Source organism: Pseudomonas sp. 14P_5.3_Bac1, from assembly GCF_025466135.1.
Lineage (GTDB): Bacteria > Pseudomonadota > Gammaproteobacteria > Pseudomonadales > Pseudomonadaceae > Aquipseudomonas.
Window position 1 is genome coordinate 172,316 of record NZ_JANLOF010000081.1, and the last position, 113,630, is coordinate 285,945.

At 60.2% G+C, this 113,630-nt stretch carries 103 protein-coding genes, 1 tRNA gene and 2 pseudogenes (2 of these 106 running past the window's edge); 39 read left to right on the top strand and 67 right to left on the bottom strand.

Going from position 1 to position 113,630, the window contains the following annotated elements; genetic code table 11:
* Both treC and treP read right to left on the bottom strand, forming a co-directional pair.
* On the bottom strand, positions 1-1,318 hold the 5' portion of the coding sequence (gene treC / locus NTD89_RS22990) for an alpha,alpha-phosphotrehalase (protein ID WP_262209876.1). Its footprint begins 329 nt before the window's first position; only the first 1,318 of its 1,647 coding nucleotides appear in the window; its start codon is at positions 1,316-1,318; its stop codon lies off the left edge, out of view.
* A 119-nt stretch (positions 1,319-1,437) separates the two neighbouring features.
* Positions 1,438-2,880, bottom strand: coding sequence for a PTS system trehalose-specific EIIBC component (treP, locus tag NTD89_RS22995; protein WP_262209878.1), 1,443 nt, complete (start codon positions 2,878-2,880; stop codon positions 1,438-1,440).
* A 252-nt stretch (positions 2,881-3,132) separates the two neighbouring features.
* On the opposite strand from treP, the gene treR reads away from it, so the two are divergent.
* The 6 genes from treR to NTD89_RS23025 all read left to right on the top strand — a co-directional run bounded on the left by treR (position 3,133) and on the right by NTD89_RS23025 (position 17,570).
* Positions 3,133-3,837, top strand: coding sequence for a trehalose operon repressor (gene treR / locus NTD89_RS23000; protein ID WP_145164174.1), 705 nt, complete (start codon positions 3,133-3,135; stop codon positions 3,835-3,837).
* 482 nt (positions 3,838-4,319) lie between these two features.
* Entirely contained in the window at positions 4,320-6,023 is a 1,704-nt protein-coding gene (locus NTD89_RS23005; RefSeq protein WP_315975617.1) for a ShlB/FhaC/HecB family hemolysin secretion/activation protein, read from the top strand.
* Between the two features lie 11 nt (positions 6,024-6,034).
* Positions 6,035-6,553: a toxin-activating lysine-acyltransferase gene (locus NTD89_RS23010; protein WP_017139694.1), complete on the top strand. Its 519-nt coding sequence runs from the start codon at positions 6,035-6,037 to the stop codon at positions 6,551-6,553.
* 44 nt (positions 6,554-6,597) lie between these two features.
* Positions 6,598-15,909, top strand: a complete 9,312-nt coding sequence (locus tag NTD89_RS23015) for a hemagglutinin repeat-containing protein (protein WP_262209883.1) — start codon at positions 6,598-6,600, stop codon at positions 15,907-15,909.
* Complete coding sequence (locus NTD89_RS23020) at positions 15,906-16,520, top strand: GAD-like domain-containing protein (protein WP_262209885.1); 615 nt, start codon at positions 15,906-15,908, stop codon at positions 16,518-16,520. The genes NTD89_RS23015 and NTD89_RS23020 overlap by 4 nt, the downstream gene beginning before the upstream one ends.
* Before the next feature lie 144 nt (positions 16,521-16,664).
* On the top strand, positions 16,665-17,570 hold the full coding sequence (locus NTD89_RS23025; RefSeq protein WP_262209887.1) for a PoNi-like cognate immunity protein: 906 nt from the start codon (positions 16,665-16,667) through the stop codon (positions 17,568-17,570).
* Here the strand turns inward: NTD89_RS23025 and NTD89_RS23030 are convergent.
* The 5 genes from NTD89_RS23030 to NTD89_RS23050 form a co-directional block, all read right to left on the bottom strand.
* Positions 17,548-18,027, bottom strand: coding sequence for a hypothetical protein (locus NTD89_RS23030; RefSeq protein WP_262209975.1), 480 nt, complete (start codon positions 18,025-18,027; stop codon positions 17,548-17,550). The genes NTD89_RS23025 and NTD89_RS23030 overlap by 23 nt on opposite strands.
* Positions 18,028-18,041: 14 nt before the next feature.
* Positions 18,042-19,619: a glutamine-hydrolyzing GMP synthase gene (guaA, locus tag NTD89_RS23035; RefSeq protein ID WP_145164180.1), complete on the bottom strand. Its 1,578-nt coding sequence runs from the start codon at positions 19,617-19,619 to the stop codon at positions 18,042-18,044.
* Positions 19,620-19,703: 84 nt separating this feature from the next.
* The gene (gene guaB / locus NTD89_RS23040) at positions 19,704-21,173 is read right to left on the bottom strand and encodes an IMP dehydrogenase (RefSeq protein WP_016977684.1); all 1,470 of its coding nucleotides are present in this window, start codon (positions 21,171-21,173) and stop codon (positions 19,704-19,706) included.
* A 104-nt stretch (positions 21,174-21,277) separates the two neighbouring features.
* Positions 21,278-21,826, bottom strand: coding sequence for a hypothetical protein (locus tag NTD89_RS23045; RefSeq protein WP_025859262.1), 549 nt, complete (start codon positions 21,824-21,826; stop codon positions 21,278-21,280).
* Positions 21,827-21,918: 92 nt separating this feature from the next.
* Complete coding sequence (locus NTD89_RS23050; RefSeq protein ID WP_262209890.1) at positions 21,919-22,686, bottom strand: sulfite exporter TauE/SafE family protein; 768 nt, start codon at positions 22,684-22,686, stop codon at positions 21,919-21,921.
* Between the two features lie 99 nt (positions 22,687-22,785).
* On the opposite strand from NTD89_RS23050, the gene NTD89_RS23055 reads away from it, so the two are divergent.
* The 4 genes from NTD89_RS23055 to leuA all read left to right on the top strand — a co-directional run bounded on the left by NTD89_RS23055 (position 22,786) and on the right by leuA (position 27,895).
* Positions 22,786-23,676: a LysR family transcriptional regulator gene (locus tag NTD89_RS23055; RefSeq protein WP_262209891.1), complete on the top strand. Its 891-nt coding sequence runs from the start codon at positions 22,786-22,788 to the stop codon at positions 23,674-23,676.
* Positions 23,677-23,686: 10 nt separating this feature from the next.
* On the top strand, positions 23,687-25,066 hold the full coding sequence (gene xseA, locus NTD89_RS23060; RefSeq protein WP_262209892.1) for an exodeoxyribonuclease VII large subunit: 1,380 nt from the start codon (positions 23,687-23,689) through the stop codon (positions 25,064-25,066).
* Between the two features lie 3 nt (positions 25,067-25,069).
* Positions 25,070-25,891 carry a peptidoglycan DD-metalloendopeptidase family protein gene (locus NTD89_RS23065; RefSeq protein ID WP_145164186.1) on the top strand — a complete coding sequence of 274 codons (822 nt, stop codon included), beginning with the start codon at positions 25,070-25,072 and terminating at the stop codon, positions 25,889-25,891.
* A 324-nt stretch (positions 25,892-26,215) separates the two neighbouring features.
* On the top strand, positions 26,216-27,895 hold the full coding sequence (gene leuA / locus NTD89_RS23070) for a 2-isopropylmalate synthase (protein WP_083356880.1): 1,680 nt from the start codon (positions 26,216-26,218) through the stop codon (positions 27,893-27,895).
* A 159-nt stretch (positions 27,896-28,054) separates the two neighbouring features.
* Here leuA and NTD89_RS23075 read toward each other — a convergent pair whose 3' ends face one another.
* The 21 genes from NTD89_RS23075 to trmJ all read right to left on the bottom strand — a co-directional run bounded on the left by NTD89_RS23075 (position 28,055) and on the right by trmJ (position 46,887).
* Positions 28,055-28,846, bottom strand: coding sequence for an amidohydrolase (locus NTD89_RS23075; protein WP_145164189.1), 792 nt, complete (start codon positions 28,844-28,846; stop codon positions 28,055-28,057).
* Entirely contained in the window at positions 28,834-29,982 is a 1,149-nt protein-coding gene (locus NTD89_RS23080) for a pyridoxal phosphate-dependent aminotransferase (protein WP_262209894.1), read from the bottom strand. Before NTD89_RS23080 ends, NTD89_RS23075 begins: the two co-directional genes overlap by 13 nt.
* Before the next feature lie 136 nt (positions 29,983-30,118).
* Positions 30,119-31,588, bottom strand: a complete 1,470-nt coding sequence (gene der / locus NTD89_RS23085) for a ribosome biogenesis GTPase Der (RefSeq protein WP_122489126.1) — start codon at positions 31,586-31,588, stop codon at positions 30,119-30,121.
* A 134-nt stretch (positions 31,589-31,722) separates the two neighbouring features.
* Complete coding sequence (bamB, locus tag NTD89_RS23090; RefSeq protein WP_145164194.1) at positions 31,723-32,874, bottom strand: outer membrane protein assembly factor BamB; 1,152 nt, start codon at positions 32,872-32,874, stop codon at positions 31,723-31,725.
* Positions 32,867-33,484: a tetratricopeptide repeat protein gene (locus NTD89_RS23095; protein ID WP_177410102.1), complete on the bottom strand. Its 618-nt coding sequence runs from the start codon at positions 33,482-33,484 to the stop codon at positions 32,867-32,869. Before NTD89_RS23095 ends, bamB begins: the two co-directional genes overlap by 8 nt.
* Before the next feature lie 65 nt (positions 33,485-33,549).
* Positions 33,550-34,839 (bottom strand): histidine--tRNA ligase, encoded by a 1,290-nt coding sequence (gene hisS / locus NTD89_RS23100; RefSeq protein ID WP_106578273.1) that lies wholly within the window; start codon positions 34,837-34,839, stop codon positions 33,550-33,552.
* Between the two features lie 21 nt (positions 34,840-34,860).
* A complete protein-coding gene (gene ispG, locus NTD89_RS23105) occupies positions 34,861-35,970 on the bottom strand; it encodes a flavodoxin-dependent (E)-4-hydroxy-3-methylbut-2-enyl-diphosphate synthase (RefSeq protein ID WP_025859271.1) in 1,110 nt (369 codons plus the stop codon).
* Positions 35,971-35,972: 2 nt separating this feature from the next.
* Positions 35,973-36,971 (bottom strand): helix-turn-helix domain-containing protein, encoded by a 999-nt coding sequence (locus NTD89_RS23110; RefSeq protein ID WP_262209898.1) that lies wholly within the window; start codon positions 36,969-36,971, stop codon positions 35,973-35,975.
* Complete coding sequence (gene pilW / locus NTD89_RS23115; protein ID WP_262209899.1) at positions 36,971-37,729, bottom strand: type IV pilus biogenesis/stability protein PilW; 759 nt, start codon at positions 37,727-37,729, stop codon at positions 36,971-36,973. Before pilW ends, NTD89_RS23110 begins: the two co-directional genes overlap by 1 nt.
* 12 nt (positions 37,730-37,741) lie before the next feature.
* Entirely contained in the window at positions 37,742-38,890 is a 1,149-nt protein-coding gene (rlmN, locus tag NTD89_RS23120; protein ID WP_005791178.1) for a 23S rRNA (adenine(2503)-C(2))-methyltransferase RlmN, read from the bottom strand.
* Positions 38,891-38,919: 29 nt separating this feature from the next.
* Positions 38,920-39,345 (bottom strand): nucleoside-diphosphate kinase, encoded by a 426-nt coding sequence (gene ndk, locus NTD89_RS23125; protein WP_003175956.1) that lies wholly within the window; start codon positions 39,343-39,345, stop codon positions 38,920-38,922.
* A 92-nt stretch (positions 39,346-39,437) separates the two neighbouring features.
* The gene (gene iscX / locus NTD89_RS23130; RefSeq protein ID WP_003238461.1) at positions 39,438-39,638 is read right to left on the bottom strand and encodes a Fe-S cluster assembly protein IscX; all 201 of its coding nucleotides are present in this window, start codon (positions 39,636-39,638) and stop codon (positions 39,438-39,440) included.
* A 14-nt stretch (positions 39,639-39,652) separates the two neighbouring features.
* Positions 39,653-39,994: an ISC system 2Fe-2S type ferredoxin gene (fdx, locus tag NTD89_RS23135; RefSeq protein ID WP_015885743.1), complete on the bottom strand. Its 342-nt coding sequence runs from the start codon at positions 39,992-39,994 to the stop codon at positions 39,653-39,655.
* 3 nt (positions 39,995-39,997) lie between these two features.
* Positions 39,998-41,860, bottom strand: coding sequence for a Fe-S protein assembly chaperone HscA (gene hscA, locus NTD89_RS23140; RefSeq protein ID WP_262209901.1), 1,863 nt, complete (start codon positions 41,858-41,860; stop codon positions 39,998-40,000).
* A gap of 48 nt (positions 41,861-41,908) precedes the next feature.
* On the bottom strand, positions 41,909-42,430 hold the full coding sequence (gene hscB / locus NTD89_RS23145; RefSeq protein ID WP_242199880.1) for a co-chaperone HscB: 522 nt from the start codon (positions 42,428-42,430) through the stop codon (positions 41,909-41,911).
* Between the two features lie 8 nt (positions 42,431-42,438).
* On the bottom strand, positions 42,439-42,762 hold the full coding sequence (gene iscA / locus NTD89_RS23150) for an iron-sulfur cluster assembly protein IscA (RefSeq protein ID WP_003209680.1): 324 nt from the start codon (positions 42,760-42,762) through the stop codon (positions 42,439-42,441).
* 28 nt (positions 42,763-42,790) lie between these two features.
* Positions 42,791-43,177 (bottom strand): Fe-S cluster assembly scaffold IscU, encoded by a 387-nt coding sequence (iscU, locus tag NTD89_RS23155; protein WP_003175965.1) that lies wholly within the window; start codon positions 43,175-43,177, stop codon positions 42,791-42,793.
* 99 nt (positions 43,178-43,276) lie between these two features.
* Complete coding sequence (locus NTD89_RS23160; protein WP_017530022.1) at positions 43,277-44,491, bottom strand: IscS subfamily cysteine desulfurase; 1,215 nt, start codon at positions 44,489-44,491, stop codon at positions 43,277-43,279.
* Positions 44,492-44,541: 50 nt separating this feature from the next.
* On the bottom strand, positions 44,542-45,033 hold the full coding sequence (gene iscR / locus NTD89_RS23165; protein WP_003194020.1) for a Fe-S cluster assembly transcriptional regulator IscR: 492 nt from the start codon (positions 45,031-45,033) through the stop codon (positions 44,542-44,544).
* Between the two features lie 298 nt (positions 45,034-45,331).
* Positions 45,332-46,114, bottom strand: a complete 783-nt coding sequence (cysE, locus tag NTD89_RS23170) for a serine O-acetyltransferase (RefSeq protein ID WP_242199879.1) — start codon at positions 46,112-46,114, stop codon at positions 45,332-45,334.
* Positions 46,115-46,116: 2 nt separating this feature from the next.
* Complete coding sequence (trmJ, locus tag NTD89_RS23175) at positions 46,117-46,887, bottom strand: tRNA (cytosine(32)/uridine(32)-2'-O)-methyltransferase TrmJ (protein ID WP_003210307.1); 771 nt, start codon at positions 46,885-46,887, stop codon at positions 46,117-46,119.
* 145 nt (positions 46,888-47,032) lie between these two features.
* Here trmJ and suhB point away from each other — a divergent pair, with 145 nt between their 5' ends.
* Positions 47,033-47,848 (top strand): inositol-phosphate phosphatase, encoded by an 816-nt coding sequence (suhB, locus tag NTD89_RS23180; RefSeq protein WP_003175971.1) that lies wholly within the window; start codon positions 47,033-47,035, stop codon positions 47,846-47,848.
* Positions 47,849-48,052: 204 nt separating this feature from the next.
* Here suhB and NTD89_RS23185 read toward each other — a convergent pair whose 3' ends face one another.
* The 6 genes from NTD89_RS23185 to queA all read right to left on the bottom strand — a co-directional run bounded on the left by NTD89_RS23185 (position 48,053) and on the right by queA (position 54,141).
* Entirely contained in the window at positions 48,053-48,595 is a 543-nt protein-coding gene (locus NTD89_RS23185) for a glycine zipper 2TM domain-containing protein (protein WP_015885750.1), read from the bottom strand.
* 123 nt (positions 48,596-48,718) lie between these two features.
* Positions 48,719-49,633 (bottom strand): protein translocase subunit SecF, encoded by a 915-nt coding sequence (gene secF, locus NTD89_RS23190; protein ID WP_262209904.1) that lies wholly within the window; start codon positions 49,631-49,633, stop codon positions 48,719-48,721.
* A 9-nt stretch (positions 49,634-49,642) separates the two neighbouring features.
* A complete protein-coding gene (secD, locus tag NTD89_RS23195) occupies positions 49,643-51,511 on the bottom strand; it encodes a protein translocase subunit SecD (RefSeq protein ID WP_262209906.1) in 1,869 nt (622 codons plus the stop codon).
* Between the two features lie 62 nt (positions 51,512-51,573).
* Complete coding sequence (gene yajC, locus NTD89_RS23200) at positions 51,574-51,912, bottom strand: preprotein translocase subunit YajC (protein ID WP_003175975.1); 339 nt, start codon at positions 51,910-51,912, stop codon at positions 51,574-51,576.
* A 43-nt stretch (positions 51,913-51,955) separates the two neighbouring features.
* On the bottom strand, positions 51,956-53,071 hold the full coding sequence (gene tgt, locus NTD89_RS23205) for a tRNA guanosine(34) transglycosylase Tgt (protein WP_003175976.1): 1,116 nt from the start codon (positions 53,069-53,071) through the stop codon (positions 51,956-51,958).
* 5 nt (positions 53,072-53,076) lie between these two features.
* Positions 53,077-54,141 (bottom strand): tRNA preQ1(34) S-adenosylmethionine ribosyltransferase-isomerase QueA, encoded by a 1,065-nt coding sequence (gene queA, locus NTD89_RS23210; RefSeq protein WP_262209908.1) that lies wholly within the window; start codon positions 54,139-54,141, stop codon positions 53,077-53,079.
* Between the two features lie 108 nt (positions 54,142-54,249).
* Here queA and NTD89_RS23215 point away from each other — a divergent pair.
* A tRNA-Leu gene (locus tag NTD89_RS23215) sits at positions 54,250-54,334 on the top strand.
* Between the two features lie 94 nt (positions 54,335-54,428).
* Positions 54,429-54,758: a hypothetical protein gene (locus tag NTD89_RS23220; protein WP_262209909.1), complete on the top strand. Its 330-nt coding sequence runs from the start codon at positions 54,429-54,431 to the stop codon at positions 54,756-54,758.
* Positions 54,759-54,766: 8 nt separating this feature from the next.
* Here NTD89_RS23220 and NTD89_RS23225 read toward each other — a convergent pair whose 3' ends face one another.
* Together NTD89_RS23225 and NTD89_RS23230 are read right to left on the bottom strand one after the other, a co-directional pair.
* Complete coding sequence (locus tag NTD89_RS23225) at positions 54,767-55,402, bottom strand: LysE family translocator (protein ID WP_262209911.1); 636 nt, start codon at positions 55,400-55,402, stop codon at positions 54,767-54,769.
* A gap of 225 nt (positions 55,403-55,627) precedes the next feature.
* Positions 55,628-55,882, bottom strand: a pseudogene (locus NTD89_RS23230) (DUF3077 domain-containing protein); the annotation flags it as partial.
* Between the two features lie 122 nt (positions 55,883-56,004).
* Between NTD89_RS23230 and NTD89_RS23235 the strand changes: the two are divergent.
* Genes NTD89_RS23235 through NTD89_RS23245 form a run of 3 tightly spaced genes read left to right on the top strand, consistent with a single transcriptional unit; the run spans position 56,005 to position 58,006 of the window.
* Positions 56,005-57,138, top strand: coding sequence for an S-type pyocin domain-containing protein (locus tag NTD89_RS23235; RefSeq protein ID WP_262209913.1), 1,134 nt, complete (start codon positions 56,005-56,007; stop codon positions 57,136-57,138).
* Positions 57,135-57,359, top strand: coding sequence for a pyocin S6 family toxin immunity protein (locus NTD89_RS23240; RefSeq protein WP_262209915.1), 225 nt, complete (start codon positions 57,135-57,137; stop codon positions 57,357-57,359). Before NTD89_RS23235 ends, NTD89_RS23240 begins: the two co-directional genes overlap by 4 nt.
* A 23-nt stretch (positions 57,360-57,382) precedes the next feature.
* Entirely contained in the window at positions 57,383-58,006 is a 624-nt protein-coding gene (locus tag NTD89_RS23245) for a DUF3916 domain-containing protein (protein ID WP_145164213.1), read from the top strand.
* A gap of 222 nt (positions 58,007-58,228) precedes the next feature.
* Here the strand turns inward: NTD89_RS23245 and NTD89_RS23250 are convergent, their stop codons facing one another.
* Both NTD89_RS23250 and NTD89_RS23255 read right to left on the bottom strand, forming a co-directional pair.
* Positions 58,229-59,581: an ATP-binding protein gene (locus tag NTD89_RS23250; protein ID WP_262209917.1), complete on the bottom strand. Its 1,353-nt coding sequence runs from the start codon at positions 59,579-59,581 to the stop codon at positions 58,229-58,231.
* Positions 59,578-60,240, bottom strand: coding sequence for a response regulator (locus tag NTD89_RS23255; protein WP_262209918.1), 663 nt, complete (start codon positions 60,238-60,240; stop codon positions 59,578-59,580). Before NTD89_RS23255 ends, NTD89_RS23250 begins: the two co-directional genes overlap by 4 nt.
* A gap of 146 nt (positions 60,241-60,386) precedes the next feature.
* On the opposite strand from NTD89_RS23255, the gene NTD89_RS23260 reads away from it, so the two are divergent.
* The 5 genes from NTD89_RS23260 (at position 60,387) to NTD89_RS23280 (ending at position 65,568) form a co-directional block, all read left to right on the top strand.
* On the top strand, positions 60,387-60,653 hold the full coding sequence (locus NTD89_RS23260; protein WP_262209920.1) for a PepSY domain-containing protein: 267 nt from the start codon (positions 60,387-60,389) through the stop codon (positions 60,651-60,653).
* Positions 60,653-61,198, top strand: coding sequence for a cytochrome b/b6 domain-containing protein (locus NTD89_RS23265; protein WP_262209922.1), 546 nt, complete (start codon positions 60,653-60,655; stop codon positions 61,196-61,198). Before NTD89_RS23260 ends, NTD89_RS23265 begins: the two co-directional genes overlap by 1 nt.
* Positions 61,199-61,221: 23 nt before the next feature.
* Entirely contained in the window at positions 61,222-62,490 is a 1,269-nt protein-coding gene (locus NTD89_RS23270) for a sialidase family protein (protein ID WP_262209923.1), read from the top strand.
* A complete protein-coding gene (locus NTD89_RS23275; RefSeq protein ID WP_262209925.1) occupies positions 62,490-63,086 on the top strand; it encodes a hypothetical protein in 597 nt (198 codons plus the stop codon). Before NTD89_RS23270 ends, NTD89_RS23275 begins: the two co-directional genes overlap by 1 nt.
* 460 nt (positions 63,087-63,546) lie before the next feature.
* Entirely contained in the window at positions 63,547-65,568 is a 2,022-nt protein-coding gene (locus NTD89_RS23280; protein WP_262209927.1) for an LTA synthase family protein, read from the top strand.
* On the opposite strand, the gene NTD89_RS23285 is transcribed toward NTD89_RS23280, so the two are convergent.
* Positions 65,569-65,943 carry a c-type cytochrome gene (locus NTD89_RS23285; RefSeq protein ID WP_145164229.1) on the bottom strand — a complete coding sequence of 125 codons (375 nt, stop codon included), beginning with the start codon at positions 65,941-65,943 and terminating at the stop codon, positions 65,569-65,571.
* Between the two features lie 178 nt (positions 65,944-66,121).
* Here NTD89_RS23285 and NTD89_RS23290 point away from each other — a divergent pair, with 178 nt between their 5' ends.
* The 8 genes from NTD89_RS23290 to NTD89_RS23325 all read left to right on the top strand — a co-directional run bounded on the left by NTD89_RS23290 (position 66,122) and on the right by NTD89_RS23325 (position 73,994).
* The gene (locus NTD89_RS23290) at positions 66,122-66,502 is read left to right on the top strand and encodes a response regulator (protein WP_145164231.1); all 381 of its coding nucleotides are present in this window, start codon (positions 66,122-66,124) and stop codon (positions 66,500-66,502) included.
* 193 nt (positions 66,503-66,695) lie between these two features.
* Positions 66,696-67,310: a biliverdin-producing heme oxygenase gene (locus NTD89_RS23295; protein ID WP_262209929.1), complete on the top strand. Its 615-nt coding sequence runs from the start codon at positions 66,696-66,698 to the stop codon at positions 67,308-67,310.
* The gene (locus tag NTD89_RS23300) at positions 67,307-69,550 is read left to right on the top strand and encodes an ATP-binding protein (protein WP_262209930.1); all 2,244 of its coding nucleotides are present in this window, start codon (positions 67,307-67,309) and stop codon (positions 69,548-69,550) included. The genes NTD89_RS23295 and NTD89_RS23300 overlap by 4 nt, the downstream gene beginning before the upstream one ends.
* Positions 69,551-69,768: 218 nt before the next feature.
* The gene (locus NTD89_RS23305) at positions 69,769-69,960 is read left to right on the top strand and encodes a hypothetical protein (RefSeq protein ID WP_262209932.1); all 192 of its coding nucleotides are present in this window, start codon (positions 69,769-69,771) and stop codon (positions 69,958-69,960) included.
* Positions 69,961-70,065: 105 nt separating this feature from the next.
* Entirely contained in the window at positions 70,066-71,961 is a 1,896-nt protein-coding gene (locus tag NTD89_RS23310) for an alkaline phosphatase D family protein (RefSeq protein ID WP_262209934.1), read from the top strand.
* A 190-nt stretch (positions 71,962-72,151) separates the two neighbouring features.
* Positions 72,152-72,493, top strand: a complete 342-nt coding sequence (locus NTD89_RS23315; protein ID WP_119737164.1) for a type II toxin-antitoxin system RelE/ParE family toxin — start codon at positions 72,152-72,154, stop codon at positions 72,491-72,493.
* Between the two features lie 9 nt (positions 72,494-72,502).
* A complete protein-coding gene (locus tag NTD89_RS23320; RefSeq protein ID WP_145164243.1) occupies positions 72,503-72,796 on the top strand; it encodes an XRE family transcriptional regulator in 294 nt (97 codons plus the stop codon).
* A gap of 184 nt (positions 72,797-72,980) precedes the next feature.
* Complete coding sequence (locus NTD89_RS23325) at positions 72,981-73,994, top strand: sensor domain-containing diguanylate cyclase (RefSeq protein WP_262209937.1); 1,014 nt, start codon at positions 72,981-72,983, stop codon at positions 73,992-73,994.
* 28 nt (positions 73,995-74,022) lie between these two features.
* Here NTD89_RS23325 and NTD89_RS23330 read toward each other — a convergent pair whose 3' ends face one another.
* Entirely contained in the window at positions 74,023-75,051 is a 1,029-nt protein-coding gene (locus tag NTD89_RS23330; RefSeq protein ID WP_106578247.1) for an amino acid ABC transporter substrate-binding protein, read from the bottom strand.
* 144 nt (positions 75,052-75,195) lie between these two features.
* On the opposite strand from NTD89_RS23330, the gene NTD89_RS23335 reads away from it, so the two are divergent.
* Both NTD89_RS23335 and NTD89_RS23340 read left to right on the top strand, forming a co-directional pair.
* Positions 75,196-76,089: a LysR substrate-binding domain-containing protein gene (locus tag NTD89_RS23335; RefSeq protein ID WP_242201063.1), complete on the top strand. Its 894-nt coding sequence runs from the start codon at positions 75,196-75,198 to the stop codon at positions 76,087-76,089.
* A gap of 89 nt (positions 76,090-76,178) precedes the next feature.
* On the top strand, positions 76,179-77,426 hold the full coding sequence (locus NTD89_RS23340) for an aspartate aminotransferase family protein (protein WP_262209938.1): 1,248 nt from the start codon (positions 76,179-76,181) through the stop codon (positions 77,424-77,426).
* Here the strand turns inward: NTD89_RS23340 and NTD89_RS29595 are convergent.
* Positions 77,423-77,521: pseudogene (locus tag NTD89_RS29595) on the bottom strand (hypothetical protein); the annotation flags it as partial. The gene NTD89_RS23340 and the pseudogene NTD89_RS29595 overlap by 4 nt on opposite strands.
* Before the next feature lie 250 nt (positions 77,522-77,771).
* Here NTD89_RS29595 and NTD89_RS23350 point away from each other — a divergent pair.
* Positions 77,772-78,488, top strand: coding sequence for a hypothetical protein (locus tag NTD89_RS23350; RefSeq protein WP_145164252.1), 717 nt, complete (start codon positions 77,772-77,774; stop codon positions 78,486-78,488).
* On the opposite strand, the gene NTD89_RS23355 is transcribed toward NTD89_RS23350, so the two are convergent.
* The 13 genes from NTD89_RS23355 to cyoA form a co-directional block, all read right to left on the bottom strand.
* Positions 78,475-79,602 carry an aminotransferase class V-fold PLP-dependent enzyme gene (locus NTD89_RS23355; protein ID WP_262209942.1) on the bottom strand — a complete coding sequence of 376 codons (1,128 nt, stop codon included), beginning with the start codon at positions 79,600-79,602 and terminating at the stop codon, positions 78,475-78,477. The genes NTD89_RS23350 and NTD89_RS23355 overlap by 14 nt on opposite strands.
* Before the next feature lies 1 nt (position 79,603).
* Positions 79,604-80,806, bottom strand: a complete 1,203-nt coding sequence (locus NTD89_RS23360; protein WP_106578240.1) for an MFS transporter — start codon at positions 80,804-80,806, stop codon at positions 79,604-79,606.
* On the bottom strand, positions 80,806-82,056 hold the full coding sequence (locus NTD89_RS23365) for an ATP-grasp domain-containing protein (protein ID WP_262209944.1): 1,251 nt from the start codon (positions 82,054-82,056) through the stop codon (positions 80,806-80,808). Before NTD89_RS23365 ends, NTD89_RS23360 begins: the two co-directional genes overlap by 1 nt.
* A 13-nt stretch (positions 82,057-82,069) precedes the next feature.
* Positions 82,070-83,041, bottom strand: coding sequence for a proline dehydrogenase family protein (locus NTD89_RS23370; protein WP_262209945.1), 972 nt, complete (start codon positions 83,039-83,041; stop codon positions 82,070-82,072).
* A gap of 4 nt (positions 83,042-83,045) precedes the next feature.
* A complete protein-coding gene (locus tag NTD89_RS23375) occupies positions 83,046-84,116 on the bottom strand; it encodes a fatty acid desaturase family protein (RefSeq protein ID WP_262209946.1) in 1,071 nt (356 codons plus the stop codon).
* Positions 84,117-84,366: 250 nt separating this feature from the next.
* On the bottom strand, positions 84,367-85,083 hold the full coding sequence (locus tag NTD89_RS23380; protein ID WP_242201075.1) for a helix-turn-helix transcriptional regulator: 717 nt from the start codon (positions 85,081-85,083) through the stop codon (positions 84,367-84,369).
* A 214-nt stretch (positions 85,084-85,297) separates the two neighbouring features.
* The gene (locus NTD89_RS23385; protein ID WP_262209948.1) at positions 85,298-86,383 is read right to left on the bottom strand and encodes a pyridoxal phosphate-dependent aminotransferase; all 1,086 of its coding nucleotides are present in this window, start codon (positions 86,381-86,383) and stop codon (positions 85,298-85,300) included.
* A 77-nt stretch (positions 86,384-86,460) separates the two neighbouring features.
* Positions 86,461-87,159: a 7-cyano-7-deazaguanine synthase QueC gene (queC, locus tag NTD89_RS23390; RefSeq protein ID WP_106578234.1), complete on the bottom strand. Its 699-nt coding sequence runs from the start codon at positions 87,157-87,159 to the stop codon at positions 86,461-86,463.
* A 103-nt stretch (positions 87,160-87,262) separates the two neighbouring features.
* Complete coding sequence (gene cyoE / locus NTD89_RS23395) at positions 87,263-88,150, bottom strand: heme o synthase (protein WP_106578233.1); 888 nt, start codon at positions 88,148-88,150, stop codon at positions 87,263-87,265.
* Between the two features lie 11 nt (positions 88,151-88,161).
* Positions 88,162-88,503 (bottom strand): cytochrome o ubiquinol oxidase subunit IV, encoded by a 342-nt coding sequence (cyoD, locus tag NTD89_RS23400; RefSeq protein WP_010206434.1) that lies wholly within the window; start codon positions 88,501-88,503, stop codon positions 88,162-88,164.
* A complete protein-coding gene (locus NTD89_RS23405) occupies positions 88,503-89,129 on the bottom strand; it encodes a cytochrome o ubiquinol oxidase subunit III (RefSeq protein ID WP_056858318.1) in 627 nt (208 codons plus the stop codon). The genes cyoD and NTD89_RS23405 overlap by 1 nt, the downstream gene beginning before the upstream one ends.
* Before the next feature lie 3 nt (positions 89,130-89,132).
* Complete coding sequence (cyoB, locus tag NTD89_RS23410) at positions 89,133-91,151, bottom strand: cytochrome o ubiquinol oxidase subunit I (RefSeq protein WP_145164269.1); 2,019 nt, start codon at positions 91,149-91,151, stop codon at positions 89,133-89,135.
* A 3-nt stretch (positions 91,152-91,154) separates the two neighbouring features.
* A complete protein-coding gene (cyoA, locus tag NTD89_RS23415) occupies positions 91,155-92,096 on the bottom strand; it encodes a ubiquinol oxidase subunit II (protein WP_119736759.1) in 942 nt (313 codons plus the stop codon).
* Between the two features lie 27 nt (positions 92,097-92,123).
* On the opposite strand from cyoA, the gene NTD89_RS29415 reads away from it, so the two are divergent.
* Positions 92,124-92,414, top strand: a complete 291-nt coding sequence (locus NTD89_RS29415; protein WP_145164271.1) for a hypothetical protein — start codon at positions 92,124-92,126, stop codon at positions 92,412-92,414.
* Between the two features lie 474 nt (positions 92,415-92,888).
* On the opposite strand, the gene NTD89_RS23420 is transcribed toward NTD89_RS29415, so the two are convergent.
* Together NTD89_RS23420 and hmpA are read right to left on the bottom strand one after the other, a co-directional pair.
* Complete coding sequence (locus NTD89_RS23420; protein ID WP_145164273.1) at positions 92,889-93,395, bottom strand: disulfide bond formation protein B; 507 nt, start codon at positions 93,393-93,395, stop codon at positions 92,889-92,891.
* 220 nt (positions 93,396-93,615) lie between these two features.
* Complete coding sequence (gene hmpA / locus NTD89_RS23425; protein ID WP_262209952.1) at positions 93,616-94,797, bottom strand: NO-inducible flavohemoprotein; 1,182 nt, start codon at positions 94,795-94,797, stop codon at positions 93,616-93,618.
* Between the two features lie 147 nt (positions 94,798-94,944).
* Between hmpA and norR the strand changes: the two genes are divergently transcribed.
* Positions 94,945-96,492, top strand: coding sequence for a nitric oxide reductase transcriptional regulator NorR (norR, locus tag NTD89_RS23430; protein WP_145164277.1), 1,548 nt, complete (start codon positions 94,945-94,947; stop codon positions 96,490-96,492).
* 123 nt (positions 96,493-96,615) lie between these two features.
* On the opposite strand, the gene NTD89_RS23435 is transcribed toward norR, so the two are convergent.
* Positions 96,616-97,527: a DMT family transporter gene (locus tag NTD89_RS23435; protein ID WP_242201089.1), complete on the bottom strand. Its 912-nt coding sequence runs from the start codon at positions 97,525-97,527 to the stop codon at positions 96,616-96,618.
* 137 nt (positions 97,528-97,664) lie between these two features.
* Here NTD89_RS23435 and NTD89_RS23440 point away from each other — a divergent pair, with 137 nt between their 5' ends.
* Positions 97,665-98,540: a helix-turn-helix domain-containing protein gene (locus NTD89_RS23440; protein ID WP_262209954.1), complete on the top strand. Its 876-nt coding sequence runs from the start codon at positions 97,665-97,667 to the stop codon at positions 98,538-98,540.
* A gap of 201 nt (positions 98,541-98,741) precedes the next feature.
* Here NTD89_RS23440 and NTD89_RS23445 read toward each other — a convergent pair whose 3' ends face one another.
* From NTD89_RS23445 to NTD89_RS23480, 8 genes are all read right to left on the bottom strand, one after another.
* The gene (locus NTD89_RS23445) at positions 98,742-101,237 is read right to left on the bottom strand and encodes a LuxR C-terminal-related transcriptional regulator (protein ID WP_262209956.1); all 2,496 of its coding nucleotides are present in this window, start codon (positions 101,235-101,237) and stop codon (positions 98,742-98,744) included.
* Between the two features lie 199 nt (positions 101,238-101,436).
* Positions 101,437-102,795, bottom strand: coding sequence for a DUF1329 domain-containing protein (locus tag NTD89_RS23450; protein WP_262209957.1), 1,359 nt, complete (start codon positions 102,793-102,795; stop codon positions 101,437-101,439).
* Positions 102,796-102,821: 26 nt separating this feature from the next.
* Positions 102,822-104,612: a DUF1302 domain-containing protein gene (locus tag NTD89_RS23455; protein WP_145164291.1), complete on the bottom strand. Its 1,791-nt coding sequence runs from the start codon at positions 104,610-104,612 to the stop codon at positions 102,822-102,824.
* A gap of 483 nt (positions 104,613-105,095) precedes the next feature.
* Positions 105,096-106,007: an SDR family oxidoreductase gene (locus tag NTD89_RS23460; protein WP_145164293.1), complete on the bottom strand. Its 912-nt coding sequence runs from the start codon at positions 106,005-106,007 to the stop codon at positions 105,096-105,098.
* 343 nt (positions 106,008-106,350) lie between these two features.
* Positions 106,351-107,253, bottom strand: a complete 903-nt coding sequence (locus NTD89_RS23465; protein WP_145164295.1) for an alpha/beta fold hydrolase — start codon at positions 107,251-107,253, stop codon at positions 106,351-106,353.
* Positions 107,253-108,035 carry a class II aldolase/adducin family protein gene (locus tag NTD89_RS23470; protein WP_145164297.1) on the bottom strand — a complete coding sequence of 261 codons (783 nt, stop codon included), beginning with the start codon at positions 108,033-108,035 and terminating at the stop codon, positions 107,253-107,255. The genes NTD89_RS23465 and NTD89_RS23470 overlap by 1 nt, the downstream gene beginning before the upstream one ends.
* A 150-nt stretch (positions 108,036-108,185) precedes the next feature.
* Positions 108,186-108,872, bottom strand: coding sequence for an LrgB family protein (locus NTD89_RS23475; RefSeq protein ID WP_145164299.1), 687 nt, complete (start codon positions 108,870-108,872; stop codon positions 108,186-108,188).
* Positions 108,862-109,248, bottom strand: a complete 387-nt coding sequence (locus NTD89_RS23480) for a CidA/LrgA family protein (protein WP_262209960.1) — start codon at positions 109,246-109,248, stop codon at positions 108,862-108,864. The genes NTD89_RS23475 and NTD89_RS23480 overlap by 11 nt, the downstream gene beginning before the upstream one ends.
* A 97-nt stretch (positions 109,249-109,345) precedes the next feature.
* Here NTD89_RS23480 and NTD89_RS23485 point away from each other — a divergent pair, with 97 nt between their 5' ends.
* Entirely contained in the window at positions 109,346-110,242 is an 897-nt protein-coding gene (locus tag NTD89_RS23485; RefSeq protein ID WP_145164301.1) for a LysR family transcriptional regulator, read from the top strand.
* On the opposite strand, the gene NTD89_RS23490 is transcribed toward NTD89_RS23485, so the two are convergent.
* A complete protein-coding gene (locus tag NTD89_RS23490; RefSeq protein ID WP_145164303.1) occupies positions 110,223-110,678 on the bottom strand; it encodes a flavodoxin in 456 nt (151 codons plus the stop codon). The two genes, NTD89_RS23485 and NTD89_RS23490, sit on opposite strands and share 20 nt — an antisense overlap.
* A 129-nt stretch (positions 110,679-110,807) precedes the next feature.
* Here NTD89_RS23490 and NTD89_RS23495 point away from each other — a divergent pair, with 129 nt between their 5' ends.
* Positions 110,808-111,275: a PAS domain-containing protein gene (locus NTD89_RS23495; protein ID WP_242201107.1), complete on the top strand. Its 468-nt coding sequence runs from the start codon at positions 110,808-110,810 to the stop codon at positions 111,273-111,275.
* Between the two features lie 58 nt (positions 111,276-111,333).
* Positions 111,334-111,939: a hypothetical protein gene (locus tag NTD89_RS23500; protein WP_145164307.1), complete on the top strand. Its 606-nt coding sequence runs from the start codon at positions 111,334-111,336 to the stop codon at positions 111,937-111,939.
* A 2-nt stretch (positions 111,940-111,941) separates the two neighbouring features.
* On the opposite strand, the gene NTD89_RS23505 is transcribed toward NTD89_RS23500, so the two are convergent.
* Positions 111,942-112,892: a MerR family transcriptional regulator gene (locus NTD89_RS23505; RefSeq protein WP_242201109.1), complete on the bottom strand. Its 951-nt coding sequence runs from the start codon at positions 112,890-112,892 to the stop codon at positions 111,942-111,944.
* 212 nt (positions 112,893-113,104) lie between these two features.
* Between NTD89_RS23505 and NTD89_RS23510 the strand changes: the two genes are divergently transcribed.
* Positions 113,105-113,630 carry the 5' portion of an antibiotic biosynthesis monooxygenase gene (locus NTD89_RS23510; RefSeq protein WP_145164310.1) on the top strand. The gene runs 35 nt beyond the window's last position, so 526 of the gene's 561 nt are visible here — the first part of the coding sequence; its start codon is at positions 113,105-113,107; its stop codon lies beyond the right edge, outside the window.

The window sequence follows — 113,630 nt, forward strand, 5'->3', positions numbered from 1 at the left end:
GGCTTTCGACGTTGATCTGCGCCGCGTTGGCTGGAATACCGATCCAGGGTTCACCGCTGCTGAAACCGGCGTTGGCTTGAGTGCTCCACTGCATCGGCGTGCGGCCGTTGTCGCGCGACTTCTGCATAATCGCCGCCATGCTGGCGGCCTCGGACTCACCGGCATCGCGCTTGAGCCGGAAGATGTTCAGGGTCTCGACATCGCGGTACTGCTCGATCTTGTTGAAGCCAGGATTGGTCATGCCCAGCTCTTCGCCCTGGTACACATACGGCGTGCCCTGAAGGAAGTGCAGCGCCGTGGCGAGCATCTTGGCCGAGACCACGCGGTGCTCGCCGTCGTCACCAAAACGCGAGACCACCCGCGGCTGGTCGTGGTTACACCAGAACAGCGCATTCCAGCCACCACCGGCCTGCATGCCCAGTTGCCAGTCAGAGAAAATCTGCTTGAGCTGCAGAAAGTCGAAGTCGGCCTTCACCCACTTTTGCAGGTTCGGGTAATCGACCTTCAAGTGATGAAAGTTGAAGGTCATCGACAGCTCTTTCGACTCAGGATTGGAGTAGCGAATGCAGTGCTCCAGGCTGGTGGATGACATCTCGCCGACGTTGATCAGGTCATGCCCTTCGAAGACTTCGCGGTGCATTTCCTGCAGGTAGTGGTGCACATTCGGGCCGTCGGTGTAGAAGCGCCGGCCATCAGTGTTGTCTTCGGGGAAATCGGCGGGCTTGGAGATCAGGTTGATCACGTCCAGGCGGAAACCGCCCACGCCTTTGTCGCGCCAGAAACGCATCAACTTGAACACCTCAGCGCGCACCTTGGGGTTGTCCCAATTCAGGTCAGCCTGGGTGTGGTCGAACAGGTGCAGGAAGTACTGGCCGGTTTGCGCCTCGTATTCCCAGGCGGAGCCGCCGAACTTGGACTCCCAGTTGTTTGGCTGGTCGCGCCAGATATAGAAGTCGCGGTACGGGTTGTCTAGGCTGCTGCGCGCCTGCTGGAACCACTCGTGTTCGATGGAGGTGTGGTTGACCACGATGTCGAGCATCAGCGTGATGCCGCGCTTGGCCGCTTCGCTGATCAGCAGGTCGCAGTCGGCCATGGTCCCGTAGCTTGGGTCGATGGCGTAGTAGTCGCTGATGTCGTAGCCGTTGTCGCGCTGCGGCGAGCGCAGGAATGGGGTGATCCACAGGCAATCCACGCCCAGCCATTGCAGGTAATCGAGCTTGTCCACGATGCCCAGCAGGTCACCGGTGGCGTTACCCGCGTGGCTGTGGAAGCTTTTTGGGTAGATCTGGTAGATCACCGAGTGCTGCCAGTTTTGCATGGTGGGTTCCTTCAATAGAGTTGTGTGCTGGCCTTGCCGGCCTCATCGCGGGCAAGCCCGGCTCCCACACTTGAATGTGCTCACCCATCAATGTGGGAGTTGGCTTGTCGAACCGTCGATCAGGCGACCCGGTAGCCAGGCCGCACGATCTTCATGCTCAACGCACAGGTCAGTACAAATGGCACGACAATCGCGATGATCATCCCGATGACAAAAACCGGGATGTACTGCGGCAGGATTGAGATAAACGCCGGCAAACCACCGACACCAATGGCCGAGGCCTGCACCTTGTTCAGCGACAGGAAAATGCTGCCCAGTGCCGAGCCGAGCAAGGCGGCATAGAACGGAAACTTGAAGCGCAGGTTCACGCCAAACATCGCCGGCTCAGTGATACCGAAGTAAGCGGAAATCGCCGAGGTCGAGGCCATGCTCTTGTCCCGCGCATTGCGTGTCGTATAGAACACGGCGAGCGCGGCGCTGCCCTGGGCCAGGTTGGACATGACGATCATCGGCCAGATAAAAGTGCCGCCCTGGGTGGAGATCAGTTGCAGGTCCACGGCGAGGAACATGTGGTGCATGCCGGTGATCACCAGCGGCGCGTACAGCAGGCCGAAAATCGCCCCGCCGACCATCGGCGCCAGGTCAAACAGGGTGACCACGCCTTCGGTGATCAGGATGCCGAGGTGACGGGTCACCGGGCCGATGATCGCCAGGGCCAGTACGCCGGTGACGACAATCGTGGTGATCGGCACCACCAGCAGCTGGATGGCATTGGGCACTCGCGCGCGCAGCCATTTCTCGATGACGCTCATCACATAGGCGGCCATGAGGATCGGCAGGATCTGCCCCTGATAACCGACTTTTTCGATCTTGAACCAACCGAAAATATCGAAGTAAGGCAGGCTCTGGCCGTCGAGGCCGGCGACTGCCTTGCCGTAGTTCCAGGCATTGAGCAGGTCCGGGTGCACCAGCATCAGGCCGAGCACGATGCCAAGGATTTCACTGCCGCCAAACCGCTTGGCCGCCGACCAGCCCACCAGCGCCGGCAGGAACACGAACGAGGTGTTGGCCATCAGGTTGATCAGGCTCCACAGGCCATCCAGGTTCGGATACGCCGCAAGCAGCGTCTTGCCCTCGATGAACATGCCTTTGGCGCCCATCAGGTTGTTAACGCCCATCAGCAAGCCGGCGATGATCAACGCGGGCAGGATCGGCATGAACACATCAGAAAATACGCGCACCAGGCGCTGCATGGCGTTGGTCTTGTCGGCGCCCTTCTTCTTCACGTCGGCAATGGTGGCGGCGGCAAGGCCGGTCTGCTCGCGCAGTGCGGCGTAGACCTTTTCCACTTCGCCGGGGCCGATCACCACCTGGAACAGGCCGCCAGTGAAGAACGACCCCTTGACCAGATCGACCTGGTTCAACGCACCGCTGTTGACCAGGCTCGGGTCCTTGAGCGCCAGGCGCAGGCGGGTCACGCAGTGGGCAGCCTGCTCAAGGTTGTCGCTGCCCCCGAGGTGCTCGAGAATCTCGCGGGCAATAGTCGAATAGTCGTGGCTCATGCTTGGTTTCCACTTTGATTTTTTTATTTGGGGGCAGTCATTGACAGCACGCCGAGGGCAAAAGTACTCGTCTGTACGAGTTAAAGCAACAACTCGTCTGTACGAGTTACAAATAGCTTAATTTTCTGAATGTGGAGTCAGACTTTTCCTCTATTCCACAGGTGGCCAATGGACAAAGCCCACCTCTGCCACTAAGGTTCCTGCCTTGAACGCGCAGTTCACCCTCATCAAGTCGGGCATAGAGCCATCCCCATGAGCAAATACAACCAGATCTATACGGATCTGCTTGCCAACATCACCACCGAACGCCTGCAACGCGGCACGCGCCTTCCCTCCGAAACCGAACTGATGGACGCCTACCAGGCCAGCCGTGGCACCGTGCGTCGCGCAATCGAGCAGCTGCAGGAGCGCGGTTTCGCGCAAAAAATTCACGGCAAGGGCACGTTCGTGCTGTCGCCCAACCCGATCGAGTTTCAACTGGGCGGCATCGTCAGCTTCCACGAAACCCACGCTGACCTGGGCGATGACGTACGCACCGAAGTCGTCGAATTCAGCCAGATCCCGTTGGAAGGTTCACTGCTGCAACACATCGAAGCCGAACCCGGCACCCTGATCACGCGCATCAAACGGGTACGGCGCATCGGCGGCAAACGGGTGATCCTCGACATCAACCACTTCGTCGCCGAACTGATCCCCGGCCTGGACCGCGACATCGCCGAACAGTCGATCTACGCGTTTATCGAGCAGACGCTGCAGCTGCAGATCAGCTACGCGCAACGCACCATCGAGGCCCTGCCGCGCAGCAAGGACGATCAGACCCATCTGGACCTCGAAGGTCAGAGCCATGTGATCGTGGTGAGCAACCAGACGTTTTTGCAGGACGGCCGCCAGTTCGAGTACACCGAGTCGCGGCATACGCTGGATAAGTTTTACTTTTCTGACATTGCACGGCGCTGAGGCCTCACGCAAAAGCGGTGTGGGAGCGCGGTGGCCCGCGATGGCAGGGCATCTGCCGCGCAGGTTCGGTCTGACACGCCTTCATGGCGGGCCATCCGGTTCAGCAGATGCCAGGGTTGTGGATAAGTTCGTGTGGACGTCGACGCCGAGCACACCTCTCTGACCCGTGTGGCTCAACATCCGCAGGCCATGTGGAAGGCGTCACATTTCCTGATCTTTGTATCAAACCACTTACCCACCATGAAACTTATGGCGCATGCCACTATCTGAGCTATCCAAAGCCACCTGGGAAATTTCTTTTTCTAAGTGTGGAAACGTCGACCTTATTCTATTTCGATTCAGTGCCACCGCCGTTCCAGGCTGTGCACTTATTGCGCCTCTGATTCTGATCACAAGGATGTGAAATGCCCGCGGACTCACGCTGCCCACTGCACAAGCCAGCCCCCTCCCGATATGTCATGAGGCTGGCGCGCTTGTCGTCGATGAATGCCAAACACCTCGCGCTGACGGCGCTGGCAGTGTGGACACTCTTTACGGCCGCCGCCGCTCAGGCTGCCGGGCCTGAAGAGGAATTACTGCGTCAGCAGGAGCGTGAACGCGCGCTGCGTGATCAATTGGAATCGCGGCCCGATGTACGTCTCCAGGCACCGACGCTCGACGAAGGCGGCTCTCGTCTTCCGGCGAAAGAAGCGCCCTGCTTCGCCATTAAAGACATCCGCCTGATTGGCGACGCATCCGAGAAGTTTCAATGGGCGCTGAAGGCCGCCAACCCCGAGGACGACCCCGCCGTGGGGCGCTGTCTGGGTGGCGCGGGTATCAACATGACGATGAAGCGCATGCAGAATGCGATCATCCAGGCGGGCTTTGTCACCACCCGCGTGCTTGCCGAAGCTCAGGACCTCAACAGCGGGATTCTGGTGCTGACAATCGTGCCGGGGCGCATCCGCGAAATCCGTTTTGCCGAAGGCACCAGCCGTCGCGCCACCCTGTGGAATGCGATGCCTGCCAACCCCGGCGACCTGCTTAACCTGCGCGATATCGAACAGGCGCTGGAAAACTTCAAGCGCGTGCCCACTGCCGACGCCGACATTCAGATCACCCCCACCCTGGCAGCTGATGCCAAGCCCGGCGAAAGCGATGTGGTGATCAAATGGAGACAGCAGTTTCCGGCCCGCGTGAGCCTTTCCTTCGACAACTCGGGCAGCAAATCCACAGGCAAGTATCAGGGCAATGTGTCGCTGTCGCTGGACAACCTGCTGTCGCTCAACGACTTGTTCTACGCCAGCTTCAACCACGACCTGGGCGGCGGCGAGTCCGGTCGACACGGCTCCAAAGGCAATACGCTCCACTACTCGCTGCCGATGGGTTACTGGCAACTGGCGTTCACCACCAGCGAGTACAACTACGAGCAGTCGGTCGCCGGCGCCACCCAGACGTACCAGTATCGAGGCGAAAGCCGTACCAACGATCTGCGCCTGTCTCGGCTGCTTTACCGCGATGCCGTGCGCAAAACCACGGCGTGGGGTGGCCTGTGGACACGATCTTCTGAAAACTTCATCGACGACACCGAGATCGGCAACCAGGATCGGCGCATGGCGGGCTGGCAGCTCGGCCTGGATCACCGGGAATTTATCGGCACCTCTATTCTGGACCTCGGCGTCGCCTACCGTCGCGGCACCGGCGCACATGACTCGCTGCGGGCCCCCGAAGAAGCCTCTGGTGCCGGCACATCCCGCTCGCAGATCATCACCGCCGACGCCCAACTGCAAGTGCCATTCGCCATAAGCGACCAGCGCCTGCGCTATATCGGCAGTTGGCGGTCGCAATGGAACAGGACACCGTTGGTGCCGCAGGACCGCTTCTCGATTGGCGGACGTTACAGCGTGCGCGGGTTTGACGGAGAAAACATTCTGTCTGCTGATCGCGGTTGGACACTGCGCAACGAAGTCGGCCTGGCGCTGGGGCAAACCGGCCAGGAGCTTTACACCGGTGTCGACTACGGCGAAGTCAGCGGTCAGGCCAGTAAGTTCCTGATTGGTAAACGACTGGCGGGGGCTGTAGTGGGTGTGCGTGGTGGTTACAAGGGCCTGTCTTATGACTGGTCGGTAGGCACGCCGCTCAAGAAGCCCGATGGCTTCAAGACCGCCAACGTGACCAGCGACTTTACCGTCATCTGGTCGTTCTGAGGGGTAATGCCATGCGTTTTGAAACCCTGGACATCACGGCACCCGGCCTGATCGACGAGCCTTGGAACGAGGCGGCAGTGCTGGGCTCGGTCACTTGGTTGTGGATGCATTCCAGCGCTCACCGGGATGCGCCACTGCACAGCTTACCGACACTTCTGCTGCCGGCGCTCAAGCATCGCCAATTCGTGCTGGGCAGCGAGCACGGCAAGCCGGTGTGCTACCTCTCCTGGCTTAACGTCGATGAGGCAGCGGAACAGCGCTATTTGCAGCAATCACCGCTGACATTGAGCGACGCGGACTGGAATTGCGGCGAGCGCCTCTGGCTCAACGACTGGGTCGCGCCGTTTGGCCATACGGCCACCTTCACTCGAATCCTCCAGCGCCATCTGTTCGCCAACCGATGTGGTCGCGCGCTGTATCACCGGGGCGACGAGCGGGGCCTGCAAATCAAGACATTCCAGGGCATCGGTGTGATCCCTGAGCAGGCCAGGGCCTGGTTTGCCGCTCATCCGGTCGCCACGGCACCGTAACTTCAACTTTTGTATCGCGGGCCGGCTCCGCAAATGGAATTGCTATGAACAAGCACCTGTACCGAATTGTTTTCAACAAGGCACGCGGGCTGTTGATGGTGGTGGCGGAGAACGTCACCAGCCAGGTCAAGGCGCCGGGCACTCGCGTCAGCCTCACCACCGCCGACGCGGGCTGCACGGCGACGCTCGGGCCGATGCGTTTTGCATTGATGATCGCGCTCGGGCTGGTGTCCTGGAGCGCTGTACCGGCGTGGGCGGCGGGCACGATTGTGGCCGATCCGGCTGCCGCAGCCGGCCAGCGTCCGACGGTGATTCAAAGTGCCAACGGCACGCCGCAGGTGAATATTCAGGCGCCCAGCGCGGCCGGGGTTTCGCGTAACACCTACAATCAGTTCGATGTCGACCCGCGCGGCGTCATCCTCAACAACAGCGGCGCCAACACCCAAACGCAACTGGGTGGCTGGATAGAAGGCAACGCAGCGATGGCCAAAGGCAGCGCGCGGGTCATCCTCAATGAGGTCAACGCCAGCAACCCCAGCCAGTTACGCGGCTATGTCGAAGTCGCCGGGCAACGCGCCCAGGTGGTCATCGCCAACCCGGCCGGCATTACCTGCGACGGTTGCGGCTTCATCAACGCCAACCGTGCGACCCTGAGCACCGGCCAGGTGCAGCTGGAGAACGGCAGCATCAGCGGCTACACCGTGAACGGCGGCACCCTGAACATTCAGGGCAAGGGTCTTGATAGCCGCGACGCCGATTACACCGACCTGATTGCCCGTACCGTGCAGGTCAATGCGGGTATCTGGGCCAATGACCTTAAGGTCACTGCCGGACGCAATCAGGTCAACGCCGACAACACCCAGGCCACGCCTCAGGCCGGCGCCGACGGCGACAAGCCAGCCGTCGCCATCGACGTGGCGCAACTGGGCGGAATGTACGCCGGGAAGATCGTGCTGGTGGGGACCGAATCGGGTGTCGGCATGCGCAATGCCGGGCAAATTGGCGCCATGGCGGGTGAAGTGGTCGTCAGCGCAGACGGCAAACTGCACAACATGGGCACAATCAGCGGCACCACGGCCACCCGTATCACGGCCACAAGCGTTGACAATAGCGGCTCGCTTTACGCCAAGGGCGATTTGAACCTCACCAGCTCCGGAGATATCGACAACAGCGGCACCATTGCCAGCCAGAATCAAACAACCCTCAGCGCCAAGTCGATTCGTAGCACCCAGGGCTCAAGCCTGGCGGCGGGCGCGGGCGTGGACGGCAAACTGGGCAGCAGCGGCAACCTTGCGGTGCGCGCCACCCACGTAAAGGCGCAGGGTCAAAACCTGGCGGCAGGCGATGTCAGCATCCAGGCCGATGATCTGGACCTCAGCGGCAGCCAGACTCAAGGCCGCAATGTCACCCTGACCGCCAACGACGGCGATAGCAATCTCAGTGGCAGCCGCGTGGATGCCAGCCAGACCCTCGCGGCCAGCGCGACGAAGACCCTGCGCACAGACAGCGCCAGCGTCAACGCCGACAACCTGCAACTGAACGCCAGTGATCTGTCCAACGTCGGCGGCGAGCTGGTGCAGACCGGCGTCGCCGACACCTCGATAAACGCCACCGCGAGCCTCGACAACCGTAGCGGACGAATTGCCTCAAACGCGACCAATACCCGGATCAGCGCCGCTCGCATCGACAACGGCAGCGGCAGCATCGAACACGCAGGCAAGGGTTCGCTGGGCATTCAGGCCAACCAACTCGCCAGTACCAAAGGCAGCATTGCCAGTAATGGCAGCGTGTCGATCAAGGCTGACGACGTGGTGCTGGATGAAGGTCTGGCCCAGGGCCAACAGCTCACGCTCCAGGCCCGCACCCTGTCCAATCACTACGGGCGCATTCTGCAAACGGGGCTGGAGCCTTTACAGATCAATGTCAGCGAGCAATTCAACAATCAGAACGGCCAGGTCAGCAGCCCAGGCGCTGTGGCGATCAACGTTGGCACGCTGAATAATCAGAACGGCAAAGTGGTTGCAACCGACGGCGGCCTGCTGACGGTGACCGCCAGTGATTTGATCGACAACAGCGGCGGAACGCTGGCGGCTAGCGGCACCGCGCAACTGAACGGCGCACGCCTGGAAAATACCCAAGGCACCGTCAGCGCCGGTGGCGAGCTGCAAGCGCAGTTCAGCCAGTTGAACAACATCGGCGGCACGCTCGCGTCTACCCAGCGCATGGCGATCATCGCCGGGCAGTTCAACAACACCAATGGTGTGCTTGGCTCGGTGCAGTCCGGCCTTTCGGTCAACGTGACCAACGGCGCGCTAACCAACAATGGCGGGCGTCTGGAAGCCCAGGGTGACATCGCCGTTACAGCTCAGGGCCTGGATAACCGCAGTGGTGTGATCAGCGGTCAGGCACTGGACCTCAACAGCAACGGCGCTCTGGCCGACAACCGCGACGGTACACTCGACGCCCGCGCCACCCTCGACCTGCGCAGCGGCGAGTTGCGTAACGCGGCGGGCTTGATTCAGTCTGCAGGCAAACTGTTTATCGACACCGGAAATCAGGCCCTCAATAACCTCGACTCCGGCACCACCAAAGGCATCAGCGGTCAGGATGCCGTGGAAATCCGCAGCGCCAGCGTCAATAACAGCACTGGCTTTTTGAGTACCAAGGGCAATCTGTTGCTCACCGCCAGCGACGTGGTCAACACCAACGGCGGCCAAATCATTGGCGAGAAAACCGTACACGTCGACGGCGCACGCCTGGATAACCGTGGCGGCCAGTTGCAAAGCCTCGGCGACGTCGAGCTGGCACTGGGTCAGGCCCTCATCAATCAGGGTGGGCTGGTCCGCAGTGCAGGCGCGTTGAACCTGAGCACCGATGTGCTCGACAACAGCGCCACCCAGGGCACCAACCTAGGCCTTGAAGGCCGCAGCATGAACCTGGCGGTCAACACCTTCAACAACCAGACCGGTGCCGTGCGCACTGATGAAGGCCTGCTGCTGGGCGTGAGCCAGACGCTAAATAACCAGAGCGGGCTGATCTCTTCGACCGGTGACCTGACCATCCGCGACCGCGATACCGCGCAGCGTCGCCAATCGGTGAATAACCTCGACGGCACGCTGATTGCGGGCAAGCTGCTGTCGCTCAACGCCGCGTATTACAGCGGCACGGGCCGGGCGCTGAGCCTGGGTGACATCAACTTCAGGTTGCAGAGCGGCCTTGATTTGAGCGGGCAGATTCAGGCCAACAACAACGTTGATCTGAGCACCGCCGGGGCGCTCAACAACACCGGGCGTTTACTGGCGGGCAAGTCCCTGCTAGTCAGCGCGCAGACGCTCGACAACAGCGCCAACGCCGAAATCAGCGCGGGCCAGGTTCGTCTGAACGTCGCTGACACCCTGACCAACCGCGGGCTGATCGACGGCCAGCAAGTCCGCGTGCAGGCAGCGACGCTGAATAACCTCGGCACCGCGCGCCTGTATGGCGACCAACTGGCGATAGCCACCTCGACGTTGAACAACCTCGATGAAAATGGCACCGCAGCAACGATAGCAGCCCGTGAATCACTGAATATCGGCACCGCAACCCTGAATAACCGCGAGCAATCGCTGGTCTTCAGTGCTGGCGACCTCGCCATTGGCGGGACCTTGAGCGCGCTCGATACCGCTGAGGGTCGCGCTCAATTACTGACCAATGCCAGCGCGACCCTCGAAGCGCTTGGCGATCTGTCTTTGAACGTACAAAGCGTGCGCAACACCAACGAACATTTCAGCACGCGCGATGTTGAGGTCAGTCGAACACCCGAGCAGGAGTTTCAACTCACCGGCTCGACCAACCGCTACCAGGCCAACGAGATCTCCCTGCGTCACGATGAGGTGAATTACCTGGTCACCCCCGAGGGCCAGCGCGACAACTGGAACCGCTACGACTACACCCGCGTCGTCAACGAAACCCAGATCGCCACCTCGGCACCGGCGCAGATCCTGTCTGGCGGGACCATGCAGATCAGCGCCGGCGACGTGCTCAACGACAAGAGCCGCATCATCGCCGGCGGACTATTGCAGGCAGACGTCACCAGCCTGACCAACACCGAAGTGTCGGGCCAGCGCACCACCGTCGACAGCGGCAGCGTCACCAACTTCTACCGCATCCAGCGCAAGGGCCGCGACCGGCAAGGCGCGAACACCGCAGCCTATACCCCTGCCCCGCTGATTCAGGATATCTCCCTGCAACCTACCGTCTTCGCGCAGAACACAGCGGTCAGCGGCACGGGCACCCAGATCAGCGCACGCGGTACTCAGGCCGTCGGTCAGCAGATCGCTTCCACCGGTACGGTCAGCGCTCCGGCCGCCCGTACCTTTCAAGTAGCTCCGATCGTTCAGGTCGCAGCGCAGACCACCCAGAACGCACAAGGCGTGGCCGAGCAGATTCGCACCGGCGGTCCGTCCCTTGAATTGCCGAACAACAGCCTGTTCACCACCAACCCGCAGACCACCAGCAATTACTTGATCGAAACCGACCCGCGTTTCGCCAGTTATCGCACTTGGCTGTCTTCGGATTACATGCTGGAGCGCCTGCAAGTCGACCCTGCGCTCACCCAGCAGCGTCTCGGCGATGGCTTCTATGAGCAAAAACTGATTCGCGAACAGGTTGCACAACTCACCGGTCGGCGCTTCCTCGATGGCTATGCCAATGACGAAGCGCAGTACCGGGCGCTGATCGACAATGCCGTCACCCTTGCCAATCAATGGCAACTGGTGCCAGGCATCGAGCTGTCCCCTGAGCAGATGGCGCAACTGACCAGCGATATCGTCTGGCTGGTACAGAAAAAAGTCACCCTCGCCAGCGGCGAAACCCGCAACGTGCTGGTGCCGCAGGTCTATGTGCGCGTGCAGGAAAGCGACCTTAACGGCTCTGGCTCGCTGATTGCCGGGCAACGCCTGAACCTGAACATTGCCGGTGATCTGGTCAACAGCGGCAGCCTGGCCGGGCGCAGCGTGATGGCGATTACCGCGCAGAACATCGAAAACCTCGGCGGCCGCATCCAGGCTGACAAGGTCTCGCTGACGGCACGGGAAAACCTCGACAACCTCGGCGGCCTGATCGGCGCGACAGACAGCCTCGCCATCAACGCCGGGCAAAACGTCAACGTCGTGTCCAGCAGTCGCGACAGCAGCAGTGCCCAAGGCACCCGCACCAACCTGTCACGGGTGGCCGGGCTGTTCGTCAGCGGCGCTGGCGGCACCCTGGACGTCAACGCGGGTAAAGACCTCAACCTGACCGGCGCTCAGGTGGTCAACGCAGGTACCGGCGGCAGTACCTCGCTGCAAGCAGGCAACAACATCAACCTGACCACCGTTGGCGAAGCCCATCAGCAATCGGTTAACTGGAACGGCAGCAACTGGCGCAAAGACGCCAGCCAGACCGAAGTCGGCTCAACCATCCAAGGCCAAGGCGATGTGCGCCTCAGCGCCGGGCAGGACCTCAATGCCCGAGGCGCGAGCGTCACCAGTCAGCAAGGTGCAATCATCGCCGACGCCGGGCGCGACGTGAACCTGACCGCTGCGCAAAACACCCAGTTCGCCGATGAAGCGCACAAATTCAAAGGCAGCAACGGCCTGTTCTCCAGCAAGACCACTACCACACGCGACACCGTCAACCAGACCCAGGCGCAGGGCTCGACGCTGAGTGCCGAGAAAACCTATGTGCAGGCCGGTCGCGACATAAACGTCAGCGGCAGCAACGTGGTGTCCACCAACCAGACCGTGCTGGCGGCTGACAACAACATCAATATCGAAGCCACGACGGAAAGCAGCAGCGAACGTCACGACAAGTCAGTCAAGAAAAGCGGCCTGTTCAGCGGCGGCGGTATCGCGGTCACCCTCGGCACCCAGCAGCAAACGGTCAAGGACCTCACCACTAGCCAGACCGCAGCGGCGAGTACCGTGGGGTCAACCAAGGGCGATGTGCTGATGGAAGCGGGCAAAGGCTACCGCCAGGTGGGCAGCCAGGTGAGCGCGCCCGAAGGCAGCGTCGATATCACCGGGCAAACCATCGATGTCGTTGAAGCCCGCAACACCAGCAAGCGCGAACGTGAAACCCTGTTCAAACAGACCGGGTTCACTCTGACGGTGACTAACCCTGTCATCAGTGCAATCCAGACCACCCAGCAGATGAAACAGGCATCGGAGAAAACCGATGACGGGCGCATGAAGGCGCTGGCAGCGGCCACGGTCCTGCTGGGCGGTAACAACGCCGCCACGGCGGTGGCAATGGACCCTGGCGCGGCAGGCGGTATCAACATCAGCCTGTCGCTGGGCACCAAGAAGAACGAAAGCAAAACCACCCAGACAAGCGACAGCGCCGCCGGTTCGACCATCACCGCCGGTCAAGATGTGCGCCTGCGCGCGACCGGCGCAGGTGCAGACAGCAACATCACGGTCCAAGGCAGCCAGATCAAAGCCGGACGTGACGCCAGCCTGATGGCCGACGGCGACATCAACCTGCTCGCCGCCAACAACACCAGCCAGCAAAACACCGACAGCAAAGGCAGCAGCGCCAGCATCGGTATCGGCCTCTCGCTGGGCGGTAGCAGAAACGGCTTTACCCTGGACCTGGGTGCCACCGGAAACCGGGGCCAGGCCGACGGCGACGAGCTGACCCATACCAATACCAAAGTGGAGGCTGGCAACCAGTTGCTGCTGTCATCCGGCGGCGACACGCAGCTTAAGGGGGCGGTGGCCAGTGGCAAAAAAGTCATCGCCGACGTCGGCGGCGATCTTAATATCGAAAGCCTGCAAGACACCAACACGTATAAAGTCGATGAAAAGAGCCTGGGCATCGGCATCAGTCTTTGTATTCCACCGTTCTGCTACGGCATGAGCTCGATAAGCGGTGCCAGCGCAAACTTTGGCGCAACCAACATCGACTCCAACTATGCCAGCGTCACCGAGCAGTCAGGCATCAAGGCCGGTGATGACGGTTTCGACATCAACGTGCGGGGCAACACCGATTTGGTCGGCGGCGTGATCGCCAGCAGTGACAAGGCCGTGCAGGACGGCAAAAACAGCCTGGTCACATCCAGCCTCACCAGCCGCGACATCAAGAACAAGGCGGATTACGACGCCAATACCGTGAGCCTGGGCGGCGGCTACAACGAAGTCGGCAAGGACCAGAAGGGCAACGCGCAGACTGGCGGCAAGGTTAACCCGGGCACCGACCTGGCCAAAAACGAGAACAACATCGGCGCCAATATGCCGATCGCCATCAGCGCCAGCGACAAGGCAAGCAGCGTGACACGCAGCGGCATCAGTGGCGGTGCCGTCGTCATCACCAACGACGCCGAACAACAGAAGCGCACCGGGCAGAGCGCCGAGCAAACCGTCGCCAGTCTCAACCGTGATGTGTCCAGTGATCGCGATGGCAGCAACTCGCTCAAACCGATCTTCGACGAAGATGAAATCCGCGCCGGTTTTGAGATCGTCAGCGCGTTCTCCAACGAAGCCAGTACCTTCCTTGCGAACAAAGCCAGGGAAGCGGACCTCAAACGCCAACAGGCAAAAGAGCTGCAGTCAAAAGCAGACAATCGTGACACGCCAATGAGTGACGCTGCGCGCCTGCAACTGCAGCTCCAGGCGCGGGAGTACTCGGCGCAGGCCAACGCGATCTCCGAAAACTGGGGCGCAGGCGGTACCTATCGCCAGATCACTACCGCCCTGATCGGTGCTGCAGGAGGCAATATCAGCGCGGGCAACGCTGCCTTTGTGCAAGGCCTGGTGGTCAATTATGTGCAGCAACGGGGTGCCGGCTACATCGGCGACCTGGTGGCCAAAGGCGAGCTCACCGAAGGCTCGCCACTGCACGCGGCCCTGCACGGCATCGTCGCTTGCGCCGGTGCCGCCGCCAGCAGCCAAAGTTGCGGCAGCGGCGCGGCAGGCGCGGCGGCATCAAGCCTGCTCACCGGCCTGTTCTCACAAAGCAGCCCCGACGAAAGCGAAGAACAACGCGAAGCCAAGCGCAACCTGATCGTCAGCCTGGTGACCGGCCTGGCAGCGACCAGCGCCTCCATCGACCCGACCACCGCCAATACCGCGGCGGGTGCGGCGGTGGATAACAACTGGCTGGCGACACAGCAGATCGTGCAGTTCAAGAAGGAATACGACGAAGCAAAAGGCCTGATTGCCGCTGGCAAAGTCGTTGCCAAATGGTCGTACATCAGCGGCAGGCAGGATGTTCTGACCCAGTTCGGCATCGGCAAGGGGTTGGCCCAGTCAGGCTGGAATGACGTCACGGGCCTCGCCGAATTTGTTGCGCACCCCATCGAAGGGCTTACCGGACTTGGCCAACTGATTAATAACCCGGAGGCCAGAAAGCAGTTTGGCGACAGCGTCGTCAACGAACTCAACGTTAAGATAGAAACGATCAAGACCGCGCTGGAAGTCGGCGGCGACGAAAACGCCGAAGCATTGGGCAAGGCCATCGGCGAAATCGCCTGGCAGGTCGGCAGCATTGCAACGGGGGTGGGCGGGGCTGCGAAAGGTGGCGTGGCGCTGGCCAAGGCAGGGATCAAGGTTGGAGCGCAGCAGCTTGAAAAGATGGTAGTAGACGGCGCCAAGCTGGCCAAGATCGAAGCCTCCAAGACGAGTAACGCCTTGCCACATCGGCCTGTGGCCGATGCGCCAGAGACTACACCCACGCGCACTCCCGACGAGCTCGCGGGTAATAATAAACCCACGACAGACGCTCCCAATACAAATGAGAAACCTGAAACACCGCCAAATCCGGATAAGGCCGTGCCGGCAATGGACGAGTTTACGGTAAAGGCGTTCAATCCTTTCAGTAGCGACAAGTTCAAGGCGATGACGCCAGAGCAGCAAAAAAGCTTCCTCAAGGAATACAATAAACAGCTCCTAGCGCAGCAGAATGCTATCAACCGTATGACGGTGGAGGAGTTCAAGACTGCTCGGGATGCCTACGATAAGCTCGGACGCAATCCAGATGCCGCAGCCGCACAACAGAAATTCGGCAAGGACTTCGAAAATGAAGTCAGAGACAGTATCACTGAGTCATTAATGACCAAGGGTACTGACTTCAAGACCGCCTCTGCGCAAGCGGCCGTCAGAGCCAGAGAGATTCGTTCTGAGCTGGCGGCGCTGCACGATCCTGATATGGTCGCAGGTGGTTGGTTCAGTCACGAACCTGTCAGAATGGGCGATTCACTGATCAACTCGTCGATCGGAGGCAGCTGGCCGAGCCGCTTGAAAGCGTTGGATGAGGCAGTGTCTTCGGCCATCGCCAATGGTTCAGGGCAGGCGAAGATGAATGTCAGACTGGAGTTACTAAGAGGGCGTGGAAATTGAGAGACGAATTTTTTCAATCATTGATCGATAATCTAGGCGAACCAAACTCGCGTCGAGAAGTGCCCAAGTCAAGTATCGACAAGTATCGCTCAATATTACCCAATGCCCTGCTTGGTTATTGGCAGAATGAAGGTTGGTGCTCTTATGCTGATGGGCTGTTCTGGATTGTAGATCCGGAGCCATACAAGGCGACGCTCGATATGTGGCTGCAGGGCAGTGGCTTGGCAGAAGTCGACAACTATAATGTGATCGCCAGGGATGCATTTGGTTCGTTGTATGCATGGGGTGAGCGTTACCAGCGCAAAATTACAATATCAAGTCTAGCGGGCGGTATTGTTGCGTTGAAGAACCAATTGAGTAAGCCCAACCCGGTCCCGGATAGAACGCTGGGTATATTCCTCGGTTCTACCAGTCGAGAAAGTCTCGACTTTGAGGACAATCAAGGCAAGCCGCTGTTCCAGCGCGCACTGGCAAAGCTTGGGCCGGTTGGCGCAGCTGAGATGTACGCGTTCGAGCCCGCCCTTTGCATTGGAGGAAAGGCTGACCTGGAGCATATGAAAAAGGTGGATATTCATGTTCACCTGATGATTCTTGATCAATTACGACGTTGAATAAGATTAAATAAATAAAATAACTATTCCGTTCGCAACAGGATCAATTGGGGAATTAACGACCTCCCATCATTGGCCTAAAGGAATAGGGAGCGTGATGGGCAATTGGCTTGGGCAGGGCGTACTCATTAAAGGAACAGCTGAATGATTCGCGCACCACTCGGCCATGCCAGCTACTGGGATAAGGTCGTTAACGGCAGCTATAGCTATATCGCGAAGTCTCAAAAGCTTCTCTTGGCGCCAACCGCTGACCCCGATTACGCCCCCCAGTATGCGTTTGAAATCGGACAAGACCATTTGCACCAAATTTTGCGCAGATATTCCGCCGGAGATCCAATAACTCACTTGGCCCACTACTTCCCCGGTCTGCTAGCAGCATGGGAACAGGCGGAACACCTCGGCACCACCGTGTGGACTACGGAGCAGCAATTCACCCGGCACCACTGGCGCGTCAACTACGACCACTACATCATTTGCTTCTGGCTGGTCGGCTTGGCACTCGCACTCGACATTCCAGACGAGCAATGGCATCGCTTGCTGGCCTTGATCGGCAATGATGGCGAAGACGTACTTCTTGATCGGATCATTGCCAGCCGCAGCCCAGACCGCAAGATAGGAGCCGTGCTTCTCTACCCCAAACCCTATGGTCGTTTGTTGAAGGCAGTGGATGCGCCTTCAGATTCTCAGGCACCGTTGCTCAAAGCCTTTGTCGAGCACTGGTACCAGGAAGTGCGTACCGGCGCCAAATCCGGATCAGGCCCGCAAGCGGTCAGCTATCGGCATCCTTATTGGTATACCTATGGCGACCAGAACTTTGAAGGCGGGGCATATTTTGGTCGTTGGTGTGTAGAAGCGGTGGCTGCCGTGAAGGCGTTTGGAATGGATGACTCGCCATGTCTAGGTCAAGAGCATTATCCGGGAGACCTTTTGAGACCTGATGGCCCTAGCACTCACCCGGCAAGAGAGACAACAGAACCACATCCACCGTTGGCTTCAGAAAAGAAAGCCGGCTTTTGGGCCCGAATTTTCACCCGATCCAGTGATAGATAAGCGCCAGTGTGATCAAGCAAGACACGGCTATCGCAAGGCAAGCACCCGCCGAGAAGTGCCAACGCCGATGCCGGCGATGGGAGGAATAAGATGCTTTGCACCTGGTTTGATTCACCGACAGCTGAATGCCTTCAAAGCTTTCAGGTGCGTTTTCAATAGCGGACACCCTGGCGCGTGACAGGTCCAGGCAGCTTTCCATCTTCTTTGACACTTGCTGGGTGGTGCCGCCGAGGGCGCTGAGCAACTGATCGACCTCCTCAGTGGGGTGCTGCCATCCATGGACTGGTTGACAGCTTCGGGCCGGGTGTTGAGCACAGAGATCACGCCCACCAAGCTCACGGGAATGGCCGCGACGAGCACAAAAGCCAGGACCACCCACATAATGCGACTCTTTAATGAGCAAGAATAAGCCCTTATCGCGGGCATGAAAAAACCGGCAAAAGCCGGTTTTTTTCATGCCTCGCTATGGGCTCATTCCCACTCAATCGTCGCCGGCGGCTTGCTCGACACGTCATACGTCACGCGCGAAATACCTTCGATCTCATTGATGATACGGCCGCTGACAGTCTCCAGCAGCTCGTACGGCAGGTGTGCCCAACGGGCGGTCATGAAGTCGATGGTTTCCACCGCACGCAGTGCAACAACCCACGCATAACGACGGCCATCGCCCACAACGCCCACCGATTTCACCGGCTGGAACACCACGAATGCCTGGCTGACTTTGTGGTACCAGTCGGCTTTGCGCAGTTCTTCGATGAAGATGTGGTCGGCGCGACGCAGCAGGTCGGCGTATTCCTTCTTCACTTCACCGAGGATCCGCACGCCCAGGCCCGGGCCTGGGAATGGGTGGCGGTAGACCATGTCGTACGGCAGGCCGAGTTCCAGGCCCAGACGGCGGACTTCGTCTTTGAACAGCTCGCGCAGCGGTTCTACCAGCTTGAGGTTCATTTCCTCAGGCAGGCCACCCACGTTGTGGTGGGACTTGATCACGTGGGCCTTGCCGCTCTTGGCGCCGGCCGACTCGATCACGTCAGGGTAGATGGTGCCCTGGGCGAGGTACTTGATGTTGTCCAATTTGTTGGACTGGGCATCGAATACGTCGATGAAGGTGCGGCCGATGATCTTGCGCTTCTTCTCTGGATCGGACTCGCCGGCCAGGTTGTTCAGGAACTGGTCTTCCGCGTTGGCGCGGATCACCTTGACGCCCATGTTCTCGGCGAACATGGCCATCACTTGCTCGCCTTCGTGCAGGCGCAGCAGGCCGTTGTCGACGAACACGCAGGTCAGCTGGTCGCCGATGGCTTTGTGCAACAGGGCAGCAACTACCGAGGAGTCAACGCCGCCGGACAGGCCAAGCAGCACGTTGTCGGTGCCGACCTGGGCGCGCACTTGGGCGATGGCGTCTTCAGCGATCTTCGACGGGGTCCACAGGGCTTCACACTCGCAGATGTCGAGGATGAAGCGCGACAGGATGCGACCGCCTTGCTTGGTGTGGGTCACTTCCGGGTGGAACTGCACGCCGTAGTAGCCGCGCTCGTCGTTGAACATGCCGGCGATCGGGCAGCTCGGGGTGCTGGCCAGGATGTGGAAGTCTTCCGGCATCTTGGTGACCTTGTCACCGTGGCTCATCCACACGTCGAGGCCGAACAGGCCGTCGGCGTCGATGTGGTCTTCGATGCCGTCCAGCAGGCGGCTCTTGCCGACCACATCAACACGGGCGTAACCGAATTCACGCAGCTCGGAACCTTCAACCTTGCCGCCCAGTTGCTCGGCCATGGTCTGCATGCCGTAGCAGATACCGAAGACGGGCACGCCCAGGTCGAATACGGCTTGCGGGCAGCGCGGGCTGTTGGCTTCGTGCACGGACTCGGGGCCACCGGCGAGGATGACGCCTTTAGGGGCGAATTCGCGAATCGCTTCGTCATCCATGTCGAACGGGTGCAGTTCGCAGTACACACCGATTTCGCGCACGCGGCGGGCGATCAGCTGGGTGTACTGGGAACCGAAGTCGAGGATCAGGATGCGGTGGGCGTGAATGTCGAGGGCCATGAGGATCAGTCTCGTCTATGTAATTCAGAAACAACTCGGGGCTGAATAAAACAGCCCCGGTTACTTAACATTTTGCTGGAAGCCTCAACCTACGCGGTAGTTTGGCGCTTCCTTGGTGATCTGCACGTCGTGGACATGGGATTCAGCCATGCCGGCGCCGGTGATCCGTACAAACTCAGGCTTGGTGCGCATTTCTTCGATGTCGGCGCTGCCGGTGTAGCCCATCGAGGAACGCAGGCCGCCCATCAGTTGATGGATGATCGCGCTCAGGGTGCCTTTGTACGGCACACGGCCTTCGATGCCTTCCGGTACGAGCTTCTCGGCGCCTGCCGAGGAATCCTGGAAGTAGCGGTCGGAAGAGCCTTGCGCCTGGGACATGGCGCCCAGCGAACCCATGCCGCGGTAAGCCTTGTACGAACGACCCTGGAACAGCTCGATCTCGCCCGGCGCTTCTTCAGTACCGGCAAACATCGAGCCCATCATCACGCAGGAAGCACCGGCGACGATGGCCTTGGACAGGTCACCGGAGAAACGGATGCCGCCGTCGGCGATCAACGGTACGCCGGTGCCTTCAAGGGCAGCGGCGACGTTGGCGATGGCGCTGATTTGTGGCACGCCCACACCGGCGACGATACGCGTGGTGCAGATCGAGCCCGGGCCGATGCCGACCTTGACGGCGTCGGCGCCCGCTTCGGCCAGGGCCTTGGCGGCAGCGCCGGTGGCAATGTTGCCGCCGATGACTTGCACGTCAGGGAAATTCTGTTTGACCCAGCGCACGCGGTCGATCACGCCTTTGGAGTGACCGTGGGCGGTGTCGACCACCACCACGTCAACGCCGGCAGCGACCAGGGCCGAAACGCGATCACCGGTGTCTTTACCGGTGCCGACCGCAGCGCCAACGCGCAGACGACCTTGGTCATCCTTGCTGGCCAGCGGGTAAGCCTTGGCTTTTTCGATGTCGTTGACGGTCATCATGCCTTTGAGGGCGAATTTGTCGTCGACGATCAGCACGCGCTCGATGCGGTGCTTGTGCAGCAGCTCGCGCACATCGTTCTTGTCGGCGCCTTCCTTGACAGTCACGAGGCGCTCTTTAGGCGTCATCACTTCGCGGACGGTGACTTCAAGACGGTTCTCGAAACGCACGTCGCGGGAGGTGACGATGCCGACCAGGTCGCCATCGTGCAGCACCGGAACGCCGGAGATGTTGTGCAGGCGGGTCAGGTCGAACAGGTCACGCACGGTGGCGTCGGCTTCGATGGTGATTGGATCTTTCACCACACCGGCTTCGTAACGCTTGACCTTGCGCACTTCGGCAGCTTGCTGCTCGATGGTCATGTTCTTGTGGATGATGCCGATGCCGCCTTCCTGAGCCATGGCGATTGCCAAACGGGCTTCGGTGACGGTGTCCATGGCAGCAGAAACCAGGGGAATATTCAGCTCGATGCCACGGGTTAGGCGGGTCTTGAGACTGACTTCGTTAGGAAGTACCTCGGAATAACCGGGCACTAGGAGAATGTCGTCGAATGTCAGAGCTTCTTGGCTGATACGCAGCATCGCGGGGGCTCCCGAGCGGGAAAATGGAAGCGCGCCATTATATACATGCACCCTGTCAGGCTCAATGTAAAACTCTGACAAACTTGGTAATACTGATAGAAGGGTTAAAGCTCGACTTTGACCCAACTCATCTTCTGGTCCAACCAATCGGCAAATTCGTCGATAAAGCTCTGCTTGAAGCCCGCCTCTGCCCAATTGTTGAAAATGAACCCCAGGTTGGAAAACCCGCATTCCTGCAGGAATAGAAACCCGTTGATGTCATCTTCATGCCCACACAGCGGGCAGGTGAAGTTATCGGTGTGCCCGGGCATCCAGTCTTCCAGGCTTTCGAAGAGTGCCTCGCCGACTTCCTTGAGGCATTCGGGGCAACCGGCTTCTTCGAGAAAGCCTTTGGCCGGCGTGTAGATGCAGCGTTTGTAGATAATCTCGAGGCCATTGATCGGCTCGTTGAACGGCAGCGCCTCCGGGTGCAGCACCACGGCACGGGCGCCGTCGGCCAGGGCGTAGCCCATGCGATTGCCGGTGCGCCCGCAGGTGGTCAGCTCTTCCTTGATGATGTTCTTGCGCACCAGCCAGCGCACGATTGCCCGCGCGCGGGGCTCGTGGACGGGCAAGGTGGAAATTTTCGGGACAAGGATGCTTTGGGAGTTCATGAGAGTCCTGCGGTGTGGCTTCTGGCCCCATCGCGGGCAAGCCCGCGATTAAGACCCCAGAGCCCGGCAGCTTAATCCCTGATACCCACAGGTCAAGTACTCAAGTAACGGGCAATCAACGCAAGGCCGCTCGCCAGCACCAGCCACGTCACCAACCGCACAAAGGCTTCACGCGACATACGCATCGTCAGCCTGCGCCCCACCCACAGCCCCAAGGCCATCGCCGGCAACAGGCACAGCGCCAACAGCAACAGCGGCCAGTCCGCGTACACCCCGGCAATCAGGAACAGGCTCAAGCGCACCACGGTGCTGCAACTGATCAACGCACTTTGCGTGGCCCGCGCCGCGTCCTTGGGCAAACGACTGTTCAGGTAGATCGCATATAAAAAGCCGCCACTGCCAAACAACGCACCAAACAACCCGCCGACCGCGCCCATGGGAATCGACCAGCCCGCCGCCAGCTGCGTCGGCCGCGCCTTTACCGCCAGGCTGTAAATCGCATAGGCGCTGATAAACAGCCCCATCAACAGCAGCAACAGGTCCGAGTGCAGATTGAGCAAAAACACCACCCCAAGCGTGCAACCAATGGCCATGCACGGCAGCAATCGCAACAGCTCCGGCTTGTTCACCTCCCGCCGCGATTGCAGCAGGTTGCCAAAGGCCGCGACAAAATCCAGCAACACCAGCAGCGGGATAAGTTTCGACAACGGCATAAACACAATCAGGATCGGCCCCGCGACCAGCGCCGTACCAAAGCCTGCGATACCAAACACGACGTAGGCCACGACAATGCCGAGGCAGATCACCAGCCAATCAACGCCACTGAACGACCACTGACTCATCAGCTCAACCGGGCTCATAGGCACTTCCTTGAAAGAGATGACGGTCACTTTAGCCATCGACGAGTGTTGCGACTAATATCTTCAAAGCCCTCCACTCATCTCGAAAAGGCATGACGCGTGATTTCCACTCGCCAACTGCGCTACTTCGTCGAAATCGCCGACAGCGGCAGCTTCAGCGCCGCCGCCGAACGCCTGTTTGTGGCGCAGTCGGCCCTGAGCCGACAGATCAAGGAGCTGGAAACCCAGCTGCAAACGCCACTGTTCGAACGCACCGCGCGCCAACCCCGGCTGACAGCGGCCGGCGAAGCCTTTTACCCACGGGCGCGCAACCTGCTGAGCGAGTTGCTCAAGGCCAGCGAAATGGCCACCCAGGTGGGCAATGGCCAGCTGGGCACGTTGCGCCTGAGCCATTCGAGCACCGTGCCGATGAGCGGGCACTTGTTGAAAGCCATCAGCACCTGGCTGGAGCGCTGCCCTGGTGTGTCGATGGACATCGTCAAACTGTCCTCTGAAGCGCAACTTGAGGAAATCGCCGAGGGTCGGCTTGAAGTCGGGCTGTTGCGCTTGCCGGTGTTGCGCCAACGCGAAGGTGTCCGGGTGGTGCCCTTGTACAGCGAACAGCTGGTGCTGGCTGTGCCGCCTGACCACGCGCTGGCCCGCAGCAATGCACCTGTCGAACTGGAACAGCTCAAGGACGAAGTGTTTATCTCGATCCCCCATCCTCAGCGCGGCGGCCTGAGTTATCTGTCAGCCGAACTCTGCATGCGCGCCGGATTTTTCCCCAAGGCTGCACGGGTGATGTCACGCAAAACCACGCAGCTGCAACTGATCCAGGCCGGCTTCGGAATTGCCTTGTTACCAAAATCCATGCAGGACATCGCACCCGCCAACCTTCACTTTTTGCCCCTGGCTGATCCGGACTGCCTCAGCACCGTGGCCCTGGCCTGCGCGCAGACGCCGAGCGCGCTGGTCGAGCAATTCTGCCAAACCTTGCGCGAATGCCTATAAACTGCCGCCCATGATTAAAGATCCTTTTGCCCGTCTGGGCCTGGACCGCGAAGTCCTGACTGTCAGCCAGCTCAACGGCCGCGCGCGGGTGTTGCTCGAAGACGTGTTCACCAATATCTGGGTCGAAGGCGAGATCTCCAACCTCGCCCGCCCGGCGTCCGGCCATGTGTATTTCACCCTCAAGGACAGCGGCGCCCAAGTGCGTTGCGCGTTGTTTCGCAACAACGCCGCACGGGTGCGCCAGGCCTTGAAGGATGGCTTGGCGGTCAAAGTGCGCGGCAAGGTCTCGCTGTTCGAGGGCCGTGGCGACTATCAATTGATCCTCGACACCGTAGAGCCCGCCGGTGATGGCGCGCTACGCCTGGCCTTTGATGCGTTGAACGAAAAGCTCAGCGCCGAAGGCCTGTTCAGTGCCGAACGCAAGGTGCCGCTGCCGGCGCACCCTCGGCGCATAGGCATCATCAGCTCGCCCACCGGCGCGGTGATCCGCGACATCATCAGCGTGTTCGGCCGCCGCGCGCCGAACGTTGAATTGACGCTGATCCCCACGGCCGTGCAAGGCCGCGAGGCCGTGTCGCAGATTGTGCGCGCCCTCAAGCTGGCCGACGCGCGCGGCTTCGACGCGTTGATCCTCGCTCGCGGCGGCGGCTCTCTGGAAGATCTGTGGTGCTTCAACGAGGAAGCCGTGGCCCGCGCGGTGGACGCGTGTGTGACGCCGATTGTCAGCGCCGTCGGCCATGAAACCGATGTGTCGATCTGCGACTTCGTGGCCGACGTGCGCGCGCCCACGCCCTCCGCTGCCGCCGAATTGCTCGCCCCCGATGCCAGCCATTTGGTGCGCCAGGTCGAAAACCTGCACCGCCGCCTGGTGATGCTGATGCGCAATCGCCTGAGTCATGAGCGCCTGCGCCTGGAAGGCATGGCCCGTCGCCTGCGTCATCCCGGCGAACGTCTGCGCCAACAGGCCCAGCGCCTGGATGACCTGGACATGCGCATGCGCCGCGCCTTCGAACGCAGCCTCAATACCCGCCGCGAACGCCTGATCCGCCTGGAAACCCGCCTCGCCGGCCAGCACCCCGGCCGTCAGCTGGCCCTGCTGCGCCAGCGCCTGGACAGCCTCGCCGAACGCCTGCCGCGCGCCATGCGCGAAGGCCTCAAGGCGCGTCGCTTGCAACTGCAAAGCCAGGTGCAGACGCTGCAAGTGGTCAGCCCACTGGCGACACTGGGCCGTGGCTACAGCATTTTGCTGGACGAGCGTGGCCAGGCGATCCGCAACGCCGCGCAAACCCACACCGGCCAACGCCTGACCGCGCGCCTCGGTGAAGGCCAACTGCAGGTGCGGGTGGAAGATAACCACCTGACGCCCGTCACCCTATCGTTATTGGATTGATTGATGCCCCGTCTATTTAGCCTGCTGATGCTGTTGTGCCTCACCTTCAATGCCCACGCCGACAGCTACATCACTCGGCTGCTGAACAAGCCGGTGCCGGGTGGCGTCGCAGTGGTCGATCTGGGTACGTCGGCAACCGCGCCGAAAGCCACCTACCAGAACAGGCCGGTGTTGGTGGTCAAGGAACAGAACACCTGGCTGGCGATTGTCGGGATTCCTCTGACGGTTAAACCCGGCACACAACGCCTCACCAGCGGTGGGCAAACCCTACCGTTCGTGGTGGGTTTCAAGAAATACCCCGAGCAGCACATCACCCTGAAAAACAAAAGCCAGGTCAATCCGGACCCGGCACAGCTCAAGCGCATCGAGGGCGAACTGGCGGTCCAGCTCAAGGCTTACCGCAGTTTCAGTCCGAACACGCCCAGCAACCTGCTACTGGATAAACCCGTGAACGGGCCGCTGTCGAGCAAGTTTGGCGTACGCCGGTTCTTTAACGGCGAGGAGCGCAACCCGCACTCGGGCCTCGACTTCGCTGTCGGTGCCGGCACGCCGATCAAGACCCCGGCGGCCGGTAAAGTCATCCTTACCGGCAACTACTTCTTCAACGGCAACACCGTCTTTGTCGACCATGGCCAGGGCTTTATCAGCATGTTCTGCCATATGTCGAAGATCGATGTGAAGGTGGGCGACCAACTGGCGCGCGGTGCGGTGGTGGGCAAGGTCGGCTCGACGGGCCGCGCGACTGGGCCGCACATGCATTGGAACATCAGCCTCAACGATGCACGGGTCGACCCGGCGATCTTCATCGGCGCGTTCCAGCCCTGAATGAAGCGATTGCGCGCCCGATCAAGGGTGCGCAATTAAAACGAGCCTGCAGCTCATTCCAAACCATAAGATCTCGTTTCCCACGCCAATAGCAGAACTTATCTCAATTTTTCTCGACTGCTTGCCATCTTTCACCCCGGCGGTTAGGGTTGAGCTTATGAAAACCTCTCACACCCTCATTCAGCTCCGCCAGCACCGCAGCCTGTGCCTCGTCAGCGCACGACTGCCAGGCTGAATCGATCTGCCTCGTCTTCTTGCTTTATCCCTAAAAACAGTTCTACGGCAGGCCGCCTTTTCTCGGCCCCTACAACAAAGGATTTCCCGATGAGCATGCTCAAAGACCCGTCTTCGAAGTACCGTGCGTTCCCGACCATCGATATCCCGGACCGCACCTGGCCGTCGAAAACCATCACCGAAGCGCCGATCTGGTGCAGTTCCGACTTGCGTGATGGCAACCAGTCGCTGATCGAACCGATGGACGCCGCGAAAAAACTGCGTTTCTGGAAGACCCTGGTTGCGGTGGGCGTGAAGGAAATCGAAGCCTCGTTCCCGGCGGCCTCGCAAACCGACTTTGACTTCGTGCGCACCCTGATCGAAGACAACCATATCCCCGAGGACACCACCATCCAGGTGCTGACCCAGGGCCGTGAAGACTTGATCGCACGCACCTTCGAATCCCTGCGCGGCGCCAAAAAGGCCATCGTGCACTTGTACAACGCCACTTCGCCGTCCTTCCGCCGCATCGTGTTCAACCAGGACAAGGACGGCATCAAGGCCATCGCGGTCAACGCCGCCAAGCTGTTCGTCAAATACGCCGCCCAGCAGCCGGAAACCCAGTGGACCTTCGAATACTCCCCGGAAACCTTCAGCGCCACTGAGCTGGAGTTCGCCAAGGAAGTGTGTGACGCGGTGATCGAGGTGTGGAACCCGACGCCTGAGCACAAGATGATCCTCAACCTGCCCGCCACCGTTGAGTGCGCAACGCCGAACATCTATGCCGACCAGATCGAGTGGTTCGGTCGTCATATCAACCGCCGCGACAGCGTGATCATCAGCCTGCACACCCACAACGACCGTGGCACCGGCGTAGCCGCCACCGAGCTGGGCCTGATGGCTGGCGCCGACCGTGTCGAAGGCTGCCTGTTCGGCAACGGCGAGCGCACCGGTAACGTCGACCTCGTGACCGTGGCCCTGAACATGTACACCCAGGGTCTCGACCCACAACTGGACTTCTCCGACATCGACGGCGTGCGCAAAGTCGTCGAGGAATGCAACCAGATCCAGGTGCACCCACGCCACCCGTACGTTGGCGACCTGGTGCACACCGCGTTCTCCGGCTCCCACCAGGACGCGATCCGCAAGGGCTTCACCCAGCAGAAGGCCGACGCGCTGTGGGAAGTGCCGTACTTGCCGATCGACCCGGCCGACATTGGCCGCAGCTACGAAGCGGTGATTCGTGTGAACAGCCAGTCGGGCAAAGGCGGCATCGCCTACCTGCTGGAGCAGGAATACGACATCAGCTTGCCGCGCCGCATGCAGATCGAATTCAGCCAGGTGGTCCAGGCTGAAACCGACCGCGTGGGTCTTGAGATGACCGCGCCACAGATCTACGCCTTGCTGCAGCGTGAATACCTGCAAGCCAACACGCCGTACGCGCTGGTCAGCCATCGTCTGCAGGAAGAAAACGGCAACAGCTTTGTCGAAGTGGAAGTCTCGGGCAAAGGCCAGGGCGAAACCAACCTGCACTGGAAAGGCAAAGGCAACGGCGCCCTGGAAGCGCTGGTGGCTGGCTTGCCGATTGGTGTGGAGATCATGGACTACAACGAACATGCCATCGGTGCAGGCACCAACGCCAAGGCGGCGGCCTACATTGAGCTGCGTGTGAATGGCGAGCGTCCGGTGCATGGCGTGGGCATTGATGAAAACATCACCACGGCCAGCTTCAAGGCGCTGTTCAGTGCGCTGAACCGCTCGTTGAGCCAGCAGGAAGCGAAAGCGGCGTAAGCCGGTTCGTAGGAATGCAAAAGGCCCCTGGGTGAGCACTCAGGGGCCTTTTTACTTTAGATCTGTGGTGATGCTGATGGCCTCTTCGCGGGCAAGCCCGCTCCCACAGGGGGAATGCATTCCAAATGTGGGAGCGGGCTTGCTCGCGAAAGCGGTCTTTCAGACAAACTCAAACCTATCTGCGTCAAGGTTCGCCGGAAATTTTTCGCGATACGCCGCCAGCTCCGCCGCCTCCAGGCACACCTGAAACACGCCATCCGCCTCCCCTGCACTCAGCAAGGTCTCGCCCTGAAAATCCAGCACCTGACTGTCTCCGGTGTAGGCAAAACCCTTCCCATCCGTGCCCACTCGATTCACCGCCGCCACGTAGCACAGGTTTTCGATCGCGCGCGCTGGCAGCAAACGGTTCCAGTGCAGGCGCCGTGCACCCGGCCAATTGGCGGTGTACAGCAGCAAGTCTGTGTCCTGAGCATCACGGCTCCACACCGGGAAGCGCAGGTCATAGCAAATCAACGGCCGAATACGCCACCCCTTCAATTCGAACTGCACCTGGCGCTCGCCTGGCGTGTAGTGGTCGTGCTCGCCCGCCATACGGAACAAGTGGCGCTTGTCATAGTGCAACACCTCGCCGTCCGGCCGCGCCCACAGCAGGCGGTTGCGATGACTGCCATCGGCGGCCTGGATAATCACACTGCCGGTGATCACGGCGTTGTACTTCGCCGCCTGGGCCTGGAGCCAATGATGGGTCGGGCCGTTTTCCCGTTCAGCCAGGGTTTCCGACTCCATTGAAAACCCGGTGGTAAACATCTCCGGCAGCACAATCAGATCGGCCCCTTTGGCCTGCTCCAGCAACAGCTCGAAATGTTCCAGGTTGGCCTGACGGTCATGCCACACCAGGCTGGTCTGCACCAGGGCGATGTTCAGGTTGGGTAATGCACTCAGATCACGCATAGTTTTTCGGCTGCTTGTTGCAGCGTCTCCTCGCGTTTGGCAAAGCACAGGCGCACCAGGCGCTGGCCTTGGGGTGGGTTCTGGTAGAACACCGAGACCGGGATCGTCGCCACGCCGTGCTCGCGGGTCATCCATAGCGACATGGCGACGTCATCCAGGTCCGGGCGAATCTGTGAGTAATCCACCAATTGGAAGTAAGTACCGGTCACCCGGGTGAAGCTGAAGCGCGACGGCGCCAGCAAGTCGCAGAACAGGTCGCGCTTGGCCTGGTAGAAAGCCGGCAATTCTTCGACATGTTCCGGGTGTTCGGCCATGAAGTCCGCCAAAGCGTACTGCAAAGGGGTCACGCCGCAGAAGTTGACATATTGATGCACCTTGCGCAGTTCAACGGTCAGCGCCGGTGGCGCGACCACGTAGCCGGTTTTCCAGCCGGTGACGTGGTAAGTCTTGCCGAAGGAGCTGACCACGAACGCACGCTGATACAGTTCTTCATGGGCCAACACGCTGACATGGGGCACGCCGTCGAACACCAAGTGTTCATAGACCTCATCGCTGACCAGATAGATATCGCGGTCGCGGACCAATTCGGCCAACTGGTCGAGCTCGGCGCGGCTAATCAGTGCGCCGGTCGGGTTGTGCGGGGTGTTGAGGATGATCATGCGTGTGCGCAGCGACAGCGCGGCCTTGATCTTTTCAAAGTCCAGGGAGAAGCCCTGCAGGCTCAGCTGCACATGCACGCAGCGACCGCCAGCCAGCTCGACCGAGGGCTCGTAGCTGTCATAGCAGGGGTCGAACACGATGACTTCATCGCCGTTGCGGATCACCGCCTGAATCGCACAGAAAATCGCGGCAGTGGCGCCGGGAGTAATGGTCACTTCACTGTCGGGGTTAACCGTAGCGCCGTAGCTGCGGGCGATCTTGGCCGCCACTTGCTGGCGCAGGGCCGGCAGGCCGGTCATCGGTGAATACTGGTTATGCCCGCTGGCAACGTGCTGGCCCACCGCATCGAGCAACGCCTTGGGGCCATTGAAATCGGGAAAGCCCTGGGACAGGTTGAGCGCGCCGGTCTCGGCAGCGAGTTGCGACATGGTGGTGAAAATGGTCGTACCGACATTCGGCAGCTTGCTGGTGATCATGGGAGCCCCCTTCGGGTGAGCTGCAAGTTTTAAGCTGCAAGCTGCAAGCAGGTCAAGCCAGCAATCCACCAGGCACAAAAAAGGGCTCAAAAAGAGCCCTGTCTTGCAGCGTGTAGCGGACAACGTGAAGCGGCGCTTATTTCTTGTCGCGGCGCTTCTTGTCGGCCTTCTTGTGGTGAGTCATCAAACGACGCTTCTTGTTCACCTGACGGTCAGTCAGTGTGTTCTTGTTGCCTTCGTATGGGTTCTCGCCACCTTTGAACTCGATACGGATCGGCGTACCGACCAGTTTCAAGACACGGCGGTAGGTGTTTTCCAGGTAACGCACATAGGACTTAGGCACCTTCTCGATCTGGTTACCGTGGATCACGATAATCGGCGGGTTGGCACCACCCAAGTGGGCGTAACGCAGTTTGATCCGGCGGTTGTTGACCATCGGCGGCGCGTGCTCGCCAACCGCGTCTTCCAGGATCTGGGTCAGGCGGTTGGTCGGCCAGCGGGTGACCGCGGACTTGAACGAGTTCTGTACGGACGCGTAGAGGTTACCCACGCCAGTGCCGTGCAGTGCCGAGATGAAGTGGATATCGGCGAATTCAACAAAGAACAGGCGACGCTGCAGCTCGATCTTGACGAAATCTCGCTCGCTCGGCGTCATGCCGTCCCACTTGTTGATCGCGATCACCAGGGCGCGACCGGCTTCCAGGGCAAAGCCCAGCAAGTTGAGGTCGTGGTCCACCACGCCTTCGCGGGCGTCCATCACGAAGATCACCACGTTGGCGTCTTTGATCGCCTGCAGGGTTTTGACCACCGAGAACTTTTCAACTTCCTCGTGGATCTTGCCGCGCTTGCGCACACCGGCGGTGTCGATCAGCGTGTACTTCTCGTCGTTACGCTCGAACGGGATGTAGATACTGTCGCGGGTGGTGCCGGGCTGGTCATAAACGATTACCCGGTCTTCACCGAGCATGCGGTTAACCAGGGTCGACTTGCCAACGTTCGGGCGGCCGATGATGGCAATCTTGATACCGTCTTTTTCGCTCGGGCCAGGAATGCGCTTGGCTTCCTCACCTTCGGCGACGATCTCTTCCTCGCCCTCTTCTTCCTCGGCGTCATCCTTAGGGAAGTCGCGCAGGGCGATTTCCAGCATCTGGGTGATACCGCGACCGTGAGCGCCGGCGACCGGGATCGCGTCGCCCAGGCCCATCGGGCTGAACTCGGCGCGGGCCGCCTCAGGATCGATGTTATCGATCTTGTTGGCGATCAAATAGGAACGCTTGTTGCGCTTGCGCAGGTGCTCGCCAATCATCTGGTCGGCAGCGGTGTAGCCCGCGCGGGCGTCCACCAGGAACAACACGACATCGGCTTCTTCGATAGCGAGCAGCGACTGCTCGGCCATCTTTTCGTCCATGCCATGCTCGTCACCGGAGATACCACCGGTGTCGACAATAATGTAGGAGCGCCCTTGCCACTTTGCCTCACCGTATTGGCGATCACGGGTCAGACCGGACAAGTCGCCGACGATGGCGTCGCGAGTCCTGGTCAGGCGGTTGAACAAGGTGGACTTGCCGACGTTAGGTCGGCCCACCAGGGCGATTACGGGAACCATGCGGCTCTCCACTTCGTTATTTCAGAAAATACAAAAGCCGCTGCAAGGCAGCGGCTGGTGCTCGGGGCAGCATATTCAAATGCCGCATGCCCCGCCGAAGCGGGGCCGCCTGGGTTTTACCCCAAGCATAGTTCTTACTTGATGGTCAGGGCTTCCAGCTTGCCGCTGTTGCCATACACGTAAAGCATGTTACCCACGACCAGCGGACGGGCACGCAGGCCGTCGCTGTCGATACGCTCGCGGCCGACAAAACGACCGTCCACCTGGCTCAGCAGATGCAGGTAACCTTCGAAGTCACCTACCGCTACGTAGCTGGAGAACACTTCCGGGGCCGACAGTTGACGGCGGGCCAGAGAGTCGTTGCTCCACAGTGCAGTGGTGGAACGCTCGTCGACACTTTCAACGGTGCCGGACGCCAGGCTTACGTAGACGCTGCCAAACCCTTGGGCGACACCGGCATAGCTGGAGGCATCACGCTGCCAGTTGATGCGGCCACTTTGCAGGTCCAGCGCAGCGACACGGCCCTGGTAGGTGGCCACGTAAATGGTTTCACCCGACAGCAGCAAGCCGCCGTCGATGTCCACAACGCGATCCAGTTCGGAACGACCTTGAGGGATTGCCACGCGGGTTTCCCAGGCCGGTACGCCGTTCTGGGTATCCAGGGCGACCACTTTACCGGTCGACAGGCCTGCAACGGCCAGGTTGTTGGTCACAATCGGACCACTGGTACCGCGCAGGGTCAACACCGCAGGGGTGCTGTCGTACAGCCAACGCTGGTTGCCGGTGGCGGCGTCCAGGCCGATCACACGGTCATCCTGGGTCTGCACCACCACGACATCGCCGTTGGTGGCAGGCGCTGCGAGCACTTCACTGGTCACGCGAGCGCGCCATTTCTCTTCGCCCGTCGCCGAGTCCAGAGCAACCACGTCGCCTTTGAGCGTACCGACCAGCACCATGCCGTAGCCGACACCCACGCCACCGGAAACCGGCAGCTCGAGGTCTTTCTTCCACTTCACGTCGCCATTCATGCGATCCATGGCCATGATCACGCCAGTGGAGTCAGTGGCCACAATGTTTTCGCCGTCGATTGCCGGCTGCAGCAGGTTGTACAGGTCGCCCTGGCCATCACCGACGGAGCGGCTCCACTGCTTTTGCAGGACCACTTCTTCCTTGAAGCTGGTCAGCTCGGCCGGAGGCAGTTCTTTTTTACTGTTGCTGCTGCAACCCGCGGCCAGAACGGCCAGAGCCAGCAATGCTGCATGTTTCCAACGGATCACGTCACGCATCCCCTTTGGCCAAGTCGTCCAGCTTGATTTGTAAGCCACCGACTGCCGCTTCATCAGACAGCGCCGCCTTGGCTTTTTGGTACGCAGCATGGGCTTCGTCGGTACGACCCAATTGGACCAACAGGTCGCCCTTGAGCTCTTCACGAGTGGCCACAAATGCCTTGTCAGCATCGCCGTCGAGCAGTTTGAGTGCTTCGTCAGCCTTGTTCTGTGCCGCCAATACCTGTGCCAGGCGCTGACGTGCGATTTCACCCAGGGTCGGGTTGGTCGGCTTGTCGGCAATGGCCTTCAGCTCGGTTGCGGCGTCATCCAGCTTGCCGGTGTCGACCGCGACTTTCGCGACGAACAGGCTGCCGTATTGGGCGTAGGTGCTACCGCCGAATTCGCTTTTGAGCTTGCCGGCCAGGTCTGCAACCTGGGCAGGATCAGGCTTGCCGTCCGGCGTGAGCGTGGTTTCCAGCAATTGCTGATAGAGGACCGAGGCGCCTTGGGACTGGTTGGCCTGATACTTGTGCCAGGCTTGCCAGCCGAACACCACCACTAAAGCCAGCAGACCGCCGGTAACCAGGGGCTTGCCGTTACGCTGCCACCAGTCCTTGAACTCGGCCATCTGCTCATCATCAGTACTCGACACCCCAATACTCCTTAATCGCTAAATTCGGCTGTTCGACAGCTTCAACCCTGCACGACGCAGGTGGCCAAGTGCGCGGCAAGCGCATCAAAGGCAATGTTCTGTTGCTCGCCCTGGCCACGCAGGGGTTTGAAACCTATCACTTGCTGGGCCAGTTCGTCATCGCCGAGGATCAGTGCATACAGCGCACCGCTCTTGTCGGCCTTCTTGAACTGGCTCTTGAAACTGCCGGCGCCGGCATTGACCTGCAGGCGCAGGTTCGGCAGTTGGTCGCGTACCTTCTCGCTCAGGGCCAGGGCTGCCAGTTCGGCGGCCTCGCCAAAGGCGCACAGGTACACGTCCACCTGACGGGAAATTTCTTCCGGAACCTGCTCCAGGGTTTCGAGCAGCAGGATCAGCCGCTCGATGCCCATGGCAAAGCCCACGCCCGTGGTCGGCTTGCCGCCCATTTGCTCAACCAGGCCGTCGTAGCGACCACCGGCACACACGGTGCCCTGGGCGCCGAGTTTGTCGGTGACCCACTCGAAGACGGTCTTGCTGTAGTAATCGAGGCCGCGCACCAGTTTCGGGTTGATCACGTAGGGAATACCGGCCGCATCCAGACGAGCCTTGAGGCCCTCGAAATGCGTGCGCGATTCGTCGTCCAGGTAGTCGGCCATTTTCGGCGCATCGACCAGTACGGCCTGGGTGTCGGCGTTCTTGGTATCCAGTACACGCAACGGGTTGGTTTTCAGACGGCGCTGGCTGTCTTCATCCAACTTGTCCAGGTGAGCGGACAGGTACTCGACCAGGGCTTCGCGATAGCGGCCCCGGGATTCGCTGGTGCCCAGGCTGTTGAGTTCAAGTTTGACCGCGTCGCGGATACCCAGTTGACCCCACAGGCGCCAGGTCAGCACGATCAGCTCGGCGTCGATGTCCGGGCCATCCAAGTTGAAGACTTCGCAGCCGATCTGGTGGAACTGGCGGTAACGACCTTTCTGCGGGCGCTCGTGGCGGAACATCGGGCCGATGTACCACAGCTTCTGGGTCTGGCCGCCACCCGTGATGCCATGCTCGAGCACAGCGCGCACGCACGCTGCGGTGCCTTCCGGACGCAAGGTCAGGGAGTCGCCGTTGCGGTCTTCAAAGGTGTACATCTCTTTTTCGACGATGTCGGTCACTTCACCGATGGAGCGCTTGAACAGCTCGGTGAATTCGACGATCGGCATGCGGATCTGCTTGTAACCGTAGTTATCCAGCAGGCGCGCGACCGTGCTCTCGAAGTAGCGCCACAACGGCGTCTGCTCCGGCAGGATGTCGTTCATGCCACGAATGGCTTGCAGAGACTTGCTCACATCTAATCCTTAAATTCGTTCTTAGCCGCGCGCGATCAGCGCTGCGTCAGCCGCGACCTTCTCGGCCGCTTTCTCGCGGATCAGTCTTTCGAGCTCATCCACCAGATTGTCATTCGTCAACTTCTGCGACGGCTTGCCGTCGATGTAAATCAGGTTCGGCGTACCGCCAGTCAGGCCGATGTGCGCCTCTTTGGCTTCACCCGGGCCGTTAACCACACAGCCAATCACCGCAACATCCAGTGGCACCAGCAAGTCCTCGAGGCGCCCTTCCAGTTCGTTCATGGTTTTCACCACGTCGAAGTTCTGCCGCGAGCAGCTCGGGCAGGCAATGAAGTTGATGCCACGGGAACGCAAATGCAGGGATTTGAGAATGTCGTAACCGACCTTCACTTCCTCTACCGGGTCCGCCGCCAGGGAGATGCGGATAGTATCGCCAATCCCTTCGGCGAGCAGCATACCGAGACCCACCGCAGATTTCACTGTGCCTGAGCGCAAACCGCCCGCTTCAGTGATACCCAGGTGCAGCGGCTGCACGATTTCCTTAGCCAGCAGGCGGTAGGCTTCTACCGCCATGAACACGTCGGAAGCCTTTACGCTGACCTTGAAGTCCTGGAAATTCAGGCGTTCAAGGTGTTCAACGTGGCGCAGCGCCGACTCAACCAGCGCGGCCGGGGTCGGTTCGCCGTATTTCTTTTGCAGGTCTTTTTCCAGGGAGCCGGCGTTGACGCCGATGCGGATCGGGATCCCGCGATCACGGGCAGCATCCACCACTGCGCGCACACGGTCTTCGCGACCGATGTTGCCCGGGTTGATGCGCAGGCAATCGACGCCCAATTCGGCAACACGCAAGGCGATTTTGTAATCGAAGTGAATGTCGGCAACCAGCGGCACCTTGACCAGCTGCTTGATGCGGCCGAAGGCTTCGGCAGCATCCATGTCCGGCACGGAAACCCGCACGATGTCTACGCCGGCGGCTTCCAGACGGTTGATCTGGGCGACGGTGGCGGCGACATCATTGGTGTCGCTGTTGGTCATGCTCTGTACCGCGATGGGGGCGTCGCCACCCACCGGCACTGAGCCGACCCAGATCTTGCGCGATACGCGACGTTTGATTGGAGATTCGCCGTGCATGACTATTGTCCCAACTTGAGGCGAGCGGTCTCGCCACTGGTGAACGGCGCTACGTCCACAGGCTGGCCGTTGTAGGCCACTTGCGCGCCACGGGCAAAGCCCAGACGCAGCGTCAAAGGAGGCTTGCCGCCTTGGTCAAGCGTATCTCCCTTACGCTTCAAACCGCTGAACAGCACTTTGCCGTTGCCATCGGTGACTTGCGTCCAGCAGTCAGCGACGAAGGTAATCTGGATATGCCCGTCGCCAGCGACCAACGCAGGCGCAGCAGGCGGCGCAACGGTCGGCGCTGCCGGTGCAGCTGGCGCGGTGGTCGCTGGAGCCTGTGCGGCAGCGGCTGGGGTATGGGCCTGGGCAGTTGGCGCGGCCGGGACCGCCGGTACGGCTGGAGTCGGCACGGCAGCAGTCGCCGCTGCAGTACCCGCTTCCGGCGCGGGCTGCTCGATGGTGGCCGGTGCTTCTGGCGCGGCTTGCCCTTCGGCAACGGCCTGGTCTTCCGGCTCGTCCAGCGGGTGAATCTGGGTGGTGCCGTCGGCGCTTTCGACTTCGACGTGCTCCATGGCGTTGCTGGTCAGGTCCTTGCTGCGCTGGGAGGTCTGGTCTTGCCACCAGACGAAACCGCCGCCGATCACGGCAATCAGCAGCAACAGGCTGACAATTCGCAAAATCGTGTGGGAAACCCGCACCGGCTCTTCGATGCGACCCAGGCCATGCACATTGCTGCCCTGAGAGTCGGTGCCGGTAAATTGGTCGAATTCCTGGACCAGCACGGTCTGGTCAATGCCCAGCAACTTGGCATAAGCGCGGATATAGCCGCGGGCGAAGGTATGCCCAGGCAGCTTGTCGAACGCGCCGGCTTCCAGGTTGCCCAGGGAAGTCGTGGTCAAATTGAGCTTGAGGGCCACTTCTGCCAGCGACCAACCATTGCTTTCGCGGGCCTGACGCAAGGTCTCGCCTGGGTTTACGCGATTAGCTGCTACAACTTCCGGGTGCGCCGCTTTCATCATTGCTCCGACAGGTATTGCTGATATTCCGGCGTACCGGGATAGAGTCGTTCGAGTTGCTGGCCAAAACGTGCTGCGGTGTCGCGTTCATCATGAACCGTCGCCAGCCGCACACCGAGCAATAGACTACGTGCATTTTGCCCGCTGAGCAGGCTAAAACGCTCGTAATAGTCACGTGCCGGCACATAATGCCTGTCTTCGTAAGACAACTCAGCCATTTCGAGCAACGCGCGTGGCTGACGACTGTTCAAATGCAGGGCTTTTTCCAGCTGCTGGCGCGCGCTGTCGCGCTGGCCGAGGCGCATCGAGGTGACCCCAAGGTTCTCGAACACCCGCGACCGCTCCGGGTAGAGGGCGTCGGCAGAGGCTTGCTGGAAGTAACGGGAAGCCTGGTCATAACGTTTCTGCTCGAACAGGAAGCTGCCGTAATTGTTCAGCAGCCGAGGGTCGGCAGGACGCGAGGCCAAGGCTTTTTGGAAATATTGATTGGCCAACTCAGGCTCGGCCTGGGCCTGGAACACCAAAGCCAGCGCGGCATTCGCGTCGGCATCGTCGCTGTCCAGCTCAAGGGCCTTTTTCAACGGCACCTTGGCCTGCTCGCTCATGCCTTGTCGCAAATAACCCAAACCCAGTTGCACATAGGCAACTCGCGCCTCGTCACGGCCTTTACCCGTCTGCAACGGGCTGTCATGGCCCGATGAAACACAACCGGCCGCGAGGCCGGTAACTAGCAAAAGCAGCGCAAGGCGCAAGGGCATAGAGATCCTCTCTCAGATTCGATTCACAGCAATTTGCGGCAAATCTTCGGCGGCGTTAAGTTCGCGCACGGCGATATAACGTTCGCTACGGCGGGTGCGGTCCATCACCTGCCCTACCAATTGGCCACAGGCGGCGTCGATGTCTTCACCACGAGTGGTGCGTACGGTGACGTTGTAGCCGGCCTGGTGCAGTTGATCCTGGAAACGGCGGATAGCATTGTTGCTCGGCCGCTCGTAGCCAGAATGTGGAAACGGGTTAAACGGAATCAGGTTGATCTTGCACGGGGTGTTCTTGAGCAACTCGATCATCTCGACGGCGTGCTCAACCTTGTCGTTGATGTCCTTGAGCATGGTGTACTCAATGGTCAGCACACGCTTCTCGCCCAAGGTCGCCATGTAACGCTGGCAAGATTCGAGCAGCATCTTAAGCGGATACTTCTTGTTGATCGGCACCAATTGGTTACGCAATGCGTCATTGGGTGCGTGCAGCGACAACGCCAGAGAGACGTCGATGTGCTTGGCCAGCTCATCGATCATCGGCACCACGCCCGAGGTCGACAGGGTCACACGGCGCTTGGAAATGCCGTAGCCCAAGTCGTCCATCATCAAATGCATGGCCGCAATAACGTTGTCGAAGTTCAGCAGCGGCTCACCCATGCCCATCATCACCACGTTGGTGATGGCACGGTCGACGGTTGCCGGGACGCTGCCAAAGGATTTGTTGGCAATCCACACCTGGCCGATGACTTCGGCGGCAGTGAGGTTGCTATTGAAGCCTTGCTTGCCGGTGGAGCAGAAACTGCAGTCCAGGGCACAGCCTGCCTGGGACGAAACGCACAACGTGCCGCGCTTGCCCTGGGGAATGTAGACGGTCTCGACGCAGCTGCCGGACGCCACGCGCACCACCCACTTACGGGTGCCGTCGCTGGAGATGTCCTCGCTGACCACTTCGGGACCACGGACCTCAGCAATGGCCTTGAGCTTGTCGCGCAGGGCCTTGCTGACGTTCGTCATGGCGTCGAAATCGTCGACGCCAAAGTGGTGAATCCACTTCATTACCTGACCGGCACGGAAACGCTTCTCCCCGATTGAGTCGAAGAATTTCTCCATTTCCGGCTGAGTCAGACCCAGCAGGTTGGTTTTAACAGTCGATGTAGTCATGGATTCACCCTCACTCTTTAAGCCGATGCTTAGCGAGCGGTTACTTCAGTAGCAGCGAAAAAGTACGAGATTTCGCGAGCAGCAGCGGCTTCGGAGTCCGAACCGTGAACAGCGTTGGCGTCGATGGACTCAGCGAAGTCAGCACGGATGGTGCCGGCAGCAGCTTCTTTAGGGTTGGTAGCGCCCATCAGCTCACGGTTCAGAGCGATAGCGTTTTCGCCTTCCAGAACCTGAACAACAACAGGACCGGAGATCATGAAGGCAACCAGGTCGCCGAAGAAACCACGAGCGCTGTGCTCAGCGTAGAAGCCTTCAGCTTCAGCTTTGGACAGTTGCTTGAGTTTCGAAGCTACAACCTTCAGGCCGGCTTTTTCGAAACGAGTGGTGATCTCGCCGATGACGTTTTTTGCAACAGCGTCAGGCTTGATGATGGAGAAAGTACGTTGAACAGCCATGGTGTAACTCCAGAAACGGTAATTTACGAAAAATTAAACCCGCGAATTATACGCGGGTTATTGGGTATTGCCTAACTGCGTAATAAGGCGGCTCAGTCTGCTTCTTCGATCCACAGGCCTTGAATCGCCTCCAGAACCTTTTCGCCACCCCGGTCGGGGATGTCGTCAAAGTCCGGCAGCTCCATCACCAGATTGCGCAGCTTGACGAAGTTGACCGTCAGAGGATTGACCTCAGGGTGGGCTTCAGCAAGTTGTATAGCGATTTCTTGTACATCAACCCATTTCAGGCTCATGACATTTCCTTGAATCAATGCGGTGCTTCGGCCGCATGGTTGAGGGAATATTTCGGAATTTCGACGGTGATGTCTTCAGTCCCAACCTTTGCCTGACAGCTTAGGCGAGAAGTTGCTTCAAGGCCCCACGCGCGGTCCAGAAAGTCTTCTTCCAGCTCATCCGCCTCTTCAAGCGAGTTGAAACCCTCGCGAATCACGCAGTGGCAGGTGGTGCAGGCGCAAACACCGCCGCAGGCACTCTCGATCTCGATGTGGTTGTCATGGGCAACTTCGAGGATGGACTTGCCGGTCTCAGCCTCCACGACCATACCGTCCGGGCAATGCTCGGCGTGTGGCAGAAAAATGACCTGCGGCATTAATTATTCCTCGATTTCATTCAGGTTGCGCCCGGCCAGTGCGGCTTTCACCGTCTGATCCATGCGGCGGGCGGCAAAGGCATCAGTCACTTGCGACAGGCGCTTGGTCTGCTGCTCGATGGCGTAACCATCGTTGCCTTTCATCAGTTCGGCCAGCTCCTGCATCTGCAGGTCGATGACCATGCGCTCTTCGGCGTCCAACAGGCGCTCGCCATCGGTATCGAGAGCGCCTTGCACGGCCTCAAGCAGGCGCTGCGCATCGACTTGCTGTTCACGCAGCACGCGAGCGACTTTGTCGTCACCGGCGTACTGGAACGAGTCCTTGAGCATTTTGGCGATTTCGCCGTCGGTCAGGCCGTAGGACGGCTTGACCTGGATGCTGGCTTCTACGCCTGAGCCCAGCTCACGCGCAGCCACGCTGAGCAGACCATCGGCGTCAACCTGGAAGGTCACGCGGATTTTCGCCGCACCGGCTACCATCGCCGGAATGCCGCGCAATTCAAAGCGCGCCAGGGAACGGCAGTCGCTGATCAGCTCGCGCTCACCTTGCAGCACATGAATCATCATGGCCGTCTGGCCATCTTTATACGTGGTGAAGTCCTGGGCGCGGGCAACGGGGATGGTGGTGTTGCGTGGAATCACCTTCTCCATCAGGCCGCCCATGGTTTCCAGCCCCAGGGACAACGGGATCACGTCGAGCAGCAGCAATTCGCCACCGTCGCGCTTGTTGCCGGCCAGGGTATCGGCCTGGATTGCAGCACCGATGGCGACGACTTGATCCGGATCGATTTCAGTCAGCGGCTGGCGACCAAATGCTTCAGCAACGGCTTCGCGCACACGCGGCACACGGGTCGAACCGCCGACCATGACCACGGCAGCCACGTCTTCCAGCTCAACGCCGGAATCCCGCACAGCACGGCGACAGGCTTTAAGGCTGCGAGCGACCATTGGCTCGATCAGCGCGTCGAAGGCTTCGCGCGTCAGCAGGGCCGACCAGGAACCGTAGGAAACATCGACAGAGTTGGCGTCAGTCAGCGCTTCTTTGGCCGCACAGGCGGTTTGCAGCAAATGCCGCTGCTCGCCCGGGTCCAGGTCGGCGGACAAGCCGGCGCTGGTGATGATCCAACCGGCAATGGCGTGATCGAAGTCATCGCCGCCCAGGGCGGTATCGCCACCGGTGGCCAGCACTTCGAACACACCACCAGTCAGGCGCAGGATCGAAATATCAAAGGTGCCGCCGCCCAGGTCGTAAATCGCAACCAGGCCTTCGGCGTGCTGATCCAGCCCATAGGCCACAGCGGCCGCCGTCGGCTCATTGAGCAGGCGAAGCACGTTCAGACCGGCGAGTTTCGCCGCGTCCTTGGTGGCTTGGCGCTGAGCGTCGTCAAAATACGCAGGCACGGTAATCACCGCGCCGACCAGTTCGCCGCCCAAGGTCGTTTCCGCGCGCTGGCGCAGCACCTTGAGGATATCGGCCGACACTTCCACCGGGCTTTTGGGGCCCTGGACGGTGTCGATGAATGGCATATGCGATTCGCCGCCGACAAAGCGATACGGCAGCTGGTCACCCAATTGCTTGACGTCGGACAGACCACGACCCATCAAGCGCTTGACCGACAGCACAGTGTTCAAAGGATCGGAGGACGCCGCCAGCTTGGCCGACTCACCAACTTCAATATGGTCAGCGTGATAGCGCACGGCCGACGGCAGGATAACCTGGCCATCGGCATCGGGCAGCGGCTCGGACAGGCCGCTGCGCAAGGCGGCGACCAGGGAATTGGTGGTGCCCAGGTCAATCCCGACCGCCAGGCGACGCTGGTGCGGTTGAGGGCTTTGGCCGGGTTCGGCGATCTGCAGTAGGGCCATGGTAATCAGGTCTTATCTGTCTATCAGGCGTGCACGGGCAGCACTGGGTTAATCGTCGAGGCGCTCTTCTAGCTGGCGCACTTCGTAGGTGAGCTTGTCGAGGAACTGCATGCGCCGCATCAGGCGTTCGGCCTGTTCACGTTGCGCTGCATCATCCCAACAGGCTGCGAAGCTTTCGTTGAGCTCATCCTGGGCCATTTTCAGACGGCGCTTGAAGACTGCGACACCGGCCACATCGGCTTCGTCCTGCAAGTCTTCGAGTTCTTCGCGCCACTGCATCTGCTGCATCAGGAAGTCCGGGTCGTGCACCGTGACTTCAATCGGCAACTCGCCACCGTTCATCGCGAGCAGGTAACGCGCGCGTTTCGGGGGGCTTTTAAGCGTCTGATAGGCTTCATTGAGGCTGGCCGACTTCTCCAGCGCCAGGCGTTGCTCACGCTCGGAAGCGTCAGCGAAGCGGTCCGGATGCACGCCACGCGCCAATTCTCGGTAGCGCGTGGCAAGCTGCTCGAGGTCCAGCCGAAAGCTCGGCTGCAGCTCGAATAAAGCGAAATGACAAGGAGTACCCACAGATAGCCTCAGATGTTGAAGCTTTCGCCGCAGCCACATTCACCGCGTACGTTTGGGTTGTTGAACTTGAAGCCTTCGTTCAACCCTTCCTTGACGAAATCGAGCTCGGTGCCGTCCAGGTAGGTAAGGCTTTTAGGGTCGATGATCACTTTCTCGCCGTGACTTTCGAACACCTGATCCTCTTCGACCACCTCGTCGACAAACTCCAGCACGTAGGCAAGGCCGGAACAGCCCGTGGTGCGAACACCCAGACGAATCCCCTCACCTTTACCGCGCCCATTCAGGGAGCGGCGAATGTGCTGCGCAGCCGCTTCTGTCATGCTGATAGCCATCGTTGACTCCTTACTCGTCGCCAAATGCTTAGATCAAGCCTTTCTTCTGCTTGTAGTCGCGAACGGCCGCCTTGATGGCGTCTTCTGCGAGTACGGAGCAGTGAATTTTCACTGGCGGCAGGGCCAGTTCTTCGGCCAGCTGGGTGTTGCTGATGGTGACAGCCTCATCCAGGGTCTTGCCTTTCATCCACTCGGTCGCGAGGGAGCTTGAGGCAATGGCGGAACCGCAGCCGTAGGTCTTGAACTTGGCGTCTTCGATAACGCCAGCGTCGTTGACCTTGATCTGCAGGCGCATAACGTCGCCGCACGCCGGAGCGCCGACCATGCCAGTGCCGACATCAGGGTCTTCCGCGTTCATCTTGCCGACGTTGCGCGGGTTTTCGTAGTGGTCGATGACCTTTTCGCTGTAAGCCATGGTACTGAATCCTCACTCATCAGGGCCGCTCTGGAACCCTGTAAAAACGCCTGCGTTTTCCGCCACGTTCCTACAGAGCTTGGGTGGCGGCTTCTATATTTAGTGTGCCGCCCACTCGATCTTGGAAATGTCGACACCGTCTTTGTACATGTCCCACAGCGGCGACAGAACGCGCAGCTTGTTGACGGCTTCGCAGACTTTCTGCGCGGCGTAGTCGACTTGCTCTTCGGTGGTGAAACGGCCGAACGTAAAGCGGATCGAGCTGTGTGCCAGTTCGTCGTTGCGGCCCAGGGCGCGCAGCACGTACGAAGGCTCAAGCGAGGCCGAGGTGCAGGCCGAACCGGACGAAACCGCCAGGTCCTTGAGCGCCATGATCAGCGACTCGCCTTCGACGTAGTTGAAACTCAAATTCAGGTTGTGCGGTACACGGGCGGTCATGCTGCCGTTGATGTACAGCTCTTCAAGGTTCTCGACCTGCTTGTAGAAGCGATCGCTCAAAGCCTTGATGCGCACGTTTTCGGCAGCCATGTCTTCTTTGGCTACACGGAAGGCTTCACCCATGCCGACGATCTGATGGGTCGCCAGGGTGCCGGAACGCATGCCGCGCTCGTGACCGCCGCCGTGCATGGTGGCTTCGATGCGCACGCGAGGCTTGCGGCTCACGTACAGCGCGCCGATGCCTTTAGGACCGTAAGTCTTGTGGGCGGAGAACGACATCAGGTCGACTTTCAGTTTCGACAGGTCGATGTCGACCTTGCCGGTGGACTGAGCCGCGTCGACATGCAGCAGGATGCCCTTGGAACGGGTCAGCTCGCCGATGGCCGCGATGTCGTTGATGGTGCCGATTTCGTTGTTCACGTGGATCACGGAAACCAGGATGGTGTCTTCACGCAGCGCGGCTTCGATCATGGCCGGGGTGACGATGCCGTCGGTGGTTGGCTCGAGGTAGGTGACCTCAAAACCTTCACGCTCCAGTTGGCGCATGGTGTCGAGGACAGCCTTGTGCTCAATCTTGGTGGTGATCAGGTGTTTGCCTTTGGTCGCGTAGAAATGCGCCGCGCCCTTGATTGCCAGGTTGTCGGACTCGGTAGCACCAGAGGTCCAGACAATTTCGCGTGGGTCGGCGCCCACCAGGTCAGCCACCTGGCGACGAGCGTTCTCGACCGCTTCCTCGGCTTTCCAGCCGAACACGTGGGAACGGGAGGCCGGGTTGCCGAAGTTTCCGTCAACCAGCAGGCATTCGCTCATCTTTTGCGCGACACGCGGATCAACCGGGGTGGTCGCTGAGTAATCAAGGTAAATCGGCAATTTCATGGACTTTCTCCTAAATCAGGCTGGCTGGCGTGCCGTTAGCTCTGCGGCTGTCACTCGACGGCGGACGCTTCGATCTTGTCCAGACGCGGCGCCTTGGTGTTACAACGGCGCTGGTCCTGACGCTGGGCTACTTCTTGCACCTCACGGCGAGTCACAAGATCAGCCAAGCTGATACCACTCAAAAACTCATGGATCTGCAGGCTCAAGTCACACCACAAGTGGTGCGTCAGGCAGGTGTCGCCGGCGTGGCAATCACCCAAACCCTGGCATTTGGTGGCATCGACGGATTCGTTGACCGCGTCGATCACCTGGGCTACCTGAATGCCCTGCATGTCGCGGGACAGTTGGTAGCCGCCACCCGGCCCACGTACGCTGGAAACCAAGTTGCTACGGCGCAATTTGGCAAACAGCTGCTCGAGGTAGGACAGGGAAATGCCTTGGCGCTCGGAGATATCGGCCAGGGACACCGGCCCAGTTTGCGCGTGCAAGGCCAGGTCAAGCATGGCGGTTACCGCGTATCGGCCTTTTGTAGTCAGTCTCATGGACAAGTACCAAGGTGTTTCAGAATGGGAGCAAGTATGCGATTCCCGAGTATTTAAGTCAACTATAAGACCTAGTACTTTAGTCAGGATTACCCGTAAAAAGGGCGCGCGAATCATAGCAGGATGGGGCGGGATCGAACAGCGGGAACGGGGCCAAAGCCTCATGCCAAGAACAATGGAGATCAGATGTGGGAGCTGGCTTGCCTGCGAAAGCGGTGGATCAGTACGAAAGGGTGGCTGGCAGACCGCTATCGCAGGCAAGCCAGCTCCCACAGGAGATTTTTACCGACCTTAAGACTCAGCCAGCCTTGGTGGCGGCCTCGCTCTTGATCTCGGCAAAGTCTTCTTCACGCAGCTCAGGCAGATCTTTCGCACAATAGTTGCTGCCCAACTCCTTCAACGCGCCGCACATGCCGTCCAGCTTGCCGTCGACTGCCTGCAAGTGGTCTAGCAACTGCCCAATGGCACGCGCCACGGGGTCAGGCATGTCTTCGCTGACGCCGTAGGCGTCGAAGCCGATCTTTTCAGCCATGGCCTTGCGCTTGGCTTCCTGCTCATCGCCGACTTCCGGTTTGACGATGATCCGCCCCGGAATGCCCACGACGGTGGCGCCAGGCGGTACGGCCTTGGTCACCACGGCGTTGGAGCCTACTTTGGCACCGGCACCCACCGTAAAGGGGCCGAGCACCTTGGCGCCCGCCCCTACCACCACGCCATCACCCAGCGTCGGGTGGCGCTTGCCTTTATTCCAGGTGGTACCGCCCAGGGTCACGCCTTGATACAAGGTCACGTCGTCACCGATTTCGGCGGTCTCGCCAATCACAATGCCCATGCCATGGTCGATAAAGAAGCGACGCCCCACCTTGGCGCCCGGGTGAATCTCGATCCCGGTCAACCAGCGGCCGAAGTTCGACACCACGCGCGCCAGCCATTTCCAGCCCATGCCCCACAACGCGCCGGACAGGCGGTGAATCCAGATCGCGTGCATGCCCGGGTAGCAGGTCAGCACTTCAAAGGCGTTGCGCGCCGCCGGGTCACGGTGGAAAACACTCTGGATATCTTCTCGCAAACGCTCGAACATTTTTAATCCTTCCGCTTAAGCAGCTCGCCACGGGCCGCTTTCTGGGTTTCCGTGAGGATGCCACGCAATATATTCATTTCTGCTCGGCTGACCGAGCTGCGCCCGTACAAGCGACGCAGGCGTGCCATCAAGTGCCGTGGTTTTTCCGGATCGAGAAATTCGATGGCCACCAGGGTTTGCTCCAGGTGCTCATAGAATCGCTCCAGCTCGTCCATCGTGGCCAGTTCGCCACTCTTGGTCGACGCGACTTCATCCTTTTCTACCTTGCTCGGCTGACCTTCAGCGGCCAGCCAGGCCATGCGCACTTCATAACTCAATACCTGCACCGCCGCCCCGAGATTCAGCGAACTGAATTCAGGGTCTGATGGAATGTGCACGTGGTAATGACATCGCTGCAGCTCTTCATTGGTGAGGCCCGAGTCTTCACGGCCAAACACCAAGGCGATTTCTGCACCGCCGGCAGCTTCTTCCACTACCTTGGTGCCGCACTCGCGCGGATCCAGCAGTGGCCAGGGGATGCGACGGTCGCGGGCGCTGGTGCCGAGCACCAGGTTGCAGCCGACCAAGGCGTCTTCCAAGGTAGCGACAACCTGGGCTTTTTCCAGGATGTCGTTGGCGCCGGAGGCACGGGCATCGGCCTCGTGGTGCGGGAACACGCGCGGCTCGACCAGCACCAGGCGCGTCAGCCCCATGTTTTTCATGGCTCGCGCCACCCCGCCGATGTTGCCGGGATGACTGGTATTGACCAAAACGACACGAATGTTTTGCAGCAAGGGAGGCGCTCTCGGACACGGGAAAGGGGAGCAAATCTTACAGAACAGCCTAAGGTTATGCCATGAAAGCTAACGTCGTCCTTCACCTGAAGAAAGTTTCTGCTAGAATGCCCGGCTTTCTTTAACAACCTTAGGTGACACATCCATGCAGCCCATGCTGAATATCGCGCTGCGCGCCGCCCGCAGCGCCAGTGAATTGATCTTCCGCTCCATCGAGCGCCTGGATACCATCAAGGTCGACGAAAAAGACGCCAAGGATTATGTGTCCGAGGTGGATCGCGCCGCCGAACAGAAAATCATCGACGCTCTGCGCAAGGCCTACCCTACCCACGGCATCCTCGGCGAAGAAACCGGTTTGCACAAAGGCAGCGGCGAAGGCGAAGACTACCTGTGGATCATCGACCCACTGGATGGGACCACCAACTTCCTGCGCGGCATTCCACACTTTGCCGTGAGCATTGCCTGCAAATACCGCGGCCGCCTGGAACACGCAGTGGTTCTGGACCCGGTTCGCCAGGAAGAATTCACCGCCAGCCGCGGCCGTGGCGCCCAGCTGAATGGTCGTCGTCTGCGTGTCAGCGGTCGCACCAGCCTGGACGGTGCCCTGCTGGGCACGGGCTTCCCGTTCCGTGACGACCAGATGGACAACCTGGAAAACTACCTGGGCATGTTCCGCGCCCTGGTTGGCCAGACCGCCGGTATCCGTCGCGCTGGCGCAGCCAGCCTGGACTTGGCCTATGTGGCTGCCGGCCGTTTTGACGCGTTCTGGGAGTCGGGCCTGTCCGAGTGGGACATGGCCGCAGGCGCCCTGCTGATTCAAGAGGCTGGCGGTTTGGTGAGCGACTTCACCGGCGGTCACGACTTCCTTGAGAAAGGCCACGTCGTTGCCGGCAACACCAAATGCTTCAAGGCAGTACTGACGGCGATCCAGCCGCACCTGCCGGCTTCGCTGAAGCGCTAAGCGAGCGAGCACAAAAAAGCACCCCGAGGGGTGCTTTTTTTATGCCTGGCATTTGGTGCGAACTCAAACACCAGCAACACAACAGATCAAATGTGGGAGGGGGCTTGCCCCCGACTGCGTGGACCAGTCACAAATTCATTAACTGATGTAGCGCTATCGGGAGACAAACCCCCTCCCACATTTTGAATTATGCCAGGCCTTGGATTACTGCTGGTTCTGGCCCAGCACCAAGCGCCCTTCCTTGTCGACCGGGATCTGACCACCTGGGTCACGGTCCATCCGCACCGAACCTTCCTTGCCATCCAGGGTGTACCGCACGTCATAGCCGACAACCTTGTCGCTGATGTCGTTGACGGTGTTACACCGGGTTTGCGTGGTGGTGTAGGTATCGCGGTTCTGCATGCCTTCCTGAACCTTGTTACCGGCGTAACCACCACCCACCGCACCGGCTACAGTCGCCAGCTTCTTGCCATTACCGCCACCGACCTGGTTGCCCAACAGGCCACCGGCCAGCGCACCCACCACAGTGCCGACGATTTGATGTTGATCCTGCACCGGCTTCTGCCGGGTTACGGCGACGTCCTTGCAGACCTCGCGCGGGGTTTTAATCTGGGTTTTCACCGGCTGCACCGCCAGCACTTGCGCATACTCAGGGCCGCTTTTTACCAGGCTGTAGGTGGCAACAGCACCCCCGGCAGTCACACCGACAGCACCCAATACCGCACCAACCAGCAACGACTTGTTCACGTGAACCTCCTGACCATCACAAGCGGACCGAAACGTCCGCGCTATACCCAGCCTTGGAGCAAAAAAAAAGGCGCGAGTTCAATACTCGCGCCTTCTTTGTAACAGCGTGTCAACAAGCGCCCATCAAGGGCGGTCGTCGACCTCCTTGCCGGTAGCGGCAGGAGGGATCAAGTCTTCGCTGTTGAGGTTCAGCCAGATCAGCACCACGTTGGCGATGTAGATCGACGAGTAGGTGCCCGCCAGAACGCCGATGAACAGCGCCAGGGAGAAGCCCCACAGGTTGTCGCCACCGAAGATCATCAGCGCAGCAATCGCCAGCAACGTGGAGATCGATGTCGCCATGGTCCGCAGCAGGGTCTGGGTGGTCGAGACGTTGATGTTCTCGATCAGCGACGCCTTGCGCAGTACGCGGAAGTTTTCACGCACCCGGTCGAATACCACGATGGTGTCGTTGAGCGAGTAACCAATGATCGCCAGCACTGCCGCCAACACCGTCAGGTCGAAGGTGACCTGGAAGTACGCGAGGATGCCCACGGTCACGATCACGTCGTGGATCAGCGACACAATCGCGCCGACGCCGAACTTCCACTGAAAGCGGAACGCCAGGTAGATCATGATGCCGACCAGCGCCATCAGCATGCCGAGGCCGCCCTGGTCGCGCAGCTCTTCACCCACCTGCGGGCCTACGAACTCAACGCGCTTGACCGACGCCGGGTTGTCGCCGCCGACCTTCTGCAAGGCTTCGGCTACCTGGTGACCCAGTTGCGGGTCTTCACCTGGCATACGCACCAGCAGATCGGTGGTTGCACCAAAGCTCTGCACGATGGCTTCGTGATAGCCGGCCTTGACCAGCTCGTTGCGCACCAGGGTAACGTCGGCCGGCTTCTCGTAGGTCAGCTCGATGAGCGTACCGCCGGTGAAGTCCAGACCGTAGTTCAGGCCCTTATGGAACCAGCTGAACAGCGCCAGAACAGTAAGGAGCACAGTGACGCCGAACGCAATGTTGCGAACGCCCATGAAGTTGATTGTACGTAACATGGCAGCCCCTTAAATCCACAACTTCTTGAAGTCACGCCCGCCAAAGATCAGGTTGACCATTGCGCGGGTCACCATGATGGCCGTGAACATCGAGGTAAAGATACCGAGGGACATGGTGACCGCAAAACCTTTGACCGGGCCGGTGCCCATGGCAAAGAGAATCCCGCCGACCAGCAAAGTGGTCAAGTTGGAGTCAAGAATCGCGGTAAATGCCCGGCCGAAGCCTTCGTTGATTGCACGCTGTACGGTCATGCCCGCCGCGATCTCTTCACGAATCCGCGAGAAGATCAGTACGTTAGCGTCTACCGCCATGCCCATGGTGAGCACGATACCGGCGATACCTGGCAGGGTCAGTGTAGCGCCCAGCAGCGACATCAGCGCCAGCAGCATGACCATGTTGCCCGCCAGGGCCACGGTGGCAATGATGCCGAAGAAGCGGTAGATGGCAATGATGAACAGCGACACGAACAGCATGCCCCACAAGGCCGCGTCGATACCCTTGGTGATGTTGTCGGCACCCAGGCTCGGGCCAATGGTGCGCTCTTCAGCGAAGTACATCGGCGCCGCCAGGCCACCGGCACGCAGCAGCAGTGCCAGCTCGGACGATTCGCCCTGGCCGTTCAGGCCCGTGATGCGGAATTGAGCACCCAGTGGCGACTGGATGGTCGCCAGGCTGATGATCTTCTTCTCTTCCTTGAAGGTCTGCACCGGCACGTCTTTCTCGACGCCGTTGACCATTTGCTTGGTGTAGGTGGTGATCGGGCGCTGCTCGATGAAGATCACCGCCATGCTGCGACCAACGTTGCTGCGCGTGGCGCGGCTCATCAGTTCGCCGCCGTGACCATCCAGACGAATGTTCACTTCAGGCGTGCCGTGCTCGCCAAAACCAGCCTTGGCATCGGTGACCTGGTCGCCGGTGATGATCAAGCCACGCTCGATCAGCGCTGGAGGACGATTACCTTCACGGAACTCGAATTCTTCGGCAGTCGCGCGAGAAGCACCCGGCTCAGCAGCCAGACGGAACTCCAGGTTGGCGGTCTTACCCAGGATACGCTTGGCTTCAGCAGTGTCCTGCACGCCCGGCAACTCGACCACGATGCGGTTGGCGCCTTGACGCTGAACAATCGGCTCAGCCACACCCAGCTCGTTGACGCGGTTACGTACCGTGGTCAAGTTCTGCTTGATGGAGTATTCGCGGATTTCCGCCAGCTTGGCTGGGGTCATCGCCAGACGCAGTACAGGTTGACCATTGAGGTCGGCCGGCACGATGTCGAAATCGTTGAAGTTCTTGCGGATCAGCGCACGGGCCTGTTCGCGGGACGTTTCGTCAGAGAAGCCCAGCTGGATGGCACCGTTGAGCTGCGGCAGGCTGCGATAACGCAACTTCTCTTTGCGCAGCAGGCTCTTCACATCGCCTTCGTAGACTTTCAGGCGTGCGTCGAGGGCTTTGTCCATGTCGACTTCCAGCAGGAAGTGCACACCACCGGACAAGTCCAGACCCAGCTTCATCGGGTGCGCGCCAATGCTGCGCAGCCATTTTGGCGTGGTCTGTGCCAGGTTCAGCGCGACAACGTAGTCGTCACCCATGACCTTGCGCACAACGTCTTTGGCCGGTAATTGGTCTTCTGCCTTGGTCAGGCGCAACAAGCCGCCCTTCGCATCAGCCGCCAATGTTGCCGCTTTAACCTGAATGCCCGCATCGGTGAGCGCTTTGCTCGCGCGTTCCAGGTCAGCCTGATTGACTTGCAGCGAAGTGCTGGCGCCCGTGATCTGGATCGCAGGGTCATCAGGATAAAGATTGGGAGCGGAATAAATAAAACCGATCGCCAGCACCGCCAGGATCAGTACGTATTTCCACAGAGGGTATTTGTTCAGCATCACGCCGCCCGCTTATAACGCGGGGCGCCTTGCGCGCCCCGTCGATTGGTAAAGGTTGTTACTCAGATCGCTTTGAGCGTGCCTTTTGGCAACGTGGCGGCGATGGCGCCCTTCTGGAACTTCATTTCTACGGTGTCGGAGACTTCCAGAACCACGAAAGCATCGGAAACCTTGGTGATCTTGCCGGCGATGCCGCCAGTGGTCACAACTTCGTCGCCTTTTTGCAGGCTGCCCAGCAGGTTTTTCTGCTCTTTGGCGCGCTTGGCCTGTGGACGCCAGATCATCAGGTAGAAGATGACCAGGAAGCCGACCAGGAAAATCCACTCAAAACCACCGCCCATAGGGCCGGCAGCGGCAGGCGCAGCGGCGTCAGCCATGGCATTAGAGATAAAAAAGCTCATTTAGCACTCCAGTTGCAAATAGTGAATCTTAGGGTCGGAAAACTCAGTCCAAGGGCGGCACAGGGAGCCCGCGCTTGGCATAGAAGGCATCGACGAAGGCGGCCAATGTACCCTGTTGAATAGCCTCGCGCAAACCAGCCATCAGGACTTGGTAGTGACGCAAATTGTGGATGGTATTCAACATGCTACCCAGCATTTCCCCGCACTTGTCCAGATGGTGCAGATAAGCGCGCGAGAAGTTCTGGCAGGTGTAGCAGTCACAGGTGGGATCCAGCGGCGAATCATCATGGCGATGGAACGCGTTACGGATCTTCAGCACGCCTGTATCGATGAACAGATGCCCATTGCGGGCATTACGGGTTGGCATCACGCAATCGAACATGTCCACACCGCGGCGCACACCCTCTACGAGATCCTCCGGTTTGCCAACGCCCATAAGGTAACGAGGTTTGTCAGCCGGCATCAGGCCCGGCAGGTAATCCAGCACCTTGATCATCTCGTGCTTGGGCTCACCCACCGACAAACCGCCGATGGCCAGGCCGTCAAAGCCGATCTTGTCCAGGCCTTCCAGCGAGCGCTTGCGCAGGCTTTCGTGCATGCCGCCCTGAACGATACCGAACAGCGCCGCGGTGTTGTCGCCGTGGGCATTCTTCGAACGCTGAGCCCAACGCAGCGACAGCTCCATAGAGATACGCGCCACGTCTTCGTCCGCCGGGTACGGCGTGCATTCGTCAAAGATCATCACGATGTCGGAGCCCAGGTCGCGCTGCACCTGCATCGACTCCTCCGGGCCCATGAACACCTTGGACCCGTCGACCGGCGAGGCGAAGGTCACGCCCTCCTCCTTGATCTTGCGCATGGCGCCCAGGCTGAACACCTGGAAACCACCGGAGTCGGTGAGGATCGGGCCCTGCCACTTCATGAAGTCATGCAGGTCGCCATGCTTCTTGATCACTTCCGTGCCCGGGCGCAGCCACAAGTGGAAGGTGTTGCCGAGGATGATCTCGGCGCCGGTGGCGACGATGTCACGCGGCAGCATGCCTTTGACGGTGCCGTAGGTGCCCACGGGCATGAAGGCCGGGGTTTCGACGGTGCCGCGCGGAAACGTGAGGCGACCACGACGAGCCTTGCCATCCGTGGCCAACAATTCAAACGACATACGACTCATAGTTGTTCCTCAGGGCCCGCTTCTTTAGGAGCAGTCGGCGCAGGGTTTCGGGTGATAAACATCGCATCACCGTAGCTGAAAAAACGGTACTCGTTGGCGATGGCAGCTTGATAAGCGGCCATGGTTTCCGGGTAACCGGCAAATGCCGACACCAGCATCAACAGCGTGGATTCCGGCAAATGGAAGTTGGTGACCAGGCAATCGACCACATGAAACGGCCGGCCCGGGAAAATAAAGATATCGGTGTCGCCGCTGAACGGCTTGAGCACGCCATCACGCGCCGCACTCTCCAGCGAACGTACGCTGGTGGTGCCGACAGCAACAACACGACCGCCGCGCGCCTTGCACGCGGCCACTGCATCCACGACTTCCTGGCTGACTTCCAGCCACTCGCTGTGCATATGGTGGTCTTCGATGTTATCCACACGCACCGGCTGAAACGTGCCGGCCCCCACGTGCAGGGTCACGTAGGCGCTCTCGACGCCCTTGGCAGCAATCGCATCCAGCAGCGGCTGGTCGAAATGCAGCCCGGCCGTCGGCGCGGCAACAGCGCCCAAGCGCTGCGAGTACACCGTCTGATAGCGCTCGCGGTCCGCGTCTTCGTCGGGGCGGTCTATATAAGGAGGCAACGGCATATGGCCGACGCGCTCCAGCAGCGGCAACACCTCTTCGGCGAACCTGAGCTCAAACAGCGCGTCATGGCGCGCGACCATCTCGGCCTCGCCACCGCCATCGATGAGGATGCTCGAACCCGGTTTCGGCGACTTGCTGGAGCGCACATGGGCCAGCACACGATGGCTGTCGAGCACCCGTTCGACCAGAATTTCCAGCTTGCCGCCGGACGCTTTCTGGCCAAACAGCCGTGCCGGAATCACCCGGGTATTGTTGAACACCATCAGATCGCCTGGGCGCAAATGCTCAAGCAAATCAGTGAATTGACGGTGTGCGAGGGCACCGCTCACCCCGTCCAGGGTCAGCAGTCGACTGGCGCGACGCTCGGCCAAAGGGTGGCGAGCGATCAGCGAATCAGGGAGCTCAAAAGTAAAGTCAGCAACGCGCATGATGGGGTTCGTCTAGCAGGGCCGGGAAGTCTAGCGGAAATAGTGAAAATAGACCATGAAACGTGATTGACCAACGGTAATCTCATCTCTATACTTCGCCGCCATTGAGCCCTGATGGCGGAATTGGTAGACGCGGCGGATTCAAAATCCGTTTTCGAAAGGAGTGGGAGTTCGAGTCTCCCTCGGGGCACCATCTTAAAGAAAGACCTTGAAATTCAAGGTCTTTTTTTTCGCCTGTGAAAAAGTGAGCAGGCACAGGCGAACGCAGACGTTAAGGAGCCGGGACCATGGAATTGACGCTGGAAGCTGTTGCCCTTTTTGCTCTCAAGCTGGTGCACGAGACCGATGGCGCGAGCCCGATTCTGCGCGATGACCTGGTCATGGATGGGTATGAGCGCGAGGTGTTCGGGTTGTTGGTGCGTCAGGGGGATTTGGCCGCGATTCGGCTCAAGCTTGATGAATGCCTGACGTTAGCACTCGACTCCCTGGGCGGCCCAAACACGGTGATGGGGCGTGAGCTGCAACGGCTCGCGGTGGACGTGCGCCAAGCGCCAACACTTGAAGCACTCGACGCCCCGCTCAACGCACTCAAGGACTACCTGAAAGCCATCCTGTGACGCGCAACTTACCGCCGCCCTTCAACCGCCATCCGCACCGCCAACCCCATCAGCACCGAGCCCATCACCCAGCGCTGCGCCACCTGCCAACCTGGGCGGGTGACGAAGAACACCGCGATGGAGCCCGCCATAACGGCAATCACCGAGTTGACGCTCACGCTGATGGCAATCTGCGTAAAGCCCAACACCAGCGATTGCGTCAACACACTGCCATGCCCGTTAGGGTCGATAAACTGCGGCAGCAACGACAAATACATCACCGCCACTTTGGGGTTCAGCAGGTTGGTCACAAAGCCCATCATGAACAGCTTGCGCGGGCGGTCCTGGGGCAAATCCCGAACCTGAAACGGCGAACGGCCACCCGGCTTGACCGCCTGCCAGGCCAGGTACACCAGGTACAACGCACCGCCGAGCCGCAGCGCGTCGTAGGCAAACGGCACCGCCATCACCAACGCGGTAATCCCCAATGCCGCGCACAGCATGTAAACCACAAACCCCAACGCAACGCCGCCCAGCGAAATCAACCCGGCCGTACGCCCCTGGCAAATCGAGCGGGAAATGAGGTAAATCATGTTCGGCCCGGGCGTGAGTACCATGCCGAGTGAGATCAGGCCGTAGGCTAGCCAGCTGGACAGTTCGGGCATGGTGTCGCTCCTTAAGAGTTGTGCTGGGCACCATGGTAGGGCGATGAAAAGCAGGCCGTTAGATACAGATCCGCGAGCAAAACGTCATACACATAAACAAAAAAAGAGACATTGGCGTCCCAAGGTCTCTTTACTGCCAACACTGATTCAACGGATGTACACCCTCCACTGTGGGGGCTGGCTTGCCTGCGAAGGCGCCAGCCGCCATACCCTCAACTCACCCGCCTACACACCAACAGCGTCACCCTCCTCTATCACCCCATTCGGCAACATCCCATTGGCCAAATCATCCATTACCGCCTTCGCCATCTCCCCCAAATAAAGCGCTGCCCAGGCGTAGCGATCCGCGCTGTTGTCCATGGCGGCATCCAACGCGAGCTTTTTGGAACAGTGCAGAAGCTCGGAGGCATGCTCCAGGGCAACGCGGATGGGTACGCCGGAGTTGACGCGGAATAGGCGGTGGAGGTCGGGCTGTTGGCCCCCTTTTTAATTATCGTCGCTAACAGAATGACTTTTCCCACGCACACCATCGAACAACACCGACATCAACCTCTGATCCCCCCTCGTACGCTCACTCCCTCGCACAAGGAAGTGAGCCCGTCATGTCAGAACGCGCGTACCCCATCACCGAAGAAGAACAACTCAAACGGCGCATCCTGATTCCGCAGCCGAAACGGGAGCCCTATTCGCCGCCGATAGACTTATTCAACTCGGCACCTGCCCCGGCGCCTACGCCCGTAAAGCTTCCGGGCTGCGTGTTCACCAAACCCTGCCAACTGCCCGACGGCATCATTCGCTACAACGACCCCACCGGTTACGTACCGCTGGAGCTGATCAAGGATTACGGCCACTTCAGCCTGTTGGGTGGGCGCGAGGTGGACAGCCGAGGCGCGGTTGCTTTGCGCAAGATCAGCGGCAGCGCCCTGCCCGTTGGTTTAGGGCAGTTGGCGTTGCGTTCGGCGGTGGTGGAATCCGCAGCCACCGCAGCTGGCACTGTCGCCGGTGGATTATTGGCCGGTTTGGTGGCGCTGGCTTGGCCGTCGGAGCTGGGTGATAGCGCGCTCTACAGCGAGGAGCAATTGCGTTCGCTGCCACAGGCGCGGTCGCAGATGCGTTTGCATGTGGAACAGCGTGAGGACGGCACGCTCAAGGGGTATGGGTTTTACACGGGCAACCATGCCGATTGGCAGATGATTGATGTGGTGCAATTCCAAAGCCGTGGCGACCAGTTTGTGGCGGACTTGGGTGAAGGCGTGGAGCTGATCTGGACGCCTGCGGTTGATCCGGGGGATACGCTGGGTATTCCGGCATTGGAGGCTGCGCCGCAAGCGCCGGTGATTTGGATTTACCCGCCGACGGAGAAAGCCGCGCAGATTCTGGTGAACCCGATTTATCCGCCGCAGTATCGGGATTTTATTCTGGTGTTCCCGGTGGAGTCGGGGGTTCGGCCGCTGTATGTGGTGGTTAGCGTTCGGGCTGGGGATCACTCCTACCACACCAAGCCTAAACTCTTGGCTGCGTTTCCAAAAGCAAAATGGGCACGCTCTAAAACGCCCATGAAAGGAGGAGGTAAACGTCCTAGATGGAAAGATCCGGACGGGACAATCTATGAGTGGGACTTTCAACATGGCGCTGTCGAAAAGTACACCAAACATGGAGTTCATCTCGGCGAGTTCGACCATATAACCGGAAAACAACGAAAGCCAGCCGATCCTAGTAGGAGGGTAGAGCCATGAAACACGTAATTATGGGCGTTTTGCCTAACGAGGATTTTGCATCCTTTGAGAAAGAGCTATCTCTATCCACTCAAGAGCTAATGGAGATTATGGGATGGAGCCAGCCTGAGGATTGCGTATTTGATTACCCATTGACGGAAGAACAAACACTCAAAATCGAAAAAGCGTGTGCCTTAAAACTGCCCAACCACCTTGACCTGTTCCTTTCCTCACACGAGTAACCAACCTAAGAGAATTTAGCCTTATGCGCAGACTTTCACTAACAAACAAAAAACTCCGCAACATCCCCAGGCGCCTCAAAGCCCTGAGCCGCTGGGCCGACAGCTTCGAAGGCTGTTTCTACGAAGAATTACCGCCTCAACCTGACTACGTAACCGAAAGAATCCCCGTCATCGAAAATCTTGTTGAGGGCAAACAAACCACACCGGAAATTCAGGCGCACTGTGCTCAACAGTTGATCAATGTCTCAGGCCATCTGCTTAAAGCGCGACCAGACGACGCCCCTGAATGCTGGGTTGTCGCCTGCGTCATGCTTCCGGACATGTTCTCAAGCCGAGTCTGTGTCTACACCGATAAAGCTCGCTACTTGGGCCACACTCAACCTTTCGACTATGAGTACTTTCGCCAAGCTCGAATCACTGGCCGAAGCCTGGCCAAAGAATGGAGCCTGACCATCCCACCGGGGCTTCACGAAGTCGGCTTTCACTTCATTCACGAGAATGAAGACGGAGATATCTTCGAGTCAGAGCACTGGTACTTCGGCGAGGTCAGCACGACAGACGAAGACCCAGGCGGTGAGCGCTGGAAGTACCAGACCTTCAGGTCCTTCCAGGCGCAGCACCCGCATTTGTTCGGCTCGACCTCTTAGCTCGACTTGGCCCTGGTCCCTGCCCCTCAACACAATATCCCAGTGTTTTCATGCGCTGTTCCGCGTCGCCTTCGCGGCGTACCAAACGGATTTTTTTGCTGCTAGAGGCGCACAGGACGTGGGAGCGCAGCGATGCAAGTGCTTCGGTCGGTCAGGCGTACCGAGGCGATCCCTTCGTAGCCTCGCTGGGCTCGACAACTCCCACATTTGAGCCGGGCTGCTTCAGGTTTCGTTGAATACCAGCCGCGCGCGCAGGCCGCCCTGCTCCAGATTGTGCAGCGTAAGCCTGCATCCGATCTTCCCGACAATCATCTCCACAATCGCCAACCCCAGCCCAGCGCCATTGGCGTTATCCCGACTGTAAAACCGCTCAAACAAGCGCTCCATTTCCGCTTCATCAATCCCCGGACCTTGGTCTTCCACGCTCAAGCAGTCAGCGCCGATCACCACTTTCACTTCGCTGCCCGCGGGGGAAAAGTTAAGCGCGTTAGTCACCAGGTTCTGCAGCGCAATCGCCAACGCCACTGGCTCGGTTTGCACCCAGCATTCGTCTTCCCCTTCCAACACCAACTCCACACCCTTTTCTATCGCCAGCGGCGTCAGCTCGGCGAGTTCTTCGCGCACCAGTTCCGTCAGTTGCACAGGCTTGCACACGGGGTTGTTCAGTTGCGGCTCGATGCGCGCCATGGTCAGCAACTGGCTGCCAATCCGCGTGGCGCGGTCCACGCCATTCACCAGAAAATCCAATGCTTCGCGCCGTTGCTCTTCGGTGGCAGCGCTTTGAGCGTTCTGCGCGTGAATGCGCAAAATCGCCAGCGGCGTGCGCAGTTCATGCGCTGCATCCGCGATAAACCGTCGTTCGCGCTCGAGCAGGTCATCCATCTGCACCAACAACCGATTAAGCGCCGTTTGCATCGGTTCCAGATCAGTCGGCAGCGGCTTGAGGTGCAGCGGCTGCAAGGTGTCGGTACTGCGCCCGCGAATTGACATCACCATGGCGCGCAACGGTTTCAGGCCCCAGCCGATGGTCAGCCAGATCAACACGGTCAGTAGCGGCACGCCGATCAGGGTGGGCCAGAGGGTGTGGCGCACGATGCGTTCGATCAGGTCCTGGCGAATGTCGTCGCGCTCGCCCACCCAGATCAGCAAGCCCTGCTGCGGGTCGGCGAGGAGGAAGGCGCACCAGTCGTTGCCGTTATCCATGATGTCGTGGGCGCCGAGGGTAGTCGGCGGCGCAGCCAGCACGGGCGCCTCGGCGGAGCGCACGAGGAGTTGACCGTCGGTGCGCCATACCTGGAAGGTCAGGCGGGTTTCATACGGGTGGGCGACGCCGTCCTCGCCGACGCGGCTCATGGCCTGGTCGAACGCCTGATACAACCTGTCCCAATCCGCTTCGCCGGGGTCGCGTTGGCGCAGTACGCCTTGCAGCAGGCGTGCGCTTTGGGCGAGTTGAGCGTCATAGACTTCTTCGATTTCATGGTGGCTGTCGCGCAGCACCAGCCAGCTGATCAGCGCGTCGCCGAGCAAAATAAACACCAGCACCGGAATAAGAATGCGCGCGCGAACGGAGGTCATGGCTTGAGCGCTAGTACATAGCCGACGCCGCGCACGGTGCGGATCAGTTCGGTGGATAACTTTTTGCGCAGGTTATGGATCAGCACTTCCAGGGTGTTGCTCTCAACCCGGTCCTGCCAACCGTACAGCGCGCGGGACAGGCGCTCGCGGGTCACGACTTTGCCGGGGCGCACCATCAATTGGTGCAGCAGCTGGTATTCCATCGGGGTGACGATGATGTCTAGATCCTGATAACGCACTTGCTGGGTAGCCGGGTCGAGGCTGACGCCAGCGTGCTCCAGCATCGGCTGCGCGCGGCCCTGGCTGCGGCGCAACAGGGCGCGCACGCGGGCTTTGAGTTCTTCGACGTCGAAGGGCTTGATCAGGTAGTCGTCGGCGCCAGCGTCCAGGCCGGCGATACGTTCGGCAGTGCCGTCGCGGGCGGTGAGGATCAGCACCGGCAGGTCGTGCTGCCCGGCGCGCAGTTGCTGCAACAGGTCGAGGCCATCGAGGCGCGGCAGGCCGAGGTCGAGCAGGAGCAAATCGAAGCTTTCAGTGCGCAGTGCGTGCAGGGCGCTGAGGCCATCCTGCAGCCAATCCAGGGTGTAGCCTTCTGCGCCCAATGCCACGCGAATGCCCTGGCCGAGGGCACGATCATCTTCGACTAGGAGTAGGCGCATTGCGGAATCTCTGTAGGAAACGGCGGAATGATGCAGGTTCTGCAGCGGCCCCTTCGGGGAAAGATGTTACGGCGCGTTGCCAACTAAGGTTGCGCTAAGGTTGGTTTTGCACTGTGAAATCTCCCACATCTGCTGAGAGCTTTTCCATGCGCAAAATTCTCCTGCTGTCCCTGATTATCGCCAGCCCCATGGCCCTCGCCGGCCCGCAGTGCACCACCGTCGAACGCTCGCAGTGGCAAGACGAAAAAGCCTTCCAGGACACGCTCAAGGCGCAAGGGTACGAGATCAGCAAGTTCAAGGTCACCGACGGCAACTGCTACGAGATCTACGGCTTCGACAAAGACAAACGCAAGGTCGAGATCTACCACGACCCGGTCACCGGCAAAGCCGTGAAGACTGAGATCAAGGGCTGATGCCAAGCGAATCCCTGCGCCTGTGGGACCCTCTGGTAAGGCTGTTTCATCTATCTATCGCCGGGGTCTTCGTCGCCAACTACTTCTTTAACGAAGCGGGCGACGACTGGCATGTGTGGCTGGGCTACTACGCCATGGCCTGGTTGCTGGTGCGACTGGTGTGGGGGTTCGTAGGACCGCGCAGTGCACGTTGGTCAGATTTCTGGCCATCGCCTGCGCGACTCAGTGCCCATGTGCGTCGGGTGTTGGACGGGCGAGGGCTGCACCGCCTCGGTCATTCGCCCATCGGCGCGCTGGTGATGCTGTTGATGTTGTCGGCGCTGCTGACCCTCGGTATCAGCGGTTTCCTGATGCAGGAAGTCGACGCGTTATGGGGTGCCGACTGGCCGCTGCAAGTCCACGAAACCGCCGCCAATGTGCTGCTGGCTCTGGTCTGCGTGCATGTGCTGGCCGCCGTGTATGAAAGTCTCCAGGTGAAGGACAACCTGCCGTTATCCATGCTCACCGGTCGCAGGAAGCGCCTGCCGGATGAGCGTGCGCAGTAATCCTTTTCCCCAACAGGTTCTCTATGCGCTCCGCCTTACTGATCTGCAGCCTGCTCGCGGTGTTTTTCGCCGCCTGGCAAAGCCATCCGCCGCACGTGCTGGCGCCGTTTGCCCAGGCGAGCCCGAATACCTCCAAGGTCGCGACGGCGCCGCAATACACCAGCCGCTTTGTGTCCTCGCAACTCACCGACTTTGTGCACGCCTCCTCCGTCACCGCCCTGCCCGGCGGCGACTTGATGGCCGTGTGGTTTGCCGGCAGCCGCGAAGGCGCCGCCGATGTGCAGGTGCGCACCGCAAGGTTTGATGCGCGCAGCGGTGAATGGGGCGCCGAGCAGGTGCTGGCCACGCGCGAAAGTACCCGCGACGGCACGCAGCGCTACATTCGCAAACTGGGCAACCCGGTGATTGCGCTGGGGCCGGATAAACGCCTGTGGATGTTTTATGTGTCGGTGTCGGTCGGCGGCTGGGCCACCAGCGCGATCAACGTGATGGTCTCCACTGACCTGGGCGCAAACTGGTCGGCGCCGCGGCAATTGGTGACCTCACCGTTCTTTAATATCAGCACGCTGGTGCGCGCCGCGCCGGTGTTTCACGCCGACGGTTCGATTGGCTTGCCGGTGTATCACGAGTTCATGGGCAAGTTTGCCGAGTACCTGTACTTGAGCCCCGACGGCGCGGTGATCGACAAATTCCGCATCAGCCGTGGCAAGCACTCCCTGCAGCCGACCATCGTGGCGCAGGACGGCCAGCGCGCCGTGGCGATGTTGCGCTACGCCGGCGAAACCCATCACCGCGTGCTCGCCAGCCGCACCATCGATGCCGGGCAAACCTGGAGTGAGCCGTACCCGCTGGCGCCGGCCAACCCCAATTCATCCCTCGCGGCAGTGGCTACTGAGGATGACGGTTTGCTGGTGGCCCTCAACGACCTGCAAGACGGTCGCTTCAAGCTCAGCCTCTACGGCACCAACGCCCAGTTCAGCCAATGGCGTACGGTGGTGGAACTGGACCAGTCGCCCGACCCGCTCGGCCAGCCGTTCTCCCACGAGGCTTACAAAGAAATCATCGGCGAGGGCTTTCGCGCCTCCAGCGGCGCCAAGCGTCTGCCACTGGAACAACGCTTTCTGAGCAACCTGGATTACCGCGTGTGCAAACCGCGCGGCTGTGATTTCGAGTACGAGTACCCGTATTTCAGCCGCAGCCCGGACGGCATGTACCACGTGGTGTACTCGTGGAATAACACCTTTATCAAACATGTCAGCTTCAACGAAGCCTGGCTGGCGGAGCATTTGTGATGGTTTCTGTGTGGCAGGCCCATTTGAGTTTTGTGCTGCTGGGGTTTGTGCTCTTAAGCCTGTTTCGCTTTACCGCGCCGTGGCGGCCGTGGTTGCTGCCGATGCTGGTGGCGCTGAGTTTTATCCCGGTGAATGAACTGCCGTTGGCGGCGTACGTGCGCAGCTTTACCGATGACCTGGCGATCAGCACTTTGGTGTTGCTGGCGTGGGTGACGCTGTGCCGATTGGGCGTGGTGCAGCCGGTTAATCGCCCACATCAAGTGCAACTTCTGGTGCTGTTTGGCACGCTGAGCCTGCTGCTGTATCCGGCCACGATGGGCCTGACGTATTACGACCCTTACCGCTGGGGCTTCAACCCGCGGCCGATGATTGTGCTGGTGGGCGCGGCGGCTTTACTGCTGCTCTGGCTGCGCAACACGTTGACGGTGTGGATGCTGGCAGTGGGCACCCTGGCCTTCGCGCTGCGGCTCAAGGCGTCGGAGAACTATTGGGATTACCTGATCGATCCGCTCCTGGCGAGCTACTGCGTAGTCGCCGGGTTAATGCAACTCAACCTGTGGGAGCGGGCTTGCTCGCGAAAGCGGCGTGTCAGGTAACAACGCTGGCACTGATAAACCGCCTTCGCGGGCAAGCCCGCTCCCACATTGGAGTGGCGTCGTTTTGGAAATTGGGAGGGGTCAGTGATGGCGATCCGCTCCCGACGGGCTACTGCGTAGTCACTGGTTAACGCGATCCAAACTGTGGGAGCTGGCTTGCCTGCGAAGGCGGCTTATCAGGCGACAACGCTGGCACTGATAGACCGCTTTCGCGAGCAAGCCCGCTCCCACATTGGATTGGCGTCGTTTTGGAGGTTGGGCAGGAGGATCAAATGGGGTCGATCCGCTCCCGACGGGCTACTGCGTAGTCACTGGTTAACGCAATCCAAACTGTGGGAGCTGGCTTGCCTGCGAAGGCGGCGTGTCAGGCAACAACGCTGGCACTGATAAACCGCTTTCGCGGGCAAGCCTGTTCCCTCATTTGCTGTGTGGTGTTTGTGAGATTGAGTAGAGGTCAATGATGGGTGTGTTGCAATCACGCCGCCTGCGCTACGGCGTGGGCGCGATCGGGTTGGTGTTTGCGTTGCTGGCGGCTTTGCGGCTGGTGTTTTTGATCAGCTTTTCCGGTCTGGATTTAAACACCCCGGCGCTGGCGGAAACCCTGGGCATCGGCCTGCGTTTCGACCTGCGCCTGGCCGTGCTGATCATGTTGCCACTGGCCGTGCTGGCCTGGCTCCCACGCTGGAACCTCACCACCCTGCCCGCCCTGCGCTGGCTGGCGCGCGGCTATCTGGTCGTGGCCCTGGCCGTGGTCGGCCTGGTGTACATCATCGACTTCGGCCACTACGCCTACCTCGGCGTGCGCATCAACGCGACCGTGTTGCGCTACCTGCAAGACGCACAGATTTCGCAACAGATGGTGTGGGAAACCTACCCGGTGCTGTGGATAACCGCCTGCTGGCTGGCCGCCGTGGCGCTGTGGGTATGGGCGTTGGTGTGCCTGGAGCGATTGACCCTGGATCGCGAACCCACAGTCATCGGCAAATGGGCCGTGGCTTCCGTGGCCGTAGTCGGGGTTGTCGCCGTGCTGCTGGCCCTGCTCGGCCGCGTGGCCAACCTCAACCTGGAAAACCCGGTGCCTCTGCGCTGGAGCGATGCGTTTTTTTCCGGCAACAGCCAGGTTGCCGCCGTGGGCCTGAACCCGGTGCTGTTTTTATACGACACGCTCAAGGTCGGCCAAGCGCAATTCGATGAAGCCACAGTGCGCAAGCATTACCCGCAAATAGCCGAGTATCTGGGCGTTGACCAGCCCGATCCGCAACAACTTAATTTCACCCGCGAACAAGGCGTGCAACCTTATCGCCTGCAAGGCGAGCGCCCGCCCAATGTGATTTTCGTGATGCTTGAATCCCTCGGCACCAGCGCCGTCGGTGCCTACGGCAACCCGCTGAACCCCACGCCGAACCTGGACACGTTGGCAACGCAAAGCTGGTTCTTCAAACACTTCTACGTGCCCGTCACCGGCACCGCCAAAACCGTGTGGGCGAGCATCACCGGCGTGCCCGATGTGACCCGCCAGGAGACCGCCACGCGCAACCCGCTGATCACGCGGCAGCACACGCTGATCAACGCGTTCGAGGGCTACCAGAAGTTCTACATGATCAACGGCAACGCTGGCTGGGCGAATATCAATGCGTTGATCCGCCAGAGCATCGATGACGTGCAGCTGTTTGATGAAAGCTACTGGCGCTCACCGCGAGTGGACGTGTGGGGCATCTCTGACCTGGACCTGTTCAAGGAGGGCGACCAACTGCTGCGCGCCGTGCCCAAGGACAGGCCGTTCTTCGCTTACGTGCAAACCTCCGGCAACCATCGCCCGTTCACCATTCCCAAGCAGAACGACGGCTTCCAGGTCCGTGACGTGACCCTGGAGCAAGCCCAGGCTTCTGGCTCGCGCAGCGTCGAGCAGTACAACGCAGTGCGTTTGCTGGACTTCAACATCGGCCGCTTGATGGACATCGCCAAGGCCGGCGGCTGGTACGACAACAGCATTTTTGTGTTCTTCGGCGACCACAACACCCGCATCAGCCAGATCCCGCACATGCCGCCGGCCTTCGAGCAACTGGGTCTGGAAAGCAACAACGTGCCGTTGCTGATCCACGCGCCGGGCCTGCAACCACGGGTGATTGAAGAGGCGGTGGGCCTGGCGGATTTGTTGCCGACAGTGGCCGGCATGGCAGGCGTCCCCTTTCGCACTGGCGCGATGGGCCGCGACATCCAGCAGCCGGCACGGGAAGGCGAACGTGTGGTGCCGCTGGTGTTGCACGAGGGCACGTTCCCGATTATCGGCGGCGTGACCCAGGACTTCCTGTTGCAGATGCAACACGACGGCAGTTCACCAACCCTGCATGACCTGGCGTCGCCAACACCTCGCGAAGACGTGGCCGAGCAGCACCCCGAAGAGTTTCAGCGCCTGCAGGGCCTGACGCGCGGGCTGCATGAAAGTGCGCGGTTGATGCTGTTCAGGAACGTGCGCGAGTGATCATTTGGGCTGGAAGGTTTCGAGGTAGGCCAGGATGTTTTCAATCTTTTCCGGGTCGCTGATGCCCCAGAAAATCATGCGCGTGCCGCTGACGACTTTTTTGGGCGCCTCGATATAGGCGGCGAGTTTGTCGCGGGTCCAGACCACGCCGGAGTTTTTCATCGCGTCGGAGTACTGGTAGTCCGTGGTGGTGCCGGCAGGGCGGCCGATGATGCCGTTAAGCTGCGGGCCGAAGCCGCCGCGCGCGCCTTCGCCGATGCTGTGGCAGCCGCCGCAGGTCTTGCTGAAAAGCTTGCCGCCCGCCTCGGCATCGCCTGCCGCTAAAGCCGGGGCGGTGGTGAGAATCAGGGCGAGGGTCAATAAAGCGTGCTTCATGAAGGCTCCACATCAGGCAACGGTGGGGCGATTATGCCTGCAAGCGCACTGTGCCGCTGCGGGCAACGCCTTGCTACCCGCTCTAAACCGACCATCCATCGCCCGGAATATATCCAATCGAACCTATTCACGCCCGCCCCACTCCACCTTACTGAACCCTGATGGTGGAGTAAGGATCATGGCTCAGCCATCGATTTTAGTGCTGGAAGACGACGAGATCATTCGCTCGTTAATGGTGGATGTACTGGAGGATTTCGGGGCGCACGTCACGTCATTTCCTTCGGCGGATGAAGGGATGATTTACCTGGAGCGCGGCGACGACCCCGTGGATCTGATTGTCAGTGATATCCAGATGCCCGGTTTGCTCAATGGTTATGACTTGAGCAAGGTGGTGGCGCATCGCTGGCCGTCTGTGCCCGTGGTGCTGACCTCCGGCAATACCAAGCTGGCGGCGCAGTTGGGCGGTTCCGTGCGTTTTTTACCCAAGCCATGGAGCGCCGAACACCTGGTTGAGTGCGTACAAACGGCGCTGAGCCAACAGGGTATGTCCCTGCACTGATATCGTCGCGATATCACAAAAACGAACTTGAGGTGCTTTTCCGTGGTCATTAATCACGCAAGGAGTGACTTTTCTGATCCGCCGGTCTGCCTTTTCGCCTAGTGCGCACAGGTGATGGCAATGAGTTGTGTAGAATCGTCGCCCATTTACAGCGTCATTCATGGCCGGAAGGCCCACAGTTCGAGCTCATTGAATGCATTCACAGGCCCCTGACGTCAGTGCGCCCTCATTGCTGGAAGCGTTACGTTCAGGCACCGCCCTGCTGCATGTAGCGCTGGAAAAACGCCTGCCGTTTTTCTCCGAGCGTCTGGATGCCGCGTGGTACCAGCGCTTGCTTCAGGCGTACTACGGTTTTTATGAGCCAATGGAATCGGCGCTGTATGACAGTGGTTTGATCCCCGATGGATTCGATACGTCATTGCGTGTGAAAACGCCTACACTCCTGCACGATCTTTACGCCCTTGGCCTGACTGACGACGCCATCAGTGCCCTGCCGCGTTGCACCAGCCTGCCACTGTTCGATACCTCCGCCGCCTGCCTCGGTGCCCTCTATGTACTGGAAGGCGCGACCCTGGGTGGCCAATTGCTGCGCCGGGAAATGGCCCAGCGCCTGGGCATCGACGCCGAACACGGCGGCGCGTTTCTCAATGTGTACGGCGCCGAGACCGGTCGACGCTGGAAAGACTTTCTCGATTACCTGAGCCGCCAACCCCTCGATGCGCACGCCAAACAGCGCGCAGTGCAGGCAGCTTGTTCGACATTCAGCGGCTTCGAGCATTGGCTCGTCAGCCAGGAGGTACTGCTATGAAACCCGAAGATTTTGAAGAGCTGCTTGCCAACTGTGCCGACGAACCCATCCGCACCCCCGGCGCGATACAGCCCCATGGTGTGCTGCTGACGTTGTCAGAGCCGGAGCTGCACATCATTCAGGTCAGCGCCAACGTCGGCAGCCTGTTCGGTCACACGCCCGAGCCGCTGCTGGGTCAGCCGCTGCACAGGTTGATCGGCGCCGAACATGCTCAAGCCGTGCAGGCCATGGCTGAACACAACACGTTTTTAGATGCGCCAGCGCTGCATGTCACCTTCAATGGCGCGCAATTCGAAGGCCTGCTGCACCGCCATCAAGCGGTGCTGGTGCTGGAATTCGAACCACGCCTGGAAGATTTCAAACCGCGAGCCCTCAATGGTCGCACCAGCGATCTGGGCAAGATGCTGCAACGCCTGCAGGCAGCGAAAACCCTGCAAGCGCTGTACGAAATCAGCGTGAATGAAATCCAGGCCATGACCGGCTACGACCGAGTGCTGATCTACCGCTTCGAAGAGGAAGGCCATGGCCAGGTGATCGCCGAAGCCTCGGCGCCGTCCATGGAGCTGTTCAACGGGCTGTTCTTTCCGGCGTCCGACATCCCCGAGCAGGCCCGCGAGCTGTACCGCACCAACTGGCTGCGCATCATCCCAAATGCCGCTTATGAGCCCGTGCCGTTGCTGCCCAAGCTGCGCCCGGACACCGGCCAACCGCTGGACCTGAGCTTTGCGACCCTGCGCAGCGTGTCGCCGATTCACTGCCAGTACATGCAGAACATGGGCGTGCTGTCGTCCATGAGCATCTCCTTGATGGCAGGCGACAAGCTCTGGGGCCTGATCAGTTGCGGTAACCGCGAGCCACTGTTGGTGCCCAATGACCTGCGCCTGGCCTGCCAAACCATCGGCCAGGTGCTGTCGTTGCAGATCAGCGCCATGGAAGCCCTGGACCTGAGCCGCCAGCGCGACGAAAAAGTCGAGGCCCTGGCCCTGCTTGATCGCGCGATGAAAGCGTCCGAACAAAACGTGTTCGACGGCCTGGCCCAGCAGCCGCAAGTCCTGATGGACCTGACGCTGTCGGGCGGCGTGGCAATCATTGAGGACAAACAGTTGCACCGTTACGGCAACTGCCCGCAGCCCGAGCAGATTCGCGCGCTGCACGCATGGCTGCAAGCCAGCGGCGAACCGGTGTTTTCCAGCCACAACCTGACCTCGGTGTACCCGCCGGCCGCCGAGTTCCAGCACGTGGCCAGTGGCGTGTTGGCCATGAGCCTGCCAAAGCCTGTGGATAACGGCGTGCTGTGGTTTCGCCCGGAAGTGAAAGAGAACATCAACTGGAGCGGCAATCCGGACAAGCCGTTGAATCTGGAAGAGTCAGACGCCGGCTTGCGCCTTCGCCCTCGGACCTCGTTTGAAATCTGGAAAGTGGAAATGGCCGGCATCTCCACCAAATGGAGCCATGGCGACCGTTTTGCTGCCAACGACCTGCGCCGTTCAGCCCTGGAAAATGACCTTGCCCGCCAAGTGTTGCGCGAACAGCAAGCCGTACGCGCGCGTGATGACCTGGTGGCGGTGGTGTCCCACGACCTGCGTAACCCGATGACCGTTATCTCGATGCTCTGCGGCATGATGCAAAAGGCGTTCAGTTCCGAAGGCCCGCACACCTCGCGACGTATTTCTTCGGCGATCGACACCATGCAACAGGCCGCAGGGCGCATGAACGTGCTGCTGGAAGACTTGCTCGACACCTCGAAAATCGAGGCGGGCCGTTATGTGGTCAAGCCGGTGGTGCTGGACGTCAGCCAGATGTTTGAAGAAGCCTATGCCCTGCTCGCGCCGCTGGCGATGGAGAAAGGCATTGAACTGTCGTTCAACGCAGAACCGGGGTTGCAGATCAACGGGGACCCTGAGCGTCTGTTCCAGGTGTTGTCGAACCTCATCGGCAACGCCATCAAGTTTACCCCGCGCCAGGGGAACATCGGCGTGAGCGCCATGAGCAATGACGAAGAGATCGTATTTTCGGTGCGCGATTCCGGTGAAGGCATTGCGCCTGAACAGTTACCGCATGTGTTTGATCGCTACTGGACCCAGACCGAAAACAACCCGACCGGCAGCGGGTTGGGGCTGTACATCACTCAGGGCATCGTTCAGGCCCATGGCGGGCAAATCGACGCGCACAGTGAAGTCGGCCGGGGCAGCGAGTTTCGCTTTACGGTGCCCAAGGGGATCGAGGGGTCACACCCCTGACAGCGGCAAGTGGACTTGATGTGGCGAGCGTGCTTGCTCTCCACATCAGGCCGGCTGGCTAAACCCGCAACATACCACCCTGGCCGCGACGGGTTGGTGGCCGGTAGCCTTGTCATGTTTTGACTCAACGCGTGTATAGCCGCGCCAGCCGAGGCTTTGTAAGTTCTGTGCGCGTTCACAACGCGACAACACTTCCCTGGCCTTACCGAGCACACCCAATGGATTTTTTTCTCAGCGCTAACTTGAACTACATCAACACCATCCAGCTGATCAACGCCGCGCCTGCGCCACAACCGCCGAAGCCAAGCCTCGATCAGGCGTCGGCCATAGGCCTGAGCGGCGCAAATACCCCAGACAAGAACAACCGCTCCGGCAACCTGGAAAGCCTGGGCAAGGGCAATCTGCTCTAGCCTGTGAAAGGCGGGGCAAGCCATCCCGCCCCGCCATCCCTTAACAAAACACTGACATCCGCTGGGTTAACCTGCCGGCCTTTCCTGCACAGAGTCCTCATTCCTATGCTTGAAGCAGGCACACTGCCCGCCGTTCTTGCCGGGCCGCTGTTACGGCGGCTGGAGCCTCGCCGCCTGGTGTTGTGGCTGGTGGCAAACCGTGAACTGTCGCCGACCTTGAGGCTGCACGTTGCCGAACACAGCCGCGATATCCGCCTGGATCAGGGCCAGTGCCAAGTCGTGCCGGTGGGGCGCCACGCCTTCATCCACCTGATCGACGTGGCGCTGGACGACGCCCTGCCGTTGGACGTGCTCATCGGCTATGACCTGCTGATCGACAACCTGGGCATCGCCGAATGGGCGCCGCACCTGCTGTATGCCGACGCCCGGCAGCCGAACTTCGTGCTGCACAGCCGTATCCGCCAGTTGGTACACGGTTCCTGCCGCAAACCGCACCACCGAGCCGACGACGGCTTGCTGTGCGTCGACCGCCTGCTGGCCGAGGCACACACGCCGACAGAACGCCCGGCCTTGCTGATGATGAGCGGTGACCAGATCTACGCCGACGATGTCGCCGGCCCGATGCTGCGCGCGATTCATGCGCTGATCGCGCGACTGGGCCTGTTTGACGAATACTTGGAAGGTGCGGTGGTGACTGACAGCGCCAGCCTCTACGGGCATCGCGCCAGCTATTACCATCGCGCCGACCTGCTCCCGGCGCTGGACAGCAACGAGACCCTGCGCGAGCGGTTTTTTGGTGGCGTAAAGAAACCGATTTTCACCAGCAGCACGGCCGACAATCACCTGGTGAGCTTTGCCGAGGTGATCGCGATGTACCTGCTGGCGTGGTCGCCCACGCCCTGGCAGTTGATCACGCCACAACCTCCGCAACTGAGCGTCGAGGAACAGCAGCGTTATGCCCGCGAGCAGGTGCCTATTGATCAATTCCGACAAGGGTTGCCGGGCGCCGCACGGGTCTTGGCTCATCTGTCGACGCTGATGATCTTCGACGATCACGACATCACCGACGACTGGAACCTCAGTGCCCAATGGGAAGAAACCGCCTACGGCCACCCGTTCTCCAGGCGCATTATCGGCAATGCCCTGCTCGCCTACCTGCTGTGCCAGGGTTGGGGCAACCAGCCGGATGTGTTCGCTGAGCTGCTGAGCCAAACCCAGGCACTGGCCACCCAGGTTAAAGGCAACCACCTGGACGCCGGCCTGCAAGATGACCTGCTGGCGGCGCTGTTGAAATTCCAGCACTGGCATTACGTACTGCCCACCACACCGGCCCTGGTAGTGCTCGACACCCGTACCCGCCGCTGGCGCAGCGAGTTCACCCTCAAGCAGCCCTCTGGCCTGCTGGACTGGGAAGCCTTGAGTGAGCTGCAACAGGAACTGCTGGACCACCCCTGCGCCATCATCGTCTCGCCCGCGCCGGTCTTTGGCGTCAAGCTGATCGAAACCGTGCAGAAGGTGTTCAGTTGGTGTGGCTACCCGCTGCTGGTAGACGCTGAAAACTGGATGGCCCATCGCGGCGCCGCCCAGGTAATCCTCAACATCTTCCGCCACTCGCGCACGCCGGGTAACTACGTGATCCTCTCGGGCGACGTGCATTACTCGTTCGTCTACCAAGTGCTGATCCGCTACCGCAACGGCGGGCCGAGCATCTGGCAGATCACCAGCAGCGGCATCAAGAACGAGTTCCCCCCACGCCTGCTGGAATGGTTCGACCGCCTGAACCGCTGGCTCTATTCACCGCGCTCACCGCTCAACTGGTTCACGCGCCGCCGTACCATGCAGGTAGTGCCCCATATTCCGGAACATGCCGAAGCGGGCGAACGGCTGTGGAATTCGGCGGGCATCGGTCAGGTGTTTTTCAACGACCACGGCCAACCGGAGGCGATTTACCAGCACAACGCCGATGGAAAGCCTCGGACGAGGATGCTGGCGCCGGAGTAAGTTTTCTTACACATGCAAAACCACGCTCGCACTCACTCTGCGGAAAATTCATAACCACCTGTTTTTGCTGTAATTTTCTGCAAAGCTTCGACATCCATCGCTCACAAAAAAAGTGCCAGGCTCTGACCGCTCTTCGCGAAAAGCTTCATCAATCGCCGATTGCCGTATGAACCTATTTTGGTGCACTCTTGTGAACGACTTACCTCTCATGTTGAGCGTCGCGTTTTTCCGAACGCAGGCTGGCAACGAGCCCGTGCGTGAATGGCTGCTGGAACTGCCAAGGGAGTCACGCAGACTCATAGGCATTGACATCAAAGCAGTCCAGATTGGATGGCCGCTGGGAATGCCGCTGGTTCGAAAGCTGGAGCACAGCCTTTGGGAAATACGAAGTGACCTCAATGAGAACATTGCACGGGTCATTTTTACGTTAGTTGACCGCGAAATTGTGTTGCTGCACGGCTTTATCAAAAAGAGCCAGAAAACGACGTCAGTGGACCTGAACACCGCGAGGCGTCGTAAAAGCAAGCTTTGAGGGACCACCATGAATAAACATATCGGCTCCAACTTCGATGATTTTCTAAGTGACGATGGGCTCATAGAAGAAGTGTCCGCTGCCGCATTGAAGCGTGTTATCGCCTGGCAGTTGGCGCAAGCAATGAAGGCGCAGAAAGTCAGCAAGAAAGCGCTGGCAGAACGTATGCACACCAGCCGCACTGCTGTGGATCGGGCGCTGGATCAAAACGATGCCGGCATGACTCTGGCAACCCTGGCAAGTGCCGCAAGAGCGTTGGGCCAGCGGGTAGAAGTGCGGCTTTTACCGAACGCCAATACATGACCGGTGATGACGTGAAAACCGGTCCACGTAAATCCAGCATAGGTGGCTCATAGCCATACATCTAAAGCAGCACACCCGCCCTATTCAAACCGCGCAAGTCCCGATGTACAGTAGCGCCAGCCACGGAGTATCGGCGTCAACGAAGACTGGCCTTACAAACCAGCACACGCAGGGAAGCGCAAAGATGGGCGATAACTCCGGCAATAAACCGCTGCGCAATGACTTTTCCGAACTCAACGCCGACATGTTGCACGCCGTCATGGAACTGGTCAGCGACGGCATCTGGGACTGGAACGCCAATACCGGCTTCGTCTACCGCAACCCCGGTTGGTACGAAATGCTGGGTTACCCCCGCCACTCCCTGGAAAACACTGTGTTCACCTGGGAGAACGTGATCCACGCCGAGGATTACCCGCGCGTGATGGCCGTGTTTGATGACTACATCAACCAGCGCGCCCCCCATTACCAGGCCGAGTACCGCTGCCGAAAAGAAGACGGCAGCTACCTGTGGATCGAAGACCGGGGCTACGTCATTGCACGTAACCCTGACGGCTCGGTAGCCCGCATGGTCGGCGCCCACCGCGATATTCACACCTGCAAGAACTCCATCGAACAGCTGCAAAAGCGTAACCAATCGCTGGAGGCTCTGGTGGCCGAACGCACCCGTGAATTGTCTCGGGTCAATCAGCAACTGCAATTGCAGCTGGATGAGAACCGCTCCCTGGCCGAACAGGACGCCCTGACGCGTATCGCCAACCGTTATCGCCTGGAAAAAGTGCTGCTGGAGGAGTGTGAGCGTGCCGAGCGCTTCCGCGTGCCACTGGCATTGGTGGCCATGGATATCGATGACTTCAAGCCGATCAATGACCAACACGGCCACGGCGTCGGCGACAAGACCCTGATTCGGGTGGTGGAAAACCTGGAAGCCTGTGTGCGTCCCGGTGATTTGCTCGCGCGCTGGGGCGGTGACGAATTTATGGTGGTGCTGCCCAAAAGCACCCTCGATTCGGCCAAGCAACTGGCCGAAAGCGTGCGGCAGAAGGTCACCGAAATACCCGCCGTGGGTGATTTCAAAGTGACCCTGAGCCTGGGTGTGGTCGAACGTCGTATGGGTGAGGACCCTGCCGCCTTGATGGCACGCGCCGATCAAGCGCTGTATCGGTCCAAGGCGGCGGGAAAGGACGTGGTGTCGGAGTAAATACGGCGACTCCACTGGCTTGGCGTGATCAGCGCACTGGTGGCGCGTACTGGATGCCGCCGTTGCTCCACAAGGCATTGAGCCCACGCTTGATCTTCAACACGCTGCCCTGGCCGATATTGCGCTCGAACACTTCGTCATAGTTGCCCACTTGCTTGACGATCTGCACCACCCAGTCCTTGCGCAGTTTCAAATCTTTGCCGTAATCGCCGTCGGCACCCAGCAGCCGCGCAACGTCGGGGTTCTTGCTGGATTTGGCCTGCGCTTCGACGTTCTGCGAGGTGATGCCCATTTCCTCGGCATTGAGCATGGCGAACAGCGTCCATTTGACGATGCTGAACCACTCGTCATCACCCTTGCGCACCAGCGGCCCGAGTGGCTCCTTGGAGATCACTTCGGGCAGCACCACAAACTCATCCGGGTGAGCCATCTTGATGCGCTGCGCGTACAAGCCCGACTGGTCGGTGGTCAGCACATCGCAGCGCCCGGCTTCGAGGCCCTTGGCGCTTTCGTCGGCGGTATCGAAGGTGATTGGCGTGTACTTCATGCCGTTGGTGCGAAAGTAATCCGAGACATTGAGTTCGGTGGTGGTGCCGGCCTGGATGCAGATGGTTGCGCCGTCGAGTTGCTTGGCGCCGGTCACCCCCAGCTTGTTGTTGACCAGAAAACCGATGCCGTCGTAATAGGTGACGCCGGTGAACACCAGGCCCATGCCCGAATCACGCGAACTGGTCCAAGTGGTGTTGCGTGAGATCAGGTCGATTTCGCCGGACTGCAGCGCGGTAAAACGCTCTTTGGCCGTCAACTGGCTGAACTTCACTTTTGAGGCGTCGCCGAACACCGCCGCGGCGACGGCGTGACACACGTCTACATCGATGCCGGTCATTTTACCGGTGGCGTCCGGCACGCCGAAGCCCGGCAAACCGTCACTGACGCCGCACTGGATAAAGCCTTTTTTCTGGATTGCGTCGAGGGTCACGCCGGCGTGGGCACTGCCCGCCAGGCCCACGACCGCAGCAGCGGTGAGGGCGGCCAAGGTGGTCTTGAGGTTGTTCATGCGAGGCACTCCCTGTCGATCTTTATTATTCGGCGCCGCACAGCCCGCGCCGGTTTATAGTGTGGCCGCGCAGTATCGACGGCTTTACGCCCCTGTCACAAACGACCTTTAGGCAAAGGCTCCTTCCGATTTGGAATGAACTGCATGATCTCTAAACGCTTGACCCCTTCGATGACCGCCCTGCAGTGCTTCGAAGCCGCCGCCCGCCACCTGAGTTTCACCCGCGCCGCCCAAGAGCTGCACCTGACCCAAAGTGCCGTGAGCAAGCAGGTCGCGCAACTCGAAGAGATGCTCTGCCACAACCTGTTCGAGCGCGTGCGCCAGCGTCTCTATCTGTCGCCAGCGGGCTCGCTGTACCTCGCCGAGGTCCACAAGATTTTGACTCAGGTGGACATTTCCAGCCGGTACATCCTCACCTACGGCGGCGAGACCGAAGTGCTGCGCATCGCCACCCAGCCGACCTTCGGCGACCGCTGGCTGGTGCCCAAGCTCAAGGATTTTGCGGCCAGACATCCGAACATCCACCTGGATGTGCGCAACGAGCTGGAGCCCTTCGACGTGTTGCAGGCCAAGGCCGATATTGCGTTTTTCTTCGGCCAGGGCTCCTGGCCGGGGGCGACGTGCATCGAGCTGTTTCGCGAGGCCGTGGTGCCGGTCTGTGCGCCGGGGTTTGTCGCCGAGGGCAGCGATGCCTCCTCGCGCCACACCTTGCTGCAATGCACGTCACGCCCGCAAGCCTGGCATGAGTGGTTTCTGGAACAGGGCCTGCATTCGCAGAACAGCTACCACGGGCCGCGTTTCGACACGTTCTACATGTGCATTCGCGCAGCGCAGTCGGGCTACGGCGTGGCGTTGGTGCCGCAGTACCTGGTGGCCGAAGAGTTGGCCAATGGCAGCCTGATGACGCCTTGGGATTACACGATGCCCAGCGCCGGCGCGCACTTTATCGCGCACGCCGAACACGCCGGCGAGATCCCTAAAGTAAAAGCATTCTTGAACTGGATGGTCGACTACTTAAAAGCACATCCCGACTTTTAATAATGACCCGGCGACTTTATTTCGTTTGCGGCAAGGCCGGGCGCGCGGCTTAGATAAAAAGACGCCCGCCATTGCCGAGTCCGAGATTCATGAGCCGCGAAACCATCAGCCAGTCGATTTCCATCGTTCACCCCATCAGCCTCAGCCACGGCAAGAACGCCGAGGTCTGGGACACCACGGGCAAGCGCTACATCGATTTTGTCGGCGGCATCGGCGTGCTCAACCTCGGGCATTGCCACCCCGGCGTGGTCGAGGCGATTCGGGAGCAGGCCACCAAACTGACCCACTACGCGTTCAACGCCGCCCCTCACGCGCCCTACATCGAACTGATGGACCGTCTTACCGCGTTTATGCCGGTGGATTACCCGGTGAGCGGCATGCTCACCAACAGCGGTGCGGAAGCGGCGGAAAACGCTTTGAAGATTGTGCGCGGCGCCACCGGCCGCACAGCGGTGATCGCGTTCGACGGTGCCTTTCACGGCCGTACCCTGGCCACGCTCAACCTCAATGGCAAGGTAGCGCCCTACAAGCAAAAGGTCGGCGTATTGCCTGGGCCGGTGTACCACCTGCCCTACCCCAGCGCTGATAACGGCGTGAGTTGTACCGAAGCACTCAAGGCCATGGACCGCCTGTTCAGCGTGGAAATCGACGTTGAGGACGTGGCCTGTTTCATCATCGAACCCGTGCAGGGCGAAGGCGGTTTCCTGGCCCTGGACGTCGAATTCGCCCAGGCCTTGCGACGTTTCTGTGATGAGAAAAACATCCTGCTGATTGCCGACGAAATCCAGTCAGGCTTCGGGCGCACCGGCCAGCGCTTCGCCTTCTCGCGCCTTGGAATTGAACCGGACTTGATCCTGCTCGGCAAAAGCATCGCCGGCGGCGTGCCATTGGGCGCGGTGGTCGGGCGCAAAGCCTTGCTCGACACCTTGCCCAAAGGCGGCCTGGGCGGCACCTACTCCGGCAACCCGATTGCGTGCGCGGCCGCATTGGCCACGCTGGACGCGATGACGGACGCACACCTGAAAACCTGGGGTTCATACCAGGCCGAAGCCATCGTCAGCCGTTATGAACAATGGCGTGCGCAAGGTGTGCCCTATCTGGGTCGCCTGACCGGCGTCGGTGCCATGCGCGGCATCGAGCTGGCCAATGCCGACGGCACGCCCGCGTCCAGGCAACTGACCCAACTGCTGAGCCTGGCGCGGGACGCGGGGCTGCTGCTGATGCCCAGCGGCAAGTCGCGACACATCATCCGCCTGCTGGCACCGCTGACCACCGAGCCCTCGGTGCTGGAGGAAGGCCTGGATATTCTCGAGGCCTGTCTCAAGCAGCTGACTTAGTAGCGCGCATCGGCGGGCTTGCCGCCGTTGGGCCAGTCTTTGACCTTGTCCGGGAAATCCGGGCGCGGTTGGCCGGAGAAATACGCCGCGACGTCGGTGAAGTACTACTTCAGCTACCAGCAGGCAACGCATCCGCTGTTTTTGAACACGCCAGCGATGCCGGTGGCGGTGGGCGGTGTGTCGGGATTTACCGTTGGTCTGTTCTGTGGACGCGCCCAGCGGCTGCAGCGGGCGCTGACGGCGTTGCGCCGCGACAAGGGCATTGTGCTGCCTTGACCTGATCACCCTCCCCGCTGAAAATGCGCGACGCTTTTTTGTCCCGTTTACTGAAGTAGTGAAATTTCAATGTCCGATTCTTACACCGAACACTCCACCGAAGAATCCGTAACAGCCCTGCAGTCCAAAGCTGAATACGAAAACGCCATCAATCTTTCACAGCATGTGCCTGCGGCCAAGATCATCAGCGAGATGGTGCTGGACGCATTCCACACTTCCAAGGAAAGCGACCAGATCCGCGAATTGCGCGTGGCCATCCGCCAGGCCCACGACGCCTTCGACGACGACAAGGCCTACGACCTGATGGGCCAGCTCAAGCAACTCAAGGATGCCGAGGCCGCCGACAACATCGCCCTGGAGGATCTCAGCAGCAAGTTCTCGATCAGCCGCATTCTGTCCAGCTTCAAGGACGACCCCGAGTTCCAGGAACTGGTCTATGGCCTGGCCCTGAAGGTGCTGAACCAGTCTCACCAGGCCATCAGCAACCCCAGCGCCGGCAAGAGCAAGGCAGCACGCGCGAAGAAGGAAGCCGAAGTGTTTGTGATCAGCAAGGATGGCATCAGCGTCACCCTGCCACTGCGTACACCTCGCTCCAAGTTGAACGTTGACCGTGAGGCGCTGGAATTCCTGGGCTTTACGTTCGTGGGTGAAGGCAACGAAGCGGAACTGGAAACTGAAACCTTCGTCGACAACAGCGGCGTAGAGCAGCCGGTCACGCGCAAAAGCATCGTGACCGCGCTGCAACAACAAAGCGCCTTTGACGGTTACGCCATCACTGCGCAATAAGTGCGCGCAGGGTCACCAGGGCCTGCTCAACCTGGGCCTGGGTGACATGCCGGCCCACCGAGGCGCGCACGAAATGCGTCGCGCCGAGGTCCTTCAACAGCAGCGGTGTATGAGCGGCAGTGCCCGCCCACAGGTTGAGCCCCAGCTCGCGGGCCTGGCTGACAAACGCCTTGGCCGACAGGTTGTGCGGCACGAACGAGACAATCCCGGTCTGCTGGAACTGATCACACAGCAGCGTCAACTGCGGCAGGCGCCGTAGCTCTTGCGCCAGCAGCGCGTAGGGCTCGGTGCTCACCTTTGCTGCGACCTGCGCGTATTCACTCAACGCGGTGTGCAACCCCACTAACGCTGAAAAGCTCTTTTCTGCAATTTCCAGCACCCGAGCCCCGGACACCTCGATCCGATTGACCTGGCCATCCGTGCTGGCCGCGTGCAAGTCAGCGAAATTCAACACCAACTGGCTGAGCAGGCGTGGCGACACGTAGGCGATCCCACTGCCACGCGGCCCACAGAGAAACTTGCGGCCCGCGCCGGTCAACAAATCACAATGGATATCCCGCACGTCCAGCGGCAATTGCCCCAGCGACTGGCACGCGTCCACCACATACAGCGTGTTCGACTCTTTAAGCAGCGCGCCCAGGGCTTCCACCGGGTTGATCACGCCGCAGCACGACGGCAAGTGCGACACGCTGACCAGGAACACATCGTCGTCCAGATGACGTCGCACCCATTCCAGGTCCAGCGGGCTGGTGGCGGTGGTCGGGATCACTTCAACGCGAATATCGCGCGACAGCTTGAGGTAGTTGAAAAAGATCAGGTTCGCGGCGTACTCCGAGGTCGACACCCACACGCGCTTGCCACGGGGAAATTTCAGTTTGCCGAGGATGCTGGTCCAGGCTTCGGTGGCACTGCTGAAAAAACCGATGTCTGCAGGCTGTGCATTCAAGAGCCCGGCTGCCGCCCGATACAGGTCGACGTTGAGCAACTCGTCGTAGGCCAGTTCGGTCTCATAACTGCCCATCTGGGCTTCGATGGCCGTGAAGCGCTGGATCGCGTTCAGGGTGGCCGATGACATCAGGCCGGCACCGGCAGTGTTCAAATGCACGATATTCATTTCACGCTTCCTTGTTCCACAAAAGTGTCGAGCTTTTCATCACGCCCACCGCCACCGCGAACAGCAGCAATACGGTGCCGGCCAGCAGCCACGGCGAAGGCAAGGACGGCTGGGACACCAACATGAACGCCAGCGACGGGGTGATCATGACCCCGATGTTGACGCCCGCCGAGTAGTAACCGAGGTTGCGGTCCACGGTATGGCGACTGGAAATACTGCTGACGTAGTGGGTGATGCCGGGAAACACGATCATTTCGCCCAGGCTCCAGAGCACAGTGGCCACCAGCAGCAACGCGCCGATGTGACTGAACCCCATCAGGAAAAACCCCACGCCGGCCACCAGGAAACCGGCCACCAACGAGCGGCTGCTCGACAGGTGCGACATGCGTTGGTTGATCGGTACCTCGAACAGAATCACCAACAATGCATTGATAAAGAAAATGATGCCGACGTAGTAAGCCGGCAACTCGGTGTAATTGATGATGTAGGCCGACAGGAACGTCGGCGGCAACGCGTAGGCGATGTGCACCGGCAATGCCGCCAACAGGATCACCAGCAACCGCGACCGCTCATGCGGCGCGCTCTCCGGCAAGCCATTGCCCTTGCCGGCGAGCGTGGTCACCGGCGCCACCGGAACCGCGCGTCCAAACCGCAGGCAAGCGACGAACGAGACCAACGACAATGCGGCGTTGAGGTAGAACACCGCGTCGGCGTTGCTGAGGAAAATCAGACTGCCCAACAATGGCCCGATGGCCATGCCGATGTTGATGGCCAGACGGTTGCAGGAGAACGCCACTTTGCGCGTCTCACTGCTGCTGTGGGTGACGGTTTCGGAGAACGTCGCCGGCGTGAACGCCTCGTAACAGGCGCCCCACAGAAACGACAACACAAACAGCGCGGCCGTGTTGTCCACTGAAGGAATGATCAGCAACAGCACGGCATTGAGCAGCAACGAACCGAGGATCACCCGGTTGGCGGAAAACCGCTTGATCACCGCGCCGATGATCAAGTCCACAAACAGCGCACCCGCGCCGTACACCCCGACCAGCAAGCCAGCCGTGCCCGCCGACACGGCGTGCTGATGAATCAGGTACGCCGCATAGAAAGGGAACGCCATGGTGCCCATGCGGAACACCAGGGTAATCAGGAACAGCGACTGCAACCGACCGTTGAGCCCGCGTAACGCGCGATAGGTGCCCATCATCAGCGGATCACGTAAACGTTGTCTTTGTACTGGCGGATCTGCTCATAGTCCTTGTCGATATCGCGCTGGTTTTCCGATACCAGGAACACGCGCAGCGGGCTGCTGAGCAGGTCCACGGTCTTTTTCATCAACTTGCCAGCCTTGTATTTGACACTCAGTTTATGCACCGAGGGCAATGCCTCGATCAGGTGGATGGCGGCGTCATTGAAGCCGGTGACCTCACCTTGCAAGGTGGTATCGGTATTGATCACACAGGCTTCCTTGAGCTTGTGGTAGCGCTTGCCGGCATAACCGGCTTTGAACGCCTCACCGTCGCAGTACGCCAGGTAGGTGAGCTGCGCCTGGTTGCCGCCCAGGCTGATGTCATGGAACCTGGGTTCCATGTTGCCATTCAAGCGTGCGCCTACTTCCACCAGCGCAGGGCCGGCCTCGGTGAGGATCACTTCCGAATGGGCCGGGCCGTTGTTGATTCCCAGCGCCTTGAGCACCTGCACGATGTAGTCCACCAGCACGTTGGCCTCGGCGCTGTCCGGAGCAATCAGCACGTCGCGGTCGTAGATGTTCTTGCCACCGCTGATCTCACGCTTCACATAGCGCCAGATACCGCAGACATAGGTCTGCCCGTCACGGCTGACCGTGTCGACGATGTACTCCGGGCCCTTGAGGTAGGACTGACAAAGAATTTCGGTATTGGCCAGGCCGAAGATATCCAGGTTGGACACCACTTCCTCGCAGGCGCGTTTCACGTCGTCGACGTTGTGGCAGATCGACACGCCGTCGGTTGAAGCCGAGCTCAGCGGTTTGATTACGCAAGGGAACACTTGGCCGTCCTGCACCCAGGCCAGCAGCTCGGCAGGGTGGGCGGACTTGATTTGCCGCGCGGTCAGCAGGCCGGCGGCGGCCACTTTGTTGATCATCTCGAACTTGTCGCGACGTGCCCGGGAACCGGCACTGCCGTTGGAAGACGGCAGTTGCAGCTGTTCACTCAAGTAGTCAGCGAACGGCACGCCGGGTTCCTGGCCGGCGATCACGGCAATCACGTTGAACTCACGCAGGCGACGCACGACGTCTTCGGGGTTGCCGTTGAAAATCAGGTTGTGTTCGAACTCCGAAAGGTTCGGCCCCAGCATGCTCGGCATCAGTTCCGGCGTGCTCTGCACATGGATCAGGCCGATGCCCGCCTCATGGAAGAACTGCGGCAAAAAGTTACCGCTCGAATAGACATCGACCAACGCGACGTACTGCTTCATGAGAATGTCCTTTTCAGTAGTGATTGGCGGTTTCGGAAGGCCGTGGCGAGGCCACGTCATCCAGTGCCAGAAAAATATTCTGTGGGAACTCGGCCACGCGGTGCAGCAGGTGCAGGTACCAGTTGGTGCCGTAGACCGCTGAAACACGCGTCTTGACCTGACCTTGGTCCTTGACCGCCTTGATCAGCTCGGGGCGCACGCCGTGCAGCATCTCCAGCTCGCCTCGGCTGGCAATCCCGCTGGCGAGAATCTCCTTCACCAGCAACGGGTCTTGGGTGGCGAACGCGTAGTTCGTGCTGGCGCCGTTGATGCGGTCCAACAGCCCCAGGTAACGCTCGTTCAGTTGCGCACCGCGCGGCAAGGCAATAGCAGCAGGCTCTGCATAGACGCCCTTGACCAGGCGCACTTTGCAGCCCGTTGCGAGGACTTCCCCCAGGTCATCGGGCGTACGGTTCAACTGCGCCTGCAGGGTGATACCCAAGTTGGGAAAACGCGCACTCAGGTGCATGAAGATATCCAGGATCGAGTCGGTCCACTGGGACCGCTCCATGCTTAGGATCACACCGACCTCCTTGTCGGCTGCATGGGCAAGGATCTTCGAGCAGTTCTCGATCGCCAGTTCACGGGAAATGATCGTGCCGACGTTGGACAGGTCAAAACCCAGCTGTGGTGGCTCGGCCAGCGTGGGGTGCAGCGCCATCAGGTCGATCAGCTTCAAGTATTCGTCGGTGGCCGTGGTCACCTCGGCCAGGGTGGTGGCCTCTTCACCAACGTATTCGACGCCGGTGCGATAGCCTTTGCCTTGCAGGGCGGCCAGCTTGTCGAGCATCTCCAGGCGGTCTTCGGAAATGATGTAGCGCAAGGCGGCCGGGCGCAGGAAGTCGCGCAGCGTGTCACTGGCCAGGAACAGGTCGCGGTACGTCTTGTTCGCCGCCAGTTTCTTCAGGGCCAGGGTCGCCAGCAGGCTGTTGTCGATGTCATTCATGGCGTTAAACCCCGTAGGCCTGGTTCAGCATCCGACGTGCGAAGCTCGAATCATCAGTGTGGTTGGCAATCTTGTGAGCACGAAACTTGGCCGCGTAACTGAGCATGGTTTCCTTGTGGCGGCCATGGCGGTCACGGGTAAAGATGCCCGCCCACAGGTTGTCCCAACGCGCGTATTCCGGGTGCGACATCAGCAGCTCATGAGCCTTGCGCATGTTCCAGTGAGGAATGGCCGGGTGCAGGTGGTGCACGAGGTGGTAGTTGTCGTCATGGCGGCCGAAGAAGAAGTTCTCCAGGGCGTTGCCCTTGCGATTGCGGGTGAGCAGCAGCTTCTCGGTCTCAGCAGCCGGCAATGGGTAATGCTCGGCCAACTCGATGATCCAGCCCACGGCCACGGCGGTGGTGAACAGCGGCACCAGCCAGAACAGCAACAGTTGCGCGACAACACCGAACCAGGCGGCGACGGCGAAGATCACCGCCCAGTAAGCCCACAGCATGATGCGTTCGTTGCGGATGGTTTTATCCGCACCCTGGGCTTTGACGCGGTCTTTGATGATGTACCGGATGTACTGCACGGTCCGGTAGCCGGACAGCGCCAGCAAAACGTTCTTGAGGAAGAACTCACGTTCACTTTGCTGGACGTCGTACAGGCCGCACTGCAGGTGGAAGGCGTAGTCAGGGTCTTTTTCCGGATCGCCCAGGTGCACGTGGTGATTCTTGATGTGCGACGTGCTGTAGGACTGATGCAGGTGGAAGATCAGGTAGCCGGAGAGAAACGTGCCGGAGATCCAATTGATCACGCGGTTCTTGGCCAGCATCTTGTGCGCTGACTCGTGCAGCACATTCGCCAGGGCGCGTTGCGTGGTGCCGATCAGAAACAGCGAAACCGGGTAGAACCAGTAGCTGATGCCCAAGGACAGGTAGATGGCAAAGGCAATGATTGCGTAATCCTTACCCAACGCGATGGCCCAGTGATAGTTATCTTTTTTGCACAGGTGCTTGAGCATTCCGAAGGTTTCACGGGAAATGCCCGCGGCGTATTCGCCAGCAGATTCTTTGTTTTTATCGACCAGCATAATCACTCCATAATTAAGCGGCACGCTGCAACACCCGTCTCATTGCTGGGCAAAGGAATTTTTTCAGGTGGTGCGGCTATTGTTTTTTTTGCCTGAGCTAGACTCATCGGCTGCAAAAAAAACTAAAGCACCGCTCGATGGCGAACAAGCTGCCCTTTTAGACAGGTAGGCTGCGACGAGGCGCACGCGTAGACTCGCCGCTGAAAAATCACCGGCGAGCGTAGCGTTTATGAGGAGGGAAGCCTGTAGATCAGGCCTTTTCGCGGATGTACCCCAGGTTCAGGGCCTTGCGAATCGCCGACTTGCCGTTGGTAACGTCCAGCTTGCTGAAGATATTCTTCATATGAAACTTGACGGTACGCGGGCTCATTGAGGTCAGGACGGCTATTTCGTTGTAGGTCTTGCCCAGGCTGGTCCAGGACAACACTTCGGTTTCTCGTGGGGTCAGTACCGTTTCCTGTATCGGCGCAGGTGCGACCGTGGCGCAGCTTTCGAGGGCCTCGTCGTAGACCGAGACCAGCAGCATCTGCAGCTCACTTTTGTTGGCCAACACCGTGTCGCGAAACTGTTGGTCTTCACCGAAGCTGCACAGGTTGAGGATCGAGTAAAAGCCGCGGTTGCCATGCACGATAAAGCTCGCGCCCTCGCCCACCGGTGCACAGGGCCCAGGCACCGGCACCGCTTCTGCGGCAGGCGCGAGGATGTTTTCATCGCTCCAGAAAAAAGGTTTGACCCGCTCCTTGGACAAGGACAGCAGTTGGCCACGCTGGTAAAAATCGTCCGCCGAGTCGGAGCGGTCCAGCGCGTCGGGGTAATTGGTGATGATCTCTGCTTCATCCAGTGTCGGCCCACACTGATACACCTCGAAGTGCCCCAGGCCGCGCCGGGTCAGTTCGGCATCGAGCAATTGGCGCACATCGGCGGGCTGTATGGACATGGTGTTGCTGGATTGGCCATCGCTTCGCATGAATATCGTCCCTGATGAGTGACAACGTATGAGGCTAATGCTCTGACGGGAACGCTTCAATCCCGAAGCCTCTGGTCAGAGTCGACCCATACTGTAGGAAATATCTCTACACAAAGACAAGAATGAAACATGCCGTACAGGCCTTGTCCAGTGCTTCCTGGGCCGAGCCGACCATCAGCACGCAGTGGCCATTTGCGCTGCCGAGCGCCCAGGCTCAGGCCACCTGCGCGGCAAATACTTCGCGAAACCGCTGCATCTCCTGCTGACTGCCCACCGTCACCCGTACCCATTGCGGCCAGTCTTTCCAGACCCGCCCGATCAACACATTGTGTGCTGCGAGCTTTTCGATGACCTGTTGGGCCGGTTGCTTCACGTCGATCATGAAGCAGTTGCTGTGCGACGCGGTGCAGGCAAACCCCCGCCCCTTCAGCCACGCCACGGTCTCATCCCGCAACTGCGCGTTGAGCGCCTTGCGGTGGGGCAGCAGCTTGACGTCTTCCAGGCTCGCCCGGGCCCCGAGCAAGGTGGAGGCGGCTGGCACGTTGTCGCCGCCAAACACCGCCAGCCGTGCCAGCAGCGCGGGGTGGCCAATCGCCAAGCCCAGGCGCGCGCCGGCCATGCCGTAGATTTTCGAGAAGGTGCGCAGCACCAGCAAATCGTCGTGGTCCTTGACCCAGCTCACGCAGCTCGGCGCATCAGAGAAGTCGATGTACGCCTCGTCCACCACCAGCACGCTGCCTTTGGGCTTGTTCGCCAACGCCTGGCGGATCGCCTCGGTTGGCGTCAGGGTGCCGGTAGGGTTGTTGGGGTTGCACAGGTACAGCATGCCCGCCTGCGGGTCGGCGGCAAGCATGGCCGGCACGTCGTGCGCATGCTCGGCATTGAGGCTCACTTCGCGCACCGGCGCCTTCCACGACTCGGCGGCCTGGCGCGGTACTTCGTAGGACGGCGTGCCCATCACCAGCCCGCGTGTTTGGCTGGTAAACGCCAGCACGGCATAGCGCAACGCGGCCATGGAGCCGGCAAACACGGCGACCTGTTCTTCGTCGATGCCCTGCTGCTGGGCAAACAGCCCAGCCAAGGCGTACATGTGGCCATAGGGATACCGCCCGGAGATGGCCACCCCGCGCTGCATCGCCTCACGGGCAGCGCCTGAGGGGCCGTAGGGGCTTTCGTTGTAATTGAGCCGCACCTTGTCAGCGGGTGCCGGCGGCGGGCTGGCCACCGCCCAATCCAGGCGCCCCAGCACCGGCAAGGCCGCGCCAAAGGCGAGAAGTGACCGACGACTTACGGTGACCATGGAACTACTCCTTGTAGTCGTGTGTTGGATTCGCACAGCACGTACAGAGGAGTATGACGAGGCAGGTGTGGGCTGATTTAGTTCAGCTGCAACTTCTGCTTGAGGCTGTGCATCACATCGGCCTTGTTCTGCAGGTAGTCATTCAGGCCGCGAGCCCGCAAGTTGCATGCATCACAGTTACCGCAACCGCTGCCGAGGATGCCGTTGTAGCAGGTCAGGGTCTGGTGCTGAACCAGGTCCAACTGATTATGGTAATCCGCCAGGGCCCAGGTTTCGGCCTTGTTCAGCCACATCAGCGGGGTGTCCAGGCGCAGTGTGTACTCCATGCCCAGTTCAAGCGCCTTGTTCAGCGCTTTGACGAACTCATCGCGGCAATCGGGATAGCCTGAGAAATCGGTTTCGCACACCCCGGTAATGACGGTCTGCGCCTTTACCTGATAGGCGTAGATCGACGCCAGGGTCAGAAACAGAATATTGCGACCCGGCACAAAGGTGCTGGGCAGGCTGTCGCCTGAACTGTTCACGGTCGGCACCGGGATGTTGTCGCGGGTCAGGCTGCTGATGGCCAACTCGTTGAGCAGGGACACGTCCATGACTTTATGAACGGTAGCGCCCAACTGCTTGGCAAGCTTCTGGGCGACCTCGATTTCTGCCACATGGCGCTGGCCATAGTCGAAGGTAATGCAGTGAACTTCGTCATACAGCGGCAGTGCCTGGATCAGACAAGTCGTCGAGTCCTGCCCGCCACTGAATACGATAACGGCTTTTTTACTCATCGGTTTGCTTCCTGCATTTGTAGAATTCGGGAATAGTTTAAAGGCCACTCCATAAAAAACCCCGCGCTTCTTGCGAAGGCGGGGTTTTTTACTGCTCGATGACTCAGTGTGCGTAGGTCAGCAACAGCTCTTTCGGTACCTGGAAATCCAGGGACATCATCACGCTGAGCGCGGTGATGGTGAAGATCGAGAACACGAACAGCTTGCGCGCCCAGACGGTGTCATCCACCGCCTTGTAGCCGGTCCAGGCCATGTACAACCAGTACATGCCCATCGCGGCAGCGACGGCGAGGTAGCTCATGCCGGCATAGCCACTGAAGGTCAACATCAAGGTCGCCACGAGGAAGGCCAGGATGTAGAGCAGGATGTGTTTCTTGGCCACCTGGATGCCACGCTTGACCGGCAGAACCGGAATCGACGCAGCCAGGTAGTCATTGAAGCGGAAAATCGCGATGGCATAAGAGTGCGGCATCTGCCACAGGCTGAACATCACCAGCAGCACCAGCGCGGCCATGTCGAAGCTATTGGTCACAGCCACATAACCAATCACCGGCGGCATCGCCCCCGACAGACTGCCCACCAGCGTGCCGTGAACCGACTTGCGCTTGAGGTACAGGCTGTAAAGGCCGACGTAGATGACAAAGCCGATCACGGCAAACAGCGCCGCCAACGGGTTGGCCACCTTGTACAACAACACGACGCCGGCAACACCCAGGACGGTCGCGAACAGCAGTGCCAGTTTCAGGGAGATAAGGCCCTGGACCAGCACGCGGTTCTTGGTGCGTTCCATCTTGATATCGATGTCGCGGTCAATGCAGTTGTTGAATACACAACCGGAAGCTACCACCAGGGAGGTGCCGATCATTGCAGCCAGGAAGATGGCCAGATCGACATGTCCCTTGGAGGCCAGGAAGAAACCGCCTGCCACAGAAAGCACGTTACCGAAAATGATCCCCGGTTTGGTGATTTGGATAAAGTGCTTAAGCGACATCGGGTCTTACCTCACTTCGCCATCATGAACGTGTGGATGCTGAACATGATCCATATCGACAGACCAACCAGCAGCAGGATCACAAGGCCTGCGAACACAAACGCAATCACGTTATCGCGCTGCTCTTTGGAACGATCCAGGTGCAGGAAGTACACCAGGTGAACCAGAACCTGAATCACCGCGAACGCCAGAACGATCATCAACGTGATGGACTTCGGCAGGGTCGGGTACATCACCAGACCAAACGGGATGAGCGTCAGGATTACCGACAGGATGAAGCCGATGGCGTACGACTTGACGCTGCCGTGGCTCGCATCATGGCTGTCATGGTCATGGGAGTGTGCATTAGCCATTACAGGGTCCCCATCAGGTAAACAACGGTGAAGACGCAGATCCAGACCACGTCCAGGAAGTGCCAGAACAGGCTCAGGCAGCTCAGGCGAGTCTTGTTGGTGTTGGTCAGGCCGTGTTTATTGACCTGATACATCATCACCGCCATCCACAGCAGGCCGGCAGATACGTGCAGACCGTGGGTGCCTACCAGCGTGAAGAACGCGGACAGGAAGCCGGAACGGTGCGGGCCGTAGCCTTCGGAGATCAGCAGGTGGAACTCGTTGATCTCCATGCCGATGAAGCCCAGGCCGAACAGGAAGGTCAGTGCCAACCAGCTCAGTACGCCTTTCTTGCTGCCCTTGTAGAAGGCCAGCATGGCGAAGCCGTAGGTGATCGAACTGAACAACAGCAAGGCGGTTTCGCCGAGCACGTAAGGCAGTTCGAAGATGTCGTGGCCCGACGGGCCACCCGCTACGTTGTTTACCAGTACCGCGTACACCGCGAAGATCGACGCAAACAAGATGCAGTCGGTCATCAAGTAGAGCCAGAAACCGAATACGGTCATTGGCCCCGAGTCGTGGTGATGGTCATCGTGCCCATGGTCATCGACATGGGCGTGTCCAGCATTGGTCACTAAGTTCGACATGGTTTAAGCCTGTTCCAACGAGGTTTCTACACGGTTGGCCGGGATTTTCTTCTCGGCTACCAGGCGAGCGTGTTGCTCGGCTTCGATGCGCTCGATCGTTTCGACCGGCACCATGTAGCCTTGATCATCACGGGCAGCGTGAATGATGAAGTAACCGATGGTGCCTGCCAGGCCCACGATTGCCAGCCACCAGATGTGCCAGATCATCGCGAAACCGAACACGGTCAACAGCGCGCCCATCACCACGCCAGTGGCGGTGTTGTTCGGCATGTGGATCGGCTCGTAATGCTTGGGTTGCTGGTACGCAGTACCGTCTTCCTTCGCTTCGGTGAACGCATCGATCGTGTTCGCAGTAGGAATCACAGCGAAGTTGTAGAACGGAGGTGGCGACGAGGTCGACCATTCCAGGGTGTGGCCATTCCATGGGTCGCCGGATTCGCAAGCGTTCTGCTTACGGTCACGGATACTCACGTACAGCTGGATCAGCTGGCAGGCGATACCGGCAGCGATCATCAACGCACCGAACATGGCGACGTACAGGTACGGCACCCACTCAGGGTTGGTGGTGGCGTTCAGACGACGGGTCATGCCCATGAAGCCCAGTGCATAGAGCGGCATGAACGCGACGAAGAAGCCCGAGATCCAGAACCAGAATGCAGCTTTGCCCCAGCCTTCGTGCAGCTTGAAGCCGAACGCTTTCGGGAAGTAGAAGCTGAAACCAGCGATGTAACCGAATACAGCACCACCGATGATCACGTTGTGGAAGTGAGCGATCACGAACAGGCTGTTGTGCAGTACGAAGTCAGCACCCGGGATGGCCAGCAGTACGCCGGTCATACCGCCGATTGCGAAGGTCACCATGAAGCCCAGGGTCCACAGAACCTGGCTGGTGATACGCAGACGGCCGTGGTAGATGGTGAATAGCCAGTTGAATAGCTTCACCCCCGTCGGGATGGAAATCAGCATCGTCGCCAGGCCGAAGAAGGCGTTGACGCTGGCCCCCGAGCCCATGGTGAAGAAGTGGTGCAGCCACACCATGAAGCCCAGTACAGAGATCGCGCCCGATGCGTAAACCATCGAGTGGTGACCGAACAGGCGCTTGCCGGTAAAGGTCGAGATCACTTCAGAGAAGATACCGAACGCTGGCAGGATCAGGATGTACACCTCAGGGTGACCCCATGCCCAGAACAGGTTCACGTACATCATCGGATTGCCACCAAGTTCATTGGTGAAAATGTGGAAATCCAGGTAACGGTCAAGCGACAGCAGCGCCATGGTAGCGGCCAGGATCGGGAACGAAGCCACGATCAGGACGTTGGCCCAGGTGCAGGTCCAGGTGAAGATCGGCATGTCCATCAGTTTCATGCCAGGGGCGCGCATTTTCAGGACGGTGGCCAGGAAGTTGACCCCCGTCAGTGTCGTCCCGAGTCCTGATAACTGTAGCGCCCAGATGTAGTAGTCCACACCCACGCCCGGACTGTACTGGATGCCCGACAGCGGCGGATACGCAACCCAACCGGTCTTGGCGAATTCGCCGACGCCCAGGGACAGGTTGATCAGTACCACGCCGGAAACCAGCAGCCAGAAGCTCAAGGAGTTCAGGAACGGATAGGCAACGTCACGCGCACCGATCTGCAGCGGCAAGGCAAGGTTCATCAAGCCGGTGAAGAATGGCATCGCCATGAAGATGATCATGATCACACCGTGAGCGGTGAAGATCTGGTCATAGTGTTCAGGCGGCAGGTAGCCAGGCGAACCCTCGGTGGCCATGGCCAACTGGGTACGCATCATGATGGCGTCGGCAAAACCACGCAGCAGCATGACCATGGCAACGATGACGTACATGACACCGATTTTTTTGTGGTCGACAGAGGTCAACCACTCGGTCCACAGGTAGGTCCACTTCTTGAAATACGTGATTGCAGCAAACAGTGCCAGACCACCCAGCGCGATCATGGCGATGGTCACCATCACGATCGGCTCGTGGAACGGGACCGCATCCCAACTTAATTTACCAAACATCGTTTACTCCTCTGCCCCAGCAGTTGAATGCGAGCCCGTGTCAGAACCTTCAACCGCGGCCACTTCTTTCTTCTCGTGCTTGACCGGCTTGCCTGGCTTCATACCTTCGTACTTGTCGACGATTTTCTGAAACAGGTCCGGCGTGTACGCGGAGTACAGAGTGGCTGGGTTGTTCTGGCTTGGTTTGGCAAGAGCATCGTATTCAGCTTGATCAAGCTGTTTAGGTGCGGCCTTGACTTTGGCTACCCAGGCGTCGAAATCTTCCTGGCTCGTCGAGATCGCTTTGAATTTCATGCCGGTGAAGCCAGCGCCGCTATAGTTGGCGGAGATGCCTTCCATTTCAGCTTTCTGGTTGGCGATCAGGTGCAGCTTGGTCTGCATGCCTGCCATCGCGTAGATCTGGCCGCCCAGAGCAGGGATGAAGAACGAGTTCATCACAGCGTCGGAGGTGATCTTGAAGTTCAGCGGAGTGTGCTCCGGGAACTGGATTTCGTTAACAGTGGCGATACCCAGGTCCGGGTAGATGAACAGCCACTTCCAGTCCAGCGCGACAACTTCGATGTTGATCGGCTTGACGTCGGATTCCAGCGGACGGTACGGGTCCAGTGCGTGGGTGGACTTGTAGGTCACATAACCCAGGGCAATGATGATGAGGATCGGCACCAGCCACACTGCGATTTCGATCTTGGTGGAGTGCGACCACTTCGGCGCGTAGGTAGCGCTGGTGTTCGACGCGCGGTATTTCCAGGCGAAGGCGAAGGTCATGATGATCACGGGGACCACGACCAGCAGCATCAGCAGGGTGGCCGTGATGATCAGGTTTCGTTCATCCAGACCGACCTGTCCTTTTGGGTCGAGCAAGGTCCACTTGCAGCCTCCCAGCATTAACAACATGCCAAGCAGCGGCAAAAAGCCTAGTAATCGGGGGTACCTGTTTTTACTCATCTCACGACCTCTAAAGCAGCTTGCGCAATGCAGTTGGGTTTTGATCGCCAACACTTCACCCTGCCAAGGGTTGGCATTTCTCTTCGATTGAATAAGAGCCTGCCCGGCACGCCATACATGGACGTTTCACGGACCTGCGGTGAGTTCTTATTCGATTTCGTGGCTAAAGGCCTTGTTACAGACCAATTCCATTTGGTGCGGATAGTTGAAAGGCTGCCGGAACCTGGGGTCGCACAGAGCCATCCATCTGCCCCTCGACCGCTCCAATGCTCAAATATTGAACAGCACCGGACATTCAGTGCGGGCGATTGTAGTTAGCTAGCGATGTATAAACCATGTCTTATAAAGAAATAATTTTTATCGATTCCAGCAACAATCCTTCACCAATCTTGCAAAGGTTCGGGATCTTATCGTGTTCGATTCTCAACAAAAACCACAAAAATTGCCGTGTTATTGCGTGAGGGCGCCCTTCCCTTACACCTTGTAAGGGCATGCAAAACGTATCCAAGTCCCCATAAAACAAGGCATTCGGACATCACCGAATGATGCGAACGGTGCGACGTTCGCGGCACCGCTCAATCGACGAACTGACAGCACATCTTGGCCGTTTTATGCAAATTTATGGGCCGGTGCGGCGCGTCAGAAACGTCCTGCGACAGCGTCCGTGTGACAACATGTCGCACGCTGCGCGCACCTCAAGTTGCCCTTCGTCACGTCCCTTTCACAAAACCCTACATACAAAAACACCCCGTCCTTCGATTAAGCAAGAAAAGGGCGTTTCAGTGGGTCGGGTCAGGCCGTGCGTTGGCGATTGCGATAGATGCCCAGCGGAACCAGGATCACCGTCAGCACAAACGCTACCAGCGCCCACTGTGCCAGGGACAGGCCAAGGATCGGCGGGTATGGCGTGCTGCAAAAGCCATCAACCTGGAAGCCCAGTGGAAAGACTTTGGCCAGCGGCAAGTCATCGACAATCGGCTGCAGGACATCGATGCCACAGCTGACCGCAGGGAAAAACTGCGTGTACACATGATGGCCGGCCGCAGCCACGCCGCCCAAGGCGCTGAGGACCACCAGCCCTTCAAAGAAGGTGACCGCGCCTTTGCGGCGCATGGCCGCACCGAGGAACGCGAACACCGCGATCAACAGCAAGGCGTAGCGCTGCAGGATGCACAGCGGGCATGGCGCCTCGCCCAGTACCACCTGCATGTACAACGCACCGCCAATCAGCGCCAGGCAGATGATGCCCAGCAACACCAGAAAGCGCCGCTCCCTGCCTAAACGCAATTCGTCACTCATCCCCGTTTCCCTTTGCCTGATTATGGTTGTGCCTGATGGCCGCAAGTTTACACACAGGGGATGGTTAAAACAGAGAGGGGTTAACGGCGGATTAATCGGGAGGAATGTTGCGGCCGTGCGGACGCCATCGCGGGCAAGCCCGGCTCCCACAGTGGATTGCCTTTCCATGTGGGAGCCGGGCTTGCCCGCGATGGTGCCGCTTCGGTGCGCCGGTTAAACCTTATTCCAGGGCCGCTGCCGGGCCGAAGAATTCGTAACGCGCCTGTTTGTCCGGCACACCGAGGGCTTTGAGGTGGCGCTTGATCGCTGCCATGAAGCCTTTAGGGCCGAGGAAGTAGGCGTCAAGGTCACGCTGCTCGGGCAACCACGCCGCCAGTTGCGCCTGGCTCAGCATCCCGACTTTGTCGGCCGCCGGGCTCACGCCATCGTCTTCTGCGTAGCAATAGAAGCGTTTGAGTTGCGGGTGCTTGGCCGCCAGGGCGTCGACCCAGTCACGGAATGCATGCACCCCGCCGTTACGCGCGCAGTGGATAAAGTGCACCGGGCGCTCGGTGGCCAGGGCTGCCTCAAGCATCGGCAGCGTCGGTGTGATGCCCACCCCGCCGCTGATCAGCACCAGTGGCTTGTCGCTGGCGACCAGGGTGAATTCGCCCGATGGCGGGAACAGGTCGAGCGTCGCGCCGACGTGCATCTGGTCATGCAGGTAGTTGGAGACTCGCCCACCGGCCTCGCGCTTGACGCTGATGCGGTACAGCCCCGCGTCGCTCAGGGCCGACAAGGAATAATTGCGGCGCACTTCTTCGCCATCGATCATCAGCTTCATGCCGATGTACTGGCCCGGCGCGGCCGCCAGGATCGGGCCGTTATCCACCGGGGCAAAATAGAACGAAATGATCTCGTTGCTCTCCTCCACGCGCTTGACCAACTGGAACGGCCGCGCACCGCGCCAGCCGCCCGGGGCCTGGGCCTTTTCGTCGTAGATGGCGGCTTCGGCGCCAATCAGGATATCGGCCAGTTGGCCGTAGGCGGCGCCCCAGGCGCTCAGCACCTCGGGCGTGGCAATCTCGCTGCCCAGCACCTCGGAAATGGCCCGCAGCAGGCACGTCCCCACAATCGGGTAGTGCTCCGGCAGGATTTGCAGGGCCACGTGCTTGTTGATGATCTTCGCGACCAGATCGCCCAACTGGTCCAACTGATCGATATGCCGCGCATACATCAGCACGCCATTGGCCAAGGCGCGGGGCTGGTCGCCGTTGGCCTGATTGGCCTGGTTGAACAGCGGGCGGACGTCCGGGTACTCGCTGAGCATCATGCGGTAGAAGTGCGTGATCAGCGCTTCGCCGCCGCTTTCCAGCAGGGGCACAGTGGATTTGACGATGGCACGGTCTTGGGCACTAAGCATGGCAGACTCCTGGGTCTTTTTACTGATTACCCTTAGGTACTCAGTATTCGTGCCAACTTATAAACCGTTATTTTTCAATGAGTTAAATATAGTGTAGTCAATATGACTTTCTACGCTTTATAGTCATAAGGACTACAAGGAGTCATTATGACTGCACAATCGCTGCTCACTACCCTGCTGCCTCTGGTTGCCGACTTGTCGCGCGACCTGCCTGAAGGCGAGCGCTACCGACGCCTGTTACAGGCCATGCGCGCGCTGCTGCCGTGCGATGCCGCCGCGCTGTTGCGCCTGGACGGTGAATGGCTGGTGCCGTTGGCGGTGGACGGTTTGAGCGCCGACACCCTCGGCCGACGCTTCAAGGTCAGCGAGCACCCACGCTTTGCGGTGTTGCTGAGCAGCCCCGGCCCTACCCGCTTTGACGCCGACAGCGAACTGCCAGACCCTTACGATGGTTTGGTCGATGGCCTGCACGGCCACCTGCAAGTGCACGACTGCATGGGTTGCCCGCTGTTTATCGACGACAAACCCTGGGGCCTGCTGACCCTTGATGCGCTGGACACCGAGCGCTTCGAACGTGTCGAACTCGACGCCCTGCAAGCCTTCGCCAGCCTGGCAGCGGCCACCGTCAACGTCGCCGAACGCATCGAGCGCTTGGCCTTGCGCGCCGACGATGAGCACCAGCGCGCCGAGATCTACCGCCAGGCCAGCGGCCAGCAGCACAAGGAAATGATTGGCCAGAGCAAGGCCCACAAGCACCTGGTCGAGGAAATCAAGCTGGTGGGCGGCAGCGACCTGACCGTGTTGATTACCGGCGAAACCGGCGTCGGCAAGGAACTGGTCGCCCAGGCCCTCCACGCCGCGTCGCCGCGTGCAGACAAACCCCTGATCAGCCTCAACTGCGCCGCACTCCCGGAAACCCTGGTGGAAAGCGAGCTGTTCGGCCATGTGCGCGGCGCCTTTACGGGTGCGCTGAACGAGCGCCGCGGCAAATTCGAATTGGCCAATGGCGGCACGCTGTTTCTGGATGAAGTGGGCGAGTTGTCGCTGACCGTGCAGGCCAAGCTGTTGCGCGTGCTGCAAAGCGGCCAACTGCAGCGCCTGGGCTCGGACAAGGAGCATCAAGTGGACGTGCGCCTGATCGCCGCCACCAACCGCGACCTGGCCGAAGAGGTGCGCAACGGCCGCTACCGTGCCGACTTTTATCACCGCCTGAGCGTGTACCCGCTGCAAGTACCGGCGCTGCGTGAACGCGGGCGTGACGTGTTATTGCTGGCGGGCTTTTTCCTTGAGCAGAACCGTTCACGCATGGGCCTGGGCAGCCTGCGCCTGACCAGCGACGCGCAGGCGGCGCTGCTGGCTTACAACTGGCCGGGCAATGTGCGGGAGCTGGAACATTTGATCGGACGCAGCGCGCTAAAAGCCCTGGGAAACTGTCGCGAACGTCCGAAGATCCTGAGCCTGAGTGCCCAAGACCTGGACCTGCCCGACGTCAGCGCGCCGCCGGCAATCGAAGCACCGGCCGACGTGGCCCCGGTTGTCACCGGCGACCTGCGCCAGGCCACCGAGCACTACCAGCGCCAAGTCATCAGCGCCTGCCTGGAGCGCCACCAGCACAACTGGGCCAGCGCCGCCCGCGAACTGGGACTCGACCGCGCCAACCTCGGCCGCATGGCCAAACGTCTGGGTCTCAAATAGGACGATCACCCCAGCCCGAACGCAGGAACAACTCGCTCCAATGTGGGAGCTGGCTTGCCTGCGATAGCGGTGTACCTGCCGGCTCATCCACTTACCGCCATCGCCGGCAAGCCAGCGCCCACATCAGATTTGCTTTGCCTTGAGCATCGGGTTCACAGGCTGGCTCGGTTTAACCTTACGAAACACCAACACATTCCCCAGCATCACCAGCACCAGCCCCATCAACGCCGGTGCCGTCCACTGATACCCCTCGGCAAACGCCGACACATTCAGCGCCACCACCGGAAACAGCACTGTGCAATACGCCGCGCGCTCCGGGCCCATTCGGCCCACCAACGTGAGGTAGGCGGTAAAACCAATCACCGACCCCGGAATCACCAGGTACCACAGCGCCCCGACGTAACGCGCACTCCAATCCATGTCGAACGGTATCCCGCGCACCGCGCAATAGGTCGCCAGCATCACCGAACCGTAGGCCATGCCCCAGGCATTGGTGGTCAACGGCTTGAGCCCGGCCTTCTGCTGCAGGCTCGACAGCAGGTTGCCGGCCGAAAAACACATCGTCCCCAACAGCGCCAAGCCCAAGCCCAGCAACGTCTGCGGGCTGGCGGTGTGCCCGACCAGCTCCGGCCAGAACAGAAAACCCAGGCCGATTAATCCAAGCGCGCCGCCCATCAACACGTTGCGCGCCACTCGCTGACCGAAAAACACCCGCGCATTGAGGGCATTCCACAGCGTGGCCGTGGAAAACACCACCGCCACCAGGCCACTGGGAATCCATTGGCTGGCCGTCAGAAAGCACATGAAGTTGACGCAAAACAGGCACACGCCCTGGGCGAGGCAAATCAAGTGCCCGCGCCGGTTCATCACCTGCAATTTGCGGCTGAGCAGCAACAGCGCAAACAGCACCAGCGCGGCCAGGCCAAAGCGATAGACAATCGACACGGGAATCGCCACGACGCCCAATTGCCACTTGAGGGCGATCCAGGTGGTGCCCCAGATCAGCACGGTGAGTAAGTACAGGAAAAGGTTCATAGCGGGCTCCGTCGATTGAGCCACAGTGTTGCCCGCAGACCGGCTCGCGCTCTTGCACATTCTTGCGCTTTTGTCGGGCGGCAGGATCACAGCACCCGCGCCGCGGAGTAGGATGCAAGGCGTCGGAGAGAACAACCATGCCAGAGCTGGAATCCCTGCAAGTCTTTCAAGCCCTTAACCGCTCGCCCAACGCACGCCTCGAAGCCTGCGCCGAGCTCGGTGACGGCTTGTCTGCGGCGTTGTGGAGCAACCATCACGACGCTCAGGACTACCAGGCGCCCACCCACCACACCTTGTCCTGCTACATCGGCGGCGGCACCGGCACCTTTCGCCGTGATCAGCCCGGCACCAAAGGGGGCCCCGACAAACTCTGCATCCTGCCGGCCGAGCATCAGTCAGCCTGGGTGATCAATGGTGAAATTCGCCTGGCCCATGTGTACTTCAGCCCGGAGCAATTTGCCCTCGGCTGCGTCACCCTGCTGGACCGCGAACCGCGCGAATTGCAATTGCGCGAAAGCACCTTTCTGGAAGACGCCAGCCAGGCCCGGCGCTTTCACCAGTTGATCGCCCTCAACTGGCACGAGCCCGCCGAGCGTCTGCTGACCAGCAGCCTGGCCCATGAAATGCTCAGCCACACCTTGCTCAGCCAAGTTGGCGCGCGCGACGGTCTGCGTTTGAAAGGCGGATTGGCCGCGCATCAGCGCCGGCTGTTAGTGGACTACATCGACCATCACCTCGAAGACCCGATCAGCCTGGGGCAATTGGCCGGGATGTGCGCGCTGTCCGAATACCATTTCGCGCGGATGTTCCGCCAAAGCTTCGGCCTGCCGCCCCATCAATACCTGCTGGCGCGACGCTTGGCCCGCGCTCAAAGCCTGCTGCGTGCCGGGACGCTACCCCTGAGCGACATTGCCTGGATGTGCGGCTTCTCCAGCGCCAGCCACTTCACCCATCGCTTTCGCCAAGCCATGGGCGCCACACCCAGCGAATACCGCCAAGCCTTCCACGCCTAAACACAACCCCTCCAGCCGCCCCGCCCCCGTGGCGAGCGGGCTTGCCCCGCGTTGGGCTGCGCAGCAGCCCTAAAACAGCCGCCACCCTCCACCAGGAAAATCTCAATGCCCTTACAGGGCCGCTGCGCAGCCCAACGCGGGAAAAGCCCGCTCCCCACGAAAGCGTGAGACGTCATTCCAACGCTATGTAGACCCCGCTGCCTACGCCATCAACCCCAATGTCTTGGCTTTCGCCACCGCCTGGGTGCGCCGCTCCACGCCGAGCTTGCTGTGGATGCGCCGCGCGTGAGTCTTGACGGTGTGCAACGAGATAAACAGCCGGTCGGCGATTTCCAGGTTGGAGTTGCCCAGTGCGATCAATTGCAGCACTTGCAGCTCGCGCTGGCTCAGAGGGTTTTCCGCCACGCCGCTGGGCGCCGCCTGCGCCTCCAGGCCCAATTCACTCAATAGCCCTGGCGAGCGCAACCGCAGTTCGCGAATCGCCTGCTGCACCTGGCAGCGCCCGGCCAGCGCCAGCCCTGCCTCCAGGGCCCGACGAGCCAACAGCGGATCGCCGAGCTGCCAGGCCACCTCGCCCAGCACCAGTTGCAACTCGGTTTCCAGGCACAGCATGCCGCGCTGCCGAGTGGTGTCGAGCAAATCATTGAGCCGTGCAATCGGCTGCTCGGCACAGCCCAACTTCACTTCGGCCAGCACCAGCAAATACTCCAGGCGCGGGATCAACTCCAGCGTGGCCGGCGGCGCCTGCTTGGCACCGGGCCCGCGAAAGTGACGCAGCACCCGGCGCACCGCTTCCAGCGTCAATTCGGCGCGGCCCTGCTGCAACCAGAAATGCCCGCTGACCAACAGCAGCACCGCGCGATACACCGTGTCCGGTACCTGGCGTTGCTGCATCAAGCGCTCGGCCTCACGCAGCTGGATGAACGCCTGGGCGTAATCGCCTCGGTTCGCTGCCAGCAGCGCCAGGCCGAGAAACCCGTACAGCACGCGCTTGTCCTGGCTGTGCAGGCACATTTCCAACCCGGCCTCAAAGCACTCGGTGGCCAGCGCATCCTGTCCTTGACGCAACGCAAGATGCCCGCGCCGCAAGGCAATCCGTCCCACCAGCGGGCCGGCCTTGAGCCGCTGCCCCATCAGCATCGCCTGCACCTGCTCCAACAGGCTTTGTGCCCGATAGGGCGCGCCGCGTTGTTCCAGCAGTTGCGCGTGATCCAGCTCCAGTAATGCCTCCAGCACCAACGAACCCTGTGCACGCGCCAGGCAAAGGGCTTCGCGGTTCAAGGCCTGGCCCACGTCCAGTTCACCGCGCAGCAGGGCTTGCTGGGTCAGGCCCGAAAGGCACATCAGGCGCGAGGTCCAGGCGCTGTCGGGCAAGGCTTGCAGCGCTTCGAGAAAATGCTCGCGGGAGCGCTGGGCATCGCCGCTCAAGTGCAACAGCCAGCCCCATTGCGCCTGCCAGCGGGCCAACAGATAACGCTGTTGCGCCGCCGTCGGTTGCGGGGCGAACCGCGCCAGTTGATCGATACACAAGGCTGCCTGGTCGAAGCGTCCGGCAAACAGCAACGCCGCCGTGACCAGCCCCACCAGTTGCGCCGAGCCAAGCATCAATTCATCGCCATGCTGCTCATGCAGACGCAACAGCAGCACGGCGTTGTGCTGACGGAACAAGTCTTCAAAACTGAAGTGCTGCAACAGGCTTACCGCCACCTCGTAGGCTTCGGCCAGCAGCGCCTGTTCAAAGGCGGCCTGCCAGTCCTGCTGCGCGGTGAACCATTGGCAGGCGCGACGGTGCCAGGAGCGCTTGGCCGGCCAGGGCTCATCGCGGATCAGTTGCGCCAGTGGCGCAAAAATTTGCAGCCAATCGGTGGTGTCCTCCCACGGCTGGATAAATGCGCCCAGCGCTTGCAGGTCGCGCAGGTAATGATCGCCGTCACCAAAGCCGAACAGGTGCTCACACAGGCCCGGGTTGAAGCGCGGCATATGCGCCAACACACGCCAGGCCTCCGCCAGCTCGGCGGGCAAGGTGCCGAAGAGTTCGTGTCGCAGGTAGTCGAGCAAGGTTTTGTCCGGGTGCCCGTCACCGAGCAAGGCGATGCGCACGCCGGCGCACCAGCCGCCGCTGAACTGCATCACGCTGTCGACGGTGTGCGTGGGCCCGAGCAGTTGCTGGATTTCCGCCGGGTTGAACATCAACTCACTGCATTCCAGCAACTCATCGTCGAGCAGCAGACGCGGCCAGTTGCACAGCGGGCGCCGCCGGGCGCCCAGCCACCAAGTCAGCGCCGGGCTGGCGGCGCTCAGCAAACGGTCGAGCAAGGCGTCCAGTTCGGGGGCCGGCAGGCGGCAGAAATCGTCGAGAAATATCCACGCCGGGCTGTGCCAGCGGCTGAGCTCGAGCAATAAGGTGGCTTCGTCGACAAACGACAAACCGAGGTGTAGCGCCAACCGCGCGCAAAAATCATCGGGGCTGAGCACGGCGCCATTGAGCGCCAGCCAATACACCTGACACTCCGCCGGCGCCTGCAACGCACACTCGGCGAGCAACGCGCTCTTGCCACTACCACCCGGCGCGCAGAGCAGCTTCACCCTGACCGGCGCCGCCAGCAAAGGCCCGGCCAGGCGCGGGCGCAACAGATGATGAGCGGACAGCCGTGGCATGAATCCAGGACGGTCCAGGCAGCGTGTCATGGCGGTCATTGCTGCATCCTGCTTTTTATTGTTATGCAACCTGGCGCCTACCCTAGTCCTGTGGTCGGCGGTTGTTGAAGAAGTATTCAGCGGGGTGATTGGTAGCCATGCACAAAACCCGGGATTCCACCCCACCATAAAGTGGAACCCGGTCAATGTGGGAGCTGGCTTGCCGGCTCCCACAGGGTGATCGCATTGCAATTGAAGATCAGCGCACGCCCTCAGACCTCAACGCTGCCGGGGTGTAATCGGCCGCCTTGGCCGCAAAGCCGAACACAAAGCTGCTCTTCTCCTCGTTTTTCATCCCCAGCGCGATGTAGCGCCCGGCGATGATGTCGTACAGCGTTTCCACGGTGTAGGCCGGCACCTGATGGTCGTAGTAGAACTGCGCGTGGCCCTCGGCTACCCGCCACAGTTGGCCACGGCCGTCGTAGTGATCAACCAGCGCGACCTGCCAGCTGTCTTCGTCGATGTACATGTGGCGTTTGGCGTAGATGTGCCGCTCGCTCGGCTTGACGGTGCCGATCACTTCCCACACGCGGTGCAGCTCATAACGGGTCAGGTCCTGGTTGATGTGCCCGGCCTTGATGATGTCGTCGTACTTGAGGGTCGGCGAATCGAGCTTGTAGCTGTTGTAGGGGATGTACACCTCTTTTTTGCCGACCAGCTTCCAGTCGTAGCGATCCGGCGCGCCGGAGAACATGTCGAAGTTGTCGGTGGTGCGCAGGCCGTCGGAGGCGGTGCCCGGGCCGTCATAGGAGACTTGCGGCGCGCGGCGCACCCGGCGCTGGCCGGCGTTGTAGATCCAGGCCAGGCGTGGCTCTTTCACCTGATCAAGCGTCTCGTGCACCAACAGCACGTTGCCCGCCAGACGTGCCGGGGCGGTGACCGATTGCTTAAAGAAGCTCAGCACGTTGGCCGCCTTGGCCTGATCGATGTCCGGGATGGCTTGCGGCACCGCCACTTCTTCCTCGAAACGGATCGGCGTGTAGCTGCCGTTCGTTTGCGGGGTGGCCTGGGTGATGATGCGCTTGAGGTTGCCGCCGTGGTAACGGGTGATGTGGTTCCACAACACTTCCACGCCATTCTTCGGAATCGGGAACGCGTAATAGCGGTTGCCGGTGAAATTCTCCAGGCCATTGCCGTCGTTGATCGCGTGCACGTTGAGCGCGCTGCGCTTGATCGACTCGTAGATCTCCGGTGGCAGGTTGACCGTGCGGTGGGTCGGGTACACCGGGATCTTGTAGGTTTCGGGGTAGCGCTTGAACATCGCCACCTGGCCGTCGGAAAGCTTGTCTTTGTACTTGTCGACCGTGGCGGCGGTTATCACGAACAGCGGTTTTTCATTGGCAAACGGGTCGGCCAGGAACCCCTTGCTGTCCACCGCGCCGGCATTTTTGGGGATGCCGCCGGTCCAGGCCGGGATCGAGCCGTCGGCGTTGCCGGCTTTTTCAGCGCCGACCGGCGTCAGGGTGGTGCCAAGCTTGGCGGCTTCTTCGGGCGACACCGCCGCCATGACGTGGGCGGCCAGCACACTCAGGGCCATCACTGCAAATATCTTACGCATAGGTTCTTGTCCTTCCTTAAACCAGATCAGAAGTTCACGCCGAAGCTGAGGGCGATAAAGTCGCGGTCGGTGAGGGTGTTGTAGTCACCGCCGAAAAAGTCGGTGTAGCTCAGGCTCGCGGTGTAGGTGTTGCGGTAATCCGCGTCCACCCCGACGCTGATCGCTTTGGCGCCTTCGTTGAATATCCCGTTCGGCCCATAGCCGCTGACGTCATGGGACCAGGACAGGTTGGGCTTGAGGTTCACCCCGGCAAACACGTTGTTGTAATCCAGGATTGCGCGGGCGCGATAACCCCAGGAATTGGCGGTGACGAAGCCGTCGGTATCGCCGCCGAAACCATAGGCGCCATACACCGAGTCGCGGCCGTAGCGCAGTTTGGTTTTGGCCTCCAGGCCGCCGACGTGCACATAGGCCGCCTCGCCCACCAACGTCAGGCGTTCGGCGCCCAGTACCTGATCGAAGAACTGAGTCATGGTGCTTTGGATCTGGGTGATTTCCTTGCGGCGGTAGCCTGAGTTATCCGAGCCGAACGAGCTGCGGATCGGCGAGGCGGTCTGGCCGGCAATCGGGTTGACCAGCGCCAGCGTCAGGTCGGTGGTGTTGAGCTGCACCGGCGCATTCGGGCGGTAGCTGATCTCGCCGGTCCACGCCGTGCCGGTGGGCAAGGTGGTGGAGAAACTGGCGCCGTACAGGCGAATGTCTTCCGGGTAGTCGAGGTAGTACTGGCCACGACCGAGCATGGTGCTCTGGGCCAGGCCCGAGCCGCTGCCGGGCGCGATGGCGTTGGCGGTGGCCGCGATACGCCCGATGGTGGCCAGGTTGGTGTTGGCGGTAATGGTGCCCACGGTGGGCGTGCGGCTGTGGTAATTCATGAAGTACAGGCCGTACTCGGTGTCATCGCCGAGCCAGCGCAAGGCCGCACCGAACTGCCCGCCATCACGGGCTTCGCGGTCTTTGGCACGCTGCACCACCACGCCTTCGCGGGTGACTTGAAAGCCCTGGCCGAACGCGGCGGCCACCGGTTGCAGCGGCGCAATCGCCGGGCTGCCGACGGTGTAGTTGTTGTTGCAGCCGTGAGCAACCACGTCGTTGCCAAAGAAAGTGCCGCAGTTGTCCACCACGGTGTTTTCCCAGTTCAACTGGTAGAAACCTTCCACCGACAGCTGATTGGTGAGGCTCTGGGACGCGAACAGCATGTTCACCGGGATCAGGCCTTCCTTGATTTCGGCGCCGGGGCGACGAAAGGCCGACACGTCGATCGGGTTGATGCTGTTGATCGAGTTACCGATGAATGTACTTTCGCCCCAGCTGACGACTTGCTTGCCGACGCGCACGTTGCCGGGCAGGTCGCCAATCGAATAGTTGTGATAGACGAAGGCATCCAGCAGCTCATAGCCGGACGACCGCGCGCCTTCGTCGCGATGGTTATTGCTGATCTGCTTGAACTCGCGGTCTTCGTCCTGCAGTTCGAAGTCGTACCAGTACTTGCCGCGCACAAACACGCCGCTGTCGCCGTACTTGAGCTCCAGGTCGTGAATGCCTTTGAAGATCTTGGAGAAGGTTTCGCCCTTCTTGAAATTGAGCCGCCCGTCATCACCGGTGGAGGCCTGCCCCGTGCCGCCATTGGGAATGCCCACCAGCTTTTTGTCGGCATCGCGCATGCCCCAACTGGCGCCGACCGACAGCGAAGAATCGAATTGCCCTTCGATCTCGCCAATGTTGAACGAAACAGCCTGTGCCTGGGCGCAGCAGCCCAGTGCAACCGCCGCGGCGAGCGCCTGTGGCGTGAAGATGGCGCGCATTGTTGTTTTTGTCATGCGTCTTCCCCGGTGAGTGACAGAAGGCCCCACCCTACTGCCGCCCGCGAGGAGCGATAAGCGCACCAAAGGGGTATTCGCAGCGTCGCTCGAAAGGATTAGCAGCCGCTCTGGCCGGGGTTTTGACCGGGCCATGACTGGGGTAGATAGCGCGTTATCAGGGGAATGGATGGCATGCGCAGCGACTGTTGCCAATTTGGTAACAGTCCTTGTCTCGAACCGCTATTACTCAATTTGTTACAACCGACTATTCTTACCTCGCTCTCAGGGCAAACGGCCCGCTCCCAACCTGGGGAGAACAGCTGAATTTCGACGGATTGGCTAATTTATTCAATCTGTTACCCGTGTTCACTGACGTTGATTTGTCGCTCCTTGATCCAACGTCTTACTTCGGCCGCTGCCTTTGCAGCGGCCTTTTTTATGCCTGAATGAAAACGGGGCGCCATCAGCGCCCCGCAGTATTGGATAGTGTTCCAGCAACGATCAGAGGCTGAATTTCTGCAAGTTGGCCATCATCTCCTTCAATGCCTCGATGTTGTCCTTGGGGTGCGCGGCGCCTTCGAAGTCGCAGATCTGCGCCCAATGCGCGGCCACATCATCGGGTGAGAACCCGGCTTCGGGGTCAAACCCCACACCCAGGCTGCGCTCCCAGCGGGTCTTGCCGATCCAGCCGCCGCCCACTTCAAACAGGCCCGAGGTTTCCTGGCACGCCTCGCTGCCCAGGTACACCACCAACGGGCTGACCAGCTCCGGCTTGAGGCGGTCGAACACTTGCGGCGGGATCAGGCCTTCGGTCATGCGCGTGCCGCCGGTGGGGGCGATGGCGTTGACCAGGATATTGTTCTTGCGCCCTTCCAGCGCCAGGGTGCGGGTCAAACCGTACAAGCCCAGCTTGGCCATGCCGTAGTTGGATTGGCCGAAGTTGCCATAGATGCCCGAAGTGGACGCGGTGAAAATCACCCGACCATAGCCTTGCTCACGCAAATGCGGCCAGGCGGCGCGGGTCACTTTGTAGGCACCCTCGACATGCACCCGATACACCAGGTCCCAGTCGCCGTCGTCCATTTTGTGGAAGGTCTTGTCGCGCAGGATGCCGGCGTTGTTCACCACCACATCGATGCGGCCGAATGCATCGAGCGCGTGCTGCACGATTTTGTCACCGTCGGTGACGGAGTCATGGTTGGCTTCGGCAATGCCGCCTGCTTCGCGGATCTCGGCGACCACGCGATCGGCCGCCGAGGCGTTGGCGCCCTCGCCTTGAGTGGAACCGCCGAGGTCGTTGACCAGCACCTTGGCCCCGTGTCGGGCGAACAGCAGCGCATGCGCCCGGCCCAACCCGCCGCCGGCACCGGTGACGATCACGACCTTATCCTGGAACTGCACTGACTCACTCATACCGAACTCCGCTGGCGACAATGGGAATGGCATGAGTGTCAGGCACACAGCCTCTGGTCACAATAAAGTCGGCCGAGGCTGAATGGTGCTCGATAAGGCAGCGGGATGATTGTGCGGCCCAGGTTTTCGCAGGGCATCGCCTTCTCAGTGGCGAGCGAGCCTGTTGTGGTAAGCAGGCTTTCTATGGTGAGCGAGATTCCTGTGGCGAGCGGGCTTGCCCCGCGCTGGGTGGCGAAGCCGCCCCGATAAGGTTACTGCAGAGTGTCTGGTGTATGGCGGTGGCAGGTTTTAGGGCCGCTTCGCGCCCCAACGCGGGGCAAGCCCGCTCGCCACAATAGGTGGCTCAGGAATAGGCCACTCGTGGCGCGGGCTGGCCGAGGCGCTCGCGAAACGCCAGGTAATGCTTGAGCACCAGCACCGGCGCTTCTATCTGCGGGTAGTGGCCGATATTGGCCAGCAACACCGTGTCGGCGTGCGGCACCAACTGGTGATAACGCTCCACCATATGCACACCGGAGATCGGGTCGACTTCGCCGTCGATGACGCGCAACGGCACCTCGCCGCGCTGCAACGCGTCCACCCAGCGCTCCCGCAAGCGGCGGCGCTGGGGAATGTAGGCAATCAGTTTGTGCAGGATGCGCGTGCCGTCATTGCACTTGATCAGGCTCCAGAAATCATCCAGCGCGCTTTCACTGGGCCGCGTATTCGGGCCGAAAATCTGGCTGAAGCTGTTCGACAAGGCATTGCGCCCGAAGGCACGGCCGATCATCCAGCCAAGCGGGCTGAGCAGCAGTTTTTGCACCAGCGCCGGGCGATGGGTTTCCGGGAACAGCCCGCCATTGAGGAATACGCAACTGGCCATCTGAAAACGGCCTTCGTAATGACGGGCGAGTAATTCCTGGGCGACGCTGTCGCCGTAGTCATGGGCCAACACATGCACCGGTTGCTCTACGCGCAGGTGGTCGAGCAGCGCCTGCTGCAGGTCGGCCTGTTCCAACAGGCAATAGTCGTGATCCACCGGCTTGTCCGAGTCGCCGAACCCCAGCATGTCGCAGGCAATCACCAGGTTGCGCTGGGCCAGTGGCTGCCACAGGTAGTGCCAGTCCCAACTGGCCGTGGGGAAGCCGTGAATCAACAGCAGGGGTTCGCCCTGCCCGGCCACCCAGTAACGGATCGTGCGACCACGAAAGACGAATTCCTGGGCGCGTTTGCGCCAGGCTCTGAGCGGGATTTCGGCGAGTGGCATCAGCTTTTATACCCGGGATCTTGCAGGTCCAATTTACGCAGCAGCGCCGGCCAGGCCAGCGCGCCGCCCATGCCTTGGGCGCTCTTGGTGACCGCTGCCACCATGGCCTTGGCCCCGGCAAGAATCTGCGGCTCAATGGCAATCAACTCAGCCGCGCCGTTTTGCGCCAGCACCTGGATATCGCAGGCGCGCTGGAAGGTAAACATCATCAGGAACGTATCGGCGATGGTACCGCCGCAGGTCAGCAAGCCGTGGTTGTGCAGCATCAGAAAATTGCTTTGGCCCAGGTCCGCCTGCAAGCGCGCCTTTTCCTCATGGTTCAGCGCCACGCCTTCGTAGGCGTGATAGGCCAGGCTTGAGAGCACGAACAACGATTGCTGGCTGATCGGCAACACGCCCTGCTTCTGCGCCGAAACGGCAACACCGGCGGGCGTGTGGGTGTGTATCACGCATGCCACATCGTGGCGCACTTCATGGATGGCGCTGTGGATGGTATAGCCCGCGGGGTTGATCTCGTAGGGGCTGTCCATCAGCTTGTTGCCGGCCTGGTCGACCTTGACCAGGCTCGACGCCGTGATCTCGTGAAACATCAGCCCGTAAGGGTTGATCAGGAAATCATCGGTGCCCGGCACCTTGGCCGAAATATGCGTGAAGATCAGGTCATCCCAGCCATGCAGCGCGACCAGGCGATAACAGGCCGCCAGGTCGACACGGGCTTGCCATTCGGCAGCGCTGACCTGGTCTTTGACATTCTGTGGCGATAGAACGGGGGCTAGGCTCACGGCAACGACCTCCTTGGCGCATTTTCTTATTGTTTTTTTGGGTGGAGGGCCAGTCTAGTCAGACGCCATCGCGCAAGTAGTCGCCTTCGCAGCCAGCTTGATGACCGAACGAGTCAGTAACAAGAATAGTTGAAGTCAGTGGGCGCCGCGTCAGAGAAGCGCCGCCAATAAAGGCACGGCGAACAGGTTGAGCAAGCCCGTCAACACCATCACCAGGCCCGCGACCGAGCCTTCTTCACCGCCCACTTCCCGCGCCCGGCTGACGCCCGCGCCATGGGCGCCCACACCAAACAACGCGCCACGCGCCAGGGGTGTGCGCAACGGTAACCACTTGAGCAGCACGCCGCCGAGCATGGCGCCGAACACGCCGGTGAACATCACAAACACAGCGGTGAGTTCCGGCACACCGCCCAGGTCAGAGGAAACCGGCATGGCAAACGGCGTGGTGATCGAGCGCGGCAACAGCGACATCGTCACCGAGCTGTTCAATGCCAGCGCCTTGGCCAGTCCGAACGAGGTGCCGATGGAGGCCGCGCTGCCGGCGACCATGCCCAGCAGCAACGCCGACCAATGACGCGCCAGCAAGCGGCGTTGTTGCCAGATCGGCACCGCAAACGCCACGGTGACCGGGCCCAGCACCAGCATCAGCCAATGGGTGTCGGCGGCATATTCGGCGTAGGCAGTGTGCATCGGCGCGGCCACCGCCAGCAGCAGCGCCGGCACGAGAATCAAGGGTGACAGCACGTAGCGCCCGGTGCGGCGATAGATCCAGCGGCTGAAGATATAGGCGCCCAGGGTCAGGGCGAGCCAGAACACCGGCATCAGCTCAAGCTTCACGGCGCATGCTCCAGCGGCAGACCATCTCTACGGTAAACGCCGTCACCAGCATCACCGACAGCGTGCTGAAACCGATCACCAGCAGGATGCGCCAGCCGTCATTGCGCACAAGGCCGCCGTAATCAAGCAGGCTCATCAGCGCGGGGATAAAAAACAGCAGCATCTCTGCCATCAACACCCCGGCGCCCAGTTGCAGCGCGGCCGGCTTGACCAGACCGGTGGCAAATGTCGCCAGCAACAGGCCCAAGCCCACTACGCCACCCGGTATCGGCCACGCCAACCACACGGCAAGCTGGGTGCTCAGAAAATAGATAGCCAGCAGCACGACCAGCTCAATCAGCAGGCGGGCGATATGTTTGAAGCTGAAACGGTTCATAAGCGTTGATCCTCGCAGGCGCTCAGTTTAAAGACGGCCCTCCCATCCCCACAGCGAATTGTTAGACTGCCTGCTATTCCAAACTGGAATCAGAGTCATGGAATTTAAACAGCTGCGCAGTTTTGTCGAAGTGATCCACCGGGGCGGCTTTACTCAGGCCGGTAAAACCTTGCACATCAGCCAATCGGCCGTCAGCAAGCAAGTGGCCCAGTTGGAGCAGAGCCTCGGTACGCCGTTGCTGGAACGCACGGGCTCGCACATTCGCCTGACGGCCGCCGGCGAGGTGGTGTTGCAGCGCGCCGAGGCCATGTTGCGCCTGCAAACAGAGCTGCTCAGCGAGCTGGATGATATGCAGCAACTGGCCCGTGGCGAGCTGCGCCTGGGCTTGCCGCTGTTGGCGGGCGACACACTGTTTGCCGGGCTGTTTGCCGAGTACCGCAGGCGTTACCCCAAGGTCACCATCCAATTGCTCGAAGGCGGCAGCCGCACGATCGAGCAGGCGATTCTCAGTGGGGAGCTGGACGTGGGTGGCACGCTGATGCCCAGTGATCCGGCCTTTGCCTGGCAACCCTTTTGCGACGAGCCGCTGGATGCTTTGCTGCCGATGGATCATCCACTGGCTGACAATGCCCAGGTGCGCCTGGAGGAACTGGCGGACACGCCCTTCCTGATGTACCAACGCAGTTTTGTGCTCAATGACCGACTGATGCAGGCCTGTCAGCAATTGGGCTTTACGCCTAAGGAGATCGGCCGCAGCGGCCAGGCGGATTTTCTCGTCGCTCTGGTCGCGGCCGGTCAGGGCGTGGTGCTGTTGCCCAGCGTGGTCGCCCGTGGGTTGGTGCGACCGGGCGTGGTGCGCCTGACACTCAAGGCGCCCGACTTTTTACGCTGGGACATTGCCTTTATCTGGCGTGAGGGCGCTTATTTGTCCAAAGCCGCCCAGGCCTGGCTGGCGCTGCTGCGCGAATTCCCGGTCAACCGCGCAGTGCAGTGACCAGCTCGGCCAGCCACGGCTCTGCATCGGCTTCCGGGGTGACGCTTTCGCTGGCGTCCAGGCGCAGCATCGGCAGCACTTCGCGCACGCCCAACTCGCCGAACAGCTCGCGCATTTGCTCGCCGCCGCCGCAGAAGGTGTCGCCGTAGCTGGCATCGCCCAACCCGATGACGGCACCGGGCAGCCCGCGCCAGGCGGCGGGGAGTTGGTCGCGAATACTCGAATACAGGGGTTGCAGGTTGTCAGGCAACTCGCCCATGCCGGTGGTGGACGTCACCGCCAGAAAGGCGTCGGGAGCAAAGGCCTGCACATCGGCCAAGGTGGCGCGCGGGTTGTGCCAGGCTTCAAAGCCGGCCGCGTTGAGGATGCCGGCGGCGTGGCGGGCGACTTCTTCAGCGGTGCCGTAGACCGAGCCGGAAAGGATGGCGACTTTCATCAATCTGATCCTGTAGTTGAGCCAAAGCGTGGGATGTTAGCAGCTGGCGCAAATATTTCGGCGCATGCCGCGCAACATTCAGGGCATGCCATACACTGCAATCTCTAAAAACAAGCCATGGACCGCTCTATGATTAACGCCAAACTGATGCAACTGGTCATCAACGCCTCCAACGACGGCATCGTCGTCGCCGAACGCGAAGGCAAAGACAAGCCGCTGATCTACGTTAACCCGGCCTTCGAGCGCATGACCGGCTATGCACTGGACGACATCCTGTATCAGGATTGCCGCTTCCTGCAGGCGGGCGACCGCGACCAGCCAGCCTTGATGGCGATTCGTGAAGCCCTCGACAACGGCGGTTCGTGCCGGGAGATCCTGCGCAATTACCGCAAGGACGGCACTGCGTTCTGGAACGAGCTATCGCTGTCGACGGTTTACAACGAAGCCGACAAGCAGACCTATTTTGTGGGCGTGCAAAAAGACGTCACCGCGCAGGTCAAAGCACAACTACGCGCGGCCCAGCTGGAAGCACAGGTGGCCGAGCTTAAAGGCGAGTTGGCGGCGCTCAAAGCGACGAGCGGAATTAACAAAGTGTAAAAAATACGGTCTTTAGAGCGATAATGGCTTTTTAATGTCTCATCGTTGAGCTACATCAATGCACCGCGACGCGCTACTGACGCAGGACGAACTGGATTTTATCCAGGACATGCAACACAACCCGCAGCTCAACCTGCGGGATGCGTGGTCGAGCCTGACGGTCAACGGCGGTGCACAGATTCGGGATTTGCTCACGCGCTTGGCCGCTCACGACCATGTCACCATCCAGGCGCAGTTCGATAACCAGCAACTCACGTTCCCGCTGCACCTGGTCGAAGACGAGTTTCACGCAGTGCATCTGCGCCTGGGTGTGCCGAGCATTTTTGAAGACGGGCCGATGATCCGGCCGTGGCGCCTGGCCCTCGAAACCCCGGTGGCACTGGAAAACGTCAAGGGCAACCCTGCCGCGTTATGGGTTCACGAGGTGTCATTCAAAGGCGTGCTGGTTGAGATTCGTGGCCGGGTCAAACCGCCGAAAACCTTTTCCCTGTGGTTCAGCCCTTCCGGCTACGAACGCATTGCCTTGCGCGGCACGCTGGAGCGGGAAACGGCCCGCGGCTTATTTGCCTACCGCTTGAGCCAAAGTGATGCCGATGAGATCGAGCGGCTGCGCCAGTTCATCCTGCACCAGCACCGCCTGGTTCATCCGCACGTACACGCCTGAGTTCAGGTATCCAACTGCCCACTCAGAAACTGCTGCAAGCGGCGCTGCATCACCAGCCCATCGCTACCCAGGCAACCGACCGAGGAACCTGCCAGGTCTTTTTCGGCGAAGTCAGACGCGGCGCCCGCCAAAAACAGTGGGCAATCGAGCGTCATCGCCAAGCGACTCAGGCGCTCGGCCAGCTCATGGTTGTGTGAATGGTTGGAGAAGATGACGAGCGCCTGGGGCCGGATTTTTTCACAGACCAATGTCAGTTCGTCCAGGGGCTGGCCCACTTCCAGCACCTTCATGGGCAGATCCTGCCGACCGACCAACAGCGCCGCCACCAGCAATTCCAACTTACGGCATTCGCCGGGCAACGCCGCCAGCAAGACCCGGGACCCGGGCGAGCCGCTGCCCAGTTGCAAGCGCAGCCAGGCTTGCTCACGCAGGAAAGCGTCGAAAAATAACCACTCGCTGGCTTGGCCGAAACGGCCTTGATGCCGCAGCAAGTCGTACCAAAGGGGCATGAGGATGTCTTGAAACGCCACACTCAGCGCACAGGTCGCTGACAACTGACCGTACACGTGTTCAAGGGCGCGATCATCGAAAGCACTGATGGCCTGTCTCAACCGCGCTTGCCATTGCGTGTCCTCGACCGAGTCTCGCTCGGCGCGAACCACATCGGCTTGCTGATCATCGCGTGCGAGGATTTTGCCGACCTTGCTTACCGCAACACCGCGCTCAATCCAATCGAGGATCCTGTTGACGGTCTCAATATCGGTCCTGGAGTAGAGGCGATGCCCACTTTCGGTGCGCGCGGGCTGAATCAGACCATACCGTCGCTCCCAGGCTCGCAAGGTGACCGGATTGACACCTGTCAATCTCGAGACTTCACGAATCGGAAAAAGCTCGCTGGAATCGGCAAGGCTGCCATGGGCGATTTCGTGAACAGGAGCAGTAATTTCAGGCATCGGGGATCAAAAACATCCGTGTAGATTTGGATCCCATTTAACGCCTTTCTACTTGTCCTTTTCAAGGCCCGCACCCTTCTGACCAATGTCACTGGCGTAATTTTGCAAAACAGGAATAATCCTTGCCTGTTTTTCAGGTGATGGCCTACCCGGCCGCCACCTTCGTGCGCCGTCTACCCGGCTCAGCGCACCTGATTATTTGGAGATACACAATGTCTACCTCCCCTGTCACCCTGATGGTTGCGCGCCGCGTGGCCAAAGGGCGCTATGAAGAATTGATGGCCTGGCTGCGCGAAGGCGAGCAATTGGCCACTGACTTCCCCGGTTACCTGGGATCCGGTGTACTGGCACCGCCGCCCAATGACGACGAATTTCAAATCATCTTCCGCTTTGCCGACGAAAAAACCCTGCATGCCTGGGAGTTTTCCGCCTCGCGCAGTGCCTGGTTGAGCCGTGGCAGCGAGCTGTTCGCCGACCCGTCCGAGCATCGCGTCAGTGGCATCGATGGCTGGTTCGGCGCCGTGGGCGCACGGCCGCCGCGCTGGAAACAGGCTGTGGCGATCTGGCTGGCGTTTTTCCCGGTGTCGCTGCTGTTCAACTTCGTCCTTGGGCCGCTGCTCAACGAATTGGACCTGGCCCCACGCGTACTGGTCAGCACCCTGGCCCTCACGCCCTTGATGGTTTTCTGGTTCATTCCACTGTCAACGCACCTGCTGGCGAACTGGCTGCACCCCACAC

What these genes read in the sequence shown, in the direction of transcription:
- NTD89_RS23305 (WP_262209932.1), top strand. Translation starts at nt 69,769, where the DNA reads ATGGATTTTTTTCTCAGCGCTAACTTGAACTACATCAACACCATCCAG.
- NTD89_RS23340 (WP_262209938.1), top strand. Translation starts at nt 76,179, where the DNA reads ATGAGCCGCGAAACCATCAGCCAGTCGATTTCCATCGTTCACCCCATC.
- NTD89_RS23485 (WP_145164301.1), top strand. Translation starts at nt 109,346, where the DNA reads ATGGAATTTAAACAGCTGCGCAGTTTTGTCGAAGTGATCCACCGGGGC.
- NTD89_RS23030 (WP_262209975.1), bottom strand. Translation starts at nt 18,027, where the DNA reads ATGAAAAAAACCGGCTTTTGCCGGTTTTTTCATGCCCGCGATAAGGGC.
- iscU (WP_003175965.1), bottom strand. Translation starts at nt 43,177, where the DNA reads ATGGCTTACAGCGAAAAGGTCATCGACCACTACGAAAACCCGCGCAAC.
- NTD89_RS23445 (WP_262209956.1), bottom strand. Translation starts at nt 101,237, where the DNA reads ATGACCGCCATGACACGCTGCCTGGACCGTCCTGGATTCATGCCACGG.
- secD (WP_262209906.1), bottom strand. Translation starts at nt 51,511, where the DNA reads ATGCTGAACAAATACCCTCTGTGGAAATACGTACTGATCCTGGCGGTG.
- NTD89_RS23260 (WP_262209920.1), top strand. Translation starts at nt 60,387, where the DNA reads ATGCGCAAAATTCTCCTGCTGTCCCTGATTATCGCCAGCCCCATGGCC.
- NTD89_RS23295 (WP_262209929.1), top strand. Translation starts at nt 66,696, where the DNA reads ATGCATTCACAGGCCCCTGACGTCAGTGCGCCCTCATTGCTGGAAGCG.
- queA (WP_262209908.1), bottom strand. Translation starts at nt 54,141, where the DNA reads ATGCGCGTTGCTGACTTTACTTTTGAGCTCCCTGATTCGCTGATCGCT.
- NTD89_RS23080 (WP_262209894.1), bottom strand. Translation starts at nt 29,982, where the DNA reads ATGATCACCAGCAAGCTGCCGAATGTCGGTACGACCATTTTCACCACC.
- NTD89_RS23095 (WP_177410102.1), bottom strand. Translation starts at nt 33,484, where the DNA reads ATGGCCGAGTTCAAGGACTGGTGGCAGCGTAACGGCAAGCCCCTGGTT.
- NTD89_RS29415 (WP_145164271.1), top strand. Translation starts at nt 92,124, where the DNA reads ATGCAGTTGGGTTTTGATCGCCAACACTTCACCCTGCCAAGGGTTGGC.
- NTD89_RS23500 (WP_145164307.1), top strand. Translation starts at nt 111,334, where the DNA reads ATGCACCGCGACGCGCTACTGACGCAGGACGAACTGGATTTTATCCAG.
- pilW (WP_262209899.1), bottom strand. Translation starts at nt 37,729, where the DNA reads ATGCCCTTGCGCCTTGCGCTGCTTTTGCTAGTTACCGGCCTCGCGGCC.
- queC (WP_106578234.1), bottom strand. Translation starts at nt 87,159, where the DNA reads ATGAGTAAAAAAGCCGTTATCGTATTCAGTGGCGGGCAGGACTCGACG.
- NTD89_RS23050 (WP_262209890.1), bottom strand. Translation starts at nt 22,686, where the DNA reads ATGAGCCCGGTTGAGCTGATGAGTCAGTGGTCGTTCAGTGGCGTTGAT.
- NTD89_RS23320 (WP_145164243.1), top strand. Translation starts at nt 72,503, where the DNA reads ATGAATAAACATATCGGCTCCAACTTCGATGATTTTCTAAGTGACGAT.
- NTD89_RS23420 (WP_145164273.1), bottom strand. Translation starts at nt 93,395, where the DNA reads ATGAGTGACGAATTGCGTTTAGGCAGGGAGCGGCGCTTTCTGGTGTTG.
- tgt (WP_003175976.1), bottom strand. Translation starts at nt 53,071, where the DNA reads ATGTCGTTTGAATTGTTGGCCACGGATGGCAAGGCTCGTCGTGGTCGC.
- NTD89_RS23360 (WP_106578240.1), bottom strand. Translation starts at nt 80,806, where the DNA reads ATGATGGGCACCTATCGCGCGTTACGCGGGCTCAACGGTCGGTTGCAG.
- suhB (WP_003175971.1), top strand. Translation starts at nt 47,033, where the DNA reads ATGCAGCCCATGCTGAATATCGCGCTGCGCGCCGCCCGCAGCGCCAGT.
- NTD89_RS23350 (WP_145164252.1), top strand. Translation starts at nt 77,772, where the DNA reads ATGTCCGATTCTTACACCGAACACTCCACCGAAGAATCCGTAACAGCC.
- ispG (WP_025859271.1), bottom strand. Translation starts at nt 35,970, where the DNA reads ATGCACGGCGAATCTCCAATCAAACGTCGCGTATCGCGCAAGATCTGG.
- NTD89_RS23290 (WP_145164231.1), top strand. Translation starts at nt 66,122, where the DNA reads ATGGCTCAGCCATCGATTTTAGTGCTGGAAGACGACGAGATCATTCGC.
- ndk (WP_003175956.1), bottom strand. Translation starts at nt 39,345, where the DNA reads ATGGCTGTTCAACGTACTTTCTCCATCATCAAGCCTGACGCTGTTGCA.
- NTD89_RS23065 (WP_145164186.1), top strand. Translation starts at nt 25,070, where the DNA reads ATGCCCCGTCTATTTAGCCTGCTGATGCTGTTGTGCCTCACCTTCAAT.
- NTD89_RS23465 (WP_145164295.1), bottom strand. Translation starts at nt 107,253, where the DNA reads ATGCCACTCGCCGAAATCCCGCTCAGAGCCTGGCGCAAACGCGCCCAG.
- NTD89_RS23335 (WP_242201063.1), top strand. Translation starts at nt 75,196, where the DNA reads ATGATCTCTAAACGCTTGACCCCTTCGATGACCGCCCTGCAGTGCTTC.
- NTD89_RS23010 (WP_017139694.1), top strand. Translation starts at nt 6,035, where the DNA reads ATGCGTTTTGAAACCCTGGACATCACGGCACCCGGCCTGATCGACGAG.
- NTD89_RS23220 (WP_262209909.1), top strand. Translation starts at nt 54,429, where the DNA reads ATGGAATTGACGCTGGAAGCTGTTGCCCTTTTTGCTCTCAAGCTGGTG.
- NTD89_RS23235 (WP_262209913.1), top strand. Translation starts at nt 56,005, where the DNA reads ATGTCAGAACGCGCGTACCCCATCACCGAAGAAGAACAACTCAAACGG.
- NTD89_RS23405 (WP_056858318.1), bottom strand. Translation starts at nt 89,129, where the DNA reads ATGTCGAACTTAGTGACCAATGCTGGACACGCCCATGTCGATGACCAT.
- treP (WP_262209878.1), bottom strand. Translation starts at nt 2,880, where the DNA reads ATGAGCCACGACTATTCGACTATTGCCCGCGAGATTCTCGAGCACCTC.
- NTD89_RS23240 (WP_262209915.1), top strand. Translation starts at nt 57,135, where the DNA reads ATGAAACACGTAATTATGGGCGTTTTGCCTAACGAGGATTTTGCATCC.
- NTD89_RS23330 (WP_106578247.1), bottom strand. Translation starts at nt 75,051, where the DNA reads ATGAACAACCTCAAGACCACCTTGGCCGCCCTCACCGCTGCTGCGGTC.
- NTD89_RS23435 (WP_242201089.1), bottom strand. Translation starts at nt 97,527, where the DNA reads ATGAACCTTTTCCTGTACTTACTCACCGTGCTGATCTGGGGCACCACC.
- iscR (WP_003194020.1), bottom strand. Translation starts at nt 45,033, where the DNA reads ATGAGACTGACTACAAAAGGCCGATACGCGGTAACCGCCATGCTTGAC.
- NTD89_RS23480 (WP_262209960.1), bottom strand. Translation starts at nt 109,248, where the DNA reads ATGAACCGTTTCAGCTTCAAACATATCGCCCGCCTGCTGATTGAGCTG.
- NTD89_RS23370 (WP_262209945.1), bottom strand. Translation starts at nt 83,041, where the DNA reads ATGAATGACATCGACAACAGCCTGCTGGCGACCCTGGCCCTGAAGAAA.
- NTD89_RS23265 (WP_262209922.1), top strand. Translation starts at nt 60,653, where the DNA reads ATGCCAAGCGAATCCCTGCGCCTGTGGGACCCTCTGGTAAGGCTGTTT.
- NTD89_RS23045 (WP_025859262.1), bottom strand. Translation starts at nt 21,826, where the DNA reads ATGAACTCCCAAAGCATCCTTGTCCCGAAAATTTCCACCTTGCCCGTC.
- NTD89_RS23490 (WP_145164303.1), bottom strand. Translation starts at nt 110,678, where the DNA reads ATGAAAGTCGCCATCCTTTCCGGCTCGGTCTACGGCACCGCTGAAGAA.
- iscA (WP_003209680.1), bottom strand. Translation starts at nt 42,762, where the DNA reads ATGGCTATCAGCATGACAGAAGCGGCTGCGCAGCACATTCGCCGCTCC.
- NTD89_RS23245 (WP_145164213.1), top strand. Translation starts at nt 57,383, where the DNA reads ATGCGCAGACTTTCACTAACAAACAAAAAACTCCGCAACATCCCCAGG.
- NTD89_RS23270 (WP_262209923.1), top strand. Translation starts at nt 61,222, where the DNA reads ATGCGCTCCGCCTTACTGATCTGCAGCCTGCTCGCGGTGTTTTTCGCC.
- iscX (WP_003238461.1), bottom strand. Translation starts at nt 39,638, where the DNA reads ATGAGCCTGAAATGGGTTGATGTACAAGAAATCGCTATACAACTTGCT.
- NTD89_RS23025 (WP_262209887.1), top strand. Translation starts at nt 16,665, where the DNA reads ATGATTCGCGCACCACTCGGCCATGCCAGCTACTGGGATAAGGTCGTT.
- NTD89_RS23440 (WP_262209954.1), top strand. Translation starts at nt 97,665, where the DNA reads ATGCCAGAGCTGGAATCCCTGCAAGTCTTTCAAGCCCTTAACCGCTCG.
- leuA (WP_083356880.1), top strand. Translation starts at nt 26,216, where the DNA reads ATGAGCATGCTCAAAGACCCGTCTTCGAAGTACCGTGCGTTCCCGACC.
- NTD89_RS23075 (WP_145164189.1), bottom strand. Translation starts at nt 28,846, where the DNA reads ATGCGTGATCTGAGTGCATTACCCAACCTGAACATCGCCCTGGTGCAG.
- cyoA (WP_119736759.1), bottom strand. Translation starts at nt 92,096, where the DNA reads ATGAGTAAAAACAGGTACCCCCGATTACTAGGCTTTTTGCCGCTGCTT.
- cyoD (WP_010206434.1), bottom strand. Translation starts at nt 88,503, where the DNA reads ATGGCTAATGCACACTCCCATGACCATGACAGCCATGATGCGAGCCAC.
- treR (WP_145164174.1), top strand. Translation starts at nt 3,133, where the DNA reads ATGAGCAAATACAACCAGATCTATACGGATCTGCTTGCCAACATCACC.
- NTD89_RS23375 (WP_262209946.1), bottom strand. Translation starts at nt 84,116, where the DNA reads ATGCTGGTCGATAAAAACAAAGAATCTGCTGGCGAATACGCCGCGGGC.
- hmpA (WP_262209952.1), bottom strand. Translation starts at nt 94,797, where the DNA reads ATGCTTAGTGCCCAAGACCGTGCCATCGTCAAATCCACTGTGCCCCTG.
- NTD89_RS23225 (WP_262209911.1), bottom strand. Translation starts at nt 55,402, where the DNA reads ATGCCCGAACTGTCCAGCTGGCTAGCCTACGGCCTGATCTCACTCGGC.
- guaB (WP_016977684.1), bottom strand. Translation starts at nt 21,173, where the DNA reads ATGCTGCGTATCAGCCAAGAAGCTCTGACATTCGACGACATTCTCCTA.
- guaA (WP_145164180.1), bottom strand. Translation starts at nt 19,619, where the DNA reads ATGGCCCTCGACATTCACGCCCACCGCATCCTGATCCTCGACTTCGGT.
- rlmN (WP_005791178.1), bottom strand. Translation starts at nt 38,890, where the DNA reads ATGACTACATCGACTGTTAAAACCAACCTGCTGGGTCTGACTCAGCCG.
- NTD89_RS23355 (WP_262209942.1), bottom strand. Translation starts at nt 79,602, where the DNA reads ATGAATATCGTGCATTTGAACACTGCCGGTGCCGGCCTGATGTCATCG.
- NTD89_RS23300 (WP_262209930.1), top strand. Translation starts at nt 67,307, where the DNA reads ATGAAACCCGAAGATTTTGAAGAGCTGCTTGCCAACTGTGCCGACGAA.
- NTD89_RS23110 (WP_262209898.1), bottom strand. Translation starts at nt 36,971, where the DNA reads ATGAAAGCGGCGCACCCGGAAGTTGTAGCAGCTAATCGCGTAAACCCA.
- cysE (WP_242199879.1), bottom strand. Translation starts at nt 46,114, where the DNA reads ATGTTCGAGCGTTTGCGAGAAGATATCCAGAGTGTTTTCCACCGTGAC.
- hscA (WP_262209901.1), bottom strand. Translation starts at nt 41,860, where the DNA reads ATGGCCCTACTGCAGATCGCCGAACCCGGCCAAAGCCCTCAACCGCAC.
- norR (WP_145164277.1), top strand. Translation starts at nt 94,945, where the DNA reads ATGACTGCACAATCGCTGCTCACTACCCTGCTGCCTCTGGTTGCCGAC.
- NTD89_RS23255 (WP_262209918.1), bottom strand. Translation starts at nt 60,240, where the DNA reads ATGCGCCTACTCCTAGTCGAAGATGATCGTGCCCTCGGCCAGGGCATT.
- bamB (WP_145164194.1), bottom strand. Translation starts at nt 32,874, where the DNA reads ATGCGTGACGTGATCCGTTGGAAACATGCAGCATTGCTGGCTCTGGCC.
- NTD89_RS23160 (WP_017530022.1), bottom strand. Translation starts at nt 44,491, where the DNA reads ATGAAATTGCCGATTTACCTTGATTACTCAGCGACCACCCCGGTTGAT.
- yajC (WP_003175975.1), bottom strand. Translation starts at nt 51,912, where the DNA reads ATGAGCTTTTTTATCTCTAATGCCATGGCTGACGCCGCTGCGCCTGCC.
- der (WP_122489126.1), bottom strand. Translation starts at nt 31,588, where the DNA reads ATGGTTCCCGTAATCGCCCTGGTGGGCCGACCTAACGTCGGCAAGTCC.
- NTD89_RS23365 (WP_262209944.1), bottom strand. Translation starts at nt 82,056, where the DNA reads ATGAAGCAGTACGTCGCGTTGGTCGATGTCTATTCGAGCGGTAACTTT.
- NTD89_RS23310 (WP_262209934.1), top strand. Translation starts at nt 70,066, where the DNA reads ATGCTTGAAGCAGGCACACTGCCCGCCGTTCTTGCCGGGCCGCTGTTA.
- NTD89_RS23325 (WP_262209937.1), top strand. Translation starts at nt 72,981, where the DNA reads ATGGGCGATAACTCCGGCAATAAACCGCTGCGCAATGACTTTTCCGAA.
- NTD89_RS23285 (WP_145164229.1), bottom strand. Translation starts at nt 65,943, where the DNA reads ATGAAGCACGCTTTATTGACCCTCGCCCTGATTCTCACCACCGCCCCG.
- NTD89_RS23495 (WP_242201107.1), top strand. Translation starts at nt 110,808, where the DNA reads ATGATTAACGCCAAACTGATGCAACTGGTCATCAACGCCTCCAACGAC.
- NTD89_RS23275 (WP_262209925.1), top strand. Translation starts at nt 62,490, where the DNA reads ATGGTTTCTGTGTGGCAGGCCCATTTGAGTTTTGTGCTGCTGGGGTTT.
- secF (WP_262209904.1), bottom strand. Translation starts at nt 49,633, where the DNA reads ATGTTACGTACAATCAACTTCATGGGCGTTCGCAACATTGCGTTCGGC.
- NTD89_RS23380 (WP_242201075.1), bottom strand. Translation starts at nt 85,083, where the DNA reads ATGCGAAGCGATGGCCAATCCAGCAACACCATGTCCATACAGCCCGCC.
- NTD89_RS23450 (WP_262209957.1), bottom strand. Translation starts at nt 102,795, where the DNA reads ATGCGTAAGATATTTGCAGTGATGGCCCTGAGTGTGCTGGCCGCCCAC.
- NTD89_RS23455 (WP_145164291.1), bottom strand. Translation starts at nt 104,612, where the DNA reads ATGACAAAAACAACAATGCGCGCCATCTTCACGCCACAGGCGCTCGCC.
- NTD89_RS23460 (WP_145164293.1), bottom strand. Translation starts at nt 106,007, where the DNA reads ATGAGTGAGTCAGTGCAGTTCCAGGATAAGGTCGTGATCGTCACCGGT.
- cyoE (WP_106578233.1), bottom strand. Translation starts at nt 88,150, where the DNA reads ATGTCGCTTAAGCACTTTATCCAAATCACCAAACCGGGGATCATTTTC.
- NTD89_RS23385 (WP_262209948.1), bottom strand. Translation starts at nt 86,383, where the DNA reads ATGGTCACCGTAAGTCGTCGGTCACTTCTCGCCTTTGGCGCGGCCTTG.
- cyoB (WP_145164269.1), bottom strand. Translation starts at nt 91,151, where the DNA reads ATGTTTGGTAAATTAAGTTGGGATGCGGTCCCGTTCCACGAGCCGATC.
- fdx (WP_015885743.1), bottom strand. Translation starts at nt 39,994, where the DNA reads ATGCCGCAGGTCATTTTTCTGCCACACGCCGAGCATTGCCCGGACGGT.
- NTD89_RS23015 (WP_262209883.1), top strand. Translation starts at nt 6,598, where the DNA reads ATGAACAAGCACCTGTACCGAATTGTTTTCAACAAGGCACGCGGGCTG.
- NTD89_RS23005 (WP_315975617.1), top strand. Translation starts at nt 4,320, where the DNA reads ATGAATGCCAAACACCTCGCGCTGACGGCGCTGGCAGTGTGGACACTC.
- xseA (WP_262209892.1), top strand. Translation starts at nt 23,687, where the DNA reads ATGATTAAAGATCCTTTTGCCCGTCTGGGCCTGGACCGCGAAGTCCTG.
- NTD89_RS23250 (WP_262209917.1), bottom strand. Translation starts at nt 59,581, where the DNA reads ATGACCTCCGTTCGCGCGCGCATTCTTATTCCGGTGCTGGTGTTTATT.
- NTD89_RS23505 (WP_242201109.1), bottom strand. Translation starts at nt 112,892, where the DNA reads ATGCCTGAAATTACTGCTCCTGTTCACGAAATCGCCCATGGCAGCCTT.
- NTD89_RS23280 (WP_262209927.1), top strand. Translation starts at nt 63,547, where the DNA reads ATGGGTGTGTTGCAATCACGCCGCCTGCGCTACGGCGTGGGCGCGATC.